Genomic DNA, 115,343 nt, shown 5'->3' on the forward strand with positions numbered 1-115,343 from the left:
CGTTACGGCAGTTTGCTGCAGGTTGGTTCTTGTCCTGCTCGCGAATGGTGCGAGTGCCCAGCCAAAGATCGGCGATCCGCCGGAGGCCTCCAACATGAGGCTGGTCGGAACCAACGATTTGCAGGCCCGCAGCGCCTATCAGCCGACCATTCATCATCAGGGCGACAGATGGATCGCCTATATCGGTCATCACGGCGGCACCGACGACATTCCCGATCCCGTCAACCCGGTGACCGGCAAGGCCGAACCGAACGGCACCTCGATCGTCGACGTCACCGATCCCGCGCACCCGAATTATCTGCGGCACATTCCCGGACAGGAAGGCAAGTATGAATCCGGCGGCGCGCAGATGGTGCGGATCTGCGACGGCAAGGATTTGCCGAAGGGCGATCGCAACGCGGTCTACATGCTGCGCACCTTCGGCAGCGAGGCGCACGAGATCTGGAACGTCGCCGATCCCGCCAATCCGGCGCTCGTCACCCGGATCGGCGGCCTGAAGGACACGCACAAGAGTTTTTGGGAATGCGGCACCGGCATCGCCTTTCTGGTGTCGGGCGCGCCGGACTGGCGCACGCGGCGCATGACGCAGGTCTATGATCTCTCCGATCCCGCGCAGCCAAAGAAGATCCGGGATTTCGGCCTGCCCGGGCAGGAGCCGGGTGCGACCGGCGCGGTGCCGACCGAACTGCACGGGCCGATCTCGACCGGGCCAACGGGCAATCGCGTCTATTTCGGCTACGGCACCAACAAGGGCGGCTTCCTGCAGATCGTCGACCGCGACAAGCTGTTGAACGGACCGAAGGAGCCGACGCCGGACAATCTGAAATTCCCGGAGATCGCGCGGATGCCGCTGTCCGCCATGAACGGCGCGCATACGGTGTTTCCGATGCCCGGCATGCCGATCGCCGAGTTCGCCCGCGACAAGGATGGCAAGAGCCGCGACATCGTGATGATCGTCGACGAGGCGATCCAGAACGAATGCGGCGAGGCCCGGCAGATGGTGTGGTTCGCCGACGTCACCACCGAGGCGCGGCCGATGCTGATCTCGAGCTATACGGTGCCCGAGGCCTCCGGAGCGTTCTGCGCGCGCGGCGGCCGGTTCGGCTCGCATTCGTCGAACGAGAGCATGGCGCCGGTCTACTACAAGAAGCTGGCCTTCATCGCCTTCTTCAACGCCGGCGTCCGCGCGCTCGACATCCGCGATCCCTATCATCCCAGGGAAGTCGGCTACTTCATTCCCTCCATCACGGCGGCGACCGACAAGCGATGCGTCACCATCGACGGCAAGGACCGCTGCAAGGTCGCGATCCAGACCAATAATGTCGAGACCGACGAGCGCGGCTACATCTACGCGGTCGACCGCGCCAACACCGGCCTGCACATCCTCGAACTGACCGGCGCGGCGCGCGCCATCGCCGGTCTGCCGTGAGCGCGCGATGATGCGCTCATGGCCGGTCATCGCGGCGATGGTCCTGGCGCTCGGCGGGCTCTCCGCCGTCGCCGGCTACGAGATGGCGCCGCCGCGCGCAGCCGCGTGGTACGAGATCGGCTGGCCGTTCCCGCGCGACGGCTGGCCCGCCGGCCGCGCCTTCCGTTGCGGCGCGGCGGAGTGCGGTGACGACCTCGAGGTTTATCTCAGGCCAAAACTCGGCTTCTGCAACTGCGACAGCGGCGTCGCCGATGACGACGAGGTCGACCGCGTTTCCGACGTCGACATGATCAGCCCGCGCTTTGTGCCGCTGAAGGCCGGCGATGTCGTTGCTGTCGCCGATATGCCGGGGCGGATCAGGGTCTATGACCTCGAGATGCCCAACGGGAAGCGCACTGCGATCGGCATCGCGGTATCGCATCGCTGCGACCTGATGGCGGTCGCGGCGCAGGGCAGGGGAGATGCCGCAGGGGTGCAGCGGGCGACGTTGAAATTTCTGGAGGGGCGAGAGATCAGGTCATGGATGATCGCGGCAATGGAAGGCCGTTGAGCGTGATCTCTCTTCACCTCGCCCCGCTTGCGCAGGGGTGTCCGGGGAAATTCAGGCATAGCGGAGCTCCATCTGGTCAGGTGAGATGGTTGATTTCCGACGGCTGGGGTTGATGGGCGGAGGTTTGTCGATGGCAGCGAGGGATCGACGCGTGAGCAGGAGCTGGCCGACGAGTTCGGCGAACCTGAGCGGGAGCATTTTGATGCAGTTGGTGTGAGCGGCGATGCGCAGCAGCAGGTAGGCAATCATCGCAGCGAGCACCTGAAGGCGGATCGCGTTGTCGTTGGCGCCGAGGAACTTGCGAATATCGAGATGCTGCTTGATCCAGCGGAACAGCAGCTCGATTTGCCATCGGCTCTTGTAGAGGGCGGCGATCTCGACGGCGCTACGGGCAAGGTCGTTGGTCAGGAGTGTGATCTTGCCGCCTTTCTCGCGTCTGATCTTGATGCGGCGGAGCGGGATTGGAAGGCGCGAATCGCCCTTGCTGGTGAGCTTCACCTCGTCATCGGCAAGGATTTCGAAGCCATCCCCGTTACGCTTGCGGATGGCGCGATGCCTGAGCGAGCGAAGACGGATGCTCGTCTTCGCCCGGGTAACGAAGAAAGCCTTGCTATCATTGATCTTCTGCCACCAGTCGAAACGGCAATAGCCCTTGTCAAACACATAGGTGGTGGCGGGCTGGATTGGGGTCTGTCGGCCGATCTCGATGTCATTGACGTTCGCGGCCGTCATCTCGACGCAGGTCGGGACATCGCTCCTTGGGTCGTAGACGACATGCAGCTTCATGCCGCGGATGCGGCCGTTCCACGTCGCCCAACTGCAGACCTTGCCGAGCGGGATCGGACTGGCGTCGATCAGACGCACCATCTCCATGCCTTCACTCCGCAGCTGGCGACGCGCCATCGCCGACAGCGCCGCAAAGGTTTGCGCGAAAATGCCGATCGGACGGCGGGCATTGGCATCGGACAACGTCGAGCGCGACAGCTTGCCGGTTCCCAAGTGATAGTGATGCTGCGAATTGGCGTTGAAGCCAGTCACCACCCCGCGCAGACTGCTGTTGCCGCTAAGCTGGGCATAGATCAGCGCCACCAGATGATCCCAGCTCCTGAACGACTTGTCGTAGGCATCCCCGTCCAGACGATCCACAACCGTCTGAAACTGCCGTCGATTGATCGGTTCAAGCAGCCTTCCAAAAATGCTACCGCGATATCGCATGCTCGGCCCTCTGTGTCTCGACAACCAGAAAAGACCGATTTGCCTCGGTCCTGCCGAGCATGCACCGCGACACAGTGAATCATTCCCCGGACACCCCTGCCGCTTGCGGGGAGAGGTCGGATCGCATCGCCAGATGCGATCCGGGTGAGGGGTACAGGTCTAACGACTCGCACCGCCTGGCGGAGAAAGCCTCTCACGCCACCCTCTAAGAGCGAGCTTCGCTCGTCTCGACCCGGTGAAGAGCGGGGCGAGGGGGCAGACGCGCTTCCATGTCTGCCACTCTCGTGCATAATGACGATAAGAAACAAACGAGCTCTCCCATGTCCCTGCAAGCCTATTTCGCCTTCGTCGCCGCCTGCATCGCGCTGGCGCTGCTGCCCGGTCCGATCGTCACGATGGTGATCGCCAACGGGCTGCGCTACGGCACGCGCGCCGCGCTCACCAACGTGCTGGGCGCGCAGGTGGGGCTTGCGATCGTGATCGGCACCGTCGCGGTCGGGCTGACCTCGCTGATGGCGACGATGGGCTACTGGTTCGACTGGGTGCGCTTTGCCGGCGCCGCCTATCTGGTCTGGCTCGGCTTCAAGCTGATCCGCTCTCCGGTCGAGGGCGTCAGCACCGACGACACGCCGCCGCCGCCGCGCGGCGGCTTCTTCCTGCAAGGCTTTCTGGTGCTGCTCTCGAACCCGAAGGTGCTGGTGTTCTTCGGCGCCTTCATCCCGCAGTTCATGGATATGGACAAGCCGCACGTTCCGCAGGTGGCGCTGCTCGGCCTCACCTTCATGGCGACCGCCGTGCTGACCGACGCCGCCTACGCTTTGGCGGCCGGCCGCGCCCGCAAATTCTTCTCCAAGGAGCGGACCCGGCTGATGTCGCGCATCTCGGGCGGCTTCATGATCGGCGGCGGCATCTGGCTGGCGCTGACCCGGGCGCGATAGACCCGCTGGGCGATAGCCTCAAGGTCGTCGTTGACAATGCCGCCGATTTCCAGCCTGGGCAAGCAGCGCAGACGTTTGCTCTAGCCCGGAGGCCGTCAGCCGTGCTTTGATCGGCGACGAAAATTAACCCCTCGTCCGGGGGCATGTCTTTGACCACCGATAGCATGGATCGGCGTCTGGCAGCGGTTCTGGCGGCCGATATCGCCCCGGCTACAGCCGGCTGATGGGAATCGACGAGGAAGGCACTCTGGCCAAGCTGAAGTCGGTCAGGCGAGCGTTGCTGGATCCAGCGCTGGCGGCACATCGCGGCCGCGTCGTCAAGACGACCGGCGACGGAATCCTCGTTGAATTCGCCAGCGCCGTCGACGCCGTGCGCAGTGCCGTCGAAGTGCAGCGCCGCATGGCCGATCAGAATGCTGCCGTGCCAACGGAGCAGCGGCTCGAATTCCGAATCGGAATCCACGTCGGCGACATCATCTTTGACGACAACGATATCTTTGGCGACGGCGTCAACATCGCAGCGCGCTTGGAGGGGATTGCCGAGCCGGGTGGCGTCTGCATTTCCGATGACGTGCAACGGCACATTCGCGGCAAGGTCGATGCGACCTTCGAGGACATGGGGCCGCAGGTCCTGAAGAATATTGCCGAGCCTATTCGGACATGGAGAGTTCGCGTCGGCGGCGCCTCCGCAGCGGCCGCGATCGCGAAGCACGCGTTCACTGCACCGGCTTCCCCAGCCGCGATTGCCGAGAAGGCCTCCATCGCGGTGCTGCCGTTCCAGAATATGAGCGGTGATCCGGAGCAGGAATACTTTGCCGACGGCGTCGTCGAGGACATCATTACCGCGCTGTCGCGCTTCAGATCGCTGTTTGTGATCGCGCGCAATTCAAGCTTCACCTACAAGGGGAAGTCCGTCGACATCAAGCAGGTCGGGCACGAGCTCGGTGTGCGATACGTGCTGGAGGGATCAGTGCGCAAGTCGAGTGGGCGCGTTCGGATCACCGCGCAACTGATCGAGGCCGGCAGCGGTACGCATCTCTGGGCGGACAGGTTCGACGGCGAACTGAGGGATGTGTTCGACCTGCAGGACCAGGTCACCGCGAATGTCGTCAGCATCATAGCTCCGAAGATCCAGCAGAGCGAAATCGAACGAACCCGAACCAAGCCGACCGACCGTCTCGATAGCTACGATCTCTTTCTGAGAGGCATTGCGGCCTATGCAGATCGCTCCAAGTGGGGCGACGCTGAACTCGGCGAGTGGTTCAACAAGGCCTGCGGGCTTGATCCGAACTATGCAGCCGCTCAGGTCATGCTGGCCTATTCGTCGCTGCTGAAACAGACCACGCGCGGCACGCCCCCCGGCGCGGAGGAGTTGGCGGAGGCGCTGCGGATCGCCGAATTCGCCTGCGTGCTGGCCAGCGACGATCCGTTCGTGCTGGCGCGCGCGGCTCACATGTTTGCCTATCTCGGCCACGACTACGATCGCGCCGAGACCATGATCGAAGAGGCGATCTCGCTCAATTCGAACGATGCTGCGGCATGGGGATATCGTGGCTGGATTTCGCTCATGTGCGTCCAGCCGGCACGCGCGATCGAAAGTGTTGAGCACAGACTCCGGCTCAGCCCGATCGATCCCGGGCGTGCGTCGATGTGGAACGGAATCAGTTTCGCGCATTTCATGCTCGGTCAGTATGAGCAGGGCCGCGCGGCCGCCGCCAAGGCGCTGGTGATCGGCGAAGACGCACACACGCTCAGCGCGTTGATCATGAACGAAGTCGGCTCGGGGCGCCTCGACGAGGCGCGCGTCATCGCCGGCCGCCTGCTCAAGCTGCGACCCGATTTCCGCACGTCCTACGCGCGGCAGAATTTTCCGACCAGGACCGTCGAATGGGGCGAACGCATGGTCGCCGTGCTGTGTGAGGCCGGCATTCCGGCGTAGGAATTCCTGGATCTATGCATTCTAGACGCGACGTTGCCTCGAGGCCGCGAATGGGCGCTTGATCCTACGCCACGATCCGCTCGACCACGTCGCGCACCAGGCCCGTCAGCAGCTCGAGCTTGTATCCGGTCATCGGCAGCGGCCTGGCTCCCGAGATCGCCAGCTCGGTGGCTTGCGCGATGGTCGCCGCGTTAATCTGCTTACCCTGCAGCGCCGCCGCGGACGCGGCAAGACGCAGCGGGACCGGGGCGATGCCGCCGGCGGCGATGTGGACCTGCTGGAACGCGCCGCCGGAGATCACCGCACGCACGCAGATCTCGACCAGCGGCCATTCCGCATGCGTCCGGCTGATGGCGCGCTTGTACAGCGCGCGCTCGCCGGCCAGCGGAACGGGGAGCTCGATCCGCTCGATGCGTTCGCCCGGTGCAAGCAGATTGTCGGCCGCGCCGTTGCTGCCGTCGCCGAGCAGCTCGGAGATCGACAAGCCGCTGCGCCGATCGGTGGTGACCTTCGCATCATAGGCGAGCAGCGCCATCGCCATCGTCGACGGATGCGGCGCGACGCATGGGCCGAGATCGAACGCGACGTGATAGAGGTGGTTGCCGGATCGCGCCGGGCAGTCGGGGCCGCCCTTCTTGAGACAGGCGATCTGCGGATTGCGGAAATACCAGCAGCGCGAGCGCTGGGCGAGGTTGCCGCCGAGCGTCGCCATGTGCCGGATCTGCGGCGTGGCGAGGCCCTGCGCGGCTACGGCGATGCCGGGGTAAGCCTCGGCGAGCCGCGGATCGGATGCGATCGCAGCGATCGTGGTCAGGGCGCCGATGCGGGCCGAGCCGTCCGCATTCCACGCAACGCCGATCGTATCGGGACTGGCGGCGAGATCGATGATCGAGCCGCACGACAGGCCGCTGCGGCGGCGCTCCGACAGATCGGTGCCGGCGGCGCGGAATTCGGGCGCGGAGATGACGTCTGCAGTCGCGACACTCATGCGGCGTCCCTCCCCTTCAGCGCGGCGACGATGCGGTCGGGCCGGATCGGAATCTCGGTGAGGCGGACGCCGATCGCGTTGTGGATCGCGTTGGCGACGGCGGCCGAGGTCGGCACCGTCGACGCCTCGCCGATGCCGACGCTGTTGCCGAGCACATGGTCGAAGCCGGCTTCGTCGAAATGGACCTCGATCTCCGGCGTGTCGGCGATCCCAGGGATACGATAATCCTCCATTCCCGCGGTCAGGACGTCGCCGCTGGTCGGATCAAGCTCGCGCGCCTCGTAGAGCGCGTAGCCGAGGCCCTGGATCACCGCGCCGCAGGCCTGGCTGCGCGCCAGCGCGGGCGCTGCGATCTTGCCGACCGCGATGCCGGTGTGCACGTTGAGCACGCGGACATGGCCGAGCCAGGTGTCGACCTCCACCTCGATCACCTGCACCGAGCTCGGCACGCCGGCGCCGACGGCGATGTTCGAGAAGCGGCGCATCATCCAGCCGAACACCATGCCCATCAGGCCGACTTCGCGCAGCGGCGAGCGGATGCCGGGCGCAGTGTTCTTGCCGTCCTCGCCGCGCGTCTCCACCATTGCGATGTCGGGCGAGCGCGCGATCAGCTCGCGCCAGGGCGCGTTCGAGCCGGGCGCCGGCTTTCGCGTGGCCTGTTCGAGCATCGCGTCCTTCAGCTTCCGCACTGCCTGCAGCGTCGGCGGCATCACCGAGGCGGTGACGCGGCTGCCGCCGGAGCCGGGGCCTTCGGGCAGCGAGGAATCGCCGATCCGCACATCGATCTCACCGGGTTCGAGATCGAACTCGCGCGCGATCGCGTCGGCAAGCACGCTGCGGGTGCCGGTGCCGATGTCCTGCGTCGCCGTGCTAGCAACGACGCGGCCGCCCCTGACCGCGACCTCGACCTTCACCTTCGGCTGCCACAGATAGAGCCAGTAGCCCGTCGCGACCCCGATGCCGCGGCGATAGCGCCCGTTCTGCGCCGGCTTGTGGTTGCGCCAGATCTCGAGCCCTGATGCCCAATCGTAGAGCCGCTGCCGGTTGGGATCGGGATCCCAGCGCTTGCGCAAGGCGATCGGATCGACCTTGAGCCGCAGCGCGGCCTCGTCGATCGATTGCTCCACGGCGAATGCCATCGGCGGACCGCCGGGGCCGCGGAAGGCGGCGCCGGGCGGCAGATTGCTGATGACGTCAAAATCCGAAAGGTCCTTCGCCTCGGCCGGATAGATCAGCCGCGCCAGTCCCGCGATGGTCGAGTTGGTCGCGGCCCCGGTATCGGCATGCGCGGTGACCGAGAGCGCCTTCAGGCCGCCTTGCTCGGAAGGTAGCAGCGCGACCTTCAACTCCGCGGCCGGCCGATAACCGGCGACCGAGAGTTCTTCCTGGCGATCATAGGCGACCCGCACCGGCGCTTTCGCCGCGCGGGCCAGCTCGATCGCGGCGATCGTCTCGGTGCCGAGGCTCGCTTTCGAGCCGAAGCCGCCGCCGACGTGCTCCGCGATCACGCGGACCTTGTCGTGATCGAGCTTGTAGCGTTTTGCGATCTGCTCCTTCAGGTGAAACACCTGCTGGGTCGAGGCGTGCAGGGTCAGCCGGTCGCCGTCGAAGCGCGCCACCGCGGCGTGGGGCTCGAGACAAGCATGCTGCTGCGTGGCGGTGCGGAAGGTGGCTTCGACGAGTAGCTTGTTGTTGGCCTGGCGCGCCTCGTCCACCCAGTTGCGGGCCTTCTTGGCGCGGGTCGAGAAAACAGCGGTCGGCCCGCGGATGTTCTGCTTCCAGGGCGCCGGCCCGCCGGCCGCCTCCGAGACGTTGCCGGCCCGCTTGCGGCTCGCCTTGTCGAACACCACGGGCGCATCATCCTTGCGTCCGGCGTCGAGCCCGACCACCGCGGGCAGGCGCTCGCTGGTCAGCTTGATCGCGGCGAGCGCGGCCAGCGCCGTCTTGCGGTCCGGAGCTGCAACCGCCGCAATCGGCTCGCCGACATAGCGCACGATGTGGTCGTCGCCGAGCAGCGACACCGCACTAACGCCGGGCAGCGCGCGTGCCGGCGCCAGATCGAGCGTGGCGATGCGTGCATGCGCCTCGCGCGAGCGCAGGATCAGGCCTTCGAGCTGGCCGTCATGATGGATGTCGACGGTGTATTTCGCCGCGCCCGTCACCTTGTCGCGCGCCTCGATGCGGGGCGCCGTGACGTGATCGCCGTCGAAGCGGCCGGCACAGGCATCCGCCACCGCGCGGTAGATCCCGTCATAGGCGCCGCAGCGGCAGAGATGGCCGGACAGCGCCGCGCCAATCTCCTCGCGCGACGGCATCGCCGTTCCCCTGGTCGCGCGCCAATGGTCGCAGAACGCGGTCGCTTCCACGATGAAGCCGGGCGTGCAGAAGCCGCATTGCAGGGCGTCATGCGCCATGAACGCCTTCTGCACCGGATGCAGCCCGGACGCGCCGATGGCTTCCACCGTCGTCACCGATTTGCCGGCGGCGGCGTGTGCCGGCATCAGGCAGCTTGCGACCGGCGCGCCGTCGACCAGCACGGTGCAGGCGCCGCAGACGCCGGCGCCGCAGACGAGCTTGGTGCCGGTGAGCTTGAGCTGGTCGCGCACGATGTCGATCAAGAGCGCATCGGGATCATCGGGCAGGGATTCGACGCGGCCATTGACGGTCGTCGTGCTCATGGATGTCCTCCAGTTGTCCTGCGTGTCGGCCTCTTGGGGATTGCCGCCCTCTTGACGTACGGCTTCTGCGGTTTCGGCAAGGATTTGGACTTGAATTTCGGCTTGGCGCCGGCGCAGAGCGTCCGCACGATGATCGCCATGTCCTTCAGGAACGCTTCCGCCGGCTGCATCGCCGGATACTGCGACTTCGCTGCGTGAATCGACATTTCGACCAGCCGCGCGAACTCGGCCGGCGTCAGGTCCTGCGGCAGCGCAAGCTGCTGCTTGCGCACGACCCGCGCGACCGTCGTGACCATGCGCTCAGCATAGCGCGCAGCGTAGGTCTGGAAGAGGTCGCGCGCATGCACGAGGTGCTCGGAATACAGTTCCTCGAGATGCGGCGAGCCGTCCAGCGACCCGATCATGGTCGACATCCGCGCGGTCATGCCCGTAGCGAGGATGTCGCCGAGATCGCTGCCCGCCGCCTCCGCCTCGGCAATGGCGGTGTCCTCGGCTGCGATCGCGCTCTCATGCACGCGCTCGATCACGGCGCGGAACAGCGTTTCCTTGGATTCGAAGTGGTGATAGAGCGCCTGCCGCGTCAGGCCGGCCGCCTCGGCGACCTGCTCGATCGAGGAGCGCCGAAAGCCGTGCCGGCGGAACACCAGCATGGTGGCATCGAGAATGCGGGTTTTCGGTCCCATTTGACGATTTTGACAAATATAGAAAAACTGTCAAATCGCGATTTGGTGAGGAGGCGGTGCTGGGGCTTGATCACCATTCCGCGAGGCCGCCGCGCGGCCGGCGCCCATGTGAACCGCCTTGCGAATGGTCGCGTCGAAGAAACGTGGAGCTCCAAAGATGACCTTCTGGTCCGGAGCTTGCGAGGATACGCACATGACCCAGGTCTTTTTCCATTGCTCGACCACGCACGGGGTGCTGATGGATCGCCGCGGCACCTCGGTGACAAGCCTCTCGGAGGCCTGCGAGGCGGCGACGTGCATGATGCGATCGCTGGTCGCAACGGTCAGCCTGGAAGACTGGCGCGACTGGGTCGTGCATGTCAGCGACGAGTCCGGCGAGGAGATCGTGATCCTGTCCTTCGCGTCCGTGCTCGGCAAGCCGCACTGAGAGGGCGCCATGCTGTCACCGCACGCATCATTGCTCTCTCTGCACGACAGCTGGAACGCGATTACGGCGGGCCTGCAGAATCTGATCGCGCGAATTCGCGATCCCTACCGGCCCGAGCTGCACTACATGCGCGGACCGGGTCCCAAATGGCATGCGAAGCACGCCGTTCAAGCTGCGCCCGCCGGTTGAGCGCGGCGCTGTTCAGCTCTCGCTTCTCGCCGGGCGGTACATCTCGCGCCGCCACGCCGCCGGGCTGACGCCGACCACGGCGGAAAACACCCGCGTGAAGTGGCTTTGATTGGCAAAGCCGGCCGAAATCGCGATCTCGGACAGCGACAGGTCGCGCGCCGCCATCAGCTGCTTGGCCACCTTCAGGCGCTGCTGAAGCAGCCATTGGTGCGGTGGCAAGCCGGTGGAGATGCGGAAGGCGCGCGAAAAATGGCCGACCGACGGATCGAGCTCGGCCGCAATCTGCTTCAGCGAAATCTTCCCGCTGAGGTCGGATTCGAGCTTTTCGCAGGCGCGGTTGATCTGCCAGGCGGCGAGGCCGCCACGGGTCGGTCCGGTCGGATGTTGTATTCCGTCATAGGTCCGGGTGACGTGCGCGGTCAGCGCCAGCATCATGTGATCGATGAACAGCTGGTTGGTTTCGTCCGGCCGGTGCAATCCCTCGCGCAGCAGCGCCCCGACATGACGAATGACGCCGTCGTCGTGACCGGTGCCGATTTCGCAGGCCAGTTCGCCGATGCGCGGCGAGCCGGTCTGTTCGGCGAAGTCAGTGAGCGCCGAGCGCGGCAGATAGAAGAACAGCGAGTGGAACGGCTTGTCGATCACGTAGCGCGGATCGCGTTTGAGATCGTAGAGATAGGTCGCGCCCGCCGGGATGTCCCGCTTCATGAGGCACTTGCCGCCCTCCCACAATTCGCAGTCCGGATAATCGTGCAGCTTCAGGCTGACCAGAAAGGCATCCTCGGCGGTGAGCGATCCGGACAGCCCGGGCACCGGGTTGTCGTCCCGGGTTTCGGTGACCGCGAGTTCGGCGCTGCGCAGCGTGCGCGTGATCAGCGCCGGCGGCGTATCCCTCAGGCGTAGGAATTGCCCGAGCCGCTGCCCGTAGGCGCCCGCCTGTGCCATGCGTGTTGAGTCCATCATTGATGTGCGGCCGGGCAGGGACTTGTCAGTCAGCCTGCGAAGCCGTCACTCATTATCCGGGATTGCTGCGGCGCAGTCCAATTGTCTCAGGCGATCATGAACGATGCTGCCGGTCGTTCAGCGCAATGCGATTCCGGAATGAATTCAACTGCTTTGGTCCAATCGACCGTGCCGGACGCAGAAATGTCGCAGCCGCGCGCTTGGCGCAGAATTGGGCAAAGCATGGCCGTTTCAGGAAAGACATTCGAACTGCGCGGCGCTTAGGTCCGGCGGGCAGTTCCGCGCCTCATGGGTCCGACAGACCGGCCCGCAAGGAGGGAGCGCATGAGCCTTCAAACGCGAGCACAGGTGATGAGTAAGCCGATCCTGCACGATCCTTTGCGGGATTCGCCCGCCGCATCCGAAGCGCGGCCGGCCGAGGCACCGGCCGGTCCGCGCTGCCCGGCCGGCCAGGAGATGGCCCGCGTGCTCAAGACGCAGCCGCTTCGCATGGCGGCCGACCCGTCGAGCGGCGCGATCGCCTATTGGAAGCATGACGCCCTGCACGACGTGGTCAGGCCGATGGTCGACCATGTCGTCATGAGCTATCCCGCCGGCTCGCAGCGGCTGGAGCGGCGGACCGGCAGGGTGGCTTCGATCGGAACGGCACGGTCCGGGGTCGTGACGATCATTCCGGCCGGCTCGAGCTCGCGCTGGGATATCCACCAGTCGGTGCACGTCGTTCAGCTCTATCTTCCGCATGCGACGCTGGCGCGCGTCGCCGGCGAGGCCGACACCGCAGCTCCCGGCGATCTGCTGGAGCGCACCGGGCATCCCGATCCAATTACATCGCGGTTGCTGCTGAGCGCCGCTGATGCGCTCGATGGCAGCGCGGCGCTGGATGCGCTGTTCCGGCAGCAACTGACGGATCTCTTGGCCACGCGCCTGCTGTCGGCGCATGCCGGCGTGCCTGCTACGGTGCAGGCGACCGTGGGCGGTCTGGCGCCGACCGCGCTGCGCCGCGCCATCGAGCGGTTGCGCTTCGCGGCGCTGGCGACGGATGCCGGCCTGTCGCGCTTTCACTTCTGCCGCGCCTTCAAGGAAAGCACCGGGCTCTCGCCGCATGCCTGGCTGCGCCAGCACCGGCTCGAGCAGGCCATGAACATGCTGCGCGACACCGACGCATCCGTGGTCTCGATCGCGGCGGCGCTCGGCTACAGTTCGCAGACCGCGTTCGCGGCCGCGTTCAGGAAGCTGACCGGCGAAAACCCCGAGCGATTGGCGGCGGCGCCTGCGGTAGCCGCAATCGCTCTTCAGGTCGGGCAATCGCTCTGGGGCACTCATAAGGCCAATTCGCTAGATCACCGTGGCGCCCACGCCAACAACGGAGACAAGCGATGGCCTGGAAGGATTTCGGTAGCTCCCTTGCAGTGACACGGCGACGCCGGGTCCTCGCGACTGCACTGATGTACGGGCTTACGCTCACCGTGCGCTTCACGTCGGCAACCGGCGAGGATGCCGATGCGCCGGCGCAGGCCGTTCAGGGCGCCGATGCCATGACGTCGGTGATGATCAGCGACGCCGCCCAGGCGCTCTACCGGGACTGGCTCCCGGGGGCCGCGCTGCCGATCGGCCTTCAGCATGGAGCGCTGTCGGGCGCGAGAGGCTGCCGCGCAGCCTGCATGCCCGGGGCGCGCACGCCGTTCCTGTCGAGCTGCGCCGCCCGGCAATAGGCGCTCGCTTTTCGTTTCACCTCTTCGCGTCGCCGATCGCGACAGGCTTCGCCGCAAGCGGCAGGCAGCGGCGGCAACGCGCGGACATCAGAGACTGCCAACCCAGAGGAGATACCCATGCGAATTGTCATCATCGGCGCCGGCTTTGCCGGCATGTACGCCGCGCTCTCCGCAGCCCGCCTGCGCGACATCAAGGGCGTTTCGCCCGAGGAGCTCGAGATCGCGCTGGTCGCGCCGGAGCCGACCCTGGTGGTGCGCCCGCGGCTCTACGAGCCGAAGCCGGAGACACTGACCGCGCCGCTGCTCGACGTCTTCAACGCGATCGACGTCGTCTATGTGCAGGGCAGCGCCGAAGCCGTCGACACCAAGGCCCGCACCGTGCAGATCGTCACCGCCAAGGACGCGCGCAAGACGCTGCCTTATGATCGCCTTGTGGTGGCGACCGGCAGCCGGCTGTTCCGTCCGAACGTACCCGGTCTCGCCGAGCATGGCTTCAGCGTCGACAATCTTGCGGATGCGATCGCGCTCGATCGCCATCTGCACGACCTCGCCAGGCAGCCGGCATCAGTGGCACGCGACACCGTGGTCGTTGCCGGCGGCGGCTTCACCGGCATCGAGGCGGCGACCGAGATGCCGGCGCGGCTCCGGGACATCCTCGGCAGCGACGCCAAGCCGCGCGTCGTGATCGTCGATCGCAACGTGGCGATCGCGCCCGACATGGGCGAGGGCCCGCGCCCGATCATCGAGGACGCGATGCGCAAGCTCGGCGTCGAAGGCCGCTTCGGCGCCGGCGTCGCCGAGGTCAGCAAGTCCGGCGTCACGCTCTCCAGCGGCGAGCATATCGAGGCCGCGACCGTGGTCTGGGCGGCGGGCATTCGCGCCGCGCCGCTGACCACGCAGATCCCGGCGGAGCGCGACAATTTTGGCCGGCTGCTGGTCGATCGCGATCTGCGCGTACCGTCGGTCGCGGGTGTGTTCGCCACCGGCGATGCGGCGCGTGCCGCATGCGACGATGTCGGCAATTACGCGCTGATGTCGTGCCAGCACGCGACGCGGATGGGCGCCTTTGCCGGCAACAACCCCGCGGCCGAGCTGCTCGGTGTCCCGACCAGGCCGTATCACCAGAAGGCCTATGTCACCTGCCTCGACCTCGGCGAGGCCGGTGCTCTGTTCACCCGCGGCTGGGAGCGCAAGGTCGAGATGGTCGGCGATGTGGCCAAGAAGACCAAGCGGGAGATCAACACCGTCTGGATCTATCCGCCGCGCGCCGAGCGTGCCGCGGCGCTGGCATCGGCCGATCCGGAGCACGTCACCGAAGTCTGACGCTGAGCTCGGCGAGAGCACCGCAACTGCGATCATCGCTTCCGCGCACGGCGTCGTTCGATCGCAGTGCGCGGAACTGACTCGAAGTATCGCGGAGCGAAACGCAGTTTAGAATCGTCCTTAGAAGCGCTCGAAAAATCTGAGGCGCATTGACGCAGTTTCGCTGCGTTCACGTTGCGAGCTCGCAACACCATCGGCGATAAGCCCAACACTGGATGTGTTCTAATCACCGATCAGCTGCGTACGTCTTTCATCGTGTTAGTGACGGCGAGGATGAAGGCGATGTGAGTTGACGGGGGTCGGATGTTTCGTCGCACTGCGCTGGCGGCCGGGTACATGGCCGGCAGCGGTTTGTTCGTGCTGAGTGTGGTGATGCCGCGAGAAAGCGTTGCGCAATCGGCGCTGCCGCCGGTGACGGTCGAGGCGCCGAAACAACAGCAGCAGGCGCGGCGGACGCTGCCGGCGCGACGCGCGGCGCGTCCTGCACGTACGACGCCGCGATCGATCGCGAACCGGGCGCCCGCGCAGAACGTTCCAGCACCGGGGGCAGGTGGCGGCGGAGAGCGCGGCAACGGGCCGGTCACCGGCTATCTCGCCAGCCAGAGCGTCACCGCAACCAAGACAGACAGCCCGGTGCTGACGACGCCGCAGTCGATCTCGATCGTCACCCAGGATCAGATCCAGGCGCAGGGCGCGCAGAACATCACCGAAGCACTGCGCTACACGCCCGGCGTGACGATCGAGAGTTTTGGCGCCAACGCGTTCTTCGACGAGTTCAAGCTGCGGGGCTTCACCGCGCCACGCTATCTCGACGGGTTGCGGCTGCCGACCGACACCACGACCTTCGCGGTCCCGCGCATCGAGACCTATGGTCTCGAGCGCATCGAGGTCCTGAAGGGCCCGTCATCCGGCCTGTATGGACAATCCGATCCGGGCGGCCTGTTGAACCTGGTCAGCAAGCGGCCCACCGAGACGCCGCATTACGAGATCGAGGGATCGTTCGGCTCGTTCGATCGCTTCCAGGGCGCCTTCGATATCGGTGGTCCGGCCGACAAGGACGCCCGGTTCCTTTACCGCATCGTCGGCCTTGGCCGCGACAGCAACAGCCAGACCGACTTCGTTCAGGACAACAAGCTGTTCATCGCGCCGAGCTTCACCTGGCGCCCGACCTACGACACCAGCTTCACCGTGCTCTCGCAGTACCAGAAGGTCGACAACAAGGGTTACCAGCAATACGTCCCGGGACAGGTGTCCTTCCTGCCCAACCCCAACGGACATATTCCTTACAGCCGTTACCTCGGCGAGCCCGGGCTGGATGGCTATCATCTCGAGCAGTTCGCGGTCGGCTACGCGTTCGAGCATCGCTTCGACAACATCTTCCAGTTCCGGCAAAACCTCCGCTACACCCAGGTCAGCAACGACCTTGCATCGGTGCGGACCGAGGGCATGGTGACGGATCGTCTGGTCGCGCGCACCTACAACTACGTCAAGGCCAACGCCGCCAATGTCGCGCTCGACAATCAGCTGCAGGCGGATTTCGCCACCGGGCCGCTGGTCCACAAGGTGCTGGCCGGCGTCGACTACTTCGATCTGTGGGCGAACACGGACTATCGCACGACGCCGATTGCGCCGATCGATGCCTATAGTCCGGTCTACGGCACCGCCGTTCCGTCAGCCAGCTCGCTGGCGCCTTTCATTCTGCGCGACGACAGGCAGTCGCAGCTCGGCGCCTATCTGCAGGATCAGATCAAGCTCGATCGCTGGACGCTGACCATGAGCGGCCGCCAGGACTGGGTCAGCTCCGGCTTCACCAGCATGGCGTTCTATCCGCCGGCCGGCCATTATTCGCGCGATGACTCGGCGCAAACCGGTCGCATCGGCCTGAGCTACCTGTTCGATATCGGCCTGGCGCCCTATGTCAGCTACGGGACCTCGTTCACGCCCAACCTCGGCGCCGACAGCGCCGGCCGGTCGTTCAGGCCGACGACGGGCGAGGGCGCGGAAGTCGGCGTCAAGTTCAAGCCGAACGGCTCGAACTTCATGGTGACGGCGGCAGCGTTCGATATCCGTCAGCAGGACGTGCTGACGGCCGATCCGTTAAACCCGCTGTTCAACGTGCAGACCGATGCCGTGCGCGTCCGCGGCCTCGAGCTCGAGCTGAAGGGCAATCTCACGCGCGAGCTCGAGATCACGGCGGGATACACCCATCTCGACCCGCGGGTGACGACGAGCATTGCCGGCTATGCCGGCAAGTACATGATGAACACGGCGCAGGACCAGGTCGCGGTCTGGGGCAAGTATAGCTGGTATGACGGCGCGCTCGCGGGCCTTGGGCTCGGCCTCGGCGTGCGCTATGTCGGCGAGACCTACGGCGACAACTTCAATACCTTTGTCATTCCCTCCTATGCCTTGCTCGATGCGTCGGTCAGCTACGACTTCGCCTATCTGCGGCCGGACCTGAAGGGATGGAAGGCGCAGGTCAACGTGACCAACCTGACCGACCACTTCTACGTTGCATCCTGCCTGACCGGGCTTCCCTATTGCGGCCTCGGCAATGGCCGCACGGTACTGGGCACGATGAAGTACACCTTGAACTAGGTAACGAAATTGACTGCGACGACCAGATCCTTGCGGCGATGGGGCGCTGTCCATAAATGGACCAGCCTCATCTGCACGCTGTTCACGCTGCTGCTCTGCATCACCGGCCTGCCGCTGATCTTCCACGAGCAGATCGACGATCTCCTGCACAGCCAGGTCAAGCCGCCCGACGTGCCGCCAGGCACGCCGCCGGCCAATCTGGACCGTCTGCTCGGCAACGCGCTGGCGCAGGCGCCTGGAAAGGTGCCTCACTTCCTGATCTGGGATCGCGACGATCCGAGCGCGATGTTCGTCAGCGTCGGTCCGACCATCGATGCCGATCCGACCAACAATTTGCTGATCCGGATGGACACCCATACCGGCGCCTATCTCGATGCGCCCGATGTGACCGGCCGCTTCACCTACATCATGTTGAAGCTGCACACCGACATGTTCGCGGGCCTGCCCGGCAAGCTGTTCCTCGGATTGATGGGGATCCTGTTCTGCGTAGCGATCATCTCCGGCATCGTGGTCTATGCGCCGTCGATGCGGAAACTGCGTTTCGGCGCCTATCGCGCGCAACGGACCCGCGTCGTGCGCTGGCTCGACGTCCATAATCTCGCGGGCATCCTGCTCGTCGCCTGGACGCTGGTCGTCGGCTTCACCGGGGTCATCAACACCTGGGCCGATCTCGTGCTCAAGATGTGGCAGTTCGGCCAGCTCGCCGAAATGACCGCGCAGTACAAGGACCGGCCGGTGCCGTCGAAGCTGACCTCGCTGAATGCGGCGGTCGAAGTGGCCACCCATGCGGTGCCCGGCATGACGCCGAGCTTCGTCGCCTTCCCGGGAACCCTGTTCAGCAGCAAGAGCCACTACGCGGTGTTCCTGCACGGCGATACGCCGCTGACCTCGCGGCTGCTGAAGCCGGCGCTGATCGATGCGGAAACCGGCAAGCTGACCGACACAAGGGACATGCCCTGGTATGTGACGACCCTGTTCGTCTCGCAGCCGCTGCATTTCGGCGACTATGGCGGCATGCCGCTCAAGATCGTCTGGGCGCTGCTCGACATCCTGACCATCTTCATCCTCGTGACCGGCGTGTATCTGTGGATGCGTCGCCGCAAGGCGGGCGTGAGCCAGGAACGCGCGATCGCCAACGCCGACTCCCTCGACAACCCCGCATTATCGTCGTGACGTCAGCATGGTCTCGCATCGTTCATTGACCCAGATCTTCGCTGCCCCGCTCGTCATCGCGATCGTGAGCACGGTCGGATTGATCAGCGCGCTGGTTGGCGACGGCTGGTGGGATGCGGTCTCGTGGGCCGGGCTCGGCCTGCCTCTCCTGCTCTATCTGGTGTTCATCTGGCGGCGCCAGCCGAATTGATCGGGTTTGCCTGATCGCGCTTCGAACCGGCCGGGCAATCAGCAAAGCCGGTCCAATCGGAATATGCCGATCCCTGCGGTGTCTCATCCGCGGAGATGCGCAAGAAGCCGAACGAGCAATCGAATAAGCAGTCGCGGCCGCGCAGGTGTCTGGCGTGTGGCGTCGCGCCGGCATTGTAAGATGACAGGTCTTCACTCCGGGAGCCCCGCCATGCGTAGCGGGTTGACCAATGCATCCAGGTCGCCTTGTCGGCGATACGGAAGCAGCCTGGCCCAGCGGGCCAGGCTGAAATTGGGGTGGCCCGCCAGCAAGTCGCTTGAGATCAGGCGCGCTTCATCTTGCCGGCCGAGATTCCAAAGCGCCGCTATGAGTGTCGACTGCGCGGTCAGCCAGAACGGCCGCTGCCTCAGAACGCGGGAGGCTATATCGTGCGCCGCCGCGAAATCTCCGAGATGAAATCTTGCGCGCGCTTCGTCCACCATGGATTCGTTGCGCTCAATCGGACTGAGCCGTTGGGCGTGTTCCTCGTAGAGGACGGCTTTTCGGAAATTGCCGGCGTAGCCGTGGTACATGCCCGCCATGTGATGGGCGTCAGAGCTGCTGGGAGCGAGGCTGATCGCGGTTTCTCCTGCTGCCACAGCCTCATCATGACGGCGTTGATAGGTACGAACATAGCCGATCACCAGGTATGCTTCCCCGAAGCTGGGGTCGGCGGCGAGAGCCCGATCAGCGCAGCCCAGTGCGGCTTGATACGCTTCATTTTCATCCTTGATCCAACCGAAGCGCGCCTGGTCAGTCAGGGTCAGACCCAACAAGTAGAGCGCAGGCATAAACGAGCCGTTGATCTCCAGCGCCTGTTCAAAAAGCTTCCGGGCCTGTGCGTGAGTTTGCCTTGCGAAATTAACGTACAGGGCGCGCCCCTTTAAAACATACTCATAAGCCAGCGGACTGCCCGAGCGCTTTCTCCACACCCTCGCGCGTTCGCCGACCGTCAACTGGACCTCAAGCGCTTCGACGATCTCTTGCGTAATTCGGTCCTGGAGATCGAACACGTCGTCCAGGTCTCCGTCAAAGCGATCCGCCCAGAGATGACCGCCGTCTCGACCATCAATCAACTGCGCCGTCAACCTGATGCGATTGCCGATCTTTCGAACGCTCCCCTCCAGCAGATAACGAGCACCCAGGATCTGCCCGATTTCGCGAATGTCCCTGTTCTGCCCCTTGAACGCGAAGCTCGAGTTGCGAGCTATCACCATCAATTCCTGAATCTTTGACAGGGTCGTAAGGACGTCTTCCGCGATCCCATCCGCGAAATACTCCTGCTCGTTGTCTCCGCTCATGTTCTGAAACGGCAGCACCGCGATGGAGGGCTTTCCCGAAAACGGGCGCATGTGATGCGATTCGGCAGGAGCCGGATGGCGCTCAGGCGAAGGTCTGGCGCCAATCTTCATTCGCCAGGCGCGGATCGGTTCAGTGATGTTTTTCAGATTCTGTTGGCCCATGTCTTCGAAGGCTGCATCGACCTTGCCCCGGATCTGCCGGTAGGCGTCGTCGGACAGGCATATGCCGCCCGGGTCCGCGATGTTCTCCAGCCGCGCGGCGATGTTGACGCCGTCGCCGAAGATGTCGTCGTTGTCGATGATGATGTCGCCGACGTGAATGCCGATGCGAAATTCGATCCGCTGCTGTTGCGGTGCGGATGCGTTAAGCTCTGCCATCCTGCTCTGGACTTCTACAGAGCTGCGCACTGCATCGACGGCGCTGCCGAATTCGACAAGCATGCCGTCGCCGGTCGTTTTGACGATGCGGCCGCGATGAGCGGCGATCGTTGGATCAATGAGATTTTTTCTGGCCGCCTTGAGCCGCGCGAGCGTGCCTTCCTCGTCCGTTCCCATCAGGCGACTGTAGCCGGCGACATCTGCCGCCAGCACTGCTGCCAGTCGCCTTTCCACTCGCTCGGGCGCCACGGACTACCCTAACTTGGAAGTTCAACCCGGCCAATTAAAGCACGTCGAGCCGCCTTCGGGCTAGAGGCCACGCCCTGGCTGACCGTTAGTCGCTAGATCAGCGCTTCCATGCGTAGCGTCGCCTCGATCTCTCCGAGGATGCGCGCCAGCCGTTCGGCCCACGCCGTCTCGCCGGCCTGGTCGGAGATCAGGTCCTGGCGGATCTCGATGCCCGAGTTCATCAGGCCGCGTGCCTCGCCATGCACGGGGATCGTGTAGTCGGTCTCGTCGCTGACCGCATAGGGCTCGTTGTCGCCGACCACGAGATCGCCCTCGGCGCGCAGATGCTTCAGCAGCAGCGGCGGCAGCACCGTGTCGCGGTGGTAGAGCGTGCCGATGTGCCAGGGTCGCGCGATGCCGGCGTAGATCGGCGTGAAGCTGTGCAGCGACACCAGCAGCGTCGGCAGGCCCCGACGCGCGCGCGCGTCGATGATCTCGTCGATGCGTTTGTGATAGGGATCGAAGATCTGCGCGCGGCGCATCTCGGCGGCCTCGCGCGACAGGCCTTCATTGCCCGGTACCGTGGTGGCCTCGCTGATCAGCGGGATCGAACTTGCGACATGCGGCGGACGGTTGCAGTCGATCACGAGCCGCGAATAGCGCTGCGCGATCAAATGCGCGCCGAGCCGCTCCGAGAGCCGGGCTGCGACGCCGGCGATGCCGATGTCCCAGGCGATGTGCCGCACCAGCTCGTCTTCGGGCAGGCCGAGGTCGCCGAGCGGAGAGGGAATCAGCCTGCCGTAATGGTCGCAGGTGAACAGGAACGGCGAGCGGCCGCCGGCATTGTGTTCAAGAACCGGTGAAGCGTCGGTGCTCGCGAGCAGGAACGATGGACCGCCTCCGTAATTCAAGGCTTTTTTCCTCAACTTTGCCTATTCAGGCGGCATGCTGAACTGGAATCGGGCAGCTTTCTCTATAGATTATGCAGCCCGAAATCACGATGATTGTTTGAAGATGCCGCTGCTGACTATTCATCACAAGACCGTTTATCGCTACGCGCGCCCGGTGGCGTTCGGCGAACACCGCATCATGCTGCGCCCCCGGGACGGCCATGATCTGCGCGTGCTCGACAGCGCACTTGTGATCGATCCACAGCCGATGTCGCTGCGCTGGATCCACGATGTGTTCGGCAACAGCATGGCGATCGCCGCCTTCGACGAGCGCGCCGACACGCTGTCCTTCGTCTCGACCGCGACGGTGGAGCACAATCCGGCCGATACGTTCGCGCTGACGCCGGACGATCCCGCCTATTTCTATCCGTTCCTCTACGACGATGAGGAATTCCCCGATCTGCAGCAGTTCATCACGCCGCAATATGGCGACCCGAACGGCGAGCTGTCGGCCTGGGCGCGGCGCTTCCTCGATGTCGAGGCGCCGACGCCGACTTTCAAGATCCTGAGCGGCATGACCCACGGCATCCGCGAGGCGTTCAGCTATCGCAAGCGCTATGAGCAGGGCACCCAGCATCCGCTCGACACGCTGCGCACGCAGTCCGGCACCTGCCGCGACTATGCGCTGTTCATGATCGAGGCGCTGCGCCGGCTCGGCGTCGCCGCGCGCTTCGTCTCCGGCTATCTCGCGATGCCGCCTGGCAGCGCGCACGGCTATGTCGGCGGCGGCTCGACCCATGCCTGGGTGCAGGTCTATCTGCCGAGCGCGGGCTGGATCGAGTTCGATCCGACCAACGGCATCGTTGGCACGCGCGATCTGATCCGCGTCGCGGTGGCGCGCGACCCGCGCCAGGCGATCCCGCTGCACGGCGTCTATCTCGGCGCGGCGGACGCCTTTCTCGGCATGGATGTCGACATCAAGGTGGTCTCGGTCGGCGAGAACGCGGAGCAGGAGACGGCCTGACGATGCAGATCAAGGTCGGCTTCGAGATCACCTACACGGCGGCGCAGCCGACCCCGATGGTGATCATGCTGTCGATCCATCCGTCGCGCTACGCCGACATCGTCGGCACCGAGCGCCTTTCGACCGAACCGGACGTGCCGATCGGCCTCTATCGCGACAGCTTTGGCAATGTCTGCGGGCGGCTCGTTGCCCCCAGCGGTGGCGTCACCTTCCGCGGCAGCGCGCTGGTGCGCGATTCCGGACTGCCTGACATCGTCAATCCGGCTGGACAGCAGCTGCCGGTCGAGCAATTGCCGGACGACATGCTGCTCTATCTGATGCCGAGCCGCTATTGCGAGACCGACAAGCTGACCGATGTCGCCTGGTCGCTGTTCGGCAACACACCGCAGGGCTGGGCGCGGGTGCAGGCGATCACCGATTTCGTGCACCACCACGTGACGTTCGGCTATCAGCACGCCCATCACATGAAGTCGGCGCACGACGTCTATGAAAGCCGCGCCGGCGTCTGCCGCGACTTCGCGCATCTGGCGCTCACCTTCTGCCGCTGCATGGGCATTCCGGCACGCTACTGCACCGGCTATCTCGGCGACATCGGCGTGCCGCCGGACCCGGCGCCGATGGATTTCTCCGGCTGGTTCGAGGTCTATCTGTCGGGCCAGTGGTACACCTTCGATGCCCGCCACAACACGCCGCGGATCGGCCGCATCCTGATGGCGACCGGCCGCGACGCCGCCGACGTCGCCCTCACCACGAGCTTCGGCCGCATGACGCTGACGAAGTTCGTCGTGGTGACGGACGAGGTGGCGGCGGCCTAGCGTCCCCCGGGATTTTCTGTCATTCCGGGATGGTGCGTTGGCACCAGACCCGGAATCTCGAGATTCCGGGTCTGGTCCTTCGGACCATCCCGGAATGACAACTGAACCTATGACCTCCGATATTCTTTTCGTCTACGGCACGCTGATGCGCGGCTTTGACCATCCGATGGCGAAGCTGCTCGCGGGCAATGCCGAATTCCTCGGGCCGGCGCAGTGCCGCGGCCGGCTCTATCTGGTGAAGCATTATCCGGGCCTCGTGGTGTCGGACGATCCGGCCGACATCGTGCATGGTGAGCTGTTCCGCTTGCGGGAGCGTGAGGCCATGCTGCGTGAATTCGACATGTACGAAGCCTGCGGCGAAGGCTTTCCGCCGCCGACCGAATATGTCCGCGAGATGCTTGCCGTCACGCTCGCCGACGGCAGCGTGAGCGAGGCGTGGACCTATCTCTACAACTGGCCGGTCACCGAGCTGCCGCGGATCGCGTCAGGAAAATTCCTCGAGCATTAGCGCTCGGACGTACCGCATGTTTCGTCATGCCCGGGCTTGACCCGGGCATCCATCTCACTTCGCAATAGTCATTCTTTTGATGGATTGCCGGGTCACAGGCGAGCGGAAGCGACGCCGTCATTCTGACGGCTGTGCCGGCCACCACGAAAGAGAAGTCAATCCTCCCGCACCACGCGGATGTCGACCTCGCGCTCGACATAGCTCCATTCCTCGGTCGCGCGCAGCATGCCGACCAGTTCGTCGAACAAGGTGACGTGGTCGGGGGCGAATTCGAACCAGGTCAGGAAGTCGAAGGGCATGCCGAGGTCGCGCGAATGAAACAGCTGGCGGGCGATTGCGGGGAGGAATTTCAGGGTGCCTTCGATGTGGTGCGACTTGTCCTCGAAGATCTTGCGGCGCTCCTCCTGCGTGAGCTCCCACCACGCCGCGGATTTCCGGATCGGGATCAGCGCCGCGTGCGTTGCCTCGCTGCGGCCGAGCCCGGCCTGCACGGCCAAGAGCTTCTCGCGCTCCTCCTTCTCGGTGTAGCGCAGATGGCTGGCGACGCCGGCGAGCCGCCAGGAGGTCTGCGCCGGCAGCAGCGGCAGCGCGATCGATTCGCTCGCAACGATCGACAACGCCGCGACCTTCGGCAGCGTCTCGCCCTTCACCCGCGTGATGGACGTGACCTGCCAGCCGCCGCTCTGTCCGCCTCTGAATGTCGTGAACATGGCCTATCCAATCCCGGAAGGGGGGAGGGGGCAAGCTTGCCGCACAGGCTCTCCACCGTGGATTTGGGGGTAACCCGCTCGACGGAGCCGCGACGGGCCAGACCTGTGAATAGCCCGGAAAAGCCCCACATTGTTCGGCATGGCGGGCCGTGCCGCTATATGGCTAACCGGTTGTCCGCGATTCGCCGCCCGAGCCCAAATCCTGACTGATGCGTTTCACGCCCGAATTCCTCGATGAGCTGCGCGCCCGGCTTCCGGTCTCGGAAGTCGTGGGCAGGCGCGTCAAGCTCAAGAAGGCCGGCCGGGAGTGGAAGGGGCTGTCGCCGTTCCAGCAGGAAAAGACGCCGTCGTTCTTCGTCAACGACCAGAAGCAGGCCTGGTTCGACTTCTCGTCCGGGCTGAATGGCAACATCTTCGACTTCCTGATGAAGACCGAGGGCGTGACTTTCCCCGAGGCGGTGGAACGTCTCGCCGCGATGGCGGGTGTCCCGCTGCCGGCGGTGACGCCCGATGCCGCGCGACACGAGCAGCACCGCCGCACCCTGCACGACGTGATGGAACTGGCGACCAAGTTCTTCGCCGACACGCTGGCTTCGCGGGGCGGCGCCAAGGCGCGCGGCTATCTTGCCGACCGCGCCATCTCGCCGGCGACCCAGCTCCAGTTCCGGATGGGCTATGCGCCGCCGGATCGCTTCGCGCTGAAGGAGCATCTCGGCGCACTAGGTATCTCCACCGACGACATGGTAGAGGCCGGGCTTCTGGTGTCCGGCGAGGACAAGCCGGTGCCGTTCGATCGGTTCCGCGACCGCGTCATGTTCCCGATCACGGATGCCCGCGGCCGCGTCATCGCATTCGGCGGGCGTGCGCTGGAGAAGGACGTTCCGGCAAAGTACCTGAACTCGCCGGAAACCACGCTGTTTCACAAGGGCGACAATCTCTACAATCTGTTCACCGCGCGGCAGGCCGCGCATGACGGCGCACAACTGATCGTCGTCGAGGGCTATGTCGACGTCATTGCCATGGTCACGTCGGGCTTTCCCGGCGCCGTCGCGCCGCTCGGCACCGCGCTGACCGAGAACCAGCTCGGCCTGCTCTGGAAGATGGTCGACGAGCCGATCCTCTGCTTCGACGGCGACCGCGCCGGCCAGAAGGCGGCTTATCGTGCTGCCGACCTTGCATTGCCGCAGCTCAAGCCGGGCAAGAGCCTGCGGATTGCGCTGCTGCCGGAAGGGCAGGACCCCGACGATCTCGCCCGCTCCGGCGGCCGCGGCGCGATCGAGGACGTGATCTCGGCCGCGCGTCCGCTCGCCGAAATGATCTGGTCGCGCGAGATCGAGGGCGGCAATTTCGATACGCCCGAGCGCCGCGCCGCGCTGGAGGCGCGGATCGGCGAGCTCACCAATGGCATCCGCGACGAGGTGGTGCGCCGCTATTACCGGCAGGACCTGCAGGAGCGGCTGCAGCGCAATTTTGCGCCCGAGGGCGGCCGCGGCGGTTATGGCCGCGGCGGCTACGGAAGGGGCAATTTCGGCGGCGGCCGCGGCGGCGAATCACCCCGCCAGTTTGTCCCCCGGGGACCTGCCCAAAACGGCCGACAGGGAGGCCCGCAGGGCGGCCGGTTCGGTGTCACCCCCGGGATTTCACGGGGTCCCTATCAGGCCGCCAGCCCCCAATTGGCCAACAGCCCGATCATGCGCGGCCAGCGCAGCGCGATCTCGCGCCGCGAGGCCCTGATCCTGCAGTCGCTGATCAACCACCCCTGGCTGCTGCACGACCATCTCGAGGAGGTGGCGGCGCTGGAGCTCGCCCATCCCGAGGCCCACAAGCTCAGGGCCGCCATCATCGCCGCCTTTGCCCACGACCATCACCATTCCCCTGACGCCGAGGAGCAGGCCGAGAAGATGCGGGCCGACCTGGAAGCAGGCGGATTATCCCCTATTCTTCAAAGGGTTGAGCGGGCGATCACAACCCAGGCGGTGTGGGGTGCGCAGATCGGCGCGGCGCGCGAGGATGTTTTATCAACCTGGCGTCAACTCGTTGCCTTGCATCAGAAAACCCACGCCTTACTTAGGGAAAGAAAAGATGCGGAAGCGGCTTTGGCTGAAGACTCCAGCGAGGCCAATCTGGCATGGTTGCAGGATATCCAGGCCCGGATGGCAGAAGCCGACGGGACCGAAGCCCTGATTGAAGGGTTCGGCGAATTATCGGGCCGGTTCCAGCGTAATGTCTGATAACAAAAATGCTGCGGACGGCGCTGGCCGCACCCGCGAAAAGACTCGCCAAATCCATGGTTTGGCTGCAAAAACAGGGTTAAGCGAAACTTAATAGCTACCGTAGCATTTTCAGGCGAAGTGGTTCCCGGTTCGCCATCAGAAAATGCGTCAGATATGAATCTGTCGCGTCTTCCGATCGTAAAACCGGTATCCACTTTTACGGAAGACGCGACGGGCTATTGCAGATTGGAAACCGTCGAGACGGATGACAGGGGTGGCGAGATATTGCGCCGCCCTTTGTGCGTCGAGAGAGTAAATCTAGATTTCGTGCGGATGCGCGTGCGTGGCGCCATTTTGCATGACCGCGTTTCGGGAGCTTAGTGAATGGCCACCAAGGCAAAGACGCTGCAGGTTAAGGACAAGGAAAAAGACGACAAGGCAGCGGATGCTCCTGAGAAGGATGCCGCTGACGCGCCGTCGCCGTTGCTCGACCTGTCGGATGCCGCGGTGAAGAAGATGATCAAGCAGGCCAAGAAGCGCGGCTTCGTGACCTTCGATCAGCTCAACGAAGTGCTGCCCTCCGATACGACGTCGCCCGAACAGATCGAAGACATCATGTCGATGCTGTCAGACATGGGCATCAACGTCACCGAGGCCGACGACAGCGAAGGCGAGGACGAGAAGGACGACGGCGACGACGAGACCGATAACGAGCTCGTCGAGGTCACGCAGAAGGCCGTCACCGAGGTCAAGAAGTCGGAGCCCGGCGAGCGCACCGACGATCCCGTGCGCATGTATCTGCGCGAGATGGGCACCGTCGAGCTGCTCTCCCGCGAAGGCGAAATCGCGATTGCAAAACGCATCGAGGCCGGCCGCGAGGCGATGATCGCGGGCCTCTGCGAAAGCCCGCTGACCTTCCAGGCCATCATCATCTGGCGCGACGAGCTCAACGAAGGAAAGATCTTCCTCCGCGACATCATCGATCTCGAAGCCACCTATGCCGGCCCCGAGTCCAAGGGCGGCATCAATCCGAACCTGATCGGCAACAACGGCGCCGAGGGTGCCGCCGCTGAGGGCAATGGCGGCGACGCGCAGGCCGGTGCGCCGGCCCATGTCGCGCCGCCGGCAGCGCCGCCGTCGCCGACCCCGTTCCGCGCCGCGCCCGCCGGTGGCGAAGCCGCCACCGAGGAGAAGGATCCCGCCGAGGCCGCCGCCGAAGGCGACATGGACGACGACGAGTTCGAGAACCAGATGTCGCTCGCCGCCATCGAGGCCGAGCTGAAGCCGAAGGTGGTCGAGACCTTCGACAAGATCGCATCCGAGTACAAGAAGCTGCGCCGCCTGCAGGAGCAGGACATCGCCAACCAGCTGCAGAGCGAGTCGCTGTCGCCCTCGCAGGAGCGCAAGTACAAGAAGCTGAAGGACGAGATCATCGTCGAGGTGAAGTCGCTGCGCCTCAACCAGGCCCGCATCGATTCGCTGGTCGAGCAGCTCTACGACATCAACAAGAAGCTGGTCTCGTTCGAGGGCCGCCTGCTGCGCCTCGGCGACAGCCACGGCGTCGCGCGCGAGGACTTCCTGCGCAACTACCAGGGCTCCGAGCTCGATCCGCGCTGGCTCAACCGCGTCTCCAAGCTGTCGGCCAAGGGCTGGAAGAACTTCGTCCATCACGAGAAGGACCGCATCAAGGACCTGCGTCACGAGATCCAGTCGCTTGCGGCGCTCACCGGGCTCGAGATCGGCGAATTCCGGAAGATCGTGCACGGCGTGCAGAAGGGCGAGCGCGAGGCCCGTCAGGCCAAGAAGGAGATGGTGGAAGCCAACCTCCGTCTCGTGATCTCGATCGCCAAGAAGTACACCAACCGCGGCCTGCAGTTCCTCGACCTGATCCAGGAAGGCAATATCGGCCTGATGAAGGCGGTCGATAAGTTCGAATATCGCCGCGGCTACAAGTTCTCAACCTACGCCACCTGGTGGATCCGGCAGGCGATCACCCGTTCGATCGCCGACCAGGCCCGCACCATCCGCATCCCCGTGCACATGATCGAGACGATCAACAAGATCGTCCGCACCTCGCGCCAGATGCTGAACGAGATCGGCCGCGAGCCGACCCCGGAAGAGCTCGCCGAGAAGCTCGGCATGCCGCTCGAGAAGGTGCGCAAGGTCCTCAAGATCGCCAAGGAGCCGCTGTCGCTCGAAACGCCTGTGGGCGATGAAGAGGATTCGCATCTCGGCGATTTCATCGAGGACAAGAACGCGATCCTGCCGATCGACGCTGCGATCCAGTCCAACCTGCGCGAGACCACGACGCGCGTGCTGGCCTCGCTCACCCCGCGCGAGGAGCGCGTGCTGCGCATGCGCTTCGGCATCGGCATGAACACCGACCACACGCTGGAAGAAGTCGGCCAGCAGTTCTCGGTCACCCGCGAGCGCATCCGCCAGATCGAGGCCAAGGCGCTGCGCAAGCTGAAGCACCCGTCGCGGTCGCGGAAGCTGCGGAGCTTCCTGGACAACTAATATTTCCGATTGTCATTGCCGGACTCGACCCGGCAATCCATCGAAACAACAACGGCGGGCCTGGGCCCGCCGTTTTCATTTTGATCCGTCTCCGACGTCATCGCGAGGAGATTGCTTCGCTGCGCTCGCAATGACGTGGATAGAGTTGTGTGGCCGCCGCTACTTCTTCTTGGCGCCGACGCGCTCGATGGACTTGATCTCGAGTGGCGGGCGGCCGCCCTTTTCGGCGATCTCGCGGTCCTGCTCGCGCAGGAAGGCGCGCACCGGCTCGTCGCCGTCGAGCCCGCCAATGAGCTCCGACGGCACGCGGCGGTTGGAGCGCTGCGAGCCGTCTTCATAGAAGACGTTGAAGAAGGCGAATTCGCCTTTGGGATTGGTCCCGGGTTTTTTCGGCATGCGCGGCTTGTCCTCGATCGGGGCGCCGCTGTCAAAGCAAATCGCCTGCGTCAGCGCGCCGGTCTGCCCTGCGCGATGGGGTTGCGTGCGGCCCTTGCGCAACGTCGGGCGCAGTTCGGCCCGGCATGCGCTCGCGGTGCCCGTCCGGTCACATCAACGACATATACGGCTCAGCCCTCGAACAGCACGAACGCCGCCCACACGCTGGCGTCGCCCGCGCCCGCGACCTTGCCGTCGCGCGCATCGCGCCTCGTCTGGCGCAGCGCATCGGAATAGGTCAGGCCCTCCGCGAGGTGCTCGTAGAACCGCACAGTGAAGTTCGCGGTGCCCTGGTCGGCGACCGGCCACAGCGTCAGCAGCGCGCGCCGCGCGCCGGCGATGCCGAGCGCGGTCGGCAGGCCGCGCAGGCCGCTGACGAAGCTCTCGTCGCCGCGGCCGGTCTCGCAGGCCGACAGCACCAGCAAGTCGAGACCGGACAGGTCCCAGTCCATCAATTCGAAGCCATAGAGATAGCCGTCGTTCTCGTCGCGCAGCGGAAATCGGCTGTCGCCGGCGCCCGACAGCACGATGCCGCTCTGCCAGAGCGTATCGAGGCCGGAGGCCGTGCTGTCGCGATAGAAGCCGTGCGTCGCCAGATGCGCGATGCGCCTTGCCGATCGCCGCGCGCAGCGTGCCTTCGCTGACGCCGCGCCCGGTCAGCATCTCGACCGGCGCGCCGCGCGCGCGGGCGAGTTTGGCGATCGCCTCGATCTCGGTCCGGGTCGCGGGCAGCGGCATCGGCCCCGGCTCGCCGTATTCGATGCCGCCGGCGAGCAGCATCGCGCCCCGCTGATCGAGCGTCTCGCGCGCATGGATCGCGATCAGCGCATCGGGGCTGGTCAGCATCCGGATCGTGAACTTGTCCTCCAGCAGGCCGCCGCCACTGCCAGGCAGCAGCGCGAACGGCACGGCGAACAGGAAGCCGTCAGGCACGACATAGAGCGTGGTCTTGTCCTTCAGCAGCGGCTCCAGCGGCGCGAACAGCCGCGCCCGGAGGTTCTGGAAGCGGCCCTTGACGTCGGGCGCGTGCGTGTCGGGATCCGGCGCAGCGGCCCGCGTCGCGCGCAGCCGCGCGATCTCGGTGCGCACGCCGGTGTCGACCATCCGGCCGGGATCGCCGAGATCGACCACGCGCGGCTCGCTCGTTGCGGTCTCGACGATGGCGTAGAGCACGGTCGCCGCCAACGGGTCTTTCGCCTGGCGATCCGCCTTCCATTGCCGGGTGATGAAATAGTTGACGACGGCTTCCCGCGCCGCGAGCAGCTGTGACGGGCGGATCGGGTCTTGCGGCAGCTTCATGCCGATCGCATCGAGCCGCTTCTGCAGCGCCTTCTCGGCGGCGTCCTGCCGCCCCCACACCGACCTCGCCCAGTCGTCGATATTGCCCGACGAGAACAGCTCCTGCTTCTCGCCGTTGAGCCGGAGCGCCGTCCGCAGCAGCGTCGCGGTCTCCTCGTCCTTGCCGGCGACCTCTGTCTCGAGCTGGCGCAGCGCCGTGGCGTCGGCGCCGCCGAGCGTCTTCCAGCGCAGCACGCCGGCGGCAAAGGCCGGCTGCGCCACGGCGGAGCCGGCGCCGGTGGCGAAGCGGCCGAACGCGAACAAGAGATGGTCGGCATGGGCGCGGATCGCTTCGGCGACGGCGCGATCGCCCGATGTGCCGACCTCGCGCTTCATCCAGTCGAACATCTCGCGGTCAAGCGCGGCGAAGGCCTGCACCGCGCGGCTCGGATCATCAGCGATCAGGGCGGTCGCGATGCCGAGCTTGATCTCGAAGCTGATCGGATGCTGCGCGGTGAAGGCGCGGGTCGAGATCGCCAGCGCGGTCTCGCGCAGCCGCATCCCCTTGTCCCGCTCGCGGCGCTGCTCGCGTTGGCCGGCAGCCAGCACCGCGGATTTGATGCGCAGGAAATCCGCATAATTCGCCTCATTGGCGACGATCGCCTCCAGCCGCCCCAGATCGGCCGGCGCGATCGCGGCATCGCCGGCGGCGAGCATGTCGGTGTAGAACAGCCAGCCGTCGGCCTGTCCGGCAAAGCTCGGATCCTTCGGCGCCATCGCGGCCGCGATCGCGCGGTGGCGGCGGAAATAGCGGCGGGCGTCGTCGAAGCGGCCGAGATTGAGGAAGTCCTGGCCGGCATTGTTGACCGTCACCAGCGTGTTGAGATGGTTCTCTCCATAATGTCGGGCGCGCTTCTCGGTCGCGAACAGATCGAGCTCGAGCGCCTTCGCCGGCGCGCCGATCTCGCGCAGCATGTCGGCATAATTGTTGGCGAGCTTCCAGGTGGTGCGATGGTCGGGCCCCAGCGCCTTCTCCGCACGCTCGAAATTGTGCCGGCCCAAATTGGTCGCCGACGCCGCCGAGCCGTTGGCGGACAGCGCGACCGCGAGCTTGTCGCTCGCGATCAGCGATTCCTCGGAGCCTTCGCCCCAATAGGCGTTGAACGCCGCGATCGCCTTCATGTAGAGCGGAACGGCTTCGGCGATCCTGGCGTGGTCGGACAGCAGGATCGCGTACATCAGCAGCACGTCGGCATTGCCGGGCGGCCGTTGCGCCGCCGCCTTGCTCTGGAACGCGCGCACGAACAGTTTTTCGGCGAGATCGTCGCGCTTGACCGCGCGCAGCGTCGCGGTCGCGTCGAAATAATGCTCCATGACGAACTGGCCGTCGTCGAGCTTGTCGGCGGCATCCAGTGCTGCAAGCAGCTGTGCATAGCCCGCGTCGAACTTGCCGCCGCGCGTCAGCGCGATGGCGTTCTTCATTTGCGCGGCGATCGCCTGCGTGCTGCCGGCGCCTTGCGCCGGCGCGCGCTTGGCGGGGGCGTTCTGCGCGGCGGCGGTGTCGATCGCTGCGCTCAAGAAAGCGCCGAGCGCGAGCACGACACCGATCGATGCGGCAGCCCTGCGCGCGCGTGCGAAACCCAGGGGGAAGCCCAAGGCGATCGTCATCGGCAGCACATCCTCATCCCCAAACGCGTCATCGGATGGCATCCCCAAATGACGGCGGCGTTGCAGCCGGCGTGCCTGGCTTTAGCGGCGCGGCTTTGCATGAACTAGACAGCGCAACCGGCCGCCTGCCGGCGGAAGCAGCTTGTCCGGCCTGTGCTTCTTGGTCGCGGCCGGCGGCTTCGGCGTTCATGCGTCGCATCCTCAAATGCTGCCGTGCGGTGCGTCGCTCGCCCGGGCACCGCCGCTTGCATGCCACCGGCAGTCAAGCCAACGGACGATGTTACCGCCGGCCCGCCGTTCGCGCAGAGGCGAGGGCAGAGGTGAGGGAATGGCTGGCGGTGGAGCCTCGCGCGCCAGCGCACTTTTCCGGCAGCGGTCTTTCGTATCGTCGCGCAAACGAACGACGGCCGAAAGCCGAGCTTTTTCTGACCATCGTCACTTGCGTCATGCCGTCCGATTCGCGTATGAGGCGCATCCTTCTATTTCTACAACCTCTCCTTCGAGAATCGATCGCCGATGTCCAACGCCACAATCGACGCCAACAAGGCGCTCGTGCTCGCGCATTACGACGCCGTGACCAACCGCCACGATCCCGAGGCGATCCGGGCGCAGCTGGCGCCCGACTTCTTCGACCATGCGGTGGGCAAGCGGCTGAGCGCCGAGGACGTGATCGCGCATTCGGCCGCGATGCACGAGACCTTCGCCGACCTGTCGGCGGTGGCGGAATGCCTGGTGGCCGAGCGCGACATCGTCGCCGGCCGCTTCGTCTGGCGTGGCCGGCACCGCAGCCCGTGGCGCGGCATTCAGCCAACCGGCCGCCACGTCGAATTCCGCGGCATGACGTTCTGGCGGATTCAGGACGGCAGGATTTCCGAGCGCTGGGCGGAGATCGATTTTGTGGACCTGGAGCGCCAGCTCAGGGATTGAGCTTCGGCTACGTGCCGATCGGTTGATGGATGCGCCGTGGTCATTCACCGTGCGAACATGGATAGAGGCGCGTAGCTGCCCGTCGAGGATGGAGTGTCGTGCCGACGCTTTGACTGCCTCGTTTGCTCCATGGCATGATCGGCCAATCGAAGCAGGGGGATTCTTGCATGCTCAGGTGTCGTTTGGCGGTTGTGTTCGGCGCCTTGCTGCTTGCCACCCCCTCCTACGCCGCGCGCTGCGGCGGCAGTTTTCCGACCTTCGTCCAGTCGTTCTCGCAGGAGGCGGCGAGTGCCGGCATCCAGCAGGACGTGATCTCCGCGGCGCTCGGCGGCGTGCAGCAGGATGGCGGGGTGCTCGCCTTCGACCGCCGGCAGCGCTACACCTTCAACAAGACCTTCGAGCAGTATGTCGCAACCCGGGTCGGGCCCGGGCGCATCAATGGCGGCCGCGCGATGCTGCAGCGGCACGCCGCGCTGCTTTCGAAGATCGAGCAGCAGTATGGCGTGCCGCGCCAGATCCTGGTCGCGATCTGGGGGCTCGAGACCGATTTCGGCAAGGGCGACATGGGCAAGCTGCCGGTGTTCCGCGTGCTCGCGACGCTGGCGCATGATTGCCGCCGCACCGACCTGTTCCAGGGCGAGCTGCTCGCCGCGCTCAAGATCGTGCAGCGCGGCGATCTCCGTCTCAACGACATGATCGGCGCCTATGCCGGCGAGATCGGCCAGACGCAATTCTTGCCGTCGTCCTACATCAAGTATGGCGTCGATTTCGACGGCGACGGCCATGTCGACCTGCGCCACTCGGTCGCGGACGTGCTGGCCTCGACCGCGAACCTCCTGCACACCAGTGGCTTCAAGATGGGCGCGCCCTATGGCGAGGGCACCGCGAATTTCGAGGCGATGCGCGAGTGGAACAGGGCGGTGATCTATCGCAAGACCATCGGGTATTTTGCCGATCAGCTCGTGGGGCGGTGAGGGCGCGGCGGCCTTGTCCGTCATTGCGAGCGGAGCGAAGCAATCCATCTTTCGGCACATGCGGGGCGATGGACTGCTTCGTCGCTTCAGCGCAAAATTGCTTCGCAAATTTGTCGCCGAGCTCCTCGCAATGACGATCGTTTCCATCGGGCCGCATCACGCATGGAAAAATGGATTCCGGGTTCAGCCCTGCGGGCTGCCCTCAGATGCGCAATTGCGCATCGGGGAATGACGGTTGAGAATTCTGGTGTCTCCATGGAAACCATCGGCAGCCAAAAAATCTGGTCGTTCTTCGACCGCCGCGGATGCCAGGTCGCGAAGAACTCGGCGGTGCGGGAGGGGCCGGGCCATCGCGTCGGCTCCTATCTCGAGCTCGCCACCAAGATCGCCGAGCTGCAATTCCTCAACCGCGATCATGTGCTGCTGTTTCGCGGCCAGGGCGCCGACTACAGGAACATCAAGCGCAACTCGTCGCTGAAGCCGACGCTGTTTCGCGGCGGCCGCGGCAATCCCGATCAAGCGACGCTGGTCGGGCGGTTCGATGCGCTGCAACGCGCCGAGCGGATCCTGATCGCCGAATACGCCAGGGAAAAGCTGCTCGGGCTCGAGCGGTTGAAGCGGCATCGCATCCTGCGCTGGTCGATCCTGCAGCATTACGAGGTCTGCACCACGCCGCTGCTCGACGTCACCCATTCGATCCGGATTGCCGCCTCCTTTGCCTCGCTGGCGGAGACCGGCACCGCCTTCCTCTATGTGCTCGGCGTGCCGAATCTGAGCGGCGCGATCACCGCGAGCGCCGAGGCCGGCCTGCAGATCGTGCGCCTCGCCAGCGTCTGCCCGCCGTCGGCGGTGCGGCCGCACATCCAGGAGGGCTATCTGCTCGGCGAGTATCCGGAGATGTCCGGCACCGAGCAGAAGGAAAACTACTTTCCCTACGAGATGGATTTCGGCCGGCGGCTGGTCGCCAAATTCTCGTTCGCGCCGGCGTCGTTCTGGAAGAATGATAATTTTCCGCAGGTGGCGAGGAGCGCGCTCTATCCCTCGGAGCGGAGCGATCCGCTGTTCCGGCTGGCGCTCGGGGTGAAGAAGCAGCTGGGCGGGTAATCTCGTGTCGCGATGACGCGCAGGCGTGACTCGCAGGCATGGTATGACCCGCGGGCCGTGCAACATCCCCGGTGTCGTCCCGGGCTTGACCCGGGACCCATAACCACAAATGTCCGTGTTGCACGACGCTGTGGCCCCCGGCGTGCCTCACCAACCCAATCCTGTGGTTATGGGTCCGGCTTTCGCCGGGACGACGGCGGTGCGCGGGTTACTCCGCGCTATCGTGCTACTGGCTCGCACTCGCGGCATCGCGCGCGATCCGCCGCGCCGCCGTCTTCTCCATCATCCGTTGCATCGTTTTCCAGTAGGTCGCCGGGCGGAAGCGTTGCAGCAGGTCCATGAAGTATGCGTCCTTGCCGATCAGGATGCGCGGCTGGTTCTTCTCGATGCCGGCGATGATGCGCTGCGCGGCCGCGGTCGGCGTGGTCCTGGCCAGTGCGTCGAAGCGCTCGATCGATTCGGCGCGGCGGGCATTGTCGGTGACGCCGGTGCCGGCGCGCGAGTTGCGCGCGATGCTGGTGGCAACGCCGCCCGGATGCACCACGGACAGACGCACCGGGCTGTTCGCCACCGCAAGCTCGTGGCGCAGGCTTTCCGAGAAGCCGCGCACCGCGAACTTGGCCGCGCAATAGGCGCTCTGGCCGGGCGGGGCGATGATGCCGAAGATCGACGAGATGTTGACGATATGCGCCTCGCGCCGCCGCGAAAGCTGCGGCAGGAAGGCGCGGGTGCCGTGCACCACGCCCCAGAAATTGATGTTGAACAGCCACTCCATCTGCGCCTGATCGAACTCGCCGAACTCGCCGAGCAGCGCGACGCCGGCATTGTTGACGACGATGTTGAGCGAGGGGTGCGCTGTAACGGCGGCCTCCGCGAACGCCGTGATCTGGTCCGGCTCGCTGACATCGAGCCGATGCACGGTGACCTTGCGCGGGCTCGCTTTCGCGATCTCCGCGGCGGCGGCCTGCAGGCCGGCCTCGTCGCGGTCGGCGATCGCCAGATCGCAGCCGCGCAGCGCCAGTTCATGCGCGAGCGCGCGGCCGATGCCGCTGGCGGCTCCGGTCACGGCAGCGGCGGATCCAGGGATCGCGGTCATGTCGGGTGAGCTCCATCTCAACGGGGGTGGTGGTTGCCAAGCGAGGAACACGGCATTTCCACGCTTTTCTCAAATTGGAACTGAACCATCCAGTGATTTTGGGCATTTAATCTATGTTACGCGCTCGAAGCGAAGCATTCAAACCAAGGGAGCCACACCCATGGGACAGTCAAAGCCCTACCGTGCGAAGGCCCTGGTGGTTGAGGACGACCCGATGCAGCGCGAGATGATCGGGCTGCTGCTGGAGGAGAGCGAGTTCGACGTCATCGCCTGCGAGAGCGCCGAGGCCGCCGAGCTGGTGCTGCAGGGCAACGGCGACAACGTCGTGCTGATGATGACCGACGTCGAATTGGCCGGAAACATGACCGGCATCGAGCTCGCTTATGCCGCGAAGAAGTACAGACCCGATCTCGACGTGATCGTCACCTCGGGCAAGCCGCTGCGGCAGCGCCTGCCCGAAGGCGCCTTGTTCTGGGCCAAGCCCTGGGCGCCGCTGGACGTGATCCGGGTCGCCGAGATGAAGGCGTCGGAGCTTTCGCATCGCGGATGGCGCAGGTCGTCATAACGGGGTGTCGACGCTGGCGCCGGGCGGAGGCCGGCAGCCGCTTCCGCCGTCCCCGTCGCCGTGATATTGGCGGACGATGTCCCGTCCGCCTGTCCCGCCCGCCGAGGATTTGAAGTGACCTGGTCCTTTCTGCTGACGTCGCTGATCGTGGTGGCCTCGCCCGGCACCGGCGTGCTCTATACGCTGGCGGTGGCGCTGACCCGGGGAGCGCGGGCGAGCGTCGCGGCGGCGTTCGGCTGCACGCTCGGGATCGTGCCGCAGATGATCGCGGCGATGCTCGGGCTCGCCGCCATCCTGCACACCAGCGCCGTGGCGTTCGCGGCGCTGAAATGGGGCGGCGTCGTCTATCTGCTCTACATGGCCTGGCAGGCGCTGCGCGAGCGCGGCGCGCTTGCCGTCGACACCGAGATCAAGCCGCGCTCGCGCCGGCGGGTGATCGTGACCGCGATCCTGATCAACATCCTCAATCCAAAGCTGTCGATCTTCTTCCTGGCCTTCCTGCCGCAGTTCATCGCGGTCGACGAGCCGCACCCGCTGGCGCGGATGGTCGAGCTCAGCGGTGTCTTCATGGCGATGACCTTTGCGGTGTTCGCGGTCTACGGGCTGTTCGCCGCCTCGGTGCGCGACCGCGTCATCACCCGGCCGAAGGTGATGGCCTGGCTGCGGCGAAGCTTTGCCGCGGGCTTTGCCCTGCTCGGCGCCAGGCTCGCCTTGGCGGAGCGCTGACGTCGCGGCCGTCACGCCCGGACGCAGGCAATAAAAAAGCAGGCGTTGCGCCTGCTGCCTTGCGCCCCGTCAGTTCGGGGCCGATCGATGTAGGGTGGTGAATTCGAGGTTGACGTCGCTGCGACCGGTTGTCCCGGTCCGGGTGCCCGGGCAGGGCAAGAGCCGCTACCCGGGCTGGAATTCGTTACTTCTTGGCGGCCTTCTTCTTGGTGGCCTTTTTCGCCTTCGCCTTCTTCGCCTTCTTCGCTTTCTTAGCCATAGTATCCTCTCAGGGTTTCATGGATTGAACGCGACTCCGAGGCATGCTTGGCGGAGGGCCAGCCTCGCAACATCCTCGATATCAAACTCAGCAGATTCGGAGGCTGCTGCCGCGTGCTGTCACGGCGTCGTCATCGTGTTATCCACAACTGTTACGCGTTTTCGCCAGCTTTTTCGCAAAGCGTTGCGCATGTCGCGCGTCGCGGCGTCGGCGCATCCGTCATGCTTAACGATGCGCAAACGGCGGATGCGCAGATCTTCATCAATTCAAAACCACGGCGCGGATTGGCACGTTGTGGGTGACGCTCCGTTAAGCGGCGCGGCCGCATGCTGTTCCGTAAGACAACGGGGATTGTCATTTGAGGAAGCGCCCCGGGGGCATGATCCGGACAAGTGCGAAGCGGTTTTCCGAAAAGATCATGCCAAAACAAGAATCTAACGCGCGATGATGATTCAGCCTGATCTCATCGCGCTTTAGCGGCAGACGGTCATTTCAGGAGAGGCGAGGCCGATACGGCTCTCGAACAGGGGCGATGTTGAGCGTTCCGACGCTTTGGACGGTATTCATTATCAATTTTCTCGCGCTCGGGCTGATCTGGGCCTATGTCGCGCGCAGCTATCCTGCTTTCGGCGCGGCGCGGTTCTGGACCGCGTCGGCCCTCGTCGCCTCCGCCGGGGCCAGCTGCGCGATGCTTCGCGTGATGCTGACGGACTCGCTGCTGCCGCTGCTTGCGGCCGGGACCTTGATGGTGTTCGCCGCCGGCCTTGCCGCGATGGGCATCGAGCGGTTCTACGACAAGCCTGCGACCTGGCGCGCCACCCTGCTGACCACGGCGCTGGCCTTCGCCGGTCTCGGCACCTTCATCTTCGCCTATGACAGCATGCCGATGCGCATCCTGGTCTACACCATTGCCCAGGTCACGCCGTTCGCGCTGACGCTGAAGCTGTTGCTATCGTCCGAGAACGGCCGCGTCAGCCCCGGTGCCCGGCTCGCCGGCATCGTCGCCTCCGTGCTGATCGGCATCTATGCGCTGCGTGCCGTCGGCGCGCTGCTGCAGCCCGGCGAGTTCTCCTTCCTCCGCTTCTCTGCGGGGCAGTCGCTGGTGATCCTGCTGATGGTGTTCCTGTCGATGGCGCTCAATTTCGGCTTCCTGCTGATGGCGATCGACCGGCTGCGCAACGAGGTCGCCGACCTCGCGCTGCTCGACGATCTCACCGGCGTCGGCAACCGCCGCCATCTCTTGCAGCGGCTGACCGAGGAATGCGCGCGCTCCGACCGCAACGGCGAGGCGTTCGCGCTGCTGGTGATCGACCTCGACGGCTTCAAGGGCATCAACGACACCCATGGCCACGCCGCCGGCGACGCCTGCCTGCAGCATTTCACGCTGATGGCGCAGACGCGGCTCCGCCCGGGCGACATGCTGGCCCGCACCGGCGGCGACGAGTTCTGCATCGTGTTGCCGTCCTCGACGCTGCGCGAAGGCGCGATGATCGCGCGCCGCGTGCTCGAGGTCTGCCGCGCCGATGCCGAGCAGTGCACCGGCAGGGACATTCCGATCGCGGTCTCGATCGGCGTCGCGCAATGGACCCGCGAGATCGGCCTGCATCCCGATCGCCTGGTCGCCGCCGCCGACCACGCGCTCTACGACGCCAAGAAGGGCGGCAAGAACGGCTACGCGACCTACGAGCCGAAGCCGGCGCCCGAGACGGTCGAGGCGAGCCTGCGCAAGCGCGCCTGAGCGTGCTAACGAGAGACGACACCGGATCTCCGTGATGATGCCTCGCCTGCTCACCGCACTTCTTGTGCTTGTCCTGTTCGCTGCCGCATCGGCCGAAACGCCCGATCTCGCGGCCATCGCGCGATCGCAAGGCACGCCCGAGATTCCCGGCTTGAAGATGGTCTGGCTGGCGCCCTGGGGCGACGTCGCCAAATCGCATCCCTGGCGCAATATCATCGTGCACCAGACCGAGGGGCCGCAGGGCTCGGCGCGATACGGCGCCGAGGCGCAGCACAAGAACCCGACCCGGCGCGGCGTCATGATCTGGGTCGAAACCGACGGCACGGTCTATTGGGCGGTCGCCGACAGCCTCGTTCCGACCCACACAGACGGCGCCGATCGCAACGACAACAAATACATCGACAACAGCAAGACCTATCACCAGGTGAACAAGGACACGTCGATCGGCGTCGAGTTCTCCGGCAATTATCCCGACGTCACGACGGGCCCGACCGACGCACAGGTCGCGGCCTGGCGGGTGCTGGTGAAGCTGCTGCGCGCGCGTTACGGCATCCCGCCGGAGCGCGTCTACGCCCACAACTGGATCGACTTCAAGGATGCCCGCTACTGCGAGGGCTGCGCGCTCGCCACCATGGCGCGGCAGTGGGGCGAGTAGGGCGGGTACTCATCAAAATCCCGGACGCCTGCGTTCGGGGACGAAGCGGCAACCGGACCGGACCTCGCCGATATCGCCTTCTGAGCCCCTAGCCGACATAGCCAAGAGCGCCTGTTTTGTCCGCTTCGTGGGATGGGTGGAGCGAAGCGATACCCATCAAGCTTGTGCTGCGCGTTCGGATGATGGGTATCGCTGCGCTCCACCTATCCTACGGACTGGCCAGGGCAGCCTTGACCCATCGCGGACATTTCCTCGTCTTCATCCATTGATCTGGATCAATGCGTCCCCTCACGTTCGCGTTGGCATCGTTCGTTCTGCCAATCCATACGGAGGGTACTATGGAAAGCGCATGCAGGTATCCCTTAGCGTTGATCGTCTTTGCGTTGGCACCGTCTGCTTTCGCCGCCGAGCTCCCAAAAGAAGGCAACTTCGATTACACGGCGTGCTGGTCGGGCACGAGCAACACTATCTCATTTTCCAAGACCCACATCGCGCGAAGCTATGAGCATACCGGCTCTATCCGAAGCAATCCTCCGGGTGGGCTTTTCGACAAAGATACATTCCGGTGCGTAGGGGTTAGTGCATCTCTTGGTGGGAAGATTACTGGCACCACGGTCTGCGAGTCCATTGACCGAGACGGTGATAAGCGACTTTCGTACTTCTCGACGTCAGAAGGAAAGGTAACCAGAGAAACAGTCGCGGGGACTGGGAAGTACGACGGCATGGTCATGACCGCAACGATACAACCCTTAGGGCCTTTCCCGGTCATCAAAGAGGGAACCTTTCAAGACTGCAATCACCAGACTGGTACCTATACGTTGAAGTGATGTTGCATCTTTGCGCGAGGGCCGCCTTTGGGCGGCCCTTGCTTTGCCCGAACCGGCGATCGAATGTGGACGATGGGTGTTGCAGCACAGGGGCTGGCGTTAACGACGCTTGGCGATTTCCAGCCTGGGCGACATCGCTTCGAAGCTTGTTAAAATTTGCCGGGTACCCCTTCCGGGCATTGCGATCAGGGGAGAAGTATGGGTAAGCGGGCTAAACGTGGAAAGACCGAGACGCTCGCGCTACCAGTGGCCGGAAGAGTTGTAGTTGGCGTCGTGGCCGCTGCCGCATTGGGGTACGGCTTGCTGTGGCGGCCGGCGGGCGTTCAACCGATACGGAAGCAAGCCGCGCACCAGGTGCCGGCACCATCTAGTCCTACAGCGTCGACTCCCATTCATGTAGCGGCGGCGGTTCAGGCGCCAGCGCCAGCTCCGGTTCCGATCCCGGTCGCCGCGCCCCGGATCGAAACACCAAAAGCCGCTGACGCTCCCGGAAAATTTGCTCGGCAGGTGGTTGACTACGTCAGTCACCAGCCGCCGGGCACCGTCGTCATCGATAGCGGAAACACATTCCTCTATCTGGTTCTGAATGGCGGGCAGGCGATGCGCTACGGCATCGGTGTCGGCCGCGAAGGTTTCACATGGTCCGGTGAGCAGGTCGTGGCCCGCAAGACAGAATGGCCGGATTGGCGTCCGCCGGCAGAGATGATTTCGCGCCAGCCTTATCTGCCGCGGTTCATGGCGGGCGGTCCTGGCAATCCGCTCGGTGCCCGGGCGATGTATCTGGGCGATACCGAATACAGAATCCACGGCACCAACAAGCCCGATACGATCGGGAAGCGGGTTTCATCCGGCTGCATCCGGCTGACCAATGACGACGTCATGGACCTCTATGATCGGGTGAAAGTCGGCGCGAAAGTGATCGTGCTTCCGGCACCAGCTGCCCATCGACCATCCCCGGGCGCGCCGCCCGACGCCGCCGTCTCATCGCAGGAACCGGCGTCGCCGTCGAGCTGGCCCTCGGCAGCCAACGCGCAACCGCAGGCTTCTCGATCGAAGATGGCCGACGCCCAGTAACTCAATTCTTCTGTCCCAGCTCTACAACTTGAGAAGCAGCCCCGTTCAAAATGGGCTGGGTGGCCGCACCGTAACCTGCGGCATGCCAGGCGTCGGTGCGCTGTATGAGACCGTATGATCGCGTGCGTGGGGCATTGGTAGTAGCGCGCTGCAGCAACAGCGGTTTCTTGTGGATCAAATCCGGGAAAGTCGTAGCGTCGTGAGTAGAGGCTGTGCCGCTACAGCCTTCCAGCCCCGGCAGCCCCAGCTCACCCCCTGAGCTGGGGCTTGCTTGGTTCCTCGTTCGATGGTCGATCGGGATGGATGGCGTCGAGTACGGCCTGATAGGTCTAGCGATCGTTTTCTTCGTCGTCGGCGGGGGCGCTCTTCTGCTCGGATGATCAGCGCTACAACCCCCACACCATCGCGACGGCCAAGAGCACCAGCATGCAGGGACCGCGGTCACAGGCGCCCTTTCGCGTTAGCGATCACGTCTCACTGAGCACATCGTAAATCGGCAAATGCCCGCGGTAATTGCCATTCGGAACTGGTCCTAACCAACAGACGGGCAGGCAAATCGCATGCGCAAAAGTAGTAGCGCGCCGCAGCATTGCGGTTCGTAGTGGATAGAAATTGGGAAAAAGGCGCAATGTAACGTCGTGGGCGGAGGGCGGCCGCTACAGCCTCCGAAGCCGCGTCAGTCCCAGCTCAATCCGCCTTCCAGCTGGGCGCACCGGACGGGGAGGGAGATTTCATGAGGGCAGCGCTCTTGGCATTATCGCTCGTTGGTCAGCCGCCCGTACAAATTTCAGACAGTGTTCCCAACTTCGACATCAAGTCGCTTTGCGCGGACGTTTCCGTTGACGATAAAGCGTCGGGACTTCCCCAGGACGCGAGCAAGTGCGTGAGTGACGAGGCGGTTGCGCGGCAGCAGCTAAACTCGATCTGGCTAACTGTCCCGGCGGGACCGCGAGAAAGTTGCGAACTCATGGCAGGGTCAGGGCAAGTACAAAGCTATGTCGAACTCCTCATTTGCTTGAAAATGATTGACTGGGACTCGCCATCGACAGTGCCCTCTCAGAGGCCCAGGCAAGGTTCGAAAACGCCAGGCAATTAACCCAGTTCGATGAATTGCGACGGAGCGCTGTGAAGCGTGCGGAGAGGTCACCATTCAGTCTTCCGAGCGCAGAGTCGCTTCGATGCGCTGGATCAGCCGCTCCCGCAGCGAAGGCACCGCGTTGCCGAGAACGGCGAAGGTGCGGACGATGGGCAAATACGGCTCCATTGCCGCCGTTAGATCCGCGAGAGACATGCCGTTGAGCCGGGCATATTCGGATTGCGCCGCCGCATTGGTCGCGCGCGGCCGCTCCGGATTGTCGGCGACTTCCGGCCCGAGCTCGGACAGGATCACGCGCAAGAACCCAAGCTCGAGGACGGCGGGCCCGCGCATCGCGCTGACCCAGTCGACCAGCTTTGGGCCTTCCGCTGTCATGATCACGTTACCGGGGCTCAGGTCGGTATGGCAGAGCCCGTCGCCCGGCGGCAAGCGATCGATCAGCGCGAGGATTTCAGTGGCGATGTGCTTCGGCAGCTTGCCGTCGTCGTGCTCCAACTGAGCCTCCATATACTCGCGCATGGAGAGGACCTCCGGCGGCAGGGGCGTCTTGTGAATGGACATGGCGAGAGCCGCGACGATCGCGCCGGCCTGTTCGAACGTCACCGCGCCGGTTCGGGTTAGCTGTAGCAGGGTCGGTCCGTCGAGGCGCTGCAGCACGATGCCGAAGCGCCCGTCCAGGGTCACCTCTCCGAACACCTCCGGCACCGGAGCGCCGGCGGCGTGGACGGCGCGGATCATGTGCACCTCGAACCAGGGCATCCGCCGCGGCAAGCCGGGCTTGAACAGTTTGACGACTCGCCCCGGCGCCCAGGCGTAGGCTTCGGAGTAGGCGCCTTCACCGATCTTTTCCCCCAGCGATCCTCGCATGCCCGTTCTCCGCCGTGCAGAGCAAACACCGGCGGCGAGCAAAAAGGAACCCCTCCCGTCGCGGGGCCGCCGGACACCATCGCTGACGGCCTGCGTGACCATCGAGAACGCCGGGTCTTCGAGGTGAACCGGAAGTCCCTCGGTAGCGGAAAGGCTTTGGCGAGTCTCGTCCGAGCCTTCAGCTCGGTTCAATCCAATGGGAAGGATTCGAGACGTACATGGTTCCTCGCGTCAAGAAAGCGGACAATTCAAGTCCCACACCTAAAAACGGCAAGTCGAGCACAATGACGCCCGAGCCCTTGGCTGCCTCGAATCCTCCGTACAGCGTGTGGAGTGCATTTCTCACGTTTTGAAGTAAGCCAATAGCCGTAAAGGTGTTACGCGTATTCAGCGCGGGTGCCACGTACCTGCCGTTTTTCAAGCCATCGATGAAGTACTTGCTGTTATGGATCGATTGTAGTGCCGATTTCGAGATCAGCTTTTCGGTAAATGCGACATTGACGCCCCAGTCATTCAGGGGTTCACGGTGCAACTCATATGGAACGCTGAAACCAAAGCCGATAACAGCAACCGCCCCTCCGCTGCCTCCAAGACCCAGTCCCCACCGGCTGCTAATAATCTGGAGATCAAAGGTCTCCAAATCTCCCAGGTTCACGACGTACGCGGTCGTGCTCTCGATGCCGCCGATCAACAACTGTCCGCCAGACTTGACGCCGAAGCCAAGCCAACGTTTGAAGAACTTGCGTTCCTCCGGATAAAATTGAGGTTTCGGTTGAGGCGGCGGTGGTGGCGGCGGCGGCGGTGGATTTGGCTTATTCCAAACCGAGATGATCACACCACGCCAGGCTTCGTTTTCCACCCCATCCATTTCACCTGCATACTTGGCCGCGCGTTCCCCTTTCGCCACCTCGAGCGCAACTTTGAAATTGTTGGGCACTTGCTTGCGAAGCAAATCAATTACGGCCCGCAGCCTATTCTGCGACAATTCCATGTTGAAATCGTCGCTGCCGGTACGACTCGCAAGTCCTATGATTGTAAGGCTTCCTCCGCTCCTCAACTTTGGAGCGACGACACTGATCAGCCAATTGGAATGTTCCGGCTTTATGGCGAACTTGCCGACTTCAAAGTTGAACAACTTCGCCGCAATCGTATCCGGTGCCTGAGATCCGTACTCCTGGATTTTTCCAGGTGATGCCATGTTGACTATCTCCCAACGGAGAGACCGACTGCGGAACGGGTAGGACCCGGATTGAATATCCGCGTATCAATGGGTCGCTTTGGAGTTTATGCCGGTTCATCGTCGCCCTCGGATTCCCGGCGGCTACTTGAAGGTGCCGTCGAAGTCGGTGAAGGCGAAGCCATAGGACACTCCGTGGTTTTCGGCGGAATGAGCGTGGGCGGCTCGGGTTTCATCGCGATGTCGCGGCGAAGCGCGGCAGTGGGCGAGTAGGGCCGCGTACTCCATCAAAATCCAGAACGCCTGCTTTCGGGGACGAAGCGGAAACCCGATCCGAGTTCAGGGATATCGCCTTCTGACCCGAAGCGGTCCTGCACGCGGATGGCGTCGTCGCGTGCGCCATCCGCTCCTGCAATCTATCTCTTGCTATCTCTTGCGAAGAAAAAGAGCCTCAGGCCTTCAGGTCCGTGATCCGCATGATCGCGACCACATTCCCATCATTGTACGCCTGCTCTTTTGTTTCCTTGTTACAGGTCCAGACAAAATTCTTCTTGCCCGTAAAGGTCTTTCCGTCCTGCTCAAGCCGAAGCTCCCCTTCGGTGATATGGCAGATCATGGCATTCATCATCGGGGGGCCCATGGTCTTCGATCCCGGCTGCATAATGACATCGCGCATTGAGACCGTCTTAAATCCTGGGATCAGGGATGGTGTCTCGCCTTCATATTCACGCACCACGACACCTGGCCAAGGTGCCGCATCCTTGTAGCCCGTGGCTTGAGCCTTGGCGGGCTTGATCATGGCAGTCGAAACCGCTGCCAACGCGATTCCCAGTGCGGACCTTCGATCGACCTTCCTCATCGCTTTTCTCCCGACGTTACCGAACGAGCGGCCGCAAATGCAGCGCGCAAAGTTCGTGGTGAACGGTGGTGTGAAACCGAAAAAAGAACGGCCTCTAGGAGAGCGTGTGCCTGCCGATAGCACCAGTGCTGCTCGTTTGCCCGGACGGTGATTTCGGCACGTCCCGCTTCAAGGGCCGTGACATTCTACGGCACCTGACGCATCCGGGGAACGGGTGGCGTTGCACGAAGACACTGCAGCCTGTCGGGAAGGTCCGAAACTGGCCCCTTAGCCGGCATGACCGAATGCGCCTCGCGAGTCCGCACCCGAGGCTGATGCGGACATTCGTCGGCAGGCGGATTGATGGCTACACGCCCCGGATCGAGGTGCGTGCCGAGCACCACTTTGCAAACAACAAAAAAGCCGGCGTTGCCGCCGGCTTTCGTGTCTGTTGGCTCGCTGCTGCGCGATCAGTGCGCGGCTTCGAGCGCGGCTTCCTGCCGGGCAATCGTGCCCTTCACGGCCGACTGCACCTTCTCGAACGCGCGGACCTCGATCTGCCGCACGCGCTCGCGCGACACGCCGAACTCGGCGGCGAGGTCTTCCAGCGTCATCGGCTCGTCCGCCAGACGCCGCGCCTCGAAGATGCGGCGTTCGCGCGGGTTGAGCACGCCGATCGCACCGTTCAGGGCCTGGCGGCGATGATCGAACTCCTCGCTCTCGGCCATCAGGGCTTCGGCGTTGGGCGAGTTGTCGACCAGCCAGTCCTGCCATTCGCCGGCTTCGCCGTCGTCGCGGATCGGGGCGTTGAGCGACGCGTCACCGCCGAGGCGGCGGTTCATGTCGATCACGTCCTGATCGGTCACGCCGAGGCGCTTGGCAATCAGCTTGACCTGGTCGGGGTGGAGATCACCCTCTTCCAGGGCCGAGATCTTGCTCTTCGCCTTGCGCAGGTTGAAGAAGAGCTTCTTCTGGTTCGCGGTGGTGCCCATCTTCACGAGCGACCAGGAACGCAGAATGTACTCTTGTATCGACGCCTTGATCCACCACATGGCGTAAGTGGCGAGACGGAAGCCCTTCTCCGGCTCGAATCGCTTCACCGCCTGCATCAGGCCGACATTGCCTTCCGAGACGACCTCGGAAATCGGCAAGCCGTAGCCGCGATAGCCCATGGCGATCTTGGCCACGAGCCTGAGATGGCTGGTGACGAGCTTATGCGCCGCGTCGCGATCGTCATGCTCGCGCCAACGCTTGGCGAGCATGTACTCCTGCTGGGGTTCCAGCATCGGGAACTTGCGGATCTCGGCGAGGTATCGAGAGAGGCCGGATTCTCCATTGAGGACCGGCAACGTAGCTGTACGGGCCATTAGAGCGCCCTCCAGTGGTTCAGGCCCCCGATAGCGGCGGGCCCGGCAGGTGGCCGCTGGGTTAAAGCCGGCCATGCTGCGATGTTCCGCGCTGGGTATTCAGCGCAGGTGCAACATACACCAAACTGTCCGTGATAGGGAAGGATTGCTGACGTCACGTCCCCGTGTGGCAGGTATAACCTGTTGTCATAACGCGGCTTTTCCGGGAGGGGTGCGTCATACCGCCGCTTCCAGCGCCCGTTGCAGAAGAAGCAAATCCTCCGGCAAAGGCGCCTCCCAGTGCAAAAGTTCTCCGGTCCGGGGGTGCTCCAATGCCAGCAGATAGGCGTGCAGGGCCTGCCGGCCCAGCGCAGTGAGTGTGTCCTTACCTTCCGCGCCGAGCTGCCCGGCCTTGGTCTTGAAGTGGGCGCCGTAAACGCTGTCGCCGAGCAGGGGATGGCCGAGATGGGCGAGGTGCACCCTGATCTGATGGGTCCGCCCGGTCTCGAGCCGGCACGCCAGCAGCGAGGCGACCGGCTTGCCGTCGCGGCCGGCGAAGCTCGAGAGCACCTCGAAATGGGTGATCGCCTCGCGGCCGCCCTGGCGCACCGCCATCTTCTCGCGGGCGTGCGGGTGACGATCGATCGGCGCGTCGATGGTGCCGTGGGGCCGGTTCGGCACGCCCCAGACGAACGCCATGTAGCCGCGCTCCATCGGCCCGGTGCGGCCATGGTCGGCGAACTGCGCGGTCAGCGACTGGTGGGCGTGGTCGTTTTTGGCGACCACCATCAGCCCCGTGGTGTCCTTGTCGAGGCGGTGCACGATGCCCGGCCGCTTGACCCCGCCGATGCCGGACAGGCTCGAGCCGCAATGGGCGATCAGCGCGTTGACCAGCGTTCCGCTGGCGTGGCCGGCGGCGGGATGCACGACGAGGCCCCTCGGCTTGTCGATGACGATGATGTCGTCGTCCTCGAACACGATATCGAGCGCGATGTCCTCGCCCTGCGGCTCGGCGGGCGCGGCCTCCGGCACGTCGATTATGATCGTATCGCCTTTGGCGACATGATAAGCGGGGTCGCGGACGACGGCGTCCTTGACGGTCACGGAACCGGCGAGGATCAGCGCCTTCAGCCGGGACCGGGACAGCTCGGGACTGCGCTGCGCGAGCACGCGGTCGAGCCGGGCCGAGCCCTCGTCGCCGGCGACGACGACCTCCAGCTTCCGACCGCCATTCGAAGAGACTTGTTGCGAAGACACTTGCAAAGATAGAGCCTTGTGATGACCGACACCGCTGTGACCGAACCGACCCCCGACCAGGCCGCGCTGATCGCGCGGGTGCGGCGCATGATGCTGATCGCGGGCCTGACCTCGGCACTGGCCGTGGCCGTCGTATTGATTGCCATCGGCTACCGCCTTTATCGCAGCGAGGGAAGCCCCGTTTCCGTTTCCGACGTCACTGCTGCGCTGCCGAAAGGCGCGCGCATCGTCGCCACCGGTGTCGCCGGCGAACGATTGGTCCTCACGCTTGACGTGGGCGGTGCAACAGAGATTCGCACATTTGATGCAAAGACGCTGAAACCTGTCGGCAGGCTGAGCTTCGTCAACGAACCCTGATCGCAGCAATCGCGAAGCCGCGCGGTCGATCAACCGAAAGCTGCAGCGTATTTTTTGCGCATGCGTTCGCGCATCGAGAAGGTGTGCCGCCATCTTTTCGGCCGAGTTGCACGTTCAGCTTGCGCCATGTCGCGATCCAACCCGAGCGCTTCCATCGAACAGTCCGGTGAGTCCGATCTGTCGGGCCCGTGCGCCGACCCGACGCGCCGCGCGGTGTTGACCGCGCTCGCAGGCTGCGCCTGTCTCGCCGCGATCGAGCCCGCGGCCGCCGATGATGACGAACAGCCCGGCGCCAATGAGCGGCCGCAAAAAGCGGATCGGCTCGTGCGCGCCGAGGGCGACAAGGCGGGCCAGGTCATCAAGTCGGAAGATCTGACCTTGGGCGGCCCGCCCATTCGCGCCTGGCCGCAGGACCCGAACACCTCGGTCGTTCGCAAGGGCTCGCGGCTGAACGAGGTCGTGCTGGTCAAGCTCGATCCCGCCGAACTCGACGATGCCACGCGCGCCCGCGCCCCTGACGGCATCGTCTGCTACTCGGTCATCTGCACGCATGCCGGATGTCCGATCACTGCCTGGTTGAAGGAAGAGCAGGGCGACAAGAGCGTTCTGAAATGCCTCTGTCACAACTCCGAATACGATCCGCGGCAGAATGCGCAGGTCGTGTTCGGGCCGGCGCCACGTCGCCTCGCGGCATTGCCGCTGACGGTTGCCGACGGCGCGATCACGGTCGCAGCGCCATTCGTCGGAAAGGTGGGTGCTCAGCAGGGAGGATGAGGCCACATCGGGATTTCTGCATGACCTAAACTGAAAAAATCAAAACAGAGCAGGGAGGTAGCATCTCATGACAAGCAAGCAGTGGTTACTGTCGAGTTGTGTCGCATTCACGTGCCTCATTTCGACCTATGCCGTCGCGGGGCCGATCGAAAACTACAGTTCGGTGACCTCGGCGCGTCTCGAAAATCCCGAACCCGGCAACTGGATGCTGTATCGCCGGACCTATGACGGACAGGGGTATAGTCCGCTCAACCAGATCAACACCTCCAACGTCAAGGACCTCAAGCCGGTCTGGACCTTCTCGACCGGCGTCATCGAGGGCCATGAGGCGCCGCCGATCGTCAACAACGGCGTGATGTTTGCCGCGACCCCGATGGGGCAGGTGATCGCGCTCAACGCCAAGACCGGCGAGGAGTACTGGCGCTACAAGCGGCAGCTTCCCGACGATCTGTTCCAGCTGCACCCGACGAGCCGTGGCGTCGGCCTGTGGCAGGACAAGGTCTACTTCGCCACCACCGACGACCATGTCGTCGCGCTCGATGCCAAGACCGGCAAGGTGGTCTGGGACACCAAGGTCCAGGACTACAAGAAGGGTCAGTATCTGACGCTGATGCCGCTGGTGGTCGACGGCAAGGTGATCGTCGGCGGCTCCGGCGGCGAGTTCGGCGTGCGCGGCTATGTCGTCGCCTACGATGCCGAGAGCGGCAAGGAGCTCTGGCGCACCTTCACCATCCCCGGCGAAGGCGAGCCCGGGCACGAGACCTGGAGTGGCGACGACTGGAAGTCGGGCGGTGGATCGGCCTGGATGACCGGCACCTACGACAAGGACAACAAGACGATCCTCTGGGGCGTCGGCAACGCTGCGCCGTGGCCGGGCTCGGCTCACGCCGGCGACAACCTCTACACCAGCTCGGTGATCGGTCTCGATCCCGAGACCGGCAAGATCAAGAAGCACTTCCAGTATCATCAGAACGATTCCTGGGACTGGGACGAGGTCGATGCGCCGATGCTGGTCGACCTGCAGCGTGACGGACGTTCGTTCAAGAGCTTGATCCACCCGGGACGCGACGCCATCTTCTGGGTGCTCGAGAACAAGCCCGACAAGATCAACTACGTGTCCGGCTGGCCGTTCGTGAAGACCAATGTCTGGAAAGGCATCGAGGCCGAGACCGGTCGGCCGATCGTCGATCCCGAGCACAAGCCGGTGATCGGCAAGCGGGTCGAGTTCTGCCCGTCGCTGTGGGGCGGCAAGGATTGGCCGTCGGCGGCGTACAGCCAGAGCACCAAGCTCGTCTACGTTCCCGCCAACGAGAACTTCTGCGGCGGCTTCACGGGCGAGAAGCAGCCGCTGGTACCCGGCCAGCTCTGGCTCGGCACCAAGCCGGAGGACATCGGACTGACGCCGGCACCGAACGCCGATCATTTTGGCGAGTTGCAGGCGTGGGATCCGGCCACCGGCAAGAAGGTCTGGCAGCACGACTTCAAGACCTCGCAGCTGTTCGGCTCGGTGACGGCGACCGCGGGCGATCTGGTTCTCGCCGGCGGCACCAACGACCGGATGTTCCGCATCTTCAACGCCAAGACCGGCGAGCTGTTGTGGGAGCAGAAGACCAACTCCGGCATCATGGCGATGCCGATGTCCTATGAGGTCGACGGAACGCAATACATCGCGGTCCAGTCGGGTTGGGGCGTCGACGCGCAACGCATCCAGGATGCTCTGGCCGGCAAGGTCAAGGGCTTCGAGAACAACGTCCCGCAAGGCGGCGTGATCTGGGTGTTCGCGCTCGACAAGAAGTAAGCCACGTGATCCGAGCTTCGGTCCTGATTGAATCAGGACCGAAGCGCCGGCTTGTTATGACGCGTTTTCTCGAAGCGAAACGGTGTTCGTTCCGTTCGAAAACGCTTCTCACCTATAGGGGGCGATGCGATCGGGAAGCGGCGGATGGGGAGACCGCCGCTTCCCGGTCCGCGCTTGCTTTATTTGCCCTTGGTATCGACCTTCCGCTTCTCGTCGTCGTTCATCTGCTTGATCGTGGGATCGCGGCTGGCCTCGCCAGTGGTCTGGCCGGTGGTCGCTGGCGGGCCGCTGCTCGGAACCGAGTTCTGGTCGGGCAGCACCCGCGCCGGACGGGTCGCCGTTGCGTTCGGCGGCGAGGCGGTCTGGGCAAGCGCCGTCTGTGTCGCAAAAAGCAAGACGCCCGCGGACAGGGTTGCCGCGAGCGTCCCGAATGTTTGAGGTGGGGTTCTCATCGATCTGCTCCAGTGGATCGATGAGAACGACCTATCTCGTCCGACGTTCCAGCTTCAGGTCTCCAGCTGCTTGCCGATCGGAAGGGCGCGGATGCGCTTTCCGGTCGCGGCAAAGATCGCGTTGATCAATGCCGGCGCGAACGGCGGCACGCCGGGCTCGCCGACGCCGCTCGGCGGGGTGTCCGCGCCGGGCGGCACGATGTAGACGTTGGTGATCACAGGCGACTCGTCCATCCGGATCACCGGGAAGTCGTCGAAATTGCCCTGCTGCACCTTGCCGTCCTTGAAGCTGATCTCGCCGTATTTGGCCAGACTCAGCCCCATGATCGCGGCACCCTCGATCTGCGAGTGGATCCGTTCCGGATTGACATAGGTGCCGCAATCGATCGCGGTGTCGACCCGCGGCACCGAGAACTTGCCCTTGTCGTCGACCGCCACCTCGACGATGGTCGCGATGTAGCTGACGAACGAGCGGTGCACCGCGATGCCGAGGCCGTGGCCCTTCGGCACCTTGCGGCCCCACTCGCCCTTCTCGGCGACCAGCTCGACCACCTTGCGCAAGCGCGCGGTGTCGATTGGGTAGCTGTCATAGGGCTCGCCGTAGTTCCAGGGATCCTTCACCGAGGAGAGGTTGACGATCCGCGGGCTTCCGATCAGCTCCAGCAGCATCTCCTTCTGGTCGCGGCCCGTCGCATGCGCGATTTCCCCGACCATGGATTGCACCGCGAAGGCGCGCGGGATGTTGGAGACCGAGCGGAACCAGCCGATCCGCGTGAACGCGGCCGCTTCCGGATTCTCGCACTGCAGGTTGGCGATCTCGAACGGGTTGTCGATCAGGCCCATGCCGAGCTCGAACGGCGCCTCGTGATTGGCGCCGGCGGCGAAGGTCGAGGCGATGGTTGGCGCCACGCTGCGGTGCCGCCACGCAATCACCTTGCCGCTCTTGTCGAGACCGGCCTCGATCCGTTCCACCGAGACGGTGTGCAGGAAGTCGTGATGCACGTCGTCCTCACGGGTCCACTGCACCTTGACCGGCGCGCCGAGCTCCTTCGACAGCAATGCCGCCTCGAGCGCGAAGTCGCATTTCGACTTGCGGCCGAAGCCGCCGCCGAGCAGCGTCACGTTGACGGTGACATTGTCCTCGGGAATGCCGAGCGTCTTGGCGACGTCCTCGCGGGTGCCGCCGGGGCTCTGCACCGGCGCCCAGATCGTGGCCTTGTCGCCCTTGACGTCGGCCACCGCGACCGGCGGCTCCATGCTGACATGGGCGAGATGCGGCAAATAGTACTCGCCCGTGATCACCTTGTCGGCGCCCTTCAGCGCCGCATCGACGTCGCCTTCCTTGCGCACCACGAGGCCGGGCTTGCGCGCGGCTTCCTCGAGCGAGGCACGATAGGTGATGGAGTCGTATTTGGCGTTGGCGCCGTCGTCCCAGACGATCTTCAGCGCGTCGCGGCCCTTGATCGCAGCACCCGTGTTGCGCGCAATCACGGCCACGCCGCCGAGCGGCTGGAACTTGGACGGCCAGGGCCAGCCCTTGACCTCCATCACCTTCTCGACGCCCGGCACCTTCTTGGCCGCGCTGTCGTCGAACGACTTGAGCTTGCCGCCGGTGACCGGCGGACGCGCGATGACGGCGTATTTCAGGCCGGGCAGCCGGACATCGGCGCCGTAATGCGCCTTGCCGGTGGTGATGTCGTGCAGGTCGACGATCGAGACCTGGCCCTTGCCGAGATAGCGGAAGTCCTTGGGGTCCTTCAGCTTGAGGCCCTCGACGCTCGGCACCGACTCCTTTGCGGCGTCGGCCGCGAGTTCGCCGAAGCCTGCCTTGCGGCCGCTCGCGCTGTGCACCACCTCGTGGTTCTGCGCCTTCACCTCGGTGACCGGCACGCCCCATTTCTTGGCGGCGGCGGCTTCCAGCATCGAGCGCGCCGAGGCGCCGATCTGGCGCATCGGGATCAGATAGTGCCGCGTGCTGCGCGAGCCGTCGGTGTCCTGGTTGCCGAACTTGACCTCGTCGCCATGCGCCTGTTGGACATGGACGCGCGACCAGTCGGCCTCCATTTCCTCGGCGACGATCAAGGGCAGGCTGGTGCGGACGCCGGTGCCCATCTCGGAGCGGTGCGCCAGGATGGTGACGATGCCGTCGGGGGCGATCGCGACGAACACGCGCGGGTCGACCACGACGCCGTGCGGCATCTTGCCGGCGCCGGTTTCATAGGCGAACGCCTGGCGCGTCATCACGGGCGCGGCGAGCACGAAAGAGCCGGCGATGCCGAGCCCCTTGAGGATGCTGCGGCGCGAAACGTTCTCGACCTTCACGTGCTTCTCGAAGCCGCGAAGCTTGCTGGGATTGGTGCGGATATTCATGTCACACCCCCGTCGATGCGAGATGGACGGCATTCTCGATCCGCTGGTAGCAGCCGCAGCGGCAGATATTGCCCGCCATGGCTTCGCGGATCTGGTCGTGGCTGGGCTTCGGGTTCTGGTCCAGCAGCGCCGCGGCCTGCATGATCTGGCCGGCCTGGCAGTAGCCGCACTGCGGCACGTTGACCTGGCGCCAGGCCTTCTGCACCGGATGGTCGCCGGTCGGATGCAGCCCCTCGATGGTGGTGACCTCGCGGCCGACGACGTCGGACACCGAGGTGATGCAGGCGCGAACCGCCTCCTTGTCGACGATCACGGTGCAGGCGCCGCACAGCGCCTGGCCGCAGCCGAACTTGGTGCCCGTGAGGCCTGCTTCGTCACGGAGATACCAGAGCAGCGAAAGATCCGGGTCGCCGTCCCAATTCTGTTCCTGGCCGTTGATTTTTAGTTTGATCATGGTCTGTCCTCGCTCTGCTTAAGCTATTGACCTGTGCGGCGCGAGGTGCGGAACGTCTTCCATGGCCTGCGACCGCGCTGATGTTTGTTGTGCCAAGATATTCGTGAGCCAAATCTGCCGTGCGCCAAGGCCGTCAAGCGCTTGCGCTTTGTTCCAAGCACTCCTCTCGCTTGTCCGGCGCCGTGCGGGGCGCAGCATGGTGAAGGGCTGCGATGTTAGCAGAGACGGACGCCGGGTGACTTCACAGCCAAGTGTTTTGCATTGCCATTTGGCGAAAGCAGGGCCGTGCACGACGACGACATGACATCTCAGGGTGGCCATCATGCAATCGCGAGGGCGGTGCCACTGTCGCGTGCAGGTGCGACGCGCTCGGGCAAAGGCACGCGCGGCATCTCGCCCGGCACCGCCGTCCCCGGTGCGCGATTGCGCACTGGGGGCATCGCGCGGCGATGAACCCGGAATCCAGCGCTATGGCGCCGGATGCTCCCGGGGGCGTTCGTAAAGCATGCGTGACAAAATCCCCGCCGCAATGCACAAGGCATCTTGCGGCGGCCGGATTTCAAGGCTATTGCCTTGCCTCTCAACGCTCCCTTCGTCTAGCGGTTAGGACGCGGCCCTCTCAAGGCTGAAACAGGGGTTCGATTCCCCTAGGGAGCGCCAGCCTGAGACCTTTCGACTTGATTTCCCTTTCGTTTTCGGCGTTTTCCCCAAACCTGCGGAAGCGGTTTGGGAAATCCTGTTCGCGTTCCGTCCTTCAAGCTTGATCACCGCGTCTTCAGCGAGGGCCGCCTGATCAGCCTCCTCCGTATAGCGCTCAGCTTCAGCTAGCGTCGTGTGTCCGAGGACAGACATGATCATCTTCGCCGTTGCGCCGGCTTCGGCGAGCAAACGTCCGGCGGCTTTCCGTAAACCGTGCGGCTTGCAATCGAGAGGCAGTCCGGCCTTCGAGATAGCGTCGCGCATCCATCCACTGAAACCATCAACGGTGAAGGACTTGCCATAAGCAGTCGTAATGATCACGACGCCTTGCATGTCATATGCGTTGAGCGCTTCGACGGTGTCCCGATGCAACGGGATGAGGAGCTCGCGCCCAGTCTTCTGTTGCTTTATCCTGATCTTGCGTTCTGGCGTGATGTGCGTCTGCGCCATCCTGACTACGTCGGAGCGACGCTGACCCAGATTGAGGAACAGGTGAAACGCAGTGCGCTGCTTGGTCCCGAGCGGCCAGCATTTTTTGAATTGCTCAATTTCGTCGTCGGTCCACGACCGAATTTTCTTGATCTTCGGCCGCTTGATACCCAATGACGGATCATGCTTCAGCCATCCGATGTTGATCGCGTGACGGATCAGTATCCGCAGCTTCTTCAGTGTATCGAGTGCCGCACCTGGGCGATTCGCATAGGGTTGAAGAATGCCAGTGATGATGCGCTCGCGCGAGAGCCCGGCGACTGTGCGATGACCGTGTTCGATCCGGAGCGTCTCAAGACGGCCAATGTAGCCCGTCTTGCTCGTGTCACGGAGGCCAACGTATTCGGCGCTCTTCATGTAGGAGGCGATGAGCGCCGCGATAGTGCCAGGCGCGGCCGGCACAAACCGATCTCGGACCGGTACGAATTGGCCGAGCAACGCGGCTTGGTATGCCACCATAAATTCTTCGCTCGTGGGGTCATTCGGCAGACGAGAGCGAGGTCCTTTCCCACGTCGAAAGGATAGATACGTATGGCCCTTGACGTGATTACGCTCGACGTGAAGCGGCAGCTTGCGGGGCATCGATATCCTTCCACGTGTCGTCAACGCGGGTATTATTGCCATCGGAAGGCAGTTCATCAATGGCGATGTCAAGTTGACGGACATCCCAAGCCCGACGCCGCTCCCCGAGCAATCGTGCTCGGGGCATTTGGCCGTTCTTCACCATCTCATCAAAGGTGTTGGGTGACACGCAGACGTACGCGGCGGCGGCCTCGCGACTGATGAGCCGTGGTGCCAGTGATGGCGGTAGCGCTGTTTGCCGTGGCATCGCGATGCCCTATGACAGGCGATCCATTCCGCCGATCTGTGCATCGCAACATGAAGGTGCTTGGCTCGTCCAAGCAAGGGCGCGCGGTCCGATTCGGAAGCCCATGCGTGCAGTGGCGCACAAATCGGATGCTAGCACGGGACAATGCGTGTTCAGCCTCAAAATTCTCGTCGATGAATGTCGGGCCGCTGTGAAGGAACAGAAGAGGCTCCCGCGAGCAGGTCGGTCAGGAAGGCATGGGTCGCAAGAGCTGATGTGACAATCAGGACCGAACGCTGCTGGTTGGTAGGATGAATAACACGTACACACCAGATCGCCGATGAGGTCATCGACGGCAACACAACGGTCACCAATATTGAGCCTTTCGTTCCGCTCCGCCGACGGCGGCTTGCGTCAAAGCCCGCAGCACACATGTAGGAGATCAGCCCGATTCTAGATCCTGACCACTTTCCAAAGTCTTGCCGGCCTAACGCCTGAACTTGATGCCGCCCGGCTCTAGGTGCGGGGCTGCTGATTGCGCTTCGTACTTCGCGTAGGCTCGACGGATTTCCATCTGGCTCCCTCGTTGGACGACACGGACCTTGCGGGATCCATCTACCAACTGGGACGCGACGTCTTGCGCGTGCACGGACCAACGACTGGTCACTAGACCAGGCATTGCAGAGCCTGGTGAAAATTGGATGCCGCTCGAGGGTCGGCGCCGAAAAGCCGGCTACTTGGCCCAAGAAATGCTTCTTTGAAAGTCACCGCTTCTCCGAGGATCATTGAGATAAATTCGTTGGGATCGGCGAGAGCAATTGACCTTTGCGTAGTCAAAGGAATGACGCGATGGAAGAAACGGTTGATGATCGCCTATTGGCGGCAATTGATAGGCTAGCAAGATCCTCCGGCGAGGTTGCCGAAGCTTTGTCGACAATGCTTCCGGAGAACGTAGAGCTTATTGTTGGTCTGTTTGATGAGACGATTCCGGCGTTTGCTCAGCGCGAGCTGGCCATTGCGTTCATCCACGTCGATTGCGACATACATTCAAGCACAAGAAGTATTTTTACGGGTCTCAAGTCTCAGATTCGTCCGGGATGCGTTATCGTGTTTGACGAATACTTCAACTACGTAGGGTTCGAGAAGCATGAAAGATTAGCGTTCGACGAATTCATAGGTGAGACCAACTATGGTGTTAATTGGATATCGTATTCGGGGCAACAGGCCGCTTGTGTACTGACGACGGGTACGTAGTGGCTGCAAGCCGAATACGACCGTCTGACGCGACGCCTGCGCCATGCATGTCGACAAGCTCGACGGCCGGATCGACAATACAATCTATAACGTGATGTCAGGGGAATGGCGCAAAGAGCAGGATCGCTGCTCGCGGAAGATCGTCGGCGCCAGGTGTCTCCGCGTGCGTGCGTGTGTCGTCTGGTGGGCCTGGCAGGACTCGAACCTGCAACCAGTCCGTTATGAGCGGACGGCTCTAACCATTGAGCTACAGGCCCCGCTGCTGAGACGACGGCGCAGCATCGTTTACAATTTGTCTGGCGCTCCGGCAAGGTTGAGCCACGCTTCCGCGCCCGCGCTTCGGACTTTTCCGCAGGTTTTCCTTTCCGTTCTCTGAAGCTTAAATTCGACCTTCAAGCCTGCTTTGGCGCAGTTGTCATGCGTCATCCTGTAAGCGCGCGACGTGCGTAGAATTAGCAGGCCGCTCATTCTGCGGCAAAGTCACCGACTCACTTCAGTCAGCTAAAACGGACCGCGAGCTTTCTGTCTGGCAACGCCACAAGTCTCGCGCGGTAGTGATCAGAGTTCGTTTTGACAAACCTTGGTATAGGGTTTGCAGCCCATTCGATATCACTCGCTTACCTTTGTAGAGTTGTGCATCCGTCACGTTGTTTCTAGTTTCGATGTTGAAGCTGGGCATTCGATTGAACGGGCGAAGCCTTTAAGCTCACTTGAATCGCTGCCGGAAGCAGTTGAGTCCCATTCAGACCTAAGGACAAGATTAAATGGAAACACGTGAGCGCTCGTCCACATCTTGAGGTGGACCTCAGGTGATTGTGCGCAAAAAGACATGGGTCTTGATCTTGCGAAGGTGCTTCTTGTTCGAGATCGCGATCTGCGATCCGAACGGTGGGGCTGAGTTAATCCAAGCAACCAGGATGCAAGAAGCGGAGGATTGAGCTCTCTGCTTGGGAAGCATGTAAGCCTTTAGAGCACCCGTTTCCGCTTCCCTCATAATAGTGGCTTCGCCGCGGTCGCCTTTGATGACGATGGCCTAGCGCGACTTGGCCGCGAATTTGCGTCACCCTCTTTGAATGCGAGTCGAGATGGCATTTACCGAGCTTTTCATCAAACGTCCGGTGTTGTCTATCGTCGTCAGTCTCCTGATCCTGCTGATCGGCCTTCGCGCTGCTGCCGTTTTACCGATCCGCCAGTATCCCAAGCTATCCAATACAGTCGTCAATATCACGACATCCTATCCTGGCGCATCCGCCGACATGATCCAGGGGTTCATCACCAATCCCCTGGAGCAGGCCGTCGCTTCGGCAGAGGGCGTCGACTACGTCACTTCCTCGTCGGTGCTCGGTACCTCAACGATCCAAGCCTACATCAAGCTCAATTTTGATCCCAATGAGGCACTCACCGAGGTGCTGTCTAAGGTCAACTCAGTCAAATATTTGATCCCGAAGGAATCAAACGATCCGGTTGTCACTAAATCAACCGGTCAGGCAACCGCTGTCATGTACATCGCCTTCTCCAGCGAGGAGCTGACGGCCAGCGCGATCTCCGATTATCTCTCGCGCGTCGTGCAACCGATTATGTCTACGGTAGACGGCGTCGCGGCGGCAGACATCCTGGGCGGCCAAAGTTTTGCGATGCGGCTATGGCTCGATGCTGCGAAAATGGCGGGGCACGGCGTGTCGCCTGCTGATGTTTCGGCTGCAATCGCCGCCAACAACTTCCAGACCGCGGCCGGCCAGACCAAGGGCTATTTCACTGTCTCCGATGTCACGACAAACACCGACCTGCGGAGTGTCGATGACTTCAAGCGCATGATTGTCAAAGCTCAAGACCGCGGCTTCGTGCGCATGGAGGATATTGCGACAATCGAGCTTGCCGCGCAGACCGCAGACGTCAGCGTCTCCATGAACGGCGAGCACGCGGTCTTCATCGGCGTGCGGGCGAGCCCGCAAGGCAATCCGCTATACATAGCGCGAGGCGTTCGGGCGATGTTTCCGGAAATGGAGCGTAACCTGCCGCCATCACTGAAGATGAAAGTGGCTTACGACTCTACCAAATTCATTCAATCGTCGATCGATGAAGTCGAGAAGACGCTCATTGAGGCGATCGTGATAGTAGTGGTGGTGATCTTCCTTTTCCTGGCCTCGCTGCGGTCGGTCATCATTCCTGTCGTCACTATTCCGTTGTCGCTCGTCGGTGTCTGCAGCATGATGCTGGCGCTCGGGTTTTCGTTCAATCTGCTTACCCTCCTTGCGATGGTGCTCGCGATCGGTCTCGTGGTCGACGACGCGATCGTCGTGGTAGAGAACATTCATCGCCATCTAGAAGAAGGTGCGCCGCCCCCGCAGGCTGCTGCGAGAGGCGCGCGCGAGATCGTTGGCCCCGTTGTCTCCATGACGATTACGTTGGCCGCCGTATACGCCCCCATCGGCTTTCTTAGTGGCCTCACCGGTGCGCTGTTCCGCGAGTTCGCGTTTACATTGGCGGGGGCGGTGATCGTGTCGGGCGTGATCGCTTTGACGCTATCGCCCATGATGTGCTCGGTCTTCCTGAGGGGCGCTGAGGAGGGACGGTTTGCTAGAATTGTGAACCGTGTGTTCGGCGCCATGACACGCTGGTATGGCCGCAAGCTCGACCGCTCGCTCGACTATCGCCCAATTACCGGGCTGTTTGCCGTGACCATGCTGGGCCTCGTCGGCTTTCTCTGCGTAAACACTTCCAAGGAACTCGCGCCGGAGGAGGATCAAGGGATTGTATTCGCACTAACCAAGGCGCCGAAATACGCCAATATTGACTATCTCGACTATTACGGCGCCAAGCTCGAAAAGGCGCTTCGGAAGTTTTCCGAGACCGATTTGAGCTTCGTGCTCAACGGTAGTGGCGGTTCGCAGGCGGGTATGGCCGGCATGTTGCTCAAGCCATGGGACGAGCGCAAGCGATCGTCGATAGTTCTTAAGTCCCTACTCCAAGCCGAGCTGTCCAAAATCGAAGGTATCAACGCATTTGCTTTTAGCTTGCCGGCACTTCCGGGCGGATCGGACGGTCTGCCAGTGCAGATGGTGATCAATTCGACGCTCGGCTTCCAATCTGTCTATGAGCAGATGTCGAAACTGAAGGACGCCGCACGCAAGAGCGGCCTGTTCATGATCAGCGACTCTGATCTCGAGTTCAACCAGCCGGTGGTGCGAATCAAGGTCGATCGATCCAAGGCCAACGATCTTGGCATCACGATGCAGAATGTCGGTAACGCGCTCGCCATCCTACTTGGCGGAAACTATATCAATCGCTTCAATCTGCAGGGTCGCTCCTACGAGGTGATTCCGCAGGTGCCGCGTGAGAAACGCCTGGCCCCGGAAGCGATCGGGAACTATTATGTGAAGACTGCGACGGCCTCGATGCTTCCGCTGTCTACCGTCGTCTCGGTCGAGACTGCGACTGATCCGAACGCGCTCACCCACTACAACCAGCTCAACTGCGCGACCTTTCAGGCCGTGCCGATGCCTGGTGTCACGATCGGTCAAGCCGTGGAATTCCTGGAGGCGGAGGCACAGAAGCTGCCTGCAGGCTTCAGCCACGACTTCCTTGCGGACGCCCGGCAATATGTGCACGAGGGTAACCAGCTGGCCATCACGTTCGCATTTGCACTGATCGTCATATTCTTGGTGCTTGCGGCGCAGTTCGAAAGTCTGCGCGATCCCATCATCATTATGATCAGTGTGCCGATGGCAATCGTCGGCGCCTTGATACCGCTATTCTTTGGCTGGGCGACGATGAACATCTACACCCAGGTCGGATTGCTGACGCTTGTTGGCTTGATTTCCAAGCACGGCATCCTGATGGTTGAGTTCGCAAATGAGCTGCAACTCAGGCAGAGACTTGACCGTCGCTCGGCGATAGAGATGGCGGCGCGCGTCCGACTTCGTCCAATCTTGATGACTACGGCGGCGATGGTCGCGGGCCTGATACCCTTATTGACCGCAACGGGAGCCGGAGCCGCGAGCCGCTTCTCGATCGGGCTCGTGATCGTCGCCGGTATGTCTGTCGGCACGCTGTTCACGCTCTTCGTGTTGCCGGCGGTCTATGTTGCGATAGCATCCGATCACCGTGCCGACGCGAGTTCGGGCTACGACAAGGGTGGCCTCGCGGGAGCCGTTAATGCCCAGCTGGCCAAGCATTGATGTCAAACCACTCCGGGTTGACGAGATTGCTGGCCTAGATTGGATCGTTGTCCGCCGGCCGTGGTGATTTGGTGGGCCCGAATTTCGGGAAGGGGCTCGAAGGATGCCCCCTGGTTGCTGCGCCCGTTTCGACCATCGTTCGCCAGCGGGAAGGACTAAACCATTAACAAATGCGATCGTTCATGACGCCGGTGTGGTGAGCGAAGGTGCCTGGGGCGGCTTCATTTCGAGATCTTCATGACTGTGCTGCCGAGCTTGGCGAGCATCAGATGCTCGGCAAAAAACACGTCGGCGATCCGTTGCTGCTCCGCCTCGGCGAATTGCTGGACGTTCACGGCCGCAGAACGCTCAATTTCGTACTCGCCGCGGGGCGGAGAGAATTCATGCTCGCTTGATGAAAGGGCGGCATTGCCATTACCCAAATGCCGCTAGTAATAGAATTACTTTCTCCTCGTCGCCGTCGTATTGGCTGAGTGATCACAGTCAGGTAGTGGGAAAGTACAGCACGGCTTCTCAACTAAGGAGCAGACGTTGAAGCGATGCACATGACCACGTTCGCTGCCGCGATGGAGGCAGCGTGAGCTGCCAAGCGGGAGGCCAGAATCTGCCTCAGTCCTGATGGCCAATGTTCAGGCCTGATTCCCTGACACATGCTCCGACGCCCTCCGAAGTGCGAAAGTTATCGAAATGCCTGAGTTTGATGCAGCTATGTTTTTTCTGGCCGCAACGACGTGCTTTGCGTCCTTTGTAAATGGAGCCATCGGCTACGGGTTTTCGTCGCTCACAGTGCCTCTTGCGCTGGTTTTCTACACCAATCGCGTTCTCAACCCCGCCATTGTTATCATCGAGGTCTTCGTCAACGTATACGTCGTCCTCATCAATCTGAAGGGCGTGCCGGCAATTTGGAGACGAGTGTTTCCCATCTTGCTTGGACTTTTGCCGGGCATTGCGCTTGGCGGCTATGCGTTGGCCTCGCTGCAGCCGGGCTGGATCAAATTCGCTACCTACACGATCATACTGCCCCTGATCCTGCTACAAGCCGCAGGTTGGCGCCGCCCTATCGAAGCTAGCTGGCTGATCGGTCTACCATTCGGTTCGATGCTGGGCATCCTCTATTCAGTGACGACCATCTCCGGTCCGCCTTTGGCGATGTTGTTTAACAACCAGGGCCTGGTCAGAAGTGAATTTCGCGCCGGTCTAGCCCTGGTTCGCGTGGTTGAGTCGAGCGTGACCGCCTTCGTCTATTACAAGCTAGGCCTGTTCATCTCCGAAAGCGGCAGCCTGCTCTATGCCTTTATACCCAGCGTTGTGCTCGGCATCCCGCTGGGATCCTACGCCATGCGCCGGCTTGATCCCGAGATATTCCGACGCATCTGCATGAGCTTTGATGCCTGGATCGTCGGATTCGGTCTGTCACGAGTGCTGATCGAGCTCGATCTAGTGCAGAGCTCCTGGGCTTATAGCGTGATGTCGGCGACGATACTGATCGATGTTTGCCTGCTATATTCGTTCTTTACCACGCACGGTCCGACCTGGTCAGAGCGACGGTCTCGGCGCGCCGCGGATATAAGCGCTTGAACGATGTCGGCGGGCGCCCCAGTATCGAACGCGCGCGCGACCTGGATCCTAATGGCCCGAAAGCAAAGCCAATCGATGACTGCGCGCGATGCCGATGTGGCCCTGTCGGCGCCAAGGATAAGGGCATGACAACTGGCTGATTGTTCCACGACAATCCGGTGTTTCGAGGCGGGGGAATTTGAAATCTCAGTTCTGAAGCGTCGGAGGCAGATGTTGCCGACTCGCTATTCGAAATACTTGTGATCGTTTGCCCGCGGGCGCTGATCGAGAAAAGGGAACACTCGAGACACAAGCACATCGAGTCGCCGTCTCGTCGGTCATCGATATCAACACCGCTCATTGTGCGGCGATCATCGTCTCCTGCCAAAGAGCAGCCGGGCGCATTCCTACTTTACACAGGTTGTCCGGTAGCTTCGGGCAGGTACGTGAAACGCTCCGATTTTGCTGATCTGGAGCGTACAAGGAGCGATGCAAAGTCGGCATTAAGCTGCTAGCTGAACGATCCGAACACCAACCTTGTGATCCGCGCCTCTTCATGATCGGAACTGGCTCGAGCGTTCATAAAGATGCTAGCGTCAGCGGCAATGCTTGGTGGAGTCGACAAGTGCTGTCGCGGAACTTGCGGCCGTGTTCGCGGCAGCCGTAGCCTTCTCCTCGAAATACACCCAAGGACGCGCGCCCGACGACTTTGTACGCTTTGTGACAAAGGGATATTGAGCTGTCACGCCTCTGACTGTCGGAAAAAGGCAAAGGCTGACGTCCTCGTTGCGGTTGCTCATCCGCGAAGATAGGCCGTAACACGCATCCGGGTTGCTTGGCGATCACTCCTATTTGACGCTCGCACCTTCTGAGGTGGCCCGAGCTTTTGCGATGGCATCGCATTTGCAGAGATGAAAATGTCAACATGAGTTCATCATCGTCGAGTTGCGGCCGCTTGCAGGCCACGCACGCAGGGTGAGGGGCGCCGCGCTTACGAGCCCGTTCTCTCAGGAGTGCCAGTGATACCATCTGCCAATTGGGCTGCCAGCCTGCTTGGGACGCGGCTTGCGTTTTTCGTTGCCGGATTCGGCCTCGCGGCGTGGGCGCCGTTGGTGCCGCTTGCCAAGGAGCGGCTCGCGGTAGACGACCGCACGCTTGGTCTTCTGCTGCTCTGTCTCGGAACAGGATCCGTTCTCGCTATGCTTCTGACCAGCGTGTCGAACGCGCGGTACGGCAGCAAGCCCATTATCCTCGTGGGTGGACTCGGCCTCGCGCTTATCCTGCCGTGGTTGGCTATCGCTGGAACACCTCTTGCGCTGGGTGCCACGCTGTTTGCTTTCGGCGTTTCACTCGGTTCGATCGATGTAGCCATGACCATCTATGCGATCGAATTGGAGCGAGCCACCGGCCGTCCGTTGATGTCCGGTTTCCATGCCCATTACAGCATTGGAGAATTCACCGGCTCTGCTGCCGTGACCCTGTTTCTCTCGCTTCAGCTTAGTTCACTTTCTTCGACGTTGGTCTGTTCGACGTTTATGATGATCGCGATAGTGTCGGCCTGGCCGCGGTTGACTGCAACGAGCTTGAGACAGCAGGGGCCATTGTTTGTCTTGCCCCATCGCAGTGTGCTGCTAATAGCGGCGCTCGCGGCTATCACTTTTCTTGTCGAAGGTGCAATGCTTGATTGGAGCGCTTTGCTTCTCGTTGGGGAAGATCTTCTCACGGAGGCGCACGGAGGTCTTGGATGTATGCTTTTCGCCATCGCAATGACCGCAGGGCGCCTCGGCGGAGATGCCGTTGTGGAGCGAATCGGCGACCGTGCCACATTGATGCTCGGAACTCTGCCGATCATGATAGGTTTCTTGGCTGTGGTCGCCGCGCCGGTAGCGCTGATTGCCATGGCGGGGTTCCTGCTTATTGGATTGGGCATTTCAAATGTTGTACCCGTACTGTGTCGACGCGCCGGCAAACAGAAGGTGATGCCGGTAGGCGTTGCGATCGCGGTCATCACGACAGCTGGCTACGCGGGTATACTGGTGGGTCCCGCTGGCATCGGGCTCGTCGCACACATGACTGGCTTGCCTTTGGCGTTCGCGATGTTGGGTGCGCTCATGTCCGTCGTCACGTTGTCGGCACGGATGGTATGACAGAGGGGCGTTAAGGCTCGTTAGTCGAGAGAGACGGGGGACGGCGTTAGAGGCTGAGCGTCGATCAGGTCTAAAACTTTAGCAGTAGAACGCTACGCCTTGATCACGGCCATTCTTCTTTTCCTGCAAGTTGGTTGGCTGAGCCGTAACTAGGATATGCGAGTCACTCGGGTGATCGGACATCCAACTGAGCGCTGTTGTTGATGAATGCCGTTGGGCCAGGCTGGAATATCCAATGTCCGCTGATGCTCGGATGGGTCTGCTTGCACCCGCTGTCGGGACTACCAGTTCACTAAGGTACCGTCCATTTGCTGTCGGCGAGATACGCCCGGTACGCTAGCTGAATGCCGTCCTCCAGCGAGGTGGTGGCGCGCCAGCCGAGCCGCGCCAGTCGGCCGACGTCGAGCAGCTTGCGCGGCGTGCCGTCCGGGCGCGACGTGTCGAAGCTGATCTCACCACGAAAACCGACGGCGGCCGCGACCATGAGTGCGAATTCGGCAATGGTGATGTCCTCGCCGGTGCCGATATTGACCAGTTCGGACGAGGAATAGGTCTTCATCAGATGGATGCAGGCGTCGGCGAGATCGTCGACATAGAGGAATTCGCGGCGCGGCGTGCCGGTGCCCCACACCGCGACGTTGCCGGCGCCGGAGACCTTGGCCTCGTGGAAGCGGCGGATCAGCGCGGCGACGACGTGGCTGTATTCCGGGTGATAATTGTCGCCGGGGCCGTAGAGATTGGTCGGCATCACGCTGATGAAATCGGCGCCGTACTGGCTGCGATAGGCCTCGGCCATCTTGATGCCGGCGATCTTGGCGATGGCATAGGGCTCGTTGGTCGGCTCCAGCGGGCCGGTCAGCATCGAATCCTCGCGCAGCGGCTGCGGCGCCAGGCGCGGATAGATGCAGGACGAGCCGAAGAACATCAGCTTCTCGCAGCCATTGGCGTGCGCTGCCTGGATCACGTTGCTCGATATCGCCAGATTGTCGTAGAGGAATTCGGCCCGCAGCGTGTTGTTGGCGACGATGCCGCCGACCTTGGCCGCGGCGAGGAACACGGCCTGCGGCCGCTTCGCGGCAAACCAGGCGTTGACCGCGGTTTGGTCGCGCAAATCGACCTCGTTGCGCGACACCGTCAGGAGATCGGACTCCTCGCGCGCCAGCCGGCGCATCAGCGCCGAGCCGACCATGCCGCGATGGCCGGCGACGAAGACCGTCTTGCCCTTCAGCTCAAAGGCCGTGCTTGCCATTGGCCGCGTCCTGCCTGGCCTCGACGAGATCGCTGGCGACCATTTCCTTCACCAGCTGCGCGAACGGCGTCTTCGGCGTCCAGCCGAGCTTGGCGCGCGCCTTGCTTGCGTCGCCGATCAGAAGATCGACCTCGGTCGGGCGGAAATAGGTCGGATCGATCTGCACCAGGGTGTTGCCGGACGCCTTGTCGACACCGATCTCCTCGACGCCCTTGCCGCGCCATTCGATGCTGCGGCCGACCTCGGCAAACGCCAGCTCGACGAACTCGCGGACCGACCGCGTCTCGCCGGTCGCGAGCACGAAGTCGCCGGGCTCGTCGACCTGCAGGATCCTGTGCATGCCCTCGACATAGTCGCGGGCGTGGCCCCAGTCGCGCTTGGCGTCGAGATTGCCGAGATAGAGTTTGTTCTCGAGGCCGACCTCGATGCGGGCGACTGCGCGGGTGATCTTGCGCGTCACGAAGGTCTCGCCGCGGATCGGGCTCTCATGGTTGAACAGGATGCCGTTGCTGGCGAACATGCCGTAGGCCTCACGGTAGTTCACCGTGATCCAGTAGCCGTAGAGCTTGGCGACGCCATAGGGCGAGCGCGGGTAGAATGGCGTGGTCTCCTTCTGCGGCACCTCCTGCACGAGCCCGTAAAGCTCCGAGGTCGAGGCCTGGTAGAATCGCGTTTCCTTTTCCATGCCGAGGATGCGGATTGCCTCCAAGAGGCGCAGCACGCCGATCGCGTCGGCGTTGGCGGTGTATTCCGGGCTCTCGAAACTGACCTGGACGTGGCTCTGGGCGGCGAGGTTATAGATCTCGGTCGGCCGGATCTGCTGCACCAGGCGGATCAGATTGGTCGAATCGGTCATGTCGCCATAGTGCATTAGGAACGGCACGTTGCCGGCGTGCGGATCCTGGTAGAGATGGTCGACGCGCGCGGTGTTGAACGAGGACGACCGGCGCTTGATCCCGTGCACGGTGTAGCCGAGACCGAGCAGATACTCGGCGAGATACGCGCCGTCCTGCCCGGTAACGCCGGTGATCAGCGCAACGCGCCGCTTTGAGTCCTGAGCCGCCATGGTCTCTCTTAGTTGCGCTGGAAAGAAAGCGCCCCTTGAAACGCGCGTTGCGGAGCGCTTTCTCGTGATATCTAGATGCGCAAGCGCGCACCACCCGCAATTAGAGGAGAACGATCATTAGCTTTAGTCATACACATCATATAGAAATGCGCACTATATACGTTGATTTACTCGACTGGAGAGCGGGACCACTGAGTTGAATGTCCACATCCTGACCGAACAAGCCGGACGACAAACGCCATCACGCGCAGCCGGATACTGCTCGGGCGATGTTTCCAACGAGATGACGCCGATGGTCCATGTTCCTTGTCTATCTTGCGCACGTTATATTCGCGTAGTCTCGCCATAGCCGGCGGAGTGGTTTGCTGAGGTGCAGTTGCCGACGCCCTTACCGGAATTACGCCATGCAAGCACACAATGAGCTTGGGCCTCGATATCGTATTCTACAAAGCTCCCGTACCTTTGACTTCCGAACAGAGCACGCAATCTGGTCAATAGGGTCGTCGGCCTAGCGCTCCTTTCAATAAGTGTAAACCGACGCAAGACCGAATAAGAAAGAATGGCAAACGTCGGTATAGTTCTTCGAACGTTTCGATATCGATAGCTTACGTTCGTACAATAGAGAGTTCGATGCAATCGTCTAGTCTCATATCCCGACGAGTAACGACAAAGACGATCCACGCGAGAGCGGCTGTGTGATACACCGGTAGCAGACATGTGGAAAGCACGGTGAGGCCGCATCCTTCTAGCAGCCCGAAGGAGCACAGCCGGTGCAAGGTTCTCGAGGAGATCCTCAGTGAGGCGTCGGGACCGTTGCTCCCGCGTCGGCTGCTAACCGGATCGGCCGCGTCGCCGCTCGCTTTGTTGGGATTTGAGCTGAAGAGTCGTGAGTGGCTCATCAGGATGATGAGCCAAATAGGACATGACGCTTCACTCTGGAATGAATAGTCTGCCGATCTGGCCAAAGTTCCTCAATCCATGAAGCCTAGCCGCTTGCGCGATCTATCCTCGCAGCGGGCATACCACGCGATGGTGACAGTTGCCGTCGCCTTCGAGCGAAGAGTCTGTTTGTGTCGGGATTGGATACCGAACTCAGCCACCAACCGTGCCCGCATATCGGGCTCACCTCTAAGGAGGCACGCCATTCGCAGTCATCGCTGTTTGTATTCGATGGAGACAACCAAAAGCAGACCGTGGCCGGAGAAAGCGATGATGGTTGAAATAGACCGAGCCCGCACTTGCGAATGCGGCGATACATGAAGCCGCAATAAATTGAGAGCTTGATACCTATCACCGTCGGGTAGGCAGATTCCATGGGTCCCTCTGTGGGAACGCCTGACTCTTTGAACATGGGCTGTATCGATCAATATGTGTGGAATAGTCGGCATCTTGGCGCGTGGTCCGGTCGCTGGGCAATTGGTCGCTTCGCTGAAGCGACTGGAATATCGTGGCTATGACTCCGCTGGCCTAGCGACGCTCGAGGGTCTCCGTATCGAGCGCCGGCGCGCTAAAGGTAAGTTGAGAAACCTTGAGGAACGGCTACGCCATTGTCCGCCGTCGGGTCATAGCGGCATTGGTCACACCCGCTGGGCAACTCATGGAAAACCGACCGAGAGTAATGCTCATCCGCATGCGACGGAAAATGTCGCGGTCGTTCACAACGGTATCATTGAAAATTTCCACGCGCTGCGAGCCGAACTGGAGCGGAATGGAGCTCATCTTAGCTCAGAGACGGATACCGAGGTGGTGGCGCATCTCGTCGAATCCTACCTCAAGAATGGCTACTCGCCGCAGGATGCGGTACAAGCCTCGCTGCCACGGCTGCGCGGAGCTTTCGCTCTGGCATTTCTGTTCAAAGGCCATGAGGATCTTTTGATCGGTGCGCGCAAGGGATCGCCCCTTGCGATCGGGCATGGTCCTGGCGAAGTGTATTTAGGATCGGACGCGATCGCACTCGCGCCCTTGACCGATGCCATTACTTACCTTGAGGACGGCGACTGCGCCGTGCTTACCCGCGCGGTCTGCGTGATCTATGGCGCAGACGGGACTGTCGTCCATCGGGAAACATCCAAGCCTGGCGCGTCGTCACTCCTGGTGGACAAGGCGAACTATCGTCACTTCATGGCAAAGGAAATCCACGAGCAGCCGACCATGGTCGGACAGACATTGGCGCGTTATCTCGATATGGCAGCCGAGCGCGTAGTCCTGCCGCTCACACTACCGTTCGACTTCAATTCTATTCAGCGCATCTCAATTACAGCGTGCGGCACGGCGAGCTATGCTGGCTACATTGCCAAATACTGGTTTGAACGGCTGGCCCGCCTGCCTGTCGAAGTCGACGTGGCGTCCGAGTTCCGCTACAGGGAGGCGCCTTTGCGCCGGGGCGATCTCGCGATCGTCATCTCGCAGTCCGGGGAAACGGCCGACACACTGGCCGCGTTGCGCTATGCCAAGAGCCAGGGCCAACACACGATATCCGTGGTCAATGTCCCGACGTCGACTATCGCGCGCGAGAGTGAATCCGTGCTGCCGACGCTAGCGGGTCCAGAAATCGGCGTGGCCTCCACCAAGGCATTCGTCTGCCAGCTGGCGGTGATGGCGATCCTTGCCGTCGCAGCGGCCAAAGAGCGCGGTAAGCTATCCGAGATCGATGAATCGAGGCTTGTACGCGAACTTATCGAACTGCCGCGGCTAATTGCTGCAGCGCTGTTGGTCGAGCCGCAGATCGAGAAACTCGCGCGTGATGTTGCCAAGTCGAGCGACGTGCTCTATCTCGGCCGAGGCACATCGGCGCCCCTGGCCTTGGAGGGCGCGCTCAAGCTGAAAGAAATCTCCTATATCCACTCAGAAGGCTACGCCGCCGGCGAACTCAAGCATGGACCGATTGCATTGATCGATGAGACAGTGCCCGTCGTGGTGATCGCGCCCTACGACGGGGTCTTCGAGAAAACCGTCTCGAACATGCAAGAAGTCGCCGCTCGAGGCGGCAACATCATCTTGATCACCGATGCAAGGGGCGCCTTGGAGGCGACGGTGGATACGCTTATGACCATTGTTTTACCAGATATGGCTGCAAGCTTTACGCCCATGGTTTATGCCGTCGCGGTACAATTGTTAGCTTATCATACCGCCGTCGTTATGGGGACGGACGTGGATCAGCCGCGCAATCTTGCCAAATCGGTCACAGTTGAATAGATGGCCGCGGCAGCGTCGATATGCTGTCCTGCGGGCAGTTCCGCGGATGCAATAAACATGTCGTCGTGACTCCTATTGACGACTGCTCGCTGCTCGCCGCGCCCGCCGAACTTATCGAGACTGCGATCTGGAAGCCACTTTGGTTGACCCTAACCGCTATCGGAAGGAAGCGATCGGATCGCTTCAGTAGGCGAACTTAGCCGATTCCATTCGTGATTGACGCATGGGCGCCCTCGTCCCTCTCCGAACGTCAATGCCGCGTGCGTTAGCTTCGGGTAGCCCAGCTCACGCTGCAAGCTGGGCACCTATCAGTTCCACAAGCCCTAACCAGCCCGAACGAAATACGGATATGCCTGATGGATCACCAATAGCCTCGTCCTACCTCCAATCCTCGCGCATGCCGAACTGACGAACTAAAGTGATACAGAATGCAGATAGCTTCGCGGGGGCGTATCGTGCCTCGCGGAGCGCCAAAACGTCCCCCTACATAAAGTCATCATCCTCCCAATCCGGCGAGGTATTTCCTGCACGCTCGGAACGTTCCGTGCCTCTGCCTTCGCTCTCCGCCGTTTTGGAAAGGTAAAATCGAGGTTTGTTCTCTCGCTGCCATTCTCCTTGGCTATTCTTACCCCACTTGTCGGGATGCTGGGTAGGATCAAGGACCATCAGCGAGTCACCTATCTCAACAAAACCCAACGCTGCGGCACGGGCTTTTGCTTCCGGATTCACAGGGTGAGAAAGGACCAAGGGCTCATCGCCATCAAGCCGAAGTTGATACTCCAGCAAGATATCGCCTGCATTGTCGACCAGGGGATGCGTAACCCGAAAGTCTATTGTCGATGTTATGTCCGATCGTCCGGGAAACTGTTCCTGCCAGCGGGCGCGTGCGGTTTCCTCCTTGAACACATCATCGACGGTAGCTCCTCCTTCCGTTCGGAGAAGTCCAACGCTTTTGTTTCCTAATTGATAGCTGAAATGTCGTGCGTCGTCCGAGCCGACCTTCCTGCCATGATTATAGGCGACGTCCGCAGCTCGTTCGGCCTTCAATGCCACCGACCGCGAGTATTGCTGGGGATTGGCCGCGATATGCTGGACTTCATCCCCATAGAAATCTTCCAACAGTTCCTGAAATGAGGTGCTTGAGATCTCCACGACAGGTGGTTTGGCAGCTAGTGAGTACGGCCGCGCTGCTGCCGAAGTTGAACGGGCATAGGCTGTTTGTGGCGCTATCTGCAAACTGGAAAAGACTTCCTCGAAGCGTCGGTCTTGATCTGTCTGCGTACCGCCGGCTTCAATTTGTGTCATTCCATCAAAGTCGGAACTACCCATCCATGGAAAGCTGGGTGAGCCATCTAGTCGATTGTACATGGGCGTTCGCGCTCCCATCCAAGAAAGTTGTCTTGAGTGTCAGGGCCACCAAGGCCGAGCGGGACTTGATAGTCAGACTGTCTGACGAGAAGCTGACTACAAGTTTTCGAGCAGTTGTACCGTGTGCCTACGTGATCGGATCTCTTTGCCGTGGCCGTTCACAGCGGTTTCGCCTGACCTTGGAAAGTTGGTCCGAGGTCGCGATACAATCTCACCATTCAGTGGGTTTAAAATTGACTCAGGCGAGCTCGGGAGTGGCAGTCCGACAGGACTCGTACAAAACTAATAAGAGCCCCAGCCCGCGCCAAACGGTAGTCGCCTGTGAACAAGCCTGTAAGCGATTGAGCGGGAGTCTGTTTTTGGGATTTGACGGCGTTTGAGATTGCAGGAATTTGAGGCTTGATGGCCGCAAACCTTGCAAATTCGTTTTGTGGATTCCTCTCCGCTGTGAACCGTGCTTCTGTGGTGCACCGGAGGGATGATGCGGCCGAAGAAGCACAAGACGACGGGATCGAACGATCTGTTCCGGGCACGGCTGGACCAGATCATCAACATGAAGCACGAGCTCGTTCTGCTTGCCGGCAAGATCGACTGGGACTGGATCGACGGCGAGATCGCCCCGCTCTACAGCGAGAACGGCAGGCCGGGGATCGAGACCCGCTTCATGATCGGGCTGCTGTTGCTCAAGCACATTTACGGGCTGTCCGATGAGGGGGTGTGCGAGCGCTGGGTGCACGATCCGTACTTCCAGTTCTTCACCGGCGAAGAGTTTTTCCGGCACGTTTTCCCGCACGAGCGCTCGGACCTGAGCCATTGGCGCAAGCGGCTCGGCGACAAGCTGGAGCAGTTGTTGGCCGAGAGCCTTCGGGTGGCGCACGAGACCGGTGCGTTACGCAGCCAGGACCTCAAGCGGGTCACGGTCGACACCACAGTGCAACCAAAGGCCATCAGCTTCCCGACCGACGCCAAACTGCTGCATGCAGCGATCCGGGGGCTGAACCGCCTGGCGAGGAAGCACGGGGTCAAGCTGCGGCAATCCTATTGTCGCGTGGCCAAAAGCGCGGCGATGATGGCGGGCCGTTACGCTCATGCCAAACAGTTCAACCGGCATCAGCGGCAGCTGCGTATCCTGCGCAGCCGGCTGGGGCGGATCATCCGCGACATCCGCCGCAAGATCGAGGGCGAGGCGACGCTGGAGGAGGCGTTCGCCCTCCCGCTTGGCCGGGCCTCGCAGATCCGCTCGCAGCAGCAGCGCCAGCGCGGTTTCAAGCTTTATTCTTTCCATGCCCCGGAGGTGGAGTGCATCGGCAAGGGCAAGGCCGCCGCACCTTATGAGTTCGGCGTAAAGGCCTCCATCGTCACCAACAATCGCCGCGCCCCCGGTGGCCTGTTCGTGCTGCATGCCAGGTCGCTGCCCGACAACCCTTACGACGGTCACACGTTGCGGGATGTTATGGACCGCACCGAGACACTCACCGGCTGTGCGATCGAGCGGGCCTACGTCGACAAGGGCTACCGCGGCCACGACGCGCAAAATCCCCGCCGCGTCTTCATCTCCGGCCAGAAGCGCGGTGTTTTCGGCGCCATCAAGCGTGAGCTGCGCCGCCGCTCCGCCATTGAGCCCATCATCGGACACCTCAAAGCCGAAGGACACCTCGGCCGGTGCTACCTCAAGGGCCGCGCCGGCGATGCCGCCAACGTCGTTCTCTCCGCCGTCGGACACAACCTCCGTCGCATCCTCGCCTGGTTCAGAGAACTTTTGCGCCTGTTGTTGGTCTCGCTCTGGCGCACGCTCAACTGTCCAGCTCAGCTCAATCCGGCTTCTTAACGGTCGACACGGTAATCTAACGACAGGGGAGCGGGCTCGGCTGGCCAAAGATCGGCTCTCGTGCGAGGCGCCCAGACCGGACAAAAGTCGGCGGTCGGCTGATTGTTTCAAGCGTCTGCGCCGTCGCCATTCTCACTCAGTGCGGCATCGAGGTGCTCGATCAGCGTATGTCCGGCGAAGGGCTTGGCCAAGAATCCGGTCGCTCCCGCGCTCAGGGCTGAGGCGCGCACGCGGTCATTGGGGAAGGCTGTAATAAAAATGAATGGCACGCCATAGCCACGGGTCCGCATTTCCGCCAGCAGGTCCAACCCACTCATAACCGGCATCTGCACATCGGTAATTACACAGGAGGTCTCGTTCAACCGCGGCGACCTCAAGAACTCCTCGGCCGACGCAAACGTTTGAACGACGTAGCCACGCGATTTCAGAAGATTTTCTGTCGCCGCACGGACCGATGCGTCGTCATCAACGACAGAAATCAAAGGCGTGGACAAGACAAGCTCTCCTGGCGCGGGACTAGCGGCTGCCGAGGCACTAGCCACCATTGAGCGAAAAGTGGGCTTGAGTGGTTAAATTGTAAAATCATACTTAGGTTTGTTCGGGGCGGTTACCGCGGATTCCCAGCGTCTCAGTCATTCTGATCAAATCCGCCAGCGACCTGGCGCGCATCTTTTTCATCACGTGTCCACGGTAGATCTTGACCGTAATCTCGGCGAGCCCCAGCTCGGCGGCTATCTGCTTGTTCATTAATCCGGTAGCGACCAGTTTCATCACCGCCTGCTCGCGCGGGCTCAAGGTTTCAAATAGAGACTTCAGCTTCGCGATAGTCTGCTCGTCCTCGCGCCTTTTGCGATCGCGTTCGGTCGCTGCGACTACGGCGTCCAGCAGTTCCTGATCGCGAAACGGTTTGGTGAGAAAATCGACCGCTCCGCCCTTCATAGCCCTGACGCTCATGGGAATGTCGCCATGGCCGGTAATGAAGATGATGGGAATATGAACGTTCGCCTTGGCTAGCTCAGTCTGAAACTCAAGGCCGCTTAAGCCTGGCAGCCGGACATCAAGAACCAGGCAGCTAACAACGTCGGGAAGTTTGCTCTGCAGCATTTCTCGGGCCGATCCGAATGCAACGACGTCCAGGCCCACGGATTGGAAAAGGTTCGTAAGCGACCGACGCATCGAGACGTCATCTTCAACAACGAAGACGATCGCATGCGCCGACGCCTCGGCCTTGCTGCCTTCGCGCTGGGAGTTGGAGCGTTCACTCATGACACGATCTCCTTGTGCAGCGGCAGGTCAAACCGAAAGGTGGCCCCCGGCCCTTGCTTGCAGACGATCGAAAGACGCCCTCCGTGAGCCTCCACAATCGAGCGGCAGATCGAAAGCCCCATTCCAAGGCCGCTCGATTTTGTCGTGAAAAATGGGTCTAACACTCGGTCGACGTCATTCTCGGCGATGCCGATGCCACTGTCAGTCACGGCAAGCCGCACGTGCCCCATATCGTCGCTAGATGACTGAATCACTAGTTCACGCGGACGGTCCGTAACTGCGTCCATCGCTTCGATTCCGTTCATCACCAGATTGATAATCACCTGTTGCAGCTGAATCCGGTCTCCGAGGATTGCGGGTAGCGCTACCGTCAAATCGGTTTTTAACGTCACCTGGTGGCTAATCAGCTCACGTGTCACAAGCGCAATGACGTCTTTAACGACGTCATTGATGTCGAGCGGCAGCATCTCGATCTCGCCTTTCTTCGCAAGTGCGCGAATGCGACGGATCACCTCGCTTGCTCGGATTGCGTCTTCGATTATCCACTCAACCGATGAGCGCGCGGCGGAAAGATCAGGGGTTTCGCGGTTCATCCAACCGAGGCATGCGTCGGCGTTGCTGATAATAGCGGCGAGTGGCTGGTTGATTTCGTGGGCGATGGACGTTGTCAACTCTCCCAGGGTGGTCACGCGCGTCACGTGTGCGAGCTCTGCCTGTGCCTTTCGCAACTCTTGTTCGGCTTGATTTGCGCGAATGATAGCCGTCATGTCAGTGCTGACGCCCCGGTACCCGAGAAAATTACCGTCGATATCAAAAAAAGGCTTGCCACTCGTTCGAACGTAAATCGGAGATCCCATCCGGTTGACGGTGCGGTAGAGCAGATCCCGAAACGGCAGATGCGCCTCCAGCCTCGCCCGATGCTGCCGCCACTTCTCAGGTTCTTCTTCGACGTCGCACGCAATGTCCCAGCGAAGCATACCCATCAATCCTGTCGCCAGGATTCCCGCAGCGCTGGTGTGCTCGGACAAGCGAGTGACCTGATGATCTGGCCCGGTCTCCCAGAGCCAATCGGAGGCTGTTTCGGCGTAGTCGCGAAAGCGCTGCTCGCTTTCGCGCAGCGCGGCAAGTGTGCTTTCCAGACGTTCCCTGGCTGCATATTGCTCAGTGACATCCATATGTGTTCCGATGAGTTCGCTGACATTGCCGTCGCTGCCAACCACCACATGGGCCACGGAATGTATATGCCTCATCGAGCCATCTGGCATAAAGGATTCGAAAATCGTACTCGAAGCGTCCTTCCTTGTCTTCTCTAGCCAGTCGCTGCACTTCCTGAAGTCGCGGCAGGTCGTCTGGATGAATACGCGACCGAATGGTCTCTATCGACACCGTCTCTTGCGGATCAAAGCCAAACAGGCGATCGACCTCGGCGGAGCGATAGATAAAATCGAGACGGTAGACGTCCCAAGACCAACTACCCGTGTGACTGAGATGCTGGGCTTCGGCCAGGTAGGCCTCGCTGCGGCGCAACTGCTGTTCTGCTAGTCTTGCAGCCGTGATATCCGTCGCTGCCCCGACAAACTCGATGTCACCGGTCGCGGTTCTCGTGGTGCGTGCCCGCGCATGGATGTGCTTCACTGATCCATCCGGCAGCAGTAACCGGTATTCATGCTCGAAGCTCTTTGGATCTCGCATCGCCCGATCGATGGTCTCTTGGACTGACGCCCTATCGTCTGGATGCGTGCGCGCGACGATCAGTTCCGGCGCGGGAACCGTCTGCGGATCCAACTGTAGAATACGAAACAGCTCCTTTGACCAAAAGGCCTCGCCGGTGGCGACGTTCCAGCTGAAGCTGCCTGTATTGCTCAACTCCTGCGCCTGAGCCAAATGTACTTCGCTTCGCTGCAGGGCAAGTTCGGTCCGCTTTCGCTCCGTGATATCTTCGCAGGCTATGAGGACAACGGGCCGCTCATCGGCCCAGAGCATTGCTTTGGCGTTTTCACGTACCCACAACACCGAGCCGTCTTTCCGAACTTTCTGGGCCTCCCAGGTTTGCGATTGACCGATATCTTCAAGGCAGGCCCGAATGCATTTGCGGGCGAACGCGCGATCCTCGTCCAGAAAGACTCCCAGGACAGATTGACCGATCAGTTCGGAGCGCGCATAGCCGAGCTGTGTCGCGCCGAGCGTATTGACGTTAAGGACAGTACCCGCTTCGTCGACCATGACGTACATGGAGGGATTGTGCTCAAAGATTGCGCGCCACCGCATTTCACGGTCTTCCAAATCGGCAGTGCTGCGCCGGAGTTCGGCCGCAGTCTCACGCGCGGCCTCTCTTTCCTGGCGGATCTTTCCAATCAGGTGCGTTCCGACAATCGAGACAGTAAAGAAAGCGACAACCACCAGAAGAACTTGGGGGTCGTCGATCCCAAGACTGAACGCGGGCGGCGCGAAGTAGTACGCCAAAGCAGCGATGGCCAAGATGGAAAGGGCAGATGATGCAATGAAGCTGCCGATCAATGAAAATAGCAATATTACCAGCAGATAGCCGAACGCCGTCGCAGCGAAATGTGTTTGAAGGTACAAGGAGGCCAACGTCACTACCGCCAGCGTTATGCTGCCGAATGTGAACTGTGTGGCTGAACGTTTGAAATTATTGACTTGGTTATACATTCTTTGACCGTCCGGCCTTTCTCCGGCGGGAGAGTTATAACATTTAGGCAAAAATGGGGCAATCTTTCGGCCCCAAGGGACGCTCGCCAATGTTCTGGGTCAATTGCTTGCAGCTGAACTCAGCACGTGCCGGAGAAAGGCGCATTACAACGTAGGTATAGTTGTTCTAAACCTTTCAATATGGCGCGCTGACCCGCGTACCAAGCCGGTCGACGGTGATCATACCCGCCCCGACGTGATGCTGTAACGCGCGCCGGAATAAACGGATGGCTGAGTTGGAAATTGCCGCCACCCGCGGGCGCGGAAGAGGCCGGTTCAGTGGCCACGCACCAAGCTATTTTGTGGGCTAGACCCAGTCCCTTGGCCAGTCAGGCCGGGTAGGCTCTGTCGGAATCGTGTTGTGTTGCCCCACGCCAACCTTGCGCCAGCATTTGGATGGCTGGGAGCTTTCAACTCCACGGCGCGCCAAAAATATCGGTGGAAAAACGACTTCATCTTCCGCGTTTGCGTGGAATTCTCAGACGTGGTTTGGAGCGCGACACGGAGCAATGGTGTGAACGGCTGCTCCTGCAAAAAAGCATCAACTCGCAGTTCAAGTCGGCTGTGCCGATTTGAACTGCGAACGAACCACGGAGCTGGCTGCGCTCAGTTGAGCGCGCCTTGAAATCACGAACAAGACCGGGCCTACCTCCTTGATGTTCGTGTATCGATGCCATTGGAAACTGTGGGCTGCTTGAGCCGAGCGTGCAGCGTAGCGTCGTCGAGCTCGCCTTCCCACCACGACACGAACACAGCGGCGATGCCATTGCCGGTGATATTGGTAAGGGCTCGCACCTCGCTCATAAACTTGTCGATCGAGAATACGATTGCCATGCCGGGCACCAGTGCCGGGTTGACCACCGACAATGTCGCGGCAAGTGTGATGAAGCCTGCGCCGGTTACGCCGCTTGCCCCCTTCGAGGTCAGCATTGCCACGAGCAAGATCGTGAGCTGCTGGCCAAAGGTCAGATCGACCCCGAGTGCCTGGGCAATAAACAATGTCGCCAGCGTCATATAAATGTTGGTGCCGTCGAGGTTGAAGGAGTAGCCGGTTGGCACCACGAGGCCAACTACGGGTTTTGAGCAGCCCAGCCGTTCGAGCTTCTCCATCAATTGCGGCAGCGCGCTTTCCGAGGATGAGGTGCCGAGCACGATCAGAAGCTCGTCCTTGATATAGATAATGAATTTGAAGATCGAAAAGCCGACGATCCGCGCGATCAGGCCGAGCACGACGATCACAAATATCGCCGCAGTCGCATAGAATAGTACGATGAGCCCGATCAGATTACCGAGCGCCGCCGGCCCGAACTTGCCGATCGTGAAAGCCATGGCGCCGAACGCACCGATCGGGGCCGCTTTCATGACGATGGCGATCACGCCGAAAACCGCATGCGCGACGTCGTCAATCATGCTGCGCAGCCGTTCTCCACGCTCCCCAAGCGCCATAAGCGAAAAGCCAAACAGGATCGCGAACAGGAGCACTTGCAGAACATCGCCGCGAGCGAGGGCGCCGACCACAGTATCGGGAATGATATTGAGAAAAAAATCGACGGTCTTCGAGGCTTCCGCCTGCTTGACGTAATTGGCGACTGCCGCAGCGTCCGGTTTGACCGCAAGACCATGGCCGATTTGGACCAGATTGCCCATGACAAGGCCCAACACCAGCGCAAAGCTCGATACGATCTCGAAATAGACCAGCGCTTTGACGCCGACGCGCCCGACTTTCTTTGCATCCTGGATATGCGCAATGCCGGATGCGACGGTGCAGAAGATGATCGGCGCGATCACCATCTTGATTAGCTTGATGAAGCCGTCACCGAGCGCCTTGACCCAGTCGTTGGTCGCGACCGACGGCCACAGCCAGCCGACGATGGCGCCGATAACGATCGCGATCAACACTTGAACGTAGAGAATCTTATACCAAGTCTGCGACGCGCGCGCGGGCGCCGCAGTTGCCATGGTGGTCATGACGCTTCCTTCCCGAATACACTCGCATGCGAGCCGCCGCGTCGTTGAAGACGACGGCATCATACGAGGCTGTCATTTAGCCGTGTCCGATTGAAGACGGTTCCGAGAGCCGGCGCGTCATTCCAAAGGCAGGCGTTCAGTTACGTTATCTTTATTCGTCAAGCAAGATCTGCACCAGAGACCCAACCGATCGTGTCGCTATCAGATAAACCGCCGTTCTTCTGACGAGGTCTGTTTGAATCGTCGAATGGCATTTGTGAGGTCGATCGCGAAGGTTGCTCTGCATCGTCGCATCTTGCTGGCAAATTACCCGAGTCACGTCTCGGCATCGAAGTCCTAGAGTGATGGGTACGCTTCGACTTCTGAAGTTGATGCAACAGTACGCCTCATTGATAAAATTGATCGTTTGGATCGGAGGCATCCAGGCGATGGAAGCGTGCGACATCTAGCGGGTTGGTCGACGCGAGGCGTATCCGCATCGGCGGCCGCTGAGCCGTTGGGCGCCTCGGCGGTTACGATGGAGCCCCGATCATTCCGCTTTGGCGTTTTGAGCGTTCTTTTTTCTGAACTCATTGCCAGGCAGGACGAGTCCAATGTGACTTGTTCCGGCTGCGAATGTACTGGCGAGTGCGAATGAGTTGCGACAATTGGAACGACGGTGAGTGTACTCAAGTACAGAGGTGGTGATCCGGTGAAACCGGATGGTTCGGCAAAATTTCTGACGCAGAGCGTTTCTGCGTCCGCGTTGCCAAACCGCGATTACCTAGTCCATGTCCATCCGTGCAGGACGTCTTCGCAGCCGCGAGCCGTGATTGACCAAGTCGTAGGCTGGAGCGGGCGCTAAATAGAAGAAGCTTGCCGCAGGACGCAAGGGGCGAATAGCGCCCTTCAACTCGGGTGCCGAGAATCGCCTCCTCGATATTCGGTGTTCCTCAGAGCGCGCGCTTCTCCATGATGATGGCACGACAAAGTGTCGCCGTTCGCGGGCCAGCCTCTCACCTGGAGCTCGCAAATGCCCGATCCGATGTCAGGTCTATCCACGAGGTTCCTGCGTACGCCCGAGGCTGCGCGGTATCTTACCCGATCCGCCCGCATGCTCGAAAAGCACCGCACATATGGCAGGGGGCCGGCGTACCGAAAAATTGGCGGTCGCGTCATCTGCGCACTGGATGACTTGAGAGCATGACCCGATTCTCGGCACCAAGACGTCGACGTCCGACAGGCCGCGACAGTTCAGGGGCGAGATCCTGTGGGATGTGTGCGATGGCGAGCCGAACTCAGCTGTTTGGTGTGTGCACCAGATGCTCGTCATGGCCCGGCGGAATCGCTGAATCATCATCTCTGTATACACGCATTCCACTTTAAGCTCGCATATTCGTCACTTTTTCGGCCCGTTTCCAATTAATGTATACAGGTAGTGTCCCCAAGTGAGGTATCGGCGCATGAGCCATTGCTTTCCAACCAATGTCTGGTACGCGGCCGCGTGGGACGCTGAGGTGAGACAGGCGCTGTTGCCGCGGACGATCTGCGGCAAGCACGTCGTAATGTATCGGCGCGCCAACGGCGACGTGGCAGCACTGGAGGACGCTTGTTGGCATCGGTTGGTGCCGTTCTCAAAAGGGCGCCTTGAGGGCGACAGCGTGGTCTGCGGCTATCATGGGCTGAAATACAACGCGCAGGGCCGTTGCACCTTCATGCCCTCGCAAGAGACGATCAACCCCTCTGCGTGTGTACGTGCCTATCCTGTGGTCGAGCGCGATCGCTTCGTCTGGCTGTGGATGGGTGATCCGGCGCTAGCCGACCCGGGCATGGTGCCGGACATGCACTGGAACGATGATCCCGCTTGGGCCGGCGACGGTGACACCATTCACCTGAAATGCGACTATCGTCTGGTTGTCGACAACCTCATGGACCTGACGCACGAAACGTTTGTGCATGGCGCCAGCATTGGCAATGACGCCATCACGGAAGCGCCGTTTGACGTCACCCATGGTGAGAAGACCGCTACCGTAACGCGCTGGATGAAGGGAATTGCCGCGCCCCCGTTCTAGGCCAAGCAATTAACCTGGTCCGGTAGACCGCTGGCAAATTATCCGTTTCGAGGCGCCGTGCACGATCAATATCGACGTCGGAGTGGCGCCCTCAGGAACCGGCGCGCCCGAAGGCAATCGATCGGCTGGCGTCAATGGTATTGTCCTCAACACCATCACGCCCGAAACGGAAACGAGCTGCCATTATTTCTGGGCCTTCGTGCGCAATTATCGCCTGAACGAACAGCGCCTGACCACCGAACTTCGCCAAGGCGTTTCCGGCATCTTCCGTGAAGACGAGGTCATTCTCGAGGCGCAGCAGCGCGCGATCGACGAAAATCCCGACCGGGTCTTCTATAACCTCAACATCGATGCCGGCGCGATGTGGGCCCGCCGCTTGATAGATCGCATGATCGAGGCCGAGAATCCGCACCACGGTCGTCAGGCCGCGGAGTAGGGCATGGCCGAGCGCGACACTGACCGCTCAGTCTCACAGACGGTACGCGCCCAGCTCAGCTTGCGCGATCTGATCCTGTCGGGCGACTTGCGGCCGGGCGAACGGATCTCCGAGTTACAGGCTGTGGAGACGACCGGCGCATCGCGCACTCCGGTGCGAATGGCATTGGTTCGGCTGGAGGAGGAAGGACTTCTGGAAGCGATCCCTTCTGGCGGCTTCATGGTGAAGGCATTCTCCGAACGAGATGTCCTGGATTCGATCGAGCTGCGTGGCACCGTAGAAGGTCTGGCCGCGCGTTTTGCTGCCGAGCGCGGTGTTTCGTCGCGCGATCTTGAGCCTCTAAAAGGATGTCTTGACGAGATTGATGGACTGGTGCGGCAGGATCCAATCTCCGTCGAGGCCTTCTCCTCCTACGTCGCGCTCAATGCGCGATTTCATGCGCTTTTAACCGAATTGTCGCACAGTCCGCCCTTGATCCGGCAGGTCGATCGCGCGTCGGCGCTACCATTCGCCTCGCCCAGCGGCTTTGTGATGACCCAATCGACACTACCGGATGCGCGCCACACACTGTTGATTGCGCAAGATCAACACCGCGTCGTGGTCGATGCAATCGAAAACCGCGAAGGTGCGCGGGCCGAGGCAATCATGCGCGAGCACGCCCGAGTGGCGGCGCGCAATCTGCGCTTGGTGCTCAGGAATAAGACGCATTCTGACCTGCTGCCAGGACTGGCGCTCATCAGGATGGCAGGCGATTAAAGGAAATCTCCATGCGCTTCATTGAAAGCTGGACATCGGCAACGCTCGTGGCGACGCGCTATCTAACTCCTTCGATCCGCGAGTTTCTGATCAAACCGGAAAACTTTGATGGCGCGGCCTATCCGGTCGGCAGCCATATCAATATCGCCGTCACTATCAATGGGCGTCCGGAGACGAGGTCCTATTCCTTGGTCGGCGAAGCCGACCCGGCCGGCTTTCGCATCGCCGTGCGGCGCGCGGAGGACTCCCGTGGCGGCTCGCAGTACATGTGGTCGCTCGCGCCGGGCGCGCGGTTGACAATTACGTCGCCCGCCTCGCTGCTGCCGATTGACTGGGCTCGCCGGCACTATTGCCTGATTGCGGGCGGCATTGGTATTACGCCGCTGATCGGGGCGGCCCAGGCGCTGGCACGCCGCAATGCCGACTTCACTCTGCATTATGCTGTGTCTTCCCGTGAGCAAGCCGCCTATTTGGACGTTCTCGCCCCATTGCTGAACGAGCGGCTTATTGTCCATGCAGGCAACGAAGGGCGCAGGCTAGATTTCGATGGCTTGTTCGCCTCGCTGCCGCCTGATGCCTTGACCCTCCTGTGCGGTCCGATCCGGATGCTCGATGCTGCCCGCCGGGCCTGGACCGATGCAGGTCGCGCACTATCCGACTTACGCTACGAGACCTTTGGCTCGAGCGGCTCACTGCCGACTGAAGGTTTCCGGGTGCGCCTTGCAGATCGGTCTCTTGAGATCGAGATTCCGCGCGATCGCTCATTGCTGGACGTGCTCAATGAGGCTGGTTACGAGGTGATTTCGGATTGCCGGCGCGGCGAGTGCGGCGTCTGCGCCATCGATCTCGTCAAAATCGACGGTGATCTCGACCACCGCGACGTTTTCTTCAGCGAGCAGCAAAAGCACGCGAACGAAAAGATCTGTGCATGTGTCTCTCGAGCCCGCGGCACCATTACAGTCGATATACTGCACCGCCCGGACGGGCCATAGATTCGCTGCAACACGTTTTTGGGGCAGCAGGTTCTGGCCGAGAACTCGGCGACTAACGGATGTCCCACGGTATGCTCCCTGTTATCATAGAACAGTGCGCATGATTACCGGGTGACGATGGTCGGCAGCTGCTGTCCCTGTCCTTGGCAACAAGCAAGCCGAATAAGAAATGGACTCCGAAACCTTTGTTTTTCGGTCGTGTCCATTCTCGCAGTAGACTTTGGCGGGCCTCGGCGCTTATACACGCTCGTTCTTGAGACACCTAAGAAACAAATTAATACTTCGATGCGGAATCACGTGAGGATTTGCATCGATTTTATTCAAAGCGCGACATCTGTCGGGCGACCAGCTCTCCTGCTCATTCTGCCGCCGCTGTCTGTTTGAATACAAAGGTGCCCGGAACCTGACAGCGGGTTAGGTCCACTGCACAGTGACGCTGGCATCCATGCGGGTTTTTCTCGCGTAGGCACAAAGCGCACCACATTTCGCAAGCGGCACGGGGATTGCTGGATGGCGCGCGAGGAGCTGCCGCCGTCAGACCGGTCGGAGCGGCCCTGTCACAGGAGTTTCCGATGAGGTTTGCGATGCCGCTGTTGCTCGCAGAAACGACGCGAAATGTGATGGCCCCACGAGATTGCGCGTGCCGGACGACAAGCGTACCACCTTGCCGAAGCCCGCGAGACGGCCCGAGAGCGCGTTGAGCGTCAACGTAAGCATCGAGCTCGATAGCCAAGGCACGCAAACTGCAACATTTCAGGCGTTCTGTTCGCGCGACAGCATTCGCCCGATCGGGCTTCTTGAGAATGCTCCTGTGGCTCCAGAAATCCAGCTCACGACTGCGGCGAATTGGGCTTTAGGCGCCGTGATCCGCAGGCGCGTCGTGGCGCGAAAAGGGACCGGTGAAGCAAACACAACCAATGCGGTCGCCATCTTGCAAGCGGTGCAGCCGAACTTAGGCACGGCGTCCCGTCCTTGGGGCTTGCACGCGATCAAAAGGCGATGCGCGCCAAATTCCTCAGCGAGCCGGACGCGCAGACGACCGCTGCGCGGCCACGGCGACGTGCTCTCACCGGTGGGCTGACGCACATGGATGTCCTTTCGCCAGAGGTCTGGCAATCCGTTGCGCTCACGGTCGAGCTCGCCTGCGTGACGACAATGATCCTGCTGGTGATTGGCGCGCCGCTCGCGTGGTGGCTCGCACGGTCAAAGACGGTTTTGAGCGAGGCCGTAGCGACGATGATCGCGCTTCCGCTCGTGCTGCCGCCAACGGCGCTCGGTTTCTGCGTCCTCGTCCTGCTCGGCCCGAACGGACCCGGCGGGCTTCTCGCCTCTTTCTGGGGCCAGCACACACTCGCATTTACCTTTGCGGGAATCGTCGTGGGATCGGTTCTCTCGGCGCTCCCTTTGGTGGTGCAGCCGATCCGTAGCGCCTTTGTTGCAATGGGCGACCGCGCGCAGCAAGTTGCGGCAAGCCAGCGCGCTTTTCCGTTGTGCGCCTTCATTGCGGTCGGCCTGCCGCCGGCACGGCTGGAGTTCCTCAAGGCTGGCGTGGTTGGCTTTGCCCACACGATCGGCACATTCGGTGTCGTCATGATGATCGGCGGCAACATTCCTGGGCGCACCAAGGTGCTGTCAGCCTACGTCATTGACTACGTCCAAGCATCGCGCTGGCGCGAGGCAAGTTGGGTTGCGGGGGGTATGGTGATGTTCGCTCTTGCCGTCATGTTCACCCTAACTCTCATCGACAAACGGTGTGCCAGGAGAGGTACATGACGGGCAGCAAGCCGAATCGAAGTACCTTCGGTGTGCTGTCCAAGCATGTCCGGTACTAACCGAGCGGCAGTATCGCAGGTCAGATCGGCCCTTTTCTTGGCGAGGATACCATGAACAAACTCGTTGCGGCCGCGGCGGCTGCCGGTATCAGCTTCAATTCAGCTCACTGCGCGCCTTTGCCCGAGGCGAGGGCCGATGACGTCGGAGTTTCCAGTCAGCGGCTTGCCAGACTGGACGAGTTCTTCGCTCGGGAAATCGCAACCAAACGCGTGCCGGGCGCAGTGGTTGCAATCGCCAGAGACGGCAAGCTGATTCACTACAAGGCGTATGGGCAGCTCGATCCGGAAAAAAGAACGTCGATGCGGCTCGATGCGATATTCGCGCTCGCATCTATGACCAAACCGATGGTGGCGGTTGCCGGCCTCACCCTCACGGAACAAGGTCGCCTGCCTCTGCGGGCCAAACTGACGGATTACTATCCCGAATTTGCAAAGATGAAGGTGGGAGTGCCGCAGCCTGACGGCTCATTGAAATACGAAGCGCAGAGTTCTCCGATTTACGTCCACGATCTTTATCGCCACACATCAGGGCTCACCTATGGTGCGCCACCGGATAGCGCAGATCAGGTGGCGCGTCTCTATCCGGATTTCGCAGCTCCGCCGGTCAAGGGCGATAAGCGGGCTTTCATCGAAGCCATTACCAAGCTGCCGCTGGCGCACCAACCGGGCACGGAGTTCGAATACGGCTTCTCGACTGACGTGCTTGGAGCTGTCGTGGAGCAGGTTAGCGAGCAGCCGTTGGGCGAGTATCTTTCCAGCAACGTGTGGAAGCCGATCGGAATGCTGGATGCCACTTTTCATTTGTCGACATCGCAACGCAAGCGGTTGGCGCGTCCATTTAGAGACGACCCGCTGACCGGAAAGCCACAAAGCATCGAGCTCCTCGAAAGTCAGACGAGGTTTGACTGCGGGGGAGCCTGTGCATTCGCGACAGTTGGTGACTACGTGCGCTTTGGGCAAATGCTGCTAAACGGCGGGGAGCTCGATGGGCGGCGGATCCTCGGTCCGAAGACTGTGCATCACATGATCTCCAACCACCTTGGGCCAGAGATCAAAAATAAGGTCGCTCATGTGGAGCCGCACCGCGCCGGCTTTGGGTTCGGGCTCGGAGTGGCTGTGCGCATAAGCGAGGGTCTCTCGGCCGTTCCAGGCAGTCCAGGTGAGTTCACCTGGACCGGCGCTTACGGAACACAATTTTTCTGTGATCCGAAGGAGCGCTTGGTCGTGGTGGTCGGCACGGCCGCGCCCGGAGAGATCCGCAAGTATTACCGCGAGCAGGTCCAAAATATCGTCTATGCCGGAATAGTTCGATAGTTTGCTGCCGTCGGAAATGCTCGTGAACAGCTTGGATGACTGGCAAATTATGCTTGCTGCTGCGGACAGGCATCAAACCTGAAAGGACAGCAAGGTCGTTTGCTGACCCGCGTCGGACGATCGGGCCCAGTGCTTGGAACGAGCCATTCTGATCGAAATCGGTGATCAGTACGGTGCCGCGAACTGCGACAATTATCGTGCCGGCCGGTGTGGCGGCCGTACTTGAAGAGCGAGTATGACGCCGTCGCCGCCAGGAGCGAGCCATTGTGATGCATTGTTGGAGTTCTCACGTCGACGGTCCAAACCGGACACCATAAGCACGACAAGTGGTCAATTGCGCAGCTTGCGCGTAGCTCGCCAATCCTGCTGCAGATCCACAAGCGACGGCTTGGTATCCGTCAGTTGCTGTGCAGTGGCCTATTTCTTGCTGCTGAACGTCAGCATCGTTACGGCTGACGCGGCACTTGGAAGGGCTCATGGGCAGGATAGAGGAAACCTTCTACAGCGTGATCAGACGTCAGGGTATCACGCGTCGCAGTTTCCACAAATTCTGCAGTTTGACGGCCGCGAGCTTCGGACTCGGTCCGCTCGCAGCAAGCAGTATCGCCAATGCCCTCGAGACCAAACCGCGTATACCCGTCATTTGGCTGCACGGGCTCGAGTGTACCTGCTGCTCCGAAAGCTTCATCCGCTCCGCGCATCCGTTGATCAAAGACGTGCTGTTGTCGATGATTTCGCTCGATTACGACGATATGGTCATGGCCGCGGCTGGGCACCAGGCCGAAGCCGTCCTGCAGGAAAGCCGTGCCAGGTACAATGGCAAGTATGTGCTTGCCGTAGAAGGCAACGCGCCGCTGAACGAGGGAGGCATGTTCTGCATTGACGGCGGCAAGCCGTTCGTTGAGAGACTCAGGTGGATGGCGGAAGCGTCCATGGCGGTCATTGCTTGGGGGAGCTGCGCATCCTGGGGCTGCGTTCAAGCGGCCAGGCCCAATCCGACCGGTACTGTGCCTATCGACAAGGTGATCTCCAACAAGCCGATCGTCAAGGTTCCCGGGTGTCCCCCCATCGCAGAGGTCATGACCGGCCTCGTGACCTTCATAACCACGTTCGGAAGGCTTCCTGAACTCGATCGCCAAGGGCGCCCAAGGATGTTTTATTCCCAGCGCATCCACGACAAGTGCTATCGGCGTTCGCATTTCGACGCCGGCCAATTTGTCGAGGAGTGGGACGATGAGTGCGCCCGCAAGGGCTACTGCCTTTACAAGATGGGCTGCAAGGGGCCGACCACCTACAATGCCTGTTCGACGCTTCGCTGGAATGGGGGCGTTTCATTCCCTATTCAATCCGGCCACGGCTGCCTCAGTTGCTCCGAAGACGGCTTTTGGGACAAAGGTTCGTTCTACGACCGGCTCACGGCCATCCAGCAGTTCGGCATCGAGAAGAACGCCGATCAGATCGGGATGGCCGCTGCCGGCGCGGTTGGGTTGACCGTAGCCGCACATGCGGCGGTCACGGCCGTGAAGCGACTGACCCGCAAGCCGGATCGCGCAGCTCATAAAAATAAGCCAACTTAAGGGGAGGACGACGGTGGCCGTCCAGACACCGAATGGGTTCAAGCTCGATCGTTCCGGCAAGCGAATTGTGATCGACCCGCTGACCCGGATCGAGGGCCACCTGCGCGTCGAAGCCAACCTCGATTCGAACAACGTGATCCGCAACGCGGTCTCGAGCGGGACGATGTGGCGTGGCATCGAAGTCATCCTGTGCGGGCGGGATCCGCGCGACGCCTGGGCGTTCACCGAGCGGATTTGCGGTGTCTGCACCGGCACCCATGCGCTCGCCTCCGTGCGCGCCGTTGAAAATGCACTTGGGATCGCCATTCCGGAGAATGCCAACTCGATCCGCAACATCATGCAGCTGTGCCTGCTTGTGCATGATCATCTCGTGCATTTCTATCACCTGCACGCGCTGGATTGGGTCGACGTGGTCTCCGCGCTCAAGGCTGATCCCAGGTCCGCCTCGGCGCTGGCGCAGTCCATCTCGCCCTGGCCGCTGTCGTCTCCTGGCTATTTCAAGGATTTGCAGATCAGGCTCACCAAGTTCTTCGGGTCAGGGCAACTCGGTCCGTTCAAGAACGGCTATTGGGGGCATCCGGCTTACAAGCTGCCGCCGGAAATGAACCTGATGGCCGTGGCGCATTATCTGGAAGCGCTCGACTTCCAGAAGGAGATCGTCAAGATCCAAGCCATCTATGGGGGCAAGAATCCGCATCCGAACTGGCTGGTCGGCGGCGTGGCCTGCGCGATCAACATCGACGGAAATGGTGCGGTTGGCGCGATCAATATGGAGCGGCTTAACCTGGTGTCCTCGGTCATCGACCGTTCGATCGAGTTTGTCGAGCAGGTCTATCTGCCCGACATCGCAGCGATCGGCTCGTTCTATAAGGACTGGCTGCATGGCGGCGGGCTTTCTAGCAAAAGCGTGATGTCCTATGGCGACATCCCCGAAAACGCTAACGACTGTTCCGCGAAAAGTCTCAGGCTGCCGCGCGGCGTCATTCTTGGCGGCAATCTTGAGGAGATTTTGCCGATCGACCATGGCGATCCCGAGCAGATCCAGGAATTCGTCGCGCATTCATGGTATAAATACCCTAGCGAGTTCAGCGGCCTGCATCCCTGGGATGGCGTCACCGAACCGAATTTTGAGCTAGGGGCAAAGGTCAAAGGCAGCAGAACAGATATCAAGGAACTCGACGAAGACGGCAGGTATTCCTGGATCAAAGCGCCGCGCTGGCGCGGCCACGCGGTCGAGGTGGGGCCATTGGCGCGATACATCATCGGTTATGCGCAAGGCAAAGCCGAATTCAAGGAGCCGGCCGAGAGGCTGCTCAAGGGGCTCAATCTTCCGTTGAGCGCGCTGTTTTCGACGCTTGGCCGTACCGTGACGCGGGCACTCGAATGCCAGTGGGCGGCGCATCAGATGCGCTATTTCCAGGACAAGCTGGTCGTCCATATCAAGCAAGGCAATAGCGCAACTGCCGACGTCAGCAAGTGGAAGCCGGAAGGCTGGCCTAATGAGGCCAGGGGCTACGGTTTCACTGAAGCGCCGCGCGGTGCGCTCGGGCACTGGATCAAGATCAAGAACGCCAAGATCGACAATTACCAATGTGTCGTGCCGACGACATGGAACGGGTCTCCTCGCGACCACCAGGGAAATATTGGCGCTTTTGAAGCCTCCCTGATCGGTACTCCGGTCGCCGATCCGCAGCGGCCCTTGGAGATCTTGCGCACGATCCATTCCTTTGATCCGTGCCTGGCGTGCTCGACCCACGTGATCAGTCCTTCCGGCCAAGAAATGGCTTCAGTCGATGTTCGTTAGGTCCATACTGGACAAGGCTCCGAAAACCGTTGCCATCGTCGATGCAGCGCCGAGTGTTCACGGGGCCGCCTACGTTTATGAAGCGCCGGTGCGACTGTGGCACGCGGGCAATGCGGCGGCCATTCTGGTGCTGGGCATAACCGGTTATCTCATTGGAACTGGGACACCGGCAATGCCGGGGGAGGCTAGCGACAATTTCCTGTTCGGCTATATCCGCTTTGCGCATTTCTTGGCGGGATATGTGCTCGGCGTCGGATTTATGCTGCGCATCTACTGGGCCTTGATGGGAAACCCGCATGCCATGCAGATCTTTTGCGTGCCGCTCTGGCGCAGATGCTTTTGGCGCGAAGTGTACGACGAAATGCGCTGGTACGCCTTCCTTGCAGCTGAGCCCGAAAGGCACGTCGGGCACAATCGGTTGGCTCAGCTCGCGATGTTCTTCATGTTCACGCAGACCACCACGTTCATGATCGTCACGGGCTTTGCAATTTACGGGCAGGGCGTCGGTCGTGACAGCTGGCAGTACAAGTCGTTCGGCTGGGTATTTGCAATCTGCCCGAACGGTCAAGACGTCCGTACCTGGCATCATCTCGGCCTGTGGATGATCGTGACCTTTGCGCTGGTCCACATTTACGCGGTGATCCGGGAAGACATCATGTCGGGCCGGAGCATCTCCTCGATGATTTCGGGGCAGCGTCAGTTTCGCGATTGACCGGGAGGCGGATGCTGAGTCCGGAGAACAAGAAAAGGATCCTGGTGCTCGGCGTCGGCAATATCCTATGGGCCGATGAGGGATTCGGCGTGCGGGTGGTAGAGGAGTTTTATCGTCGCTACACCATCGATGACAACGTCTCCATCCTCGATGGTGGCACGCAGGGGCTCTATCTCGTCAGTTTTCTTGAGCAGGCCGATTGCCTGATCGCGTTCGATGCCGTCGATTATGGACTTTCTCCCGGACAGTTGAAGCTCGTGCGAGATGACGAGGTGCCGAAATTTACCGCTGCCAAGAAGCTGAGCCTGCATCAGACCGGCTTTCAGGAGGTCTTGAGTGCGGCCGACCTGCTTGGTCGCTGCCCGCGAGAGCTCGCTCTGATCGGCTGTCAGCCGCTGGACCTGGAGCATTGGGGCGGTCCGTTGACTGCACCGGTGCGTGTTCAGATCACGCCTGCGATCGAACTGGCCTGCAACCTGCTGGCCCAGTGGGGCGCACCGGCAAGACCGCGGGCCGTCCCGCTGCCTGCATCAGAACGGCTGTTGGGGAACAATATCGACCATGTCAATTATGAAAGGGCGCAGCCGATCTAGCGGCCGCGGTTATCCATGTGCCTTGGCTTACCAATGACGATTGTTGAGACCGACGGCGTCACGGCGCTATGCGAGTATGGCGGTGAAAAGCGGCGTGTCTCGGTCATGCTGCTCTCCGGCGCGATGGTCGGCGCCAAGGTGCTCGTCCATATCGACACAGCGGTGCGGCCCTTGGAGGAGGATGAAGCAAGGCGAATCTCGGAAGCACTCGACGGGCTCGAGGCTAGTCTCAACGGCGAGGACTGCGATCGCTTCTTTGCGGACTTGATTGGTCATGAGCCGCAATTGCCCGACCATCTACGCTAGCGGGGTGCCGAGCGCGGACATCGTGTTGCCGGCCCCTGCTCACGAACCGATTTGCAATCGTAGGCAACTTTTACAGAGAAAATGTAAAGCGCTTACAGCCACTGCTCCGGCCGGGAATGCGATCACAGCGAGACGATCATTGGCATGTGCCTTGCTGAGACCTCGCCGAGAGAACCCGAAGACTATCGGAAAGGCGTCTGATGAAGTTCCAGCCGGCTCAGCATGATCTGGCGCGGCCTGGTCTGTCCGAGGTGGAGAGAGCGGGCGGCGATGCTCATCTGGCCGGGCAGGATCCCGGGAAGAAAGGCGTGGAGCTGCCGTCTTCAGCGGGCCCCTTATATTCACGCTGGGCGATCCACGTCGCAACCGCGCTTTCTGAACAGACCAAGGCGCTCCGGCCCGTGCAAAGGGTCGTAACCGCACGCGGCGCCGGTGACGAACCGGGCGGGCGGCTCGGCCTGCGTGGCCCGCCGAGGCCGATCGAATGCCCTCAGCGCGCTACACTGCGCCTGGTCGGCAAGAGTCAGGTCCGGTTGGACAAGATCGCCCCCATGTCGGCATCGATCGTACGACCACAAGCGGGTACCGCCTGGATCGCCAATAGCATTGCCATTCGGCACGTTCACCGGAACGTCGGATCATGAAAACGGCGGCCCGCAACGGAGACGAAAGCCCTGCGTCGCCGATGAGCGCGCTTCCTGTGGATGCGGATAGTCTCGACGTCATCCATAGCGGGCCCGCGGCTGTGGGGGCGCTCGCCGAGCGCGTTTGGCACGATGGCGGCGAGCTTGCAAGAAACTGTCCAAATGCCATCGCCCTGTTATCGAACGCAGCTGCTGCCGCTCGCGGCCAGAAGAGCAGCGCACGCACGCAACTGTATGGGCTCGCGGATCTCAGTGATCCCGAGCGCAAGCTGATTGCCGAAGTGCTTGGGGAAGGCGAGGTCGCCGGCTTCGTTGGGCTACCAGATGGCTCTCTGGCCGAAATCCAGGAGTCCGTGCTTGCGGGAATCTGGCGCGTGCGCATAGGGACGGAACCGGCGCACGATTACGTTGAGATCGGGGCGATCCCGCAGATTGTGCGACGCGCCGCAACAGACCTGACGTCGACCGATCTGGTGATCGGTGCGGCGCCGGACGGCGCAATGAACGTGTTGCCGGTGCTCGCCGAAATACGCGAGCGGGCCTGCGCCTGGCGGCATGGCATGCGCGCGCATGTCATCAATCTGACACTGCTGCCGATGAATACCGTTGATCTGGCGTTTCTGCAGCAGAGCCTGGGCAATGGTCCGGTCCAACTCATCTTCCGCGGCTATGGCACATGCCGGGTGCAAGCGACCGGGATCCGAAATGTTTGGTCGGTGCAGTTCCTCAACTCTATGGACACCATCATTCTCGACACATTGGAGGTCGGCGACGCGCCGATTGTTGCGTTGGCTGCCGACGAGGATTTCGAGGATTCTGCCGAACGTCTGCAGGAAATCATGAAGGCTTACGTCTCATGAAGACCTTGGAGACTGTTTGGCGTCCGGTCGGTTCTCACAGCCGGCGCGCGCGCAATGTGGCCTTGGCTGAATCGTGCGCAACCACCGGAGAACGATGGCGACGCAGACTGCTGCGCGAGCGCGTTGCGCGCGAAAAACTAAAAGCTGCTTCGGCTTTCGTGCGTCCAAGGCCGGCTTTGCGTCGGCTGAAGGTGATGCTTGAACGTGGACAGGACTTTCGCAGGCGCAAGCACGCCGAGGTGTCGGCGTCTGACGAGATGCTCGTAGCAGCCTGTTGGGATACCGCCGGTCGAGCCATGCGCACGCGATCGGTCTTGAACGATCCATATCCAGGGTCGAAGCGATCGGGTTTCGCACGCGCAGAAGGTAGGTGCGATAGCGTAATGGGCGCGCCTCGGGCCATGAAGGTGGCCGTCTGCCTGGGTAACGGCACCTGCTCAAGGCATGCTGGGCAGAGATCGAACCTGCGCTCAGTTCGATCCGGTGACGTTGAACCTGTTTTCAGCGAAATCGCGCCGTTGAGCTCGAGCACCTGTTGCTTCCTGCTCTCGGCGAGTTCCGCACGCAAAGACGTGGGTGGCGCCATTGCCGAAGTAGCGGTCCCTGCCATGGTGTGGCCGGACTACCGCCGAACGCAACGTCATTTCCAAGCATCACATCTTTATTTGATCAATCGGCGGCATTTCTTGCGCGAGATGGTGGCAGAGCGGTGTGCATGAGTCTTATCGCCCGCACCAAAATCGATGTCACCATATCGCTTGCTGCCGACGTCATCGCCGCGGTCGAGATCCTGCCGCGAGCCAGGCCGCCGCTGGCGCGGCTGTTCGCCGGCAAACCGCCATCGTCGTTGCTCAATGCGCTGCCGCAGCTCTTCACCTTATGTGCCGCTGCGCAGCAGGCCGCATTGCTGTCCGCGATCGAAGCGGCGCGTGACGAAGAGATCATCCTCGCGACAAAACAGCGTCGTATGATCCTGATCGTTGCCGAACGCATCTCAGAATTGCTGCGGGCTCTCTTTGTCGCGCATCCTACGCCGAACGCCAGTGCGGCGGCGATCCGGTCCCTTATACGGGCATTGTCCATGCTTGTCGGCAGCGCCCGGCCAGCTCGCGGCTCTGCTCGACGCGAAGCGATAGCTCAGATTGTTGCTGCGCTCACTGCACTTGGCATGCCGAATGAAGATGGCGTGCCAAGGCCCGGTAGCCCGTCCGCGCTTTGCATTGCAGCGCTTGATGAGGTCGACTTGAAGTCCATCCGGATCGCGCACTCGTTCCTGTCCGTCGCCGACGACCGCAACATCGTTGAACGGCTGCTCGGCGATGACCCGACATTTTGCCATTGTCCCGACCTTGGGGGCCGTGCGCCCGAGACAGGTCCATGGGCGCGCCAAATGACGCGTGAGCGGCTCTGGCTGGGGCGGTCCGGTCCGGTTGAGCGGCTGAAGGCCAGAATTGCAGAGATCGTTCGGCTATGCGATTGGCTCAAGTCCGGTGCTCATATCGACGCAGCGGAGCCTGGGATCGTCGAAAGCTACAGGTTAGGTCCTCGACGTGCAGCGGCCGCGGTGGAATGCGCCAGGGGTCGCCTCTATCACGCGGTTGAGCTTGATCCTCAGGGCCAGATATACCGCTTCGAATTTCTTGCTCCGACGGAATGGAATTTCCATAGGCGCGGACCGCTTGTCCGTAACCTGCAGGGCGCGGTGCTGACGGCGAGACGGCATCAGAAAGCGGTTCGTGCGGTGATCGAATCGCTTGATCCCTGCGTCGGATTCACACTCAAGTTTCGCAAAGTTGACGATGCATGAAATGGCGCTTTGTCAGAGCATCATCGAAATCGTCGAGGAAGAAGCGCATCGCCGATCGTTTTCGCTGGTGCGGAGCATCCGTCTGGAGATCGGGGCCTTGAGCCATGTCACGCCGCAAGCGATCAGGTTCTGCTTTGGTGTCGTCGCAACGCGGACCATTGCCGAGGGCGCGGCTCTTAGAATCATCGAACGCCCCGGCGAGGCCTGGTGCATGACCTGTTCGAAGAGCGTCGAGATTGCACGGCGCGGTGAAAGCTGTCCTTGTTGCGGCAGCTACCAGTTGCAGGTCACCGCGGGCGAAGAGATGCGGGTGAAAGAGCTGGAGATCGATTGATGTGTGGCGTATGCGGCTGCAGCGAAGGGACTCCTTCGACCGAGCCCTCCGAAGCGAATAATGTGCAAGGCCGAGCTCGCGACTATCCTCATGTGCAGGACGATTGCGATCGCCATGAGGCGCATCTGCATAACGACCAGGACCTGCAGCGTTCAAAGCATGCTCGCCACATCCATGATCACGATCATCATCCTGGCCGTCGGAGGGCGGATGCTGGGCAAGCGATTCTGGACTGCAGCGCCGGCCCGGCTGGCTTGAAGGTCGCGGACATGCGCCGCGAGCGGGTCATTCAGATCGAGCGCGACATCCTTAGCAAGAATAGCAGGATCGCGGCGGATAACCGCGCGCTCTTCGTGGCCGATGAGCTCCTCGTGTTCAATCTCGTGTCCAGTCCCGGTGCAGGCAAAACTTCGCTGTTGGTCCGCGCCGTGTCCGAGCTCAAGCGCGGCCGTCCGATCGGGGTGATCGAAGGCGACCAGCAGACCTCGAACGATGCCGAACGCATTCGCGCGACCGGCGTGCCAGCCATTCAAGTCAATACCGGAAAGGGTTGTCATCTTGATGCAGCTATGATTGGCGAGGCTTATCGCCGCCTGCCGCCGCTCATTGGCGGTATCCTCTTCATCGAGAACGTCGGTAATTTGGTCTGTCCCGCGGCTTTCGATCTTGGCGAGGCCTGCAAGATCGTGGTGTTGTCGACCACTGAAGGTGAAGACAAGCCGCTCAAATATCCGGATATATTTGGCGCTTCTTCACTCATGCTGATCAACAAGGTTGATCTGGCGCCGCTGCTTGAATTCGATTTGGGCAAGACCGTCGAATATGCAAGACGCGTCAATCCAAAGATCGAAGTACTCACGGTTTCGGCGCGGACCGGCGAGGGTTTTGGCGGGCTCTACGCCTGGATCGATAAGCAGGCAGCGCATCACAGGCGCGCCTTGGAGGACACGAGGCGATGAGCGCCGCCACCTGCGACCGAACACGGCTGCGCGTGCGCGTGAGCGGGGCCGTGCAAGGGGTCGGCTTTCGCCCCTACGTTTATGGCCTCGCCACGCGGTACGGATTAGCGGGGTTTGTCGTCAACAGCTCCGAGGGCGTCACCATCGAAGTCGAGGGTCGCCGCGCGCCCGAGTTTGTCGCCGCATTGCCGCTCGAACTGCCTCCACTGGCACACATCGACCACATCTGCGTTCAGCAGACTGGGGCGCTCGCGGCAAAAGGCTTTTCGATCGGCACGAGCGAGGGTGGCAAGTTATCAGCGCGGATCGTCGCCGATGCCGCGACGTGCCAGCAATGCCTGAGTGAGCTGTTCGATCCCGAAAATCGCCATTACCTTTATCCGTTCGTCAGCTGTTCCCATTGCGGCCCGCGCTATACGATCGCCGAACAGCTTCCGTATGATCGCCACAACACGGTCATGAAAGCTTTCAGGCTGTGCGCTGCCTGCGCGGCCGAATATGCCGATCCAGCGAGCCGCAGGTTTCATGCGGAGGCGATCGCGTGTCCGATCTGCGGTCCTCGGCTCAGCCATGGGATCAATGCCATTGTCGCGGCGATCGCCGGCGGCCAAATCGTGGCCATAAAGGGGCTCGGCGGATATCAACTGCTCTGCGATGCACGCAACCAGGACGTCGTGCAGCGATTGCGCAGCAGAAAGCACCGCCTGCAGAAGCCGTTCGCGGTCATGATCGGTTCCACAGAGCTGGTCAACGAAATCGCAGAAGCGAATGGGGCCGAGCTTGCGCTGCTTGAATCCGTAGCACGTCCCGTTGTCCTTCTGCCTTCGCGCAATAATCTGGCGCCCGCCATAGCTCCTGGCTTATCGCGCGTTGGTGTCATGCTGCCGGTCGTGGCACTGCATCACCTCATCTTTCACGCGCTTCGCTCGACGGGAGCGTGGCTTGAGGGGGCGTGCCCGGTCATCGTCGCAACCAGCGCCAATTCTTGCGGCGAACCGCTCCTGATCGACAATGCGCAGGCGCTGTGGCGGCTCGAAGGGATTGCAGACCTAGTCGTAACCCATGATCGCGATATCCTGACACGTGCCGATGACTCCTTGCTGTCGGTGGTGGCCGGCCGGACCCAATTCGTACGCCGCGCACGTGGCTACGTCCCCGAACCGATCCGGCTTGCGAGGTCTGTGCCGGTCGTGCTCGCCGTCGGCGGCGCGCTGAAATCGACTGTCACCATCACGCGGGACAACGAAGCCTTCGTCTCCCAGCATATAGGCGATCTCGATACCGCCGAAGGCATCCGCGTGTTCGAGGAGACGATCCGCCACCTCGCATCGACCCTTGATGTGGAGCCTGTCGTCATTGCCCATGATCTGCATCCCAATATGGCATCGACCCGCTTTGCGGAAGCAAGCGGCCGGGCCCTTATCGCCGTCCAGCATCACCACGCCCACGCTGCCGCCGTCATTGCTGAGCATGGCCATGCCGGACCGGCGCTTGCCCTGGTGCTCGACGGCCATGGCTTCGGTTCCGACGGCGGTAACTGGGGTGGCGAGCTGTTGCTGTGCGAAGGAACAAGGTGTCGACGCATCGGGCATCTCGCGCCTTTGCAAATGCCTGGTGGAGAGCGGGCGGCGCGCGAGCCGTGGCGTATGGCAAGCGCAATATTGCAGGCGCTCGGCCGGGGTAACGAAATCGGGCCTCGCTTTGCTGCGCAGCGGCAGGCTGAGCGCATGTCGGTATTGCTCGATCAGCCGGGCGGGGCCACCACGACCAGCGCGGGCCGGTTGTTCGATGCCGCGGCAGCGCTGCTGGGAATCGCATGTGTGCAGAGCTATGAGGGCGAAGCCGCGATGAAGCTCGAGGCGTTGGTGCGGCGGACTGCGATTTTCGATACCGGCTGGACCATCGACCGCGGCGTATTATCGCTTCGTCCACTGTTTGCGCGGTTGATTGCAGACGACATCGACGCGGCTGACGGAGCCGGGCTGTTTCATGGCACCTTTGCCGCCGCTTGCATTGACTGGGTCAGTCGCTCTGCACGGAAAACAGGCGTCAATACCATCGTTCTAAGCGGCGGCTGCTTTCTGAACGCGGTGCTGGCGGATGAAATTGAGCGCGGTTGCCGCAGCGCAGGCCTCACCCCGCTGGTGCCACGGCAGCTGCCGCCCAACGATGGAGGTTTGAGCCTCGGCCAGGCGTGGATTGCCGCTCTGCAGATTATTGAAGGGTCTTCAGCCCTGGAAGGAGTAGCCTGATATGTGTCTTTCGGTCCCGGCAAAGGTATCAAAAATTCTTCCCGACGATATGGCGATCGTGTCCATCGATGGGGTCAGCCTGGAAATATCGATTGCTCTCATCGAAGAGCTCGACGTCGGCGACAGCGTTCTGGTCCATGTCGGTTATGCGCTCTCCAAGATCGACCCGGCAGAAGCCACGCGCACGTTGGAGCTCTTGCAGGAGCTCGGCAGTGCAGGGCAGGAACCCCGACCATGAAGTATGTCGACGAATTTCGTGACAGGACCATCGCACAGGGACTTGCGCGGGCAATTGGCGCCGAAGCCGGTGCGCGACGGGCTTACAGGTTCATGGAATTCTGCGGCGGACACACTCATGCGATCTCCCGCTACGGCCTCGAGGATTTGCTGCCCGCGAACATTCGTATGATCCACGGGCCCGGTTGTCCCGTCTGCGTTCTGCCCGCCAGCCGGATTGACATGGCGATCCGGCTCGTCGAGCGGCCGGAGGTCACTCTGTGCGTCTATGGCGACCTGATGCGCGTGCCGGGGTCGCAGGGGCAGTCCCTGATGCGAGCCAAAGCCCTCGGAGCAGACATTCGGATGGTCTATTCGACGCTCGACGCTATCCGGCTCGCCGAACAGGTGCCAAGCCGGGAGGTGGTCTTCTTTGCCATCGGATTTGAGACCACGACGCCGCCGACCGCGGTGATGATCCGGATTGCCGAAAAGAAGCGGCTGAGGGGCCTTAGCGTGTTCTGCAACCATGTGCTTACGCCCTCTGCGATGCACAGCATTCTCGAGAACCCGAAGATGCGTAATATCGGCGGGGTCGCAATCGACGGCTTCGTTGGTCCTGCACATGTCAGCACGATCATCGGTACGCAGCCTTACGAGCCCCTGGCGGAGCAATTCGGCAAGCCGATCGTGATCGCGGGATTTGAGCCGCTCGACGTGATGCAGGCGATCCTGATGCTGGTACGCCAGGTAAACGAAGGCCGTTACGAGGTAGAGAACCAGTACAGCCGTGCGGTGAACCGCCAAGGCAACCGACGCGCCAAGGACGAGGTTTCGCAGGTATTCGAATTGCGTGAGCAGTTCGAATGGCGTGGGCTTGGGCTCGTCCCCAACAGTGGGCTGAAGTTGAAGCGGGCTTACGCGGGATTTGACGCCGAGGCGCGTTTTGCGATGCACGAGCTGCGTGTCGCCGACAATCCGGCATGCGAGTGCTGCGCGATCCTGCGCGGCGCCAAGCGGCCGGTCGATTGCAAGCTGTTTGGAACCGTCTGCACGCCAGAAACACCCGTCGGGTCCTGCATGGTCTCCTCGGAAGGCGCTTGTGCCGCGTATTGGACCTATGGCCGAGTTCGCGATGACCAGGTGAGGCGGATGTCATGAGCGTAAAGGCCTATCAAGGCAAGCTCGACGTCGACAACGGACGCGTTGATCTTTCCCACGGATCCGGAGGCCGTGCCATGGCGCAACTGATCTCCTGCGTTTTTCACCAAGCCTTCGGTAATGAATGGCTTGCCCGCTGCAATGATCAGGCGGCGTTCGATGTTGCGGCAGGCAGGATGGTAATGACGACCGACGGTTATGTCGTTTCGCCGCTGTTCTTTCCCGGAGGCAATATCGGGTCACTGGCTGTGCACGGCACGATCAATGATGTCGTGATGGCCGGCGCACGTCCGCTCTATCTATCGGCCAGCTTCATCATTGAGGAGGGGTTCCGGTTTTCGGATCTCAGGACGATTGCACAGTCGATGGGCGAGGCGGCGCGCGCTGCCGGCGTTTACATCATCACTGGAGACACCAAGGTCGTCGAGCGCGGCAAGGCGGACGGCCTGTTCATCTCTACGACGGGCATCGGGTTCCTGGCCGATGGCCTCGATCTCTCAGCGGACAAGGCAAGGATCGGGGACCGCGTGCTGATGTCCGGCAGCCTCGGCGACCATGGAGTGGCGATCATGTCAGCGCGCCAGCACGCTGCTCTTCAAGTTGAGATCATCTCGGATTCCGCATCGCTGCATGACTTGGTGGCGGTCATGATGACGGCCGGTGGGCGCGGCATCCGGGTGATGCGTGACCCCACGCGGGGCGGACTTGCCGCCGCTCTCAACGAGATTGCGCATCAATCGGGCCTCGGGTTTCGTCTGCAGGAAGCGGCCATTCCCATAAAGCCCGCCGTTGCGGCCGCCTGCGAGCTTCTTGGGCTTGATCCGATCCATGTCGCCAATGAGGGCAAGCTCGTTGCGATCGTCGCGCCTGATGTGGCCGACGCCGTGCTTGCAGCCATGAAGGCGCATCCACTCGGGTGCGATGCGGCCGATATTGGCGAGGCGGTCGCTGACGAACACAAATTTGTGCAAATGGCGACCAGTTTCGGCGGCGGACGAATTGTCGACTGGTTGTCGGGCGAACAATTGCCTCGGATCTGTTGAACACACGGCACCCGTTCGCGGCGAGCATGCGGGAATGGCGGTTAAGCTCAAAGAGCAGGTCATTCAATCCACTTCGTCTCTGTGGGTTTGAAATCCTGCGTAGCTGGCGAAAGATCGCTGAATTTCTGCGCCATATACGCGCCTGGATCGCAATATCGCTGCGCTCTTCCGATTAAAAAGCCCCTCCAGGCAGGGAGTTTTCAAATGAAGGTCGGGGTCCCCAAGGAAATCAAGGCGCACGAATATCGCGTGGGCCTTACCCCTGGAGCCGTCCGCGAATACGTGGCAGCGGGCCACCGCGTGATGATCGAGACCAATGCCGGTGCCGGCATTGGTGCAACCGATGACGATTATCGCGCCGTCGGCGCAACGATCCTGGCTTCTGCAGGCGAGGTATTCGCATCGAGCGAGATGATCGTAAAGGTTAAGGAGCCTCAGCCGTCCGAATGGAGCCAGCTGCGGGAGGGCCAGATCCTCTTCACTTACCTGCATCTGGCGCCAGACCCGGAGCAGGCCAAGGGACTCCTCAAATCTGGGTGCACCGCGATCGCCTATGAGACCGTAACCGATGCTCATGGGGGCCTTCCACTGTTGGCGCCGATGAGCGAGGTCGCGGGTCGGCTTGCGATCGAAGCGGCGGGTAGTGCGCTGAAGCGCAGTGCAGGCGGACGAGGGCTGCTAATCGGTGGAGTGCCCGGTGTTCAGCCGGCTCGGATCGTGGTGATCGGGGGTGGCGTCGTTGGCACGCACGCGGCACGCATGGCGGTCGGTTTGGGCGCGGAGGTCACCATCATCGACCGTTCGATACCCCGGCTCCGCGAGTTGGACGAGCTATTCGAAGGTCGCGTTCGTACCAGGTTTTCCACCATCGAATCTGTAGAGGAGGAAGTATTTGCGGCCGATGTGGTAATTGGTGCGGTGCTCGTTCCAGGAGCGAGCGCACCGAAGCTGGTCCGCCGGAGCATGCTGAGCTCAATGCGCAAGAGCGCGGTCATCGTGGATGTCGCTATCGATCAGGGCGGCTGCTTTGAGACATCGCATCCAACCACCCACGCCGATCCAACTTACGAGGTGGATGGCATCATCCATTATTGCGTGGCCAATATGCCCGGCGCTGTGCCGTTGACCTCGAGCCAGGCACTGAACAACGCCACTCTGCCATTTGGTTTGGCTTTGGCCAACAAGGGTTTTTCCGCCGTGCTCGAGAATCCGCACCTGCGCGCGGGCCTCAATGTCCATCGAGGCCGGCTCACCTACAAGGCGGTTGCCGAGAGCCTCGGGCTCCCCTTCTCTCCGATCGAACAGGCTGCGGCCTGATCCCAGAGGCCCCACACGGGCGTTTCCTCCCTGACTTGGGCCACCCTTCGGGGTGGCTTTTTTTTTGGGCTCTATCAACCTGCAGAGCGCCGCTGGCATGTCCCTGGAACGCGGAGCGAGGCCGACGCGTCATGGGAGATAAACTGTTCGTCCAATAGAGGGTATATGAATGCACGTCTGCGGGTAATCCGATAGGATTGAGTATTGCCTGCAACGGCTCGCCCGGTGGGGCCGCGATCATCAAACCGACTTTTATCTGCTATCTGCGCGATCAGTGCGACATTTCTGGTCGTGCTGTGGAGATGCGCATCGGTTGGTGACGACTGCACCGGCTATTCATCGTAGCGCGCTGTCGCTAAATCCGCCGCCGTCCGTCAGCAGAACCGAAATGATCGGCACTGGCGAACCTGACGCAGTAGCGGAGCACTCGGAGGGGACGGTGCCGATCTGTAGCTGCGCTACCGCGGCCATCTGAAAGATCAGCCGGTGGACGCGGTTGACCTCGTTGGTCGACTGCCGCCGGATCGACCATGGACTCAAGGTCATGCACATTGTCGCATTTGCGACATCCGTTGAGGCGGCGACAAGTGCTTTGGAAAATAACCGAGACAAATCAAGCCCAGGCTCTTTGGCATAAGACTTGAACGCAAGAAGCGGTCCCTCACTTTTGCTATGGAATCGCAGTGATGCCCTACAAGATAATCGCGTCCCAGTGCACTGTCTGCGGCGCGTGTGAGTTCGAATGTCCCAATGCCGCGATCACCCTGAAGAACGACATATACGTGATCAATCCGGCCCAGTGCACCCAATGTGAGGGGCATTTTGAGGCGCCGCAATGCGCTGTCGTTTGCCCAGTGCCCGACACCTGCGTGCCGGCATAAGAGACTAGCCGATGAGTGGGGCTCCGGCACACATGATGAAGGCACCAGCGAAGGCGGTGTCTATTTGGATCGGTCACTTGGTTTTCTCACTCGCTGGTCCCCCGTTGGCTGTGATTTGCGCGATCGGCTCGGAGGGGACGCAGGCGGACCGTCGTCGGCCGGAGTTGTTCGTGCGCGAGCGGAGGGGGCAATGGTAGCTGTACAAGAGACGGTCGAGCGCGTCCGGCGCATCGACGTCGACCAGTATCGATATGGGTTTGAGACGCTGATCGAGTCCGACAAGGCCCCGAAGGGGCTGTCGGAAGACACCGTCCGCTTCATCTCCGCAAAGAAGAATGAACCGGCCTGGATGCTGGAATGGCGCCTGGAGGCGTATCGCCGCTGGCTGACCATGACCGAGCCGACCTGGGCGCGCGTCGACTATCCGAAGATCGACTACCAGGACATCTACTACTACGCGGCGCCGAAGCCGAAGAAGACGCTGTCCTCGATCGACGAGATCGATCCGGAAATCCTCAAGACCTACGAGAAGCTCGGTATCTCCTTGCGCGAGGTCGCGATCCTCGAGGGCGTCGAGCCGCCGCCCGGTGGCGAGCAGACGCCGAACCGCAAGATCGCGGTCGACGCCGTGTTCGATTCGGTTTCTGTTGCGACCACCTTCCAGAAGGAGCTGAAGGCGGCTGGCGTGATCTTCATGCCGATCTCGGAGGCGATCCGCGAGCATCCCGAGCTGGTGCAGAAATATCTCGGCGCCGTGGTGCCGACCTCGGACAATTACTTCGCGACATTGAATTCGGCTGTGTTCTCCGACGGCTCGTTCGTCTACGTGCCGCCGGGCGTGCGCTGCCCGATGGAGCTGTCGACCTATTTCCGCATCAACGAGCGCAACACCGGCCAGTTCGAGCGCACGCTGATCATCGCCGACAAGGGCTCCTACGTCTCCTATCTCGAGGGCTGCACCGCGCCGCAGCGCGACGAGAACCAGCTGCACGCCGCCGTGGTCGAGCTCGTCACGCTCGACGATGCCGAGATCAAATATTCGACGGTGCAGAACTGGTACCCGGGCAATTCGGAAGGCAAGGGCGGCATCTACAATTTCGTCACCAAGCGTGGCGACTGCCGTGGTCGCAATTCGAAGATCTCCTGGACCCAGGTCGAGACCGGTTCGGCGATAACCTGGAAATATCCGAGCTGCATCCTGCGCGGCGACAATTCGAGCGGCGAGTTCTACTCGATCGCGATCTCGAACGGCTTCCAGCAGGTCGACAGCGGCACCAAGATGATCCATCTCGGCAAGAACACGTCGAGCCGGATCATCTCCAAGGGCATCGCCGCCGGCAAGTCGCAGAACACCTATCGCGGCCTGGTCAGCGCGCACCGCAAGGCCACCGGCGCGCGCAACTACACCGCCTGCGACTCGCTTCTGATCGGCGACAAATGCGGCGCGCACACCGTGCCCTATGTCGAGGCCAAGAATTCCTCGGCGACGTTCGAGCATGAAGCGACGACGTCGAAGATTTCCGAGGACGTGCTGTTCTACTGCATCCAGCGCGGGCTCTCGCAGGAGGAAGCCGTCGGCCTCGTGGTCAACGGTTTCGCGAAAGACGTGCTGCAAAAACTGCCGATGGAATTTGCGGTGGAGGCGCAGAAGTTGATCTCGATCTCGCTCGAGGGATCCGTCGGATAATTAATCGTTCCGCGAGCCCTCCTGATCGCGGCGCGCGTTCCGGATCACGCATTTCAGGATCAGATCACAATGGCGCTACTTGAAGTCCGAGATTTGCATGCCGGTATCGAGGGCTGCGAAATTCTTCGCGGCCTCGATCTTACGGTCAATGCGGGTGAAGTGCATGCTATCATGGGGCCGAACGGCTCCGGAAAGTCTACGCTTAGCCACGTTATCTCCGGCAAACCCGGCTATCAGGTGATCGCTGGCCAAATCCTATTCAAGGATGACGACCTGCTCGCGATGGAAGCAGACGAGCGCGCTGCCAAGGGCGTATTTCTTGCCTTCCAGTATCCGGTGGAAATCCCTGGCGTAACCACCATGAACTTCCTGCGCGCGGCGCTAAACGCCCAGCGCAAGGCGCGCGCACAAAAGGAATTCTCCACTCCTGATTTTACGAAACGAGTCCGCGAGGTCGCTAAGTCGCTCAACATCCCGCAAGGCATGCTCAAGCGCGGCCTCAATGCCGGATTTTCCGGCGGTGAGAAGAAGCGCAACGAGATTTTGCAGATGGCGCTGTTCGACCCGAGCCTGTGCATCCTGGACGAGATCGATTCCGGTCTCGACATCGATGCACTGCGGATTGTCGCGGGCGGCATCAACGCGTTGCGTTCGCCGCAACGAGCGATGATCGTGATCACCCACTATCGGCGGCTTCTCGACTACATCGTGCCGGACGTTGTCCACGTGATGTCGAAAGGGCGAGTAAGAAAGAGCGGCGGCAAGGAACTCGCACTGGAGCTTGAGGCTTCTGGCTACGCCCAATTCGAGGACGTGGCGTGACGGCTCAAAGGGTTTCCAGATGAATCAGGTTGTAGTCAAAGCCGCCGCTGGGCGCACAATGGACAATGTCTTCGCCGCGGCGCATGGACGGCTGCCTGGCTCCGGGCCCGTCGCTCATATCCGTGCAAGGGCATTTGAGACCTACCAGCGCGCCGGCCTCCCGCATCGGCGCATTGAGGCTTGGAAATACACCGATCTGCGCGGCCTGATTGGCGAGGTCCAGCCACTCGCTCCGCAACCGAATGCGGCTGCACTCGTGCACGCAAGGACGTCAGTTAAGCGAGCGGCAGTCGAGCAGGCGGTCAAGCTCGTCTTGGTAGATGGCATATTCGCTCCCGAACTATCCGACGTAGGTAGGCTGGAAAATGGGGTCGATGTGCGGTCGCTCCGAGAGGTCCTGGAGAATTCCGCCGACAGCGCGATGGCCGGGCTGATACTCTCGACGACGACTGATGCGATGATCTCGCTCAACGCGGCAATGGCGACCGATGGCTTGGTGATTACCATCGCTGAGGGCAAAGCGGTAAAGCGTCCGATACAGATCGTTCACGTCGCGACCGGATCGTGGGCGTCCAACTTCACGCGTTCCTATCTGCATCTCGGCCAAGGCGCAGAAGCGGTCGTGCTGGAAAGCTTCGTCTCGAACGAAGGCGCGAGCGGCTATCAGACTAACGATGCGACAATCGCCCTGATTAGTGAGGAGGCGCGCTTTTCGCATATCCGACTGGCAGCCGATGCTGCTGACGCGGTGAATATCTCGTCGGGGATCATCGCGGTCGGCGCCAGGGCGAGGCTTGATCTCTTCGGCATGATCTGCGGCGGCTCGGTCAGTCGCTATCAGGGATTCATCACGCTAGCCGGCGAGGGATCCAAGCTCTCGGCGAACGGGGGCAATCTCATCAGGCACAAGCAGCACGTCGACACAACAATCGTCGTCGAGCACGCTGTGCCCCACTGCGCCAGCCGGGAGAAGTTCCGTGCGGTTATAGATGATTGCGGCCATTCGGTGTTCCAAGGCCGGATTGTCGTGCGCCCTGCCGCGCAGAAGACGGACGCCACGCTGACGATGCGAGCGCTGCTTCTGTCTGACGAGGCCGGCGCCGACAACAAGCCCGAACTTGAAATCGTGGCCGACGACGTGACTTGCGGCCACGGATCGACATCAGGCGCGCTGGATGACACTCTCGTATTTTATCTGCGCGCTCGCGGTCTATCCGAGAAGGAGGCGCAGGCGTTGCTGATCAGAGCATTCCTGGGTGAGGTGATTGAGGAAATCGGTACCGAGGATCTGCGCGATTTTGTGACCGCGCAAGCTGAACACTGGTTGCAGGCGCGGTGATGAGCGTGCATCCCGCGATGAACAATGGCCGGTACGAGGTTGACCGTCTGCGTACGGACTTTCCTGCGCTGAGCATGACAGTTTATGGAAGACCGCTGGTCTATCTCGACAATGCCGCCTCGGCGCAGAAGCCTAAGGCGGTACTTGACCGTATGATGCAGGCGTACTCCAGCGAATATGCCAACGTGCATCGCGGTTTGCACTACCTCGCTAACGCGGCGACCGAGGCGTATGAAGGTGCCCGTGCCAAGCTGGCGCGATTTGTAAACGCCCGTCTAAACGAAGAGATCATCTTCACCCGCAGCGCTACCGAAGCAATCAATCTGGTCGCCCAGACCTTCGGCCGTGAACGCGTCACTCCAGGGGATGAGATCATTCTCTCGATGATGGAACACCATTCCAACATCGTGCCGTGGCACTTTCTCAGGGAACGGAACGGTGCAGTGATCAAATGGGCGCCAGTCGATGATGACGGCAACTTCCTGCTCGATGCATTCGAGCAGCTCCTGACGCGACGCACCAAGATGGTTGCCATCACGCAGATGTCGAACGTTCTCGGGACCGTTGTGCCGGTGAAGGATGTGGTGAGTATCGCCCACGCGCGTGGTATCCCGGTGCTGATCGATGGTTCGCAAGGGGGCGTCCATCTGAACGCCGACGTCTGCGATATCGATTGCGATTTTTATGTGATGACGGGCCACAAACTCTATGGTCCGACGGGTATCGGAGTGCTTTACGGCAAATCTGAGCATCTGGCGTTGATGCCACCCTTCAATGGGGGCGGCGAGATGATCCGTGAGGTGTCACGTGCCGGCGTCATCTATGGTGATCCGCCGCACCGGTTCGAGGCGGGTACGCCACCGATCGTTGAGGCGGTCGGTTTCGGAGCGGCTGTGGATTACATCAATTCCATAGGCAAGGAGCAGATCCGCGAGCACGAGAGTGCGTTGCTTGCCTACGCACAGCAGCAGCTGGGGGACATCAACTCCCTGCGCATGATCGGGACACCGGCCGATAAGGGACCAATTATCTCCTTTGATATGAAGGGGGCGCATGCGCATGATATTGCCACCGTTGTCGACCGCGCAGGTGTAGCGGTGCGGGCGGGGGCCCATTGCGCGATGCCGCTGCTCAAGCGCTTCGGCGTTCTGGCGACATGCCGTGCGTCCTTCGGCCTCTATAACACATACGAAGAGATTGATACGCTCGTGGGCGCGCTGATCAAGGCGCGGCAGCTATTATCGTGAACCGGCGAGCGTGCCACGTCTAGGCGACCAGGCGGCTTGCGTCGATCATCGGGAGCGATGACGTCATGCACAAGGACGTCATCGTCATTGCTGAGCGTAAAGCTTCTGTAGTCTCTGCAGACATGGATAGTATTGGCAAGCCGGAGCCGCTCAGCCTGCCTGTTTTCCGTGTTAGCGGCTGTCCCGGCGAGCGTGATCGCTAGGTACTGCAGTCGGCGGCACTTCGTGCCTTCCAGAGTTGTGCGACGCAATTTCGCGCATAACCGGCACTTGTTCCATTTCGAACAGGCCTAACGAAGAAGTCTCCGTGCAAAGTGCGATGTCGCGTTCGCAACAACAATCAGCCCCACGGGGCGAAGTGCGCTAACCGCTTTTATTTACTCCAGTTTTTGCGCACGCGACGGGCTGGCATGCTCGTTGCAAAAGTCTTGGACAGCAAGCCGCTCTCCAACAGCTAACCCTTGAAGGACATAAGCATGAGTCTCGCTACGACCCAGAGCATTGCAGAAATCAAGGCTCGCAACAAAGAGCTGATCGAGGAGGTGCTGAAAGTCTATCCGGAGAAGACCGCGAAACGGCGCGCCAAGCACCTCAACGTTCACCAGGCCGGCAAGTCCGACTGCGGGGTCAAGTCCAACATCAAATCAATACCCGGCGTGATGACGATCAGAGGTTGTGCCTATGCAGGATCCAAGGGGGTGGTCTGGGGACCGATCAAAGATATGGTCCATATCAGCCATGGCCCGGTTGGCTGCGGCCAGTATTCGTGGGGCTCGCGTCGTAACTATTACGTTGGCACAACGGGCGTCGATAGTTTCGTGACCCTGCAATTCACCTCCGACTTCCAGGAAAAGGACATCGTATTTGGTGGCGACAAGAAACTGATCAAAATCCTTGACGAAATCCAAGAGCTGTTTCCGCTTAACAACGGCATCACAATCCAATCGGAATGCCCAATCGGACTGATCGGGGACGACATCGAGGCCGTATCTAGAGCAAAATCCAAGGAATACGGCGGCAAGACCATCGTGCCCGTCCGCTGTGAGGGCTTTCGCGGCGTGTCGCAATCGCTTGGCCACCACATTGCCAACGACGCGGTGCGCGATTGGATTTTCGACAAGCTCGAGACCGACGACAAACCAAAGTTCGAATCGACACCGTACGATGTTGCGATCATCGGAGACTACAATATCGGCGGCGACGCCTGGTCGTCGCGAATTCTGCTGGAGGAAATGGGCCTGAGGGTGATTGCGCAGTGGTCCGGCGATGGTTCACTCGCTGAGCTCGAAGCGACGCCGAAGGCAAAGCTCAATATTCTGCATTGCTACCGTTCCATGAACTACATCTCCCGCCACATGGAAGAGAAATTCGGTATTCCCTGGTGCGAGTATAACTTCTTCGGACCGTCAAAGATCGCAGAATCGCTGCGCAAGATTGCGGGCTATTTCGACGACAGGATCAAGGAAGGCGCCGAGCGGGTGATTGAAAAATACCTACCGCTGGTGAACGCTGTGATCGCGAAATATCGCCCCCGCCTAGAGGGCAAGACGGTGATGCTGTACGTCGGCGGGCTTCGTCCGCGTCATGTGATTGGCGCGTACGAGGATCTCGGCATGGAAGTCGTGGGCACCGGATACGAGTTCGGCCACAACGACGACTATCAGCGCACCGCTCAACATTACGTCAAGGACAGCACGCTCATCTACGACGACGTCAATGGCTATGAGTTCGAGCGCTTCGTCGAAAAGCTCCAGCCCGATCTGGTTGGATCGGGCATCAAGGAGAAATACGTTTTCCAAAAGATGGGTGTCCCGTTCCGGCAGATGCATTCCTGGGACTATTCTGGCCCATACCACGGCTATGACGGCTTTGCGATCTTCGCGCGGGACATGGACATGGCGGTCAACTCGCCGATCTGGAAGAAGATGAAGGCTCCCTGGAAGGGAGCTGCGAAGCCGAAGCTCTTGGCTGCAGAATAAAAAGCACTTGGTTCCAGAGTAGAGCAACCGATCCCGCTCTCTGGGGAGAGTTGGGGCGACATCAATTTCGATAGTAAAGGATCTTAACAATGGCGCAGAGTGCAGAACATGTACTCGATCATGTCGAACTGTTCCGTGGTCCAGAATACCAAAAAATGCTGGCCGACAAGGAAGATGTTCGAAAATCCCCGCGATCCTGGCGAGGTCGAACGTATCAAGGAATGGACCAAGACGGCTGAATACCGCGAGAAGAATTTTGCGCGGGAGGCGCTCACGGTAAATCCGGCCAAGGCCTGCCAGCCGCTTGGGGCCGTATTCGTCTCGGTTGGTTTTGAGGGTACGCTGCCTTTCGTCCACGGCTCGCAAGGCTGCGTGGCCTACTACCGCAGCCATCTGTCGCGGCACTTCAAGGAGCCGAGCTCCTGCGTGTCTTCATCTATGACGGAAGACGCCGCTGTATTCGGCGGGCTGAACAACATGATCGACGGGCTCGCCAACAGCTACAACATGTACAAGCCAAAGATGATTGCGGTCTCGACGACATGCATGGCTGAGGTGATCGGCGATGACCTCAACGCCTTCATCAAGACATCGAAGGAAAAGGGCTCGGTTCCGGCAGAGTTCGACGTGCCGTTCGCTCACACGCCGGCGTTCGTCGGCAGCCACGTCACTGGCTATGACAATGCGCTCAAGGGCATCCTGGAGCATTTTTGGGACGGAAAGGCAGGAACAGCGCCGAAGCTGGAGCGCGAGCCAAACGAGGCAATCAACATCATCGGCGGTTTCGATGGCAATACCGTTGGAAACCTTCGCGAGATCAAGCGAATCTTGGCATTGATGGACATTAAGCACACGATTCTCGCCGATAACTCTGAAGTTTTCGATACCCCGACCGACGGCGAGTTCCGAATGTACGACGGCGGTACCACGTTGGAAGATGCGGCTAACGCGGTTCACGCCAAGGCGACAATCTCCATGCAGCAATGGTGTACGGAAAAAACGCTGCCGTTCGTATCCCAGCATGGCCAGGACGTTGTGTCTTTCAATTACCCGGTCGGCGTATCCGCAACCGATGATTTTCTCGTGGCGTTATCGCGCATCAGTGGCAAGGAGATCCCGGAGGAACTTGCGCGAGAGCGTGGCCGCTTGGTTGATGCCATCGCGGACTCCAGCGCGCATATCCATGGCAAGAAGTTCGCCATCTACGGCGACCCGGATCTCTGCTATGGGTTGGCTGCCTTTCTGCTCGAACTCGGTGCCGAACCGACTCATGTGCTGTCCACCAACGGCAACAAGGCGTGGCAGGAAAAAATGGAAGTGCTGTTTGCAAGCTCGCCATTTGGGCAGGCTTGCCAAGCCTATCCGGGTCGGGACCTCTGGCACATGCGTTCGCTCTTGTTTACCGATCCGGTTGACTTTCTGATTGGCAATACCCACGGCAAGTATCTGGAGCGCGACACGGGAACGCCATTGATTCGCATCGGATTCCCGATTTTCGATCGACATCACCATCACCGCTCCCCTGTATGGGGCTATCAGGGCGGCTTGAATGTGCTGGTGAAGATTCTCGACAAGATCTTCGACGAAATCGACAAGAAAACAAATGTTCTAGGCAAAACCGACTACAGCTTCGACATCATTCGTTGATGGCAGACAATGCGCTGCGACATCGCCGAGGACTTCGGCGATGTCGCAAGAGACATGTGGTTGGCCATGATGGTTGGCCTTGCATTTGATTTCGATCGAAAGGAAAAAAGAATGAGCTCGCTAGCGGCCAGGGTCCAGAGTATTTTCAACGAACCGGGCTGCGCCAAGAATGGTAGTAAGTCGGAGGCTGAGCGCAAAAAGGGCTGCACCAAACAGCTGCAGCCTGGCAGCGCTGCGGGCGGCTGTGCGTTCGACGGCGCAAAAATTGCGCTGCAGCCCTTTACCGACGTCGCTCACCTCGTACATGGTCCGATCGCGTGCGAAGGCAATTCGTGGGACAATCGCGGCGCGGCGTCTTCCGGCTCTAGTCTGTGGCGCACCGCATTCACGACCGATATGAGCGAAACCGATATCGTATTTGGAGGCGAGAAGCGGCTCTGCAAAGCGATCAAGGAGATCATCGACAAGCACGACCCGCCCGCTGTCTTCGTCTATCAGACTTGCATCCCAGCCATGATCGGCGACGATATCGACGCGGTCTGTAAGGCGGCGTCTCAAAGGTTCGGCAAGCCGGTGATCCCGATCAATTCCCCGGGGTTCGTTGGTTCGAAGAACCTCGGTAACAAACTCGCCGGCGAGGCCTTACTCGACTATGTGATCGGAACGCAAGAGCCGGACTACACCACACCGTACGATGTCAACCTCATCGGAGAATACAATCTCTCCGGAGAGCTCTGGCAAGTGAAGCCTCTGTTGGATGAGCTTGGAGTCCGGATTCTCTCCTGCATCTCGGGTGATGCCAAATATCGCGAAGTCGCTTCATCCCATCGGGCACGGGCGGCGATGTTGGTGTGCTCGAAAGCCATGCTCAACGTCGCACGCAAAATGGAGGAACGCTACGGCATTCCGTTCTTCGAAGGCTCGTTCTACGGCATCCAGGATTCAAGCGAATCGCTGCGCCAGATTGCCCGCTTGTTGGTTGAGCGCGGCGCGCCGAAGGATTTGCTTGGACGCACCGAAGCTGTGATCGCCCGCGAGGAAGCGAGAGCATGGGCCGCGATCGGACCGTACAAGCCACGATTCAAGGGCAAGAAGGCTTTGTTGATCACCGGCGGCGTCAAGTCCTGGTCGGTTGTTGCGGCACTCCAGCAGGCCGGTCTCGAACTGGTCGGAACCAGTGTGAAGAAATCGACGAGGGAGGACAAGAAACGCATCAAGCAGCTGATGGGGCAGGATGCCCACATGATCGAAGATATGACGCCGC

Annotated in this window: 89 protein-coding genes, 2 tRNA genes and 7 pseudogenes (2 of these 98 cut by a window edge); 67 read left to right on the top strand and 31 right to left on the bottom strand. The window is 61.6% G+C overall.

What is annotated here, in order from left to right; translation table 11 throughout:
• Positions 1–1,429, top strand: partial view of an LVIVD repeat-containing protein gene (locus ACVMDN_RS01350; protein ID WP_076827967.1) — the 3' portion only. 11 nt of this gene lie to the left of the window's left edge; 1,429 of the gene's 1,440 nt are visible here — the last part of the coding sequence; the start codon falls outside the window, past its left edge; the stop codon is at positions 1,427–1,429.
• Between the two features lie 7 nt (positions 1,430–1,436).
• Positions 1,437–1,979 carry a hypothetical protein gene (locus ACVMDN_RS01355; protein WP_063790109.1) on the top strand — a complete coding sequence of 181 codons (543 nt, stop codon included), beginning with the start codon at positions 1,437–1,439 and terminating at the stop codon, positions 1,977–1,979.
• Positions 1,980–2,030: 51 nt separating this feature from the next.
• On the opposite strand, the gene ACVMDN_RS01360 is transcribed toward ACVMDN_RS01355, so the two are convergent.
• The gene (locus ACVMDN_RS01360; RefSeq protein ID WP_057015126.1) at positions 2,031–3,194 is read right to left on the bottom strand and encodes an IS4 family transposase; all 1,164 of its coding nucleotides are present in this window, start codon (positions 3,192–3,194) and stop codon (positions 2,031–2,033) included.
• Between the two features lie 320 nt (positions 3,195–3,514).
• Here ACVMDN_RS01360 and ACVMDN_RS01365 point away from each other — a divergent pair, with 320 nt between their 5' ends.
• Together ACVMDN_RS01365 and ACVMDN_RS01370 are read left to right on the top strand one after the other, a co-directional pair.
• Positions 3,515–4,132, top strand: a complete 618-nt coding sequence (locus ACVMDN_RS01365) for a LysE family translocator (protein WP_028333127.1) — start codon at positions 3,515–3,517, stop codon at positions 4,130–4,132.
• 223 nt (positions 4,133–4,355) lie between these two features.
• Positions 4,356–6,071, top strand: coding sequence for an adenylate/guanylate cyclase domain-containing protein (locus tag ACVMDN_RS01370; RefSeq protein ID WP_229192665.1), 1,716 nt, complete (start codon positions 4,356–4,358; stop codon positions 6,069–6,071).
• Between the two features lie 64 nt (positions 6,072–6,135).
• On the opposite strand, the gene ACVMDN_RS01375 is transcribed toward ACVMDN_RS01370, so the two are convergent.
• Genes ACVMDN_RS01375 through ACVMDN_RS01385 form a run of 3 tightly spaced genes read right to left on the bottom strand, consistent with a single transcriptional unit; the run spans position 6,136 to position 10,420 of the window.
• Positions 6,136–7,059: an FAD binding domain-containing protein gene (locus tag ACVMDN_RS01375; RefSeq protein WP_076827965.1), complete on the bottom strand. Its 924-nt coding sequence runs from the start codon at positions 7,057–7,059 to the stop codon at positions 6,136–6,138.
• Entirely contained in the window at positions 7,056–9,737 is a 2,682-nt protein-coding gene (locus ACVMDN_RS01380; protein ID WP_076827963.1) for a molybdopterin-dependent oxidoreductase, read from the bottom strand. The genes ACVMDN_RS01375 and ACVMDN_RS01380 overlap by 4 nt, the downstream gene beginning before the upstream one ends.
• Positions 9,734–10,420, bottom strand: a complete 687-nt coding sequence (locus ACVMDN_RS01385; protein WP_076827961.1) for a TetR/AcrR family transcriptional regulator — start codon at positions 10,418–10,420, stop codon at positions 9,734–9,736. Before ACVMDN_RS01385 ends, ACVMDN_RS01380 begins: the two co-directional genes overlap by 4 nt.
• A gap of 193 nt (positions 10,421–10,613) precedes the next feature.
• Here ACVMDN_RS01385 and ACVMDN_RS01390 point away from each other — a divergent pair, with 193 nt between their 5' ends.
• Positions 10,614–10,847, top strand: coding sequence for a DUF6894 family protein (locus ACVMDN_RS01390; RefSeq protein WP_028333132.1), 234 nt, complete (start codon positions 10,614–10,616; stop codon positions 10,845–10,847).
• A gap of 9 nt (positions 10,848–10,856) precedes the next feature.
• Positions 10,857–11,036 carry a hypothetical protein gene (locus ACVMDN_RS01395; protein ID WP_076827959.1) on the top strand — a complete coding sequence of 60 codons (180 nt, stop codon included), beginning with the start codon at positions 10,857–10,859 and terminating at the stop codon, positions 11,034–11,036.
• Positions 11,037–11,048: 12 nt separating this feature from the next.
• Here ACVMDN_RS01395 and ACVMDN_RS01400 read toward each other — a convergent pair whose 3' ends face one another.
• On the bottom strand, positions 11,049–11,981 hold the full coding sequence (locus ACVMDN_RS01400) for a helix-turn-helix domain-containing protein (RefSeq protein ID WP_141340931.1): 933 nt from the start codon (positions 11,979–11,981) through the stop codon (positions 11,049–11,051).
• Between the two features lie 369 nt (positions 11,982–12,350).
• Between ACVMDN_RS01400 and ACVMDN_RS01405 the strand changes: the two are divergent.
• From ACVMDN_RS01405 to ACVMDN_RS01430, 6 genes and pseudogenes are all read left to right on the top strand, one after another.
• Positions 12,351–13,278: pseudogene (locus ACVMDN_RS01405) on the top strand (helix-turn-helix domain-containing protein).
• Positions 13,279–13,444: 166 nt separating this feature from the next.
• The gene (locus ACVMDN_RS01410) at positions 13,445–13,711 is read left to right on the top strand and encodes a hypothetical protein (RefSeq protein WP_233475224.1); all 267 of its coding nucleotides are present in this window, start codon (positions 13,445–13,447) and stop codon (positions 13,709–13,711) included.
• Positions 13,712–13,828: 117 nt separating this feature from the next.
• Positions 13,829–15,034 (top strand): NAD(P)/FAD-dependent oxidoreductase, encoded by a 1,206-nt coding sequence (locus ACVMDN_RS01415; protein ID WP_076827957.1) that lies wholly within the window; start codon positions 13,829–13,831, stop codon positions 15,032–15,034.
• 336 nt (positions 15,035–15,370) lie between these two features.
• On the top strand, positions 15,371–17,632 hold the full coding sequence (locus tag ACVMDN_RS01420; protein WP_083715015.1) for a TonB-dependent siderophore receptor: 2,262 nt from the start codon (positions 15,371–15,373) through the stop codon (positions 17,630–17,632).
• A gap of 30 nt (positions 17,633–17,662) precedes the next feature.
• Positions 17,663–18,805 (top strand): PepSY-associated TM helix domain-containing protein, encoded by a 1,143-nt coding sequence (locus ACVMDN_RS01425; RefSeq protein WP_194295353.1) that lies wholly within the window; start codon positions 17,663–17,665, stop codon positions 18,803–18,805.
• Between the two features lie 7 nt (positions 18,806–18,812).
• Positions 18,813–18,995, top strand: a complete 183-nt coding sequence (locus ACVMDN_RS01430) for a hypothetical protein (RefSeq protein WP_057018065.1) — start codon at positions 18,813–18,815, stop codon at positions 18,993–18,995.
• Positions 18,996–19,186: 191 nt separating this feature from the next.
• On the opposite strand, the gene ACVMDN_RS01435 is transcribed toward ACVMDN_RS01430, so the two are convergent.
• Together ACVMDN_RS01435 and ACVMDN_RS01440 are read right to left on the bottom strand one after the other, a co-directional pair.
• Positions 19,187–20,926, bottom strand: a complete 1,740-nt coding sequence (locus ACVMDN_RS01435; RefSeq protein WP_244558818.1) for an adenylate/guanylate cyclase domain-containing protein — start codon at positions 20,924–20,926, stop codon at positions 19,187–19,189.
• A gap of 128 nt (positions 20,927–21,054) precedes the next feature.
• Positions 21,055–21,852 carry an N-formylglutamate amidohydrolase gene (locus ACVMDN_RS01440; protein ID WP_076827951.1) on the bottom strand — a complete coding sequence of 266 codons (798 nt, stop codon included), beginning with the start codon at positions 21,850–21,852 and terminating at the stop codon, positions 21,055–21,057.
• A gap of 103 nt (positions 21,853–21,955) precedes the next feature.
• On the opposite strand from ACVMDN_RS01440, the gene ACVMDN_RS01445 reads away from it, so the two are divergent.
• From ACVMDN_RS01445 to ACVMDN_RS01455, 3 genes are all read left to right on the top strand, one after another.
• Positions 21,956–22,855 (top strand): transglutaminase family protein, encoded by a 900-nt coding sequence (locus ACVMDN_RS01445; protein ID WP_028343411.1) that lies wholly within the window; start codon positions 21,956–21,958, stop codon positions 22,853–22,855.
• Between the two features lie 2 nt (positions 22,856–22,857).
• A complete protein-coding gene (locus ACVMDN_RS01450; protein ID WP_076827949.1) occupies positions 22,858–23,670 on the top strand; it encodes a transglutaminase-like domain-containing protein in 813 nt (270 codons plus the stop codon).
• 109 nt (positions 23,671–23,779) lie between these two features.
• A complete protein-coding gene (locus ACVMDN_RS01455) occupies positions 23,780–24,178 on the top strand; it encodes a gamma-glutamylcyclotransferase family protein (protein WP_057018063.1) in 399 nt (132 codons plus the stop codon).
• A gap of 155 nt (positions 24,179–24,333) precedes the next feature.
• Here the strand turns inward: ACVMDN_RS01455 and ACVMDN_RS01460 are convergent, their stop codons facing one another.
• A complete protein-coding gene (locus ACVMDN_RS01460; protein WP_076827947.1) occupies positions 24,334–24,888 on the bottom strand; it encodes a chlorite dismutase family protein in 555 nt (184 codons plus the stop codon).
• Between the two features lie 209 nt (positions 24,889–25,097).
• Between ACVMDN_RS01460 and dnaG the strand changes: the two genes are divergently transcribed.
• Together dnaG and rpoD are read left to right on the top strand one after the other, a co-directional pair.
• Positions 25,098–27,119: a DNA primase gene (gene dnaG, locus ACVMDN_RS01465; RefSeq protein WP_083715013.1), complete on the top strand. Its 2,022-nt coding sequence runs from the start codon at positions 25,098–25,100 to the stop codon at positions 27,117–27,119.
• 366 nt (positions 27,120–27,485) lie between these two features.
• The gene (gene rpoD, locus ACVMDN_RS01470) at positions 27,486–29,618 is read left to right on the top strand and encodes an RNA polymerase sigma factor RpoD (RefSeq protein WP_057018061.1); all 2,133 of its coding nucleotides are present in this window, start codon (positions 27,486–27,488) and stop codon (positions 29,616–29,618) included.
• 159 nt (positions 29,619–29,777) lie between these two features.
• Here rpoD and ACVMDN_RS01475 read toward each other — a convergent pair whose 3' ends face one another.
• The 3 genes and pseudogenes from ACVMDN_RS01475 to ACVMDN_RS01485 form a co-directional block, all read right to left on the bottom strand.
• A complete protein-coding gene (locus ACVMDN_RS01475; RefSeq protein WP_026192271.1) occupies positions 29,778–30,014 on the bottom strand; it encodes a hypothetical protein in 237 nt (78 codons plus the stop codon).
• A gap of 170 nt (positions 30,015–30,184) precedes the next feature.
• Complete coding sequence (locus ACVMDN_RS01480) at positions 30,185–30,658, bottom strand: CHAT domain-containing protein (protein WP_456815200.1); 474 nt, start codon at positions 30,656–30,658, stop codon at positions 30,185–30,187.
• 22 nt (positions 30,659–30,680) lie between these two features.
• Positions 30,681–33,041: pseudogene (locus ACVMDN_RS01485) on the bottom strand (tetratricopeptide repeat protein); the annotation flags it as partial.
• A 474-nt stretch (positions 33,042–33,515) separates the two neighbouring features.
• Here ACVMDN_RS01485 and ACVMDN_RS01490 point away from each other — a divergent pair.
• The 4 genes from ACVMDN_RS01490 (at position 33,516) to ACVMDN_RS01505 (ending at position 36,004) form a co-directional block, all read left to right on the top strand.
• Positions 33,516–33,926, top strand: a complete 411-nt coding sequence (locus ACVMDN_RS01490) for an ester cyclase (RefSeq protein WP_076827941.1) — start codon at positions 33,516–33,518, stop codon at positions 33,924–33,926.
• Between the two features lie 167 nt (positions 33,927–34,093).
• Positions 34,094–34,900, top strand: coding sequence for a lytic murein transglycosylase (locus ACVMDN_RS01495; RefSeq protein WP_076827939.1), 807 nt, complete (start codon positions 34,094–34,096; stop codon positions 34,898–34,900).
• 13 nt (positions 34,901–34,913) lie between these two features.
• Positions 34,914–35,132 carry a hypothetical protein gene (locus tag ACVMDN_RS01500; protein WP_158074192.1) on the top strand — a complete coding sequence of 73 codons (219 nt, stop codon included), beginning with the start codon at positions 34,914–34,916 and terminating at the stop codon, positions 35,130–35,132.
• 23 nt (positions 35,133–35,155) lie between these two features.
• A complete protein-coding gene (locus ACVMDN_RS01505; protein ID WP_076827937.1) occupies positions 35,156–36,004 on the top strand; it encodes an FRG domain-containing protein in 849 nt (282 codons plus the stop codon).
• Between the two features lie 226 nt (positions 36,005–36,230).
• Here the strand turns inward: ACVMDN_RS01505 and ACVMDN_RS01510 are convergent, their stop codons facing one another.
• On the bottom strand, positions 36,231–37,100 hold the full coding sequence (locus tag ACVMDN_RS01510; protein WP_057018056.1) for an SDR family NAD(P)-dependent oxidoreductase: 870 nt from the start codon (positions 37,098–37,100) through the stop codon (positions 36,231–36,233).
• Positions 37,101–37,260: 160 nt separating this feature from the next.
• Between ACVMDN_RS01510 and ACVMDN_RS01515 the strand changes: the two genes are divergently transcribed.
• The 5 genes from ACVMDN_RS01515 (at position 37,261) to ACVMDN_RS01535 (ending at position 42,944) form a co-directional block, all read left to right on the top strand.
• Entirely contained in the window at positions 37,261–37,665 is a 405-nt protein-coding gene (locus tag ACVMDN_RS01515) for a response regulator (RefSeq protein WP_057018055.1), read from the top strand.
• Positions 37,666–37,779: 114 nt separating this feature from the next.
• Entirely contained in the window at positions 37,780–38,391 is a 612-nt protein-coding gene (locus tag ACVMDN_RS01520) for a LysE family translocator (RefSeq protein ID WP_038386831.1), read from the top strand.
• A 791-nt stretch (positions 38,392–39,182) separates the two neighbouring features.
• Positions 39,183–40,388: a GGDEF domain-containing protein gene (locus ACVMDN_RS01525; RefSeq protein WP_076827935.1), complete on the top strand. Its 1,206-nt coding sequence runs from the start codon at positions 39,183–39,185 to the stop codon at positions 40,386–40,388.
• 34 nt (positions 40,389–40,422) lie between these two features.
• A complete protein-coding gene (locus ACVMDN_RS01530; protein ID WP_057018053.1) occupies positions 40,423–41,043 on the top strand; it encodes a peptidoglycan recognition protein family protein in 621 nt (206 codons plus the stop codon).
• A gap of 1,025 nt (positions 41,044–42,068) precedes the next feature.
• Positions 42,069–42,944, top strand: a complete 876-nt coding sequence (locus tag ACVMDN_RS01535; protein ID WP_076827933.1) for a L,D-transpeptidase — start codon at positions 42,069–42,071, stop codon at positions 42,942–42,944.
• A gap of 1,150 nt (positions 42,945–44,094) precedes the next feature.
• Here the strand turns inward: ACVMDN_RS01535 and ACVMDN_RS01540 are convergent.
• The 5 genes from ACVMDN_RS01540 to ACVMDN_RS01560 form a co-directional block, all read right to left on the bottom strand.
• Positions 44,095–44,907 carry an aminoglycoside phosphotransferase family protein gene (locus ACVMDN_RS01540; protein WP_076827929.1) on the bottom strand — a complete coding sequence of 271 codons (813 nt, stop codon included), beginning with the start codon at positions 44,905–44,907 and terminating at the stop codon, positions 44,095–44,097.
• A 178-nt stretch (positions 44,908–45,085) separates the two neighbouring features.
• Positions 45,086–46,105: an OmpA family protein gene (locus ACVMDN_RS01545; protein WP_141340036.1), complete on the bottom strand. Its 1,020-nt coding sequence runs from the start codon at positions 46,103–46,105 to the stop codon at positions 45,086–45,088.
• 430 nt (positions 46,106–46,535) lie between these two features.
• The gene (locus tag ACVMDN_RS01550) at positions 46,536–46,943 is read right to left on the bottom strand and encodes a hypothetical protein (protein ID WP_057018049.1); all 408 of its coding nucleotides are present in this window, start codon (positions 46,941–46,943) and stop codon (positions 46,536–46,538) included.
• A 449-nt stretch (positions 46,944–47,392) separates the two neighbouring features.
• Complete coding sequence (gene rpoH, locus ACVMDN_RS01555) at positions 47,393–48,289, bottom strand: RNA polymerase sigma factor RpoH (RefSeq protein WP_024581019.1); 897 nt, start codon at positions 48,287–48,289, stop codon at positions 47,393–47,395.
• A gap of 216 nt (positions 48,290–48,505) precedes the next feature.
• On the bottom strand, positions 48,506–49,525 hold the full coding sequence (locus tag ACVMDN_RS01560; protein ID WP_244435987.1) for an RluA family pseudouridine synthase: 1,020 nt from the start codon (positions 49,523–49,525) through the stop codon (positions 48,506–48,508).
• A gap of 21 nt (positions 49,526–49,546) precedes the next feature.
• On the opposite strand from ACVMDN_RS01560, the gene ACVMDN_RS01565 reads away from it, so the two are divergent.
• The 3 genes from ACVMDN_RS01565 to ACVMDN_RS01575 all read left to right on the top strand — a co-directional run bounded on the left by ACVMDN_RS01565 (position 49,547) and on the right by ACVMDN_RS01575 (position 52,454).
• Positions 49,547–49,882 carry a hypothetical protein gene (locus ACVMDN_RS01565; RefSeq protein WP_028333161.1) on the top strand — a complete coding sequence of 112 codons (336 nt, stop codon included), beginning with the start codon at positions 49,547–49,549 and terminating at the stop codon, positions 49,880–49,882.
• Between the two features lie 126 nt (positions 49,883–50,008).
• Positions 50,009–50,656 (top strand): QcrA and Rieske domain-containing protein, encoded by a 648-nt coding sequence (locus tag ACVMDN_RS01570; RefSeq protein ID WP_076827927.1) that lies wholly within the window; start codon positions 50,009–50,011, stop codon positions 50,654–50,656.
• A 67-nt stretch (positions 50,657–50,723) separates the two neighbouring features.
• Positions 50,724–52,454 (top strand): methanol/ethanol family PQQ-dependent dehydrogenase, encoded by a 1,731-nt coding sequence (locus ACVMDN_RS01575; protein WP_038387773.1) that lies wholly within the window; start codon positions 50,724–50,726, stop codon positions 52,452–52,454.
• A gap of 179 nt (positions 52,455–52,633) precedes the next feature.
• Here ACVMDN_RS01575 and ACVMDN_RS01580 read toward each other — a convergent pair whose 3' ends face one another.
• The 3 genes from ACVMDN_RS01580 to ACVMDN_RS01590 are packed head-to-tail and all read right to left on the bottom strand — an operon-like array spanning position 52,634 to position 55,730.
• Positions 52,634–52,906: a hypothetical protein gene (locus ACVMDN_RS01580; RefSeq protein WP_057018047.1), complete on the bottom strand. Its 273-nt coding sequence runs from the start codon at positions 52,904–52,906 to the stop codon at positions 52,634–52,636.
• 54 nt (positions 52,907–52,960) lie between these two features.
• A complete protein-coding gene (locus ACVMDN_RS01585) occupies positions 52,961–55,276 on the bottom strand; it encodes a xanthine dehydrogenase family protein molybdopterin-binding subunit (protein WP_076827925.1) in 2,316 nt (771 codons plus the stop codon).
• Between the two features lies 1 nt (position 55,277).
• Complete coding sequence (locus ACVMDN_RS01590; protein WP_028333166.1) at positions 55,278–55,730, bottom strand: (2Fe-2S)-binding protein; 453 nt, start codon at positions 55,728–55,730, stop codon at positions 55,278–55,280.
• Between the two features lie 585 nt (positions 55,731–56,315).
• On the opposite strand from ACVMDN_RS01590, the gene ACVMDN_RS01595 reads away from it, so the two are divergent.
• Positions 56,316–56,390, top strand: a tRNA-Glu gene (locus tag ACVMDN_RS01595).
• 189 nt (positions 56,391–56,579) lie between these two features.
• Here ACVMDN_RS01595 and ACVMDN_RS01600 read toward each other — a convergent pair.
• Positions 56,580–57,584 (bottom strand): annotated as a pseudogene (locus ACVMDN_RS01600) (tyrosine-type recombinase/integrase); the annotation flags it as partial.
• A 991-nt stretch (positions 57,585–58,575) separates the two neighbouring features.
• On the opposite strand from ACVMDN_RS01600, the gene ACVMDN_RS01605 reads away from it, so the two are divergent.
• On the top strand, positions 58,576–58,980 hold the full coding sequence (locus ACVMDN_RS01605; protein ID WP_069279745.1) for a TylF/MycF/NovP-related O-methyltransferase: 405 nt from the start codon (positions 58,576–58,578) through the stop codon (positions 58,978–58,980).
• Positions 58,981–59,161: 181 nt separating this feature from the next.
• Here ACVMDN_RS01605 and ACVMDN_RS01610 read toward each other — a convergent pair.
• Positions 59,162–59,237, bottom strand: a tRNA-Ile gene (locus tag ACVMDN_RS01610).
• 828 nt (positions 59,238–60,065) lie between these two features.
• On the opposite strand from ACVMDN_RS01610, the gene ACVMDN_RS01615 reads away from it, so the two are divergent.
• Positions 60,066–63,158, top strand: coding sequence for an efflux RND transporter permease subunit (locus ACVMDN_RS01615; RefSeq protein WP_456843590.1), 3,093 nt, complete (start codon positions 60,066–60,068; stop codon positions 63,156–63,158).
• 221 nt (positions 63,159–63,379) lie between these two features.
• On the opposite strand, the gene ACVMDN_RS01620 is transcribed toward ACVMDN_RS01615, so the two are convergent.
• Entirely contained in the window at positions 63,380–63,580 is a 201-nt protein-coding gene (locus ACVMDN_RS01620) for a hypothetical protein (protein WP_141713617.1), read from the bottom strand.
• Between the two features lie 265 nt (positions 63,581–63,845).
• Between ACVMDN_RS01620 and ACVMDN_RS01625 the strand changes: the two genes are divergently transcribed.
• Positions 63,846–64,736, top strand: a complete 891-nt coding sequence (locus tag ACVMDN_RS01625; RefSeq protein WP_069279743.1) for a sulfite exporter TauE/SafE family protein — start codon at positions 63,846–63,848, stop codon at positions 64,734–64,736.
• Positions 64,737–65,737: 1,001 nt separating this feature from the next.
• Entirely contained in the window at positions 65,738–66,862 is a 1,125-nt protein-coding gene (locus ACVMDN_RS01630) for an MFS transporter (protein WP_456835918.1), read from the top strand.
• Positions 66,863–67,154: 292 nt separating this feature from the next.
• Here the strand turns inward: ACVMDN_RS01630 and fcl are convergent, their stop codons facing one another.
• Complete coding sequence (gene fcl, locus ACVMDN_RS01635) at positions 67,155–68,111, bottom strand: GDP-L-fucose synthase (protein ID WP_069279742.1); 957 nt, start codon at positions 68,109–68,111, stop codon at positions 67,155–67,157.
• The gene (gene gmd, locus ACVMDN_RS01640) at positions 68,092–69,177 is read right to left on the bottom strand and encodes a GDP-mannose 4,6-dehydratase (RefSeq protein ID WP_069279741.1); all 1,086 of its coding nucleotides are present in this window, start codon (positions 69,175–69,177) and stop codon (positions 68,092–68,094) included. Before gmd ends, fcl begins: the two co-directional genes overlap by 20 nt.
• Positions 69,178–70,545: 1,368 nt before the next feature.
• Here gmd and glmS point away from each other — a divergent pair.
• Entirely contained in the window at positions 70,546–72,372 is a 1,827-nt protein-coding gene (glmS, locus tag ACVMDN_RS01645; protein ID WP_456835780.1) for a glutamine--fructose-6-phosphate transaminase (isomerizing), read from the top strand.
• A gap of 483 nt (positions 72,373–72,855) precedes the next feature.
• On the opposite strand, the gene ACVMDN_RS01650 is transcribed toward glmS, so the two are convergent.
• Complete coding sequence (locus ACVMDN_RS01650) at positions 72,856–73,740, bottom strand: Effector protein NopP (RefSeq protein ID WP_176731395.1); 885 nt, start codon at positions 73,738–73,740, stop codon at positions 72,856–72,858.
• Positions 73,741–74,221: 481 nt separating this feature from the next.
• On the opposite strand from ACVMDN_RS01650, the gene ACVMDN_RS01655 reads away from it, so the two are divergent.
• Positions 74,222–75,568: an IS5 family transposase gene (locus ACVMDN_RS01655; RefSeq protein ID WP_069280586.1), complete on the top strand. Its 1,347-nt coding sequence runs from the start codon at positions 74,222–74,224 to the stop codon at positions 75,566–75,568.
• Positions 75,569–75,675: 107 nt separating this feature from the next.
• Here ACVMDN_RS01655 and ACVMDN_RS01660 read toward each other — a convergent pair whose 3' ends face one another.
• The 4 genes and pseudogenes from ACVMDN_RS01660 to ACVMDN_RS01675 all read right to left on the bottom strand — a co-directional run bounded on the left by ACVMDN_RS01660 (position 75,676) and on the right by ACVMDN_RS01675 (position 81,511).
• Positions 75,676–76,062 (bottom strand): response regulator transcription factor, encoded by a 387-nt coding sequence (locus ACVMDN_RS01660; RefSeq protein ID WP_069279831.1) that lies wholly within the window; start codon positions 76,060–76,062, stop codon positions 75,676–75,678.
• Positions 76,063–76,156: 94 nt separating this feature from the next.
• Positions 76,157–76,834: a response regulator transcription factor gene (locus tag ACVMDN_RS01665; protein WP_057018013.1), complete on the bottom strand. Its 678-nt coding sequence runs from the start codon at positions 76,832–76,834 to the stop codon at positions 76,157–76,159.
• Positions 76,831–79,504, bottom strand: a pseudogene (locus ACVMDN_RS01670) (PAS domain S-box protein). The gene ACVMDN_RS01665 and the pseudogene ACVMDN_RS01670 overlap by 4 nt, the downstream one beginning before the upstream one ends.
• A gap of 684 nt (positions 79,505–80,188) precedes the next feature.
• Entirely contained in the window at positions 80,189–81,511 is a 1,323-nt protein-coding gene (locus ACVMDN_RS01675; RefSeq protein ID WP_456835778.1) for a dicarboxylate/amino acid:cation symporter, read from the bottom strand.
• A 1,012-nt stretch (positions 81,512–82,523) separates the two neighbouring features.
• On the opposite strand from ACVMDN_RS01675, the pseudogene ACVMDN_RS01680 reads away from it, so the two are divergent.
• The 22 genes and pseudogenes from ACVMDN_RS01680 (at position 82,524) to ald (ending at position 104,477) form a co-directional block, all read left to right on the top strand.
• Positions 82,524–82,842, top strand: a pseudogene (locus ACVMDN_RS01680) (helix-turn-helix transcriptional regulator).
• 111 nt (positions 82,843–82,953) lie between these two features.
• A pseudogene (locus ACVMDN_RS01685) lies at positions 82,954–83,998 on the top strand (aromatic ring-hydroxylating dioxygenase subunit alpha).
• A gap of 3 nt (positions 83,999–84,001) precedes the next feature.
• Entirely contained in the window at positions 84,002–84,754 is a 753-nt protein-coding gene (locus ACVMDN_RS01690; protein ID WP_069279826.1) for a GntR family transcriptional regulator, read from the top strand.
• 11 nt (positions 84,755–84,765) lie between these two features.
• The gene (locus ACVMDN_RS01695) at positions 84,766–85,746 is read left to right on the top strand and encodes a PDR/VanB family oxidoreductase (protein WP_069279825.1); all 981 of its coding nucleotides are present in this window, start codon (positions 84,766–84,768) and stop codon (positions 85,744–85,746) included.
• 640 nt (positions 85,747–86,386) lie between these two features.
• Positions 86,387–86,827, top strand: coding sequence for a hypothetical protein (locus ACVMDN_RS01700; protein WP_141713621.1), 441 nt, complete (start codon positions 86,387–86,389; stop codon positions 86,825–86,827).
• A 5-nt stretch (positions 86,828–86,832) separates the two neighbouring features.
• A complete protein-coding gene (locus ACVMDN_RS01705; RefSeq protein ID WP_069279830.1) occupies positions 86,833–87,519 on the top strand; it encodes a molybdate ABC transporter permease subunit in 687 nt (228 codons plus the stop codon).
• A gap of 110 nt (positions 87,520–87,629) precedes the next feature.
• Positions 87,630–88,892 (top strand): serine hydrolase domain-containing protein, encoded by a 1,263-nt coding sequence (locus ACVMDN_RS01710; RefSeq protein WP_069279824.1) that lies wholly within the window; start codon positions 87,630–87,632, stop codon positions 88,890–88,892.
• A gap of 476 nt (positions 88,893–89,368) precedes the next feature.
• Positions 89,369–90,469: a hydrogenase small subunit gene (locus ACVMDN_RS01715; protein ID WP_069279823.1), complete on the top strand. Its 1,101-nt coding sequence runs from the start codon at positions 89,369–89,371 to the stop codon at positions 90,467–90,469.
• Positions 90,470–90,482: 13 nt separating this feature from the next.
• Entirely contained in the window at positions 90,483–92,273 is a 1,791-nt protein-coding gene (locus ACVMDN_RS01720; protein WP_069279822.1) for a nickel-dependent hydrogenase large subunit, read from the top strand.
• Positions 92,263–92,985, top strand: coding sequence for a Ni/Fe-hydrogenase, b-type cytochrome subunit (cybH, locus tag ACVMDN_RS01725; RefSeq protein ID WP_081334789.1), 723 nt, complete (start codon positions 92,263–92,265; stop codon positions 92,983–92,985). Before ACVMDN_RS01720 ends, cybH begins: the two co-directional genes overlap by 11 nt.
• Positions 92,986–92,996: 11 nt before the next feature.
• Positions 92,997–93,578 carry a HyaD/HybD family hydrogenase maturation endopeptidase gene (locus ACVMDN_RS01730; RefSeq protein WP_069279821.1) on the top strand — a complete coding sequence of 194 codons (582 nt, stop codon included), beginning with the start codon at positions 92,997–92,999 and terminating at the stop codon, positions 93,576–93,578.
• Between the two features lie 15 nt (positions 93,579–93,593).
• On the top strand, positions 93,594–93,884 hold the full coding sequence (locus tag ACVMDN_RS01735; RefSeq protein ID WP_069279820.1) for a HypC/HybG/HupF family hydrogenase formation chaperone: 291 nt from the start codon (positions 93,594–93,596) through the stop codon (positions 93,882–93,884).
• 200 nt (positions 93,885–94,084) lie between these two features.
• Positions 94,085–94,528 carry a hypothetical protein gene (locus ACVMDN_RS01740; protein WP_069279819.1) on the top strand — a complete coding sequence of 148 codons (444 nt, stop codon included), beginning with the start codon at positions 94,085–94,087 and terminating at the stop codon, positions 94,526–94,528.
• Positions 94,525–95,388 (top strand): hydrogenase expression/formation protein, encoded by an 864-nt coding sequence (locus tag ACVMDN_RS01745; protein ID WP_069279818.1) that lies wholly within the window; start codon positions 94,525–94,527, stop codon positions 95,386–95,388. The genes ACVMDN_RS01740 and ACVMDN_RS01745 overlap by 4 nt, the downstream gene beginning before the upstream one ends.
• 715 nt (positions 95,389–96,103) lie before the next feature.
• Complete coding sequence (locus tag ACVMDN_RS01750; protein ID WP_069279817.1) at positions 96,104–97,195, top strand: hypothetical protein; 1,092 nt, start codon at positions 96,104–96,106, stop codon at positions 97,193–97,195.
• Complete coding sequence (gene hypA, locus ACVMDN_RS01755) at positions 97,188–97,529, top strand: hydrogenase maturation nickel metallochaperone HypA (RefSeq protein ID WP_069279816.1); 342 nt, start codon at positions 97,188–97,190, stop codon at positions 97,527–97,529. The genes ACVMDN_RS01750 and hypA overlap by 8 nt, the downstream gene beginning before the upstream one ends.
• Positions 97,529–98,488, top strand: coding sequence for a hydrogenase nickel incorporation protein HypB (gene hypB, locus ACVMDN_RS01760; RefSeq protein WP_456835777.1), 960 nt, complete (start codon positions 97,529–97,531; stop codon positions 98,486–98,488). Before hypA ends, hypB begins: the two co-directional genes overlap by 1 nt.
• Positions 98,485–100,740, top strand: coding sequence for a carbamoyltransferase HypF (gene hypF, locus ACVMDN_RS01765; protein ID WP_456843591.1), 2,256 nt, complete (start codon positions 98,485–98,487; stop codon positions 100,738–100,740). Before hypB ends, hypF begins: the two co-directional genes overlap by 4 nt.
• A gap of 1 nt (position 100,741) precedes the next feature.
• On the top strand, positions 100,742–100,978 hold the full coding sequence (locus ACVMDN_RS01770) for a HypC/HybG/HupF family hydrogenase formation chaperone (RefSeq protein WP_081334788.1): 237 nt from the start codon (positions 100,742–100,744) through the stop codon (positions 100,976–100,978).
• Positions 100,975–102,117, top strand: a complete 1,143-nt coding sequence (gene hypD / locus ACVMDN_RS01775) for a hydrogenase formation protein HypD (protein ID WP_069279812.1) — start codon at positions 100,975–100,977, stop codon at positions 102,115–102,117. Before ACVMDN_RS01770 ends, hypD begins: the two co-directional genes overlap by 4 nt.
• Positions 102,114–103,160 (top strand): hydrogenase expression/formation protein HypE, encoded by a 1,047-nt coding sequence (hypE, locus tag ACVMDN_RS01780; RefSeq protein WP_069279811.1) that lies wholly within the window; start codon positions 102,114–102,116, stop codon positions 103,158–103,160. Before hypD ends, hypE begins: the two co-directional genes overlap by 4 nt.
• A 204-nt stretch (positions 103,161–103,364) precedes the next feature.
• A complete protein-coding gene (ald, locus tag ACVMDN_RS01785; RefSeq protein ID WP_069279810.1) occupies positions 103,365–104,477 on the top strand; it encodes an alanine dehydrogenase in 1,113 nt (370 codons plus the stop codon).
• 336 nt (positions 104,478–104,813) lie between these two features.
• Here ald and ACVMDN_RS01790 read toward each other — a convergent pair whose 3' ends face one another.
• On the bottom strand, positions 104,814–105,023 hold the full coding sequence (locus tag ACVMDN_RS01790; protein ID WP_456835776.1) for a hypothetical protein: 210 nt from the start codon (positions 105,021–105,023) through the stop codon (positions 104,814–104,816).
• Positions 105,024–105,163: 140 nt separating this feature from the next.
• Here ACVMDN_RS01790 and ACVMDN_RS01795 point away from each other — a divergent pair, with 140 nt between their 5' ends.
• From ACVMDN_RS01795 to nifE, 9 genes and pseudogenes are all read left to right on the top strand, one after another.
• Positions 105,164–105,358 carry a 4Fe-4S binding protein gene (locus ACVMDN_RS01795; RefSeq protein WP_081334787.1) on the top strand — a complete coding sequence of 65 codons (195 nt, stop codon included), beginning with the start codon at positions 105,164–105,166 and terminating at the stop codon, positions 105,356–105,358.
• 190 nt (positions 105,359–105,548) lie between these two features.
• Positions 105,549–107,045: a Fe-S cluster assembly protein SufB gene (gene sufB / locus ACVMDN_RS01800; RefSeq protein WP_069280662.1), complete on the top strand. Its 1,497-nt coding sequence runs from the start codon at positions 105,549–105,551 to the stop codon at positions 107,043–107,045.
• Positions 107,046–107,114: 69 nt separating this feature from the next.
• The gene (gene sufC / locus ACVMDN_RS01805; protein WP_069277614.1) at positions 107,115–107,867 is read left to right on the top strand and encodes a Fe-S cluster assembly ATPase SufC; all 753 of its coding nucleotides are present in this window, start codon (positions 107,115–107,117) and stop codon (positions 107,865–107,867) included.
• A gap of 19 nt (positions 107,868–107,886) precedes the next feature.
• Positions 107,887–109,206 carry a Fe-S cluster assembly protein SufD gene (sufD, locus tag ACVMDN_RS01810; RefSeq protein WP_069277615.1) on the top strand — a complete coding sequence of 440 codons (1,320 nt, stop codon included), beginning with the start codon at positions 107,887–107,889 and terminating at the stop codon, positions 109,204–109,206.
• Positions 109,206–110,453 (top strand): cysteine desulfurase, encoded by a 1,248-nt coding sequence (locus ACVMDN_RS01815; RefSeq protein ID WP_069277636.1) that lies wholly within the window; start codon positions 109,206–109,208, stop codon positions 110,451–110,453. The genes sufD and ACVMDN_RS01815 overlap by 1 nt, the downstream gene beginning before the upstream one ends.
• 65 nt (positions 110,454–110,518) lie before the next feature.
• Entirely contained in the window at positions 110,519–110,656 is a 138-nt protein-coding gene (locus ACVMDN_RS01820; RefSeq protein WP_176731332.1) for a hypothetical protein, read from the top strand.
• A 273-nt stretch (positions 110,657–110,929) separates the two neighbouring features.
• Positions 110,930–112,432: a nitrogenase molybdenum-iron protein alpha chain gene (gene nifD, locus ACVMDN_RS01825; RefSeq protein WP_069277616.1), complete on the top strand. Its 1,503-nt coding sequence runs from the start codon at positions 110,930–110,932 to the stop codon at positions 112,430–112,432.
• A gap of 89 nt (positions 112,433–112,521) precedes the next feature.
• Positions 112,522–114,079, top strand: a pseudogene (gene nifK / locus ACVMDN_RS01830) (nitrogenase molybdenum-iron protein subunit beta).
• A gap of 111 nt (positions 114,080–114,190) precedes the next feature.
• A protein-coding gene (gene nifE / locus ACVMDN_RS01835; RefSeq protein WP_069277637.1) for a nitrogenase iron-molybdenum cofactor biosynthesis protein NifE crosses the window boundary here: on the top strand, positions 114,191–115,343 show its 5' portion. The gene runs 494 nt beyond the window's last position; only the first 1,153 of its 1,647 coding nucleotides appear in the window; the start codon lies at positions 114,191–114,193; its stop codon lies beyond the right edge, outside the window.

It is taken from the genome of Bradyrhizobium sp. USDA 4510 (assembly GCF_054059095.1).

Excerpts from the sequence above, each read along its gene's own strand:
- ACVMDN_RS01650 (WP_176731395.1), bottom strand. The coding sequence starts at position 73,740 with ATGTACAATCGACTAGATGGCTCACCCAGCTTTCCATGGATGGGTAGT.
- fcl (WP_069279742.1), bottom strand. The coding sequence starts at position 68,111 with ATGGCAAGCACGGCCTTTGAGCTGAAGGGCAAGACGGTCTTCGTCGCC.
- ACVMDN_RS01395 (WP_076827959.1), top strand. The coding sequence starts at position 10,857 with ATGCTGTCACCGCACGCATCATTGCTCTCTCTGCACGACAGCTGGAAC.
- rpoH (WP_024581019.1), bottom strand. The coding sequence starts at position 48,289 with ATGGCCCGTACAGCTACGTTGCCGGTCCTCAATGGAGAATCCGGCCTC.
- ACVMDN_RS01575 (WP_038387773.1), top strand. The coding sequence starts at position 50,724 with ATGACAAGCAAGCAGTGGTTACTGTCGAGTTGTGTCGCATTCACGTGC.
- glmS (WP_456835780.1), top strand. The coding sequence starts at position 70,546 with ATGTGTGGAATAGTCGGCATCTTGGCGCGTGGTCCGGTCGCTGGGCAA.
- ACVMDN_RS01360 (WP_057015126.1), bottom strand. The coding sequence starts at position 3,194 with ATGCGATATCGCGGTAGCATTTTTGGAAGGCTGCTTGAACCGATCAAT.
- ACVMDN_RS01430 (WP_057018065.1), top strand. The coding sequence starts at position 18,813 with ATGGTCTCGCATCGTTCATTGACCCAGATCTTCGCTGCCCCGCTCGTC.
- ACVMDN_RS01795 (WP_081334787.1), top strand. The coding sequence starts at position 105,164 with ATGCCCTACAAGATAATCGCGTCCCAGTGCACTGTCTGCGGCGCGTGT.
- ACVMDN_RS01815 (WP_069277636.1), top strand. The coding sequence starts at position 109,206 with ATGAGCGTGCATCCCGCGATGAACAATGGCCGGTACGAGGTTGACCGT.
- ACVMDN_RS01530 (WP_057018053.1), top strand. The coding sequence starts at position 40,423 with ATGATGCCTCGCCTGCTCACCGCACTTCTTGTGCTTGTCCTGTTCGCT.
- ACVMDN_RS01715 (WP_069279823.1), top strand. The coding sequence starts at position 89,369 with ATGGGCAGGATAGAGGAAACCTTCTACAGCGTGATCAGACGTCAGGGT.
- ACVMDN_RS01820 (WP_176731332.1), top strand. The coding sequence starts at position 110,519 with ATGCACAAGGACGTCATCGTCATTGCTGAGCGTAAAGCTTCTGTAGTC.
- ACVMDN_RS01495 (WP_076827939.1), top strand. The coding sequence starts at position 34,094 with ATGCTCAGGTGTCGTTTGGCGGTTGTGTTCGGCGCCTTGCTGCTTGCC.
- ald (WP_069279810.1), top strand. The coding sequence starts at position 103,365 with ATGAAGGTCGGGGTCCCCAAGGAAATCAAGGCGCACGAATATCGCGTG.
- ACVMDN_RS01550 (WP_057018049.1), bottom strand. The coding sequence starts at position 46,943 with ATGAGGAAGGTCGATCGAAGGTCCGCACTGGGAATCGCGTTGGCAGCG.
- cybH (WP_081334789.1), top strand. The coding sequence starts at position 92,263 with ATGTTCGTTAGGTCCATACTGGACAAGGCTCCGAAAACCGTTGCCATC.
- ACVMDN_RS01450 (WP_076827949.1), top strand. The coding sequence starts at position 22,858 with ATGCAGATCAAGGTCGGCTTCGAGATCACCTACACGGCGGCGCAGCCG.
- ACVMDN_RS01580 (WP_057018047.1), bottom strand. The coding sequence starts at position 52,906 with ATGAGAACCCCACCTCAAACATTCGGGACGCTCGCGGCAACCCTGTCC.
- rpoD (WP_057018061.1), top strand. The coding sequence starts at position 27,486 with ATGGCCACCAAGGCAAAGACGCTGCAGGTTAAGGACAAGGAAAAAGAC.
- hypD (WP_069279812.1), top strand. The coding sequence starts at position 100,975 with ATGAAGTATGTCGACGAATTTCGTGACAGGACCATCGCACAGGGACTT.
- hypB (WP_456835777.1), top strand. The coding sequence starts at position 97,529 with ATGTGTGGCGTATGCGGCTGCAGCGAAGGGACTCCTTCGACCGAGCCC.
- ACVMDN_RS01505 (WP_076827937.1), top strand. The coding sequence starts at position 35,156 with ATGGAAACCATCGGCAGCCAAAAAATCTGGTCGTTCTTCGACCGCCGC.
- gmd (WP_069279741.1), bottom strand. The coding sequence starts at position 69,177 with ATGGCGGCTCAGGACTCAAAGCGGCGCGTTGCGCTGATCACCGGCGTT.
- ACVMDN_RS01740 (WP_069279819.1), top strand. The coding sequence starts at position 94,085 with ATGAAGTTCCAGCCGGCTCAGCATGATCTGGCGCGGCCTGGTCTGTCC.
- sufC (WP_069277614.1), top strand. The coding sequence starts at position 107,115 with ATGGCGCTACTTGAAGTCCGAGATTTGCATGCCGGTATCGAGGGCTGC.
- ACVMDN_RS01490 (WP_076827941.1), top strand. The coding sequence starts at position 33,516 with ATGTCCAACGCCACAATCGACGCCAACAAGGCGCTCGTGCTCGCGCAT.
- sufB (WP_069280662.1), top strand. The coding sequence starts at position 105,549 with ATGGTAGCTGTACAAGAGACGGTCGAGCGCGTCCGGCGCATCGACGTC.
- ACVMDN_RS01510 (WP_057018056.1), bottom strand. The coding sequence starts at position 37,100 with ATGACCGCGATCCCTGGATCCGCCGCTGCCGTGACCGGAGCCGCCAGC.
- ACVMDN_RS01420 (WP_083715015.1), top strand. The coding sequence starts at position 15,371 with ATGGCCGGCAGCGGTTTGTTCGTGCTGAGTGTGGTGATGCCGCGAGAA.
- ACVMDN_RS01525 (WP_076827935.1), top strand. The coding sequence starts at position 39,183 with ATGTTGAGCGTTCCGACGCTTTGGACGGTATTCATTATCAATTTTCTC.
- ACVMDN_RS01400 (WP_141340931.1), bottom strand. The coding sequence starts at position 11,981 with ATGGCACAGGCGGGCGCCTACGGGCAGCGGCTCGGGCAATTCCTACGC.
- ACVMDN_RS01690 (WP_069279826.1), top strand. The coding sequence starts at position 84,002 with ATGGCCGAGCGCGACACTGACCGCTCAGTCTCACAGACGGTACGCGCC.
- hypF (WP_456843591.1), top strand. The coding sequence starts at position 98,485 with ATGAGCGCCGCCACCTGCGACCGAACACGGCTGCGCGTGCGCGTGAGC.
- ACVMDN_RS01705 (WP_069279830.1), top strand. The coding sequence starts at position 86,833 with ATGGATGTCCTTTCGCCAGAGGTCTGGCAATCCGTTGCGCTCACGGTC.
- ACVMDN_RS01585 (WP_076827925.1), bottom strand. The coding sequence starts at position 55,276 with ATGAATATCCGCACCAATCCCAGCAAGCTTCGCGGCTTCGAGAAGCAC.
- ACVMDN_RS01745 (WP_069279818.1), top strand. The coding sequence starts at position 94,525 with ATGAAAACGGCGGCCCGCAACGGAGACGAAAGCCCTGCGTCGCCGATG.
- ACVMDN_RS01460 (WP_076827947.1), bottom strand. The coding sequence starts at position 24,888 with ATGTTCACGACATTCAGAGGCGGACAGAGCGGCGGCTGGCAGGTCACG.
- ACVMDN_RS01540 (WP_076827929.1), bottom strand. The coding sequence starts at position 44,907 with ATGCGAGGATCGCTGGGGGAAAAGATCGGTGAAGGCGCCTACTCCGAA.
- dnaG (WP_083715013.1), top strand. The coding sequence starts at position 25,098 with ATGCGTTTCACGCCCGAATTCCTCGATGAGCTGCGCGCCCGGCTTCCG.
- ACVMDN_RS01535 (WP_076827933.1), top strand. The coding sequence starts at position 42,069 with ATGGGTAAGCGGGCTAAACGTGGAAAGACCGAGACGCTCGCGCTACCA.
- ACVMDN_RS01675 (WP_456835778.1), bottom strand. The coding sequence starts at position 81,511 with ATGACCACCATGGCAACTGCGGCGCCCGCGCGCGCGTCGCAGACTTGG.
- ACVMDN_RS01410 (WP_233475224.1), top strand. The coding sequence starts at position 13,445 with ATGTACGGGCTTACGCTCACCGTGCGCTTCACGTCGGCAACCGGCGAG.
- ACVMDN_RS01735 (WP_069279820.1), top strand. The coding sequence starts at position 93,594 with ATGTGCCTTGGCTTACCAATGACGATTGTTGAGACCGACGGCGTCACG.
- sufD (WP_069277615.1), top strand. The coding sequence starts at position 107,887 with ATGAATCAGGTTGTAGTCAAAGCCGCCGCTGGGCGCACAATGGACAAT.
- ACVMDN_RS01770 (WP_081334788.1), top strand. The coding sequence starts at position 100,742 with ATGTGTCTTTCGGTCCCGGCAAAGGTATCAAAAATTCTTCCCGACGAT.
- ACVMDN_RS01545 (WP_141340036.1), bottom strand. The coding sequence starts at position 46,105 with ATGGCATCACCTGGAAAAATCCAGGAGTACGGATCTCAGGCACCGGAT.
- ACVMDN_RS01655 (WP_069280586.1), top strand. The coding sequence starts at position 74,222 with ATGCGGCCGAAGAAGCACAAGACGACGGGATCGAACGATCTGTTCCGG.
- ACVMDN_RS01375 (WP_076827965.1), bottom strand. The coding sequence starts at position 7,059 with ATGAGTGTCGCGACTGCAGACGTCATCTCCGCGCCCGAATTCCGCGCC.
- ACVMDN_RS01445 (WP_028343411.1), top strand. The coding sequence starts at position 21,956 with ATGCCGCTGCTGACTATTCATCACAAGACCGTTTATCGCTACGCGCGC.
- hypA (WP_069279816.1), top strand. The coding sequence starts at position 97,188 with ATGCATGAAATGGCGCTTTGTCAGAGCATCATCGAAATCGTCGAGGAA.
- ACVMDN_RS01625 (WP_069279743.1), top strand. The coding sequence starts at position 63,846 with ATGCCTGAGTTTGATGCAGCTATGTTTTTTCTGGCCGCAACGACGTGC.
- nifD (WP_069277616.1), top strand. The coding sequence starts at position 110,930 with ATGAGTCTCGCTACGACCCAGAGCATTGCAGAAATCAAGGCTCGCAAC.
- ACVMDN_RS01355 (WP_063790109.1), top strand. The coding sequence starts at position 1,437 with ATGATGCGCTCATGGCCGGTCATCGCGGCGATGGTCCTGGCGCTCGGC.
- ACVMDN_RS01615 (WP_456843590.1), top strand. The coding sequence starts at position 60,066 with ATGGCATTTACCGAGCTTTTCATCAAACGTCCGGTGTTGTCTATCGTC.
- ACVMDN_RS01455 (WP_057018063.1), top strand. The coding sequence starts at position 23,780 with ATGACCTCCGATATTCTTTTCGTCTACGGCACGCTGATGCGCGGCTTT.
- ACVMDN_RS01390 (WP_028333132.1), top strand. The coding sequence starts at position 10,614 with ATGACCCAGGTCTTTTTCCATTGCTCGACCACGCACGGGGTGCTGATG.
- ACVMDN_RS01415 (WP_076827957.1), top strand. The coding sequence starts at position 13,829 with ATGCGAATTGTCATCATCGGCGCCGGCTTTGCCGGCATGTACGCCGCG.
- ACVMDN_RS01515 (WP_057018055.1), top strand. The coding sequence starts at position 37,261 with ATGGGACAGTCAAAGCCCTACCGTGCGAAGGCCCTGGTGGTTGAGGAC.
- ACVMDN_RS01565 (WP_028333161.1), top strand. The coding sequence starts at position 49,547 with ATGACCGACACCGCTGTGACCGAACCGACCCCCGACCAGGCCGCGCTG.
- ACVMDN_RS01365 (WP_028333127.1), top strand. The coding sequence starts at position 3,515 with ATGTCCCTGCAAGCCTATTTCGCCTTCGTCGCCGCCTGCATCGCGCTG.
- ACVMDN_RS01730 (WP_069279821.1), top strand. The coding sequence starts at position 92,997 with ATGCTGAGTCCGGAGAACAAGAAAAGGATCCTGGTGCTCGGCGTCGGC.
- ACVMDN_RS01790 (WP_456835776.1), bottom strand. The coding sequence starts at position 105,023 with ATGACCTTGAGTCCATGGTCGATCCGGCGGCAGTCGACCAACGAGGTC.
- ACVMDN_RS01710 (WP_069279824.1), top strand. The coding sequence starts at position 87,630 with ATGAACAAACTCGTTGCGGCCGCGGCGGCTGCCGGTATCAGCTTCAAT.
- ACVMDN_RS01475 (WP_026192271.1), bottom strand. The coding sequence starts at position 30,014 with ATGCCGAAAAAACCCGGGACCAATCCCAAAGGCGAATTCGCCTTCTTC.
- ACVMDN_RS01665 (WP_057018013.1), bottom strand. The coding sequence starts at position 76,834 with ATGAGTGAACGCTCCAACTCCCAGCGCGAAGGCAGCAAGGCCGAGGCG.
- ACVMDN_RS01380 (WP_076827963.1), bottom strand. The coding sequence starts at position 9,737 with ATGAGCACGACGACCGTCAATGGCCGCGTCGAATCCCTGCCCGATGAT.
- ACVMDN_RS01590 (WP_028333166.1), bottom strand. The coding sequence starts at position 55,730 with ATGATCAAACTAAAAATCAACGGCCAGGAACAGAATTGGGACGGCGAC.
- hypE (WP_069279811.1), top strand. The coding sequence starts at position 102,114 with ATGAGCGTAAAGGCCTATCAAGGCAAGCTCGACGTCGACAACGGACGC.
- ACVMDN_RS01370 (WP_229192665.1), top strand. The coding sequence starts at position 4,356 with ATGGGAATCGACGAGGAAGGCACTCTGGCCAAGCTGAAGTCGGTCAGG.
- ACVMDN_RS01570 (WP_076827927.1), top strand. The coding sequence starts at position 50,009 with ATGTCGCGATCCAACCCGAGCGCTTCCATCGAACAGTCCGGTGAGTCC.
- ACVMDN_RS01750 (WP_069279817.1), top strand. The coding sequence starts at position 96,104 with ATGAGTCTTATCGCCCGCACCAAAATCGATGTCACCATATCGCTTGCT.
- ACVMDN_RS01695 (WP_069279825.1), top strand. The coding sequence starts at position 84,766 with ATGCGCTTCATTGAAAGCTGGACATCGGCAACGCTCGTGGCGACGCGC.
- ACVMDN_RS01385 (WP_076827961.1), bottom strand. The coding sequence starts at position 10,420 with ATGGGACCGAAAACCCGCATTCTCGATGCCACCATGCTGGTGTTCCGC.
- ACVMDN_RS01605 (WP_069279745.1), top strand. The coding sequence starts at position 58,576 with ATGGAAGAAACGGTTGATGATCGCCTATTGGCGGCAATTGATAGGCTA.